This window comes from Phycicoccus flavus (genome assembly GCF_004025965.2).
Lineage (GTDB): Bacteria > Actinomycetota > Actinomycetes > Actinomycetales > Dermatophilaceae > Phycicoccus > Phycicoccus flavus.
In genome coordinates this window covers 1-112942 of sequence record NZ_SAYU02000002.1, presented here as the reverse complement: position 1 = coordinate 112942, position 112942 = coordinate 1, and the positions used below count along the sequence as shown (strand labels likewise).

104 protein-coding genes (1 of these 104 cut by a window edge) are annotated in these 112942 nt (G+C 75.5%); 51 read left to right on the top strand and 53 right to left on the bottom strand.

The features are described from left to right. Nucleotides 1–135: the final stretch of a CoA-binding protein gene (locus EPD83_RS01665; protein WP_128365932.1), read on the top strand. 321 nt of this gene lie to the left of the window's left edge; 135 of the gene's 456 nt are visible here — the last part of the coding sequence; the start codon falls outside the window, past its left edge; it ends in the stop codon at nucleotides 133–135. A gap of 122 nt (nucleotides 136–257) precedes the next feature. Here EPD83_RS01665 and purE read toward each other — a convergent pair whose 3' ends face one another. After that, nucleotides 258–740, bottom strand: a complete 483-nt coding sequence (gene purE, locus EPD83_RS01660; protein ID WP_128365940.1) for a 5-(carboxyamino)imidazole ribonucleotide mutase — start codon at nucleotides 738–740, stop codon at nucleotides 258–260. A 47-nt stretch (nucleotides 741–787) separates the two neighbouring features. After that, complete coding sequence (locus tag EPD83_RS01655) at nucleotides 788–1972, bottom strand: 5-(carboxyamino)imidazole ribonucleotide synthase (RefSeq protein WP_235950287.1); 1185 nt, start codon at nucleotides 1970–1972, stop codon at nucleotides 788–790. Nucleotides 1973–2011: 39 nt separating this feature from the next. On the opposite strand from EPD83_RS01655, the gene EPD83_RS01650 reads away from it, so the two are divergent. After that, entirely contained in the window at nucleotides 2012–2488 is a 477-nt protein-coding gene (locus EPD83_RS01650; RefSeq protein ID WP_128365934.1) for a GtrA family protein, read from the top strand. 51 nt (nucleotides 2489–2539) lie between these two features. On the opposite strand, the gene EPD83_RS01645 is transcribed toward EPD83_RS01650, so the two are convergent. The 4 genes from EPD83_RS01645 to EPD83_RS01630 are packed head-to-tail and all read right to left on the bottom strand — an operon-like array spanning nucleotide 2540 to nucleotide 6176. Next, a complete protein-coding gene (locus tag EPD83_RS01645; RefSeq protein ID WP_235950286.1) occupies nucleotides 2540–3529 on the bottom strand; it encodes a sensor histidine kinase in 990 nt (329 codons plus the stop codon). A gap of 6 nt (nucleotides 3530–3535) precedes the next feature. Continuing rightward, the gene (locus EPD83_RS01640; protein WP_128365935.1) at nucleotides 3536–4216 is read right to left on the bottom strand and encodes a response regulator transcription factor; all 681 of its coding nucleotides are present in this window, start codon (nucleotides 4214–4216) and stop codon (nucleotides 3536–3538) included. Between the two features lie 14 nt (nucleotides 4217–4230). Beyond that, on the bottom strand, nucleotides 4231–5394 hold the full coding sequence (locus tag EPD83_RS01635) for an adenylate/guanylate cyclase domain-containing protein (RefSeq protein ID WP_128365936.1): 1164 nt from the start codon (nucleotides 5392–5394) through the stop codon (nucleotides 4231–4233). Between the two features lie 14 nt (nucleotides 5395–5408). Beyond that, entirely contained in the window at nucleotides 5409–6176 is a 768-nt protein-coding gene (locus EPD83_RS01630; protein ID WP_128365937.1) for a biotin--[acetyl-CoA-carboxylase] ligase, read from the bottom strand. 24 nt (nucleotides 6177–6200) lie between these two features. Between EPD83_RS01630 and EPD83_RS01625 the strand changes: the two genes are divergently transcribed. Beyond that, on the top strand, nucleotides 6201–7829 hold the full coding sequence (locus tag EPD83_RS01625; RefSeq protein ID WP_164896201.1) for an acyl-CoA carboxylase subunit beta: 1629 nt from the start codon (nucleotides 6201–6203) through the stop codon (nucleotides 7827–7829). A gap of 37 nt (nucleotides 7830–7866) precedes the next feature. Next, on the top strand, nucleotides 7867–8091 hold the full coding sequence (locus EPD83_RS01620) for an acyl-CoA carboxylase epsilon subunit (protein WP_128365938.1): 225 nt from the start codon (nucleotides 7867–7869) through the stop codon (nucleotides 8089–8091). An 843-nt stretch (nucleotides 8092–8934) separates the two neighbouring features. Here EPD83_RS01620 and EPD83_RS01615 read toward each other — a convergent pair. The 3 genes from EPD83_RS01615 to EPD83_RS01605 form a co-directional block, all read right to left on the bottom strand. Continuing rightward, nucleotides 8935–10329: a type III PLP-dependent enzyme domain-containing protein gene (locus tag EPD83_RS01615; RefSeq protein WP_128365939.1), complete on the bottom strand. Its 1395-nt coding sequence runs from the start codon at nucleotides 10327–10329 to the stop codon at nucleotides 8935–8937. Further along, nucleotides 10326–11894: a hypothetical protein gene (locus EPD83_RS01610; RefSeq protein ID WP_165566131.1), complete on the bottom strand. Its 1569-nt coding sequence runs from the start codon at nucleotides 11892–11894 to the stop codon at nucleotides 10326–10328. The genes EPD83_RS01615 and EPD83_RS01610 overlap by 4 nt, the downstream gene beginning before the upstream one ends. A 122-nt stretch (nucleotides 11895–12016) precedes the next feature. Next, entirely contained in the window at nucleotides 12017–12583 is a 567-nt protein-coding gene (locus EPD83_RS01605) for an MOSC domain-containing protein (protein WP_235950285.1), read from the bottom strand. Between the two features lie 162 nt (nucleotides 12584–12745). Between EPD83_RS01605 and EPD83_RS01600 the strand changes: the two genes are divergently transcribed. From EPD83_RS01600 to EPD83_RS01585, 4 genes are all read left to right on the top strand, one after another. Then, a complete protein-coding gene (locus EPD83_RS01600) occupies nucleotides 12746–14431 on the top strand; it encodes a DUF885 domain-containing protein (protein ID WP_128366586.1) in 1686 nt (561 codons plus the stop codon). A 310-nt stretch (nucleotides 14432–14741) separates the two neighbouring features. Further along, nucleotides 14742–15347: a TetR/AcrR family transcriptional regulator gene (locus EPD83_RS01595; protein ID WP_165566130.1), complete on the top strand. Its 606-nt coding sequence runs from the start codon at nucleotides 14742–14744 to the stop codon at nucleotides 15345–15347. Between the two features lie 57 nt (nucleotides 15348–15404). Continuing rightward, nucleotides 15405–17297: a Na+/H+ antiporter gene (locus tag EPD83_RS01590; RefSeq protein ID WP_128366584.1), complete on the top strand. Its 1893-nt coding sequence runs from the start codon at nucleotides 15405–15407 to the stop codon at nucleotides 17295–17297. A 38-nt stretch (nucleotides 17298–17335) separates the two neighbouring features. After that, nucleotides 17336–18028 (top strand): Maf family protein, encoded by a 693-nt coding sequence (locus EPD83_RS01585; RefSeq protein ID WP_128366583.1) that lies wholly within the window; start codon nucleotides 17336–17338, stop codon nucleotides 18026–18028. A gap of 21 nt (nucleotides 18029–18049) precedes the next feature. On the opposite strand, the gene EPD83_RS01580 is transcribed toward EPD83_RS01585, so the two are convergent. Together EPD83_RS01580 and EPD83_RS01575 are read right to left on the bottom strand one after the other, a co-directional pair. Next, the gene (locus EPD83_RS01580) at nucleotides 18050–19483 is read right to left on the bottom strand and encodes an FAD-binding oxidoreductase (RefSeq protein ID WP_165566129.1); all 1434 of its coding nucleotides are present in this window, start codon (nucleotides 19481–19483) and stop codon (nucleotides 18050–18052) included. Between the two features lie 22 nt (nucleotides 19484–19505). Next, nucleotides 19506–20180, bottom strand: a complete 675-nt coding sequence (locus EPD83_RS01575; RefSeq protein WP_128367682.1) for a hemerythrin domain-containing protein — start codon at nucleotides 20178–20180, stop codon at nucleotides 19506–19508. A 153-nt stretch (nucleotides 20181–20333) separates the two neighbouring features. Between EPD83_RS01575 and EPD83_RS01570 the strand changes: the two genes are divergently transcribed. Next, complete coding sequence (locus EPD83_RS01570) at nucleotides 20334–22601, top strand: ATP-binding protein (protein WP_128367681.1); 2268 nt, start codon at nucleotides 20334–20336, stop codon at nucleotides 22599–22601. 14 nt (nucleotides 22602–22615) lie between these two features. Here the strand turns inward: EPD83_RS01570 and EPD83_RS01565 are convergent, their stop codons facing one another. Further along, nucleotides 22616–24172, bottom strand: a complete 1557-nt coding sequence (locus EPD83_RS01565; RefSeq protein ID WP_165566128.1) for an acyl-CoA carboxylase subunit beta — start codon at nucleotides 24170–24172, stop codon at nucleotides 22616–22618. After that, nucleotides 24169–25362, bottom strand: a complete 1194-nt coding sequence (locus EPD83_RS01560; RefSeq protein WP_128367867.1) for an acyl-CoA dehydrogenase family protein — start codon at nucleotides 25360–25362, stop codon at nucleotides 24169–24171. The genes EPD83_RS01565 and EPD83_RS01560 overlap by 4 nt, the downstream gene beginning before the upstream one ends. A gap of 127 nt (nucleotides 25363–25489) precedes the next feature. Between EPD83_RS01560 and EPD83_RS01555 the strand changes: the two genes are divergently transcribed. Then, a complete protein-coding gene (locus tag EPD83_RS01555) occupies nucleotides 25490–25900 on the top strand; it encodes a MerR family transcriptional regulator (RefSeq protein WP_235950284.1) in 411 nt (136 codons plus the stop codon). Between the two features lie 76 nt (nucleotides 25901–25976). Here the strand turns inward: EPD83_RS01555 and EPD83_RS01550 are convergent, their stop codons facing one another. The 5 genes from EPD83_RS01550 to EPD83_RS01530 form a co-directional block, all read right to left on the bottom strand. Beyond that, complete coding sequence (locus EPD83_RS01550) at nucleotides 25977–26915, bottom strand: PfkB family carbohydrate kinase (protein ID WP_128365059.1); 939 nt, start codon at nucleotides 26913–26915, stop codon at nucleotides 25977–25979. Between the two features lie 47 nt (nucleotides 26916–26962). Then, nucleotides 26963–27823, bottom strand: a complete 861-nt coding sequence (locus tag EPD83_RS01545; protein ID WP_128365061.1) for a tryptophan 2,3-dioxygenase — start codon at nucleotides 27821–27823, stop codon at nucleotides 26963–26965. A gap of 31 nt (nucleotides 27824–27854) precedes the next feature. Further along, nucleotides 27855–28355, bottom strand: coding sequence for a GDYXXLXY domain-containing protein (locus EPD83_RS01540; protein ID WP_164896042.1), 501 nt, complete (start codon nucleotides 28353–28355; stop codon nucleotides 27855–27857). Continuing rightward, nucleotides 28352–29620, bottom strand: a complete 1269-nt coding sequence (locus EPD83_RS01535; RefSeq protein WP_128365064.1) for a DUF2157 domain-containing protein — start codon at nucleotides 29618–29620, stop codon at nucleotides 28352–28354. The genes EPD83_RS01540 and EPD83_RS01535 overlap by 4 nt, the downstream gene beginning before the upstream one ends. A gap of 85 nt (nucleotides 29621–29705) precedes the next feature. After that, nucleotides 29706–30632, bottom strand: a complete 927-nt coding sequence (locus tag EPD83_RS01530) for a DMT family transporter (protein ID WP_205859371.1) — start codon at nucleotides 30630–30632, stop codon at nucleotides 29706–29708. A 39-nt stretch (nucleotides 30633–30671) separates the two neighbouring features. Here EPD83_RS01530 and EPD83_RS01525 point away from each other — a divergent pair, with 39 nt between their 5' ends. Both EPD83_RS01525 and EPD83_RS01520 read left to right on the top strand, forming a co-directional pair. Then, nucleotides 30672–31157, top strand: coding sequence for a MarR family winged helix-turn-helix transcriptional regulator (locus EPD83_RS01525; RefSeq protein WP_128365066.1), 486 nt, complete (start codon nucleotides 30672–30674; stop codon nucleotides 31155–31157). Nucleotides 31158–31217: 60 nt separating this feature from the next. Further along, nucleotides 31218–33017: an acetyl/propionyl/methylcrotonyl-CoA carboxylase subunit alpha gene (locus EPD83_RS01520; protein WP_128365067.1), complete on the top strand. Its 1800-nt coding sequence runs from the start codon at nucleotides 31218–31220 to the stop codon at nucleotides 33015–33017. Nucleotides 33018–33024: 7 nt separating this feature from the next. On the opposite strand, the gene EPD83_RS01515 is transcribed toward EPD83_RS01520, so the two are convergent. The 5 genes from EPD83_RS01515 to EPD83_RS01495 form a co-directional block, all read right to left on the bottom strand. Then, nucleotides 33025–33324, bottom strand: a complete 300-nt coding sequence (locus EPD83_RS01515; RefSeq protein WP_128365069.1) for a hypothetical protein — start codon at nucleotides 33322–33324, stop codon at nucleotides 33025–33027. Then, nucleotides 33324–33650 (bottom strand): antitoxin, encoded by a 327-nt coding sequence (locus EPD83_RS01510; RefSeq protein WP_164896043.1) that lies wholly within the window; start codon nucleotides 33648–33650, stop codon nucleotides 33324–33326. Before EPD83_RS01510 ends, EPD83_RS01515 begins: the two co-directional genes overlap by 1 nt. 82 nt (nucleotides 33651–33732) lie before the next feature. Next, complete coding sequence (locus EPD83_RS01505) at nucleotides 33733–35139, bottom strand: NAD(P)H-quinone dehydrogenase (RefSeq protein WP_235950283.1); 1407 nt, start codon at nucleotides 35137–35139, stop codon at nucleotides 33733–33735. Nucleotides 35140–35191: 52 nt separating this feature from the next. Next, nucleotides 35192–35689, bottom strand: a complete 498-nt coding sequence (locus tag EPD83_RS01500) for a DUF2306 domain-containing protein (protein ID WP_128365074.1) — start codon at nucleotides 35687–35689, stop codon at nucleotides 35192–35194. Between the two features lies 1 nt (nucleotide 35690). Beyond that, the gene (locus EPD83_RS01495) at nucleotides 35691–36185 is read right to left on the bottom strand and encodes a MarR family winged helix-turn-helix transcriptional regulator (protein ID WP_164896045.1); all 495 of its coding nucleotides are present in this window, start codon (nucleotides 36183–36185) and stop codon (nucleotides 35691–35693) included. A gap of 104 nt (nucleotides 36186–36289) precedes the next feature. Between EPD83_RS01495 and EPD83_RS01490 the strand changes: the two genes are divergently transcribed. Both EPD83_RS01490 and EPD83_RS01485 read left to right on the top strand, forming a co-directional pair. Further along, a complete protein-coding gene (locus EPD83_RS01490) occupies nucleotides 36290–37129 on the top strand; it encodes a purine-nucleoside phosphorylase (RefSeq protein WP_128365077.1) in 840 nt (279 codons plus the stop codon). 11 nt (nucleotides 37130–37140) lie between these two features. Then, nucleotides 37141–38841: a phospho-sugar mutase gene (locus EPD83_RS01485; protein ID WP_128365079.1), complete on the top strand. Its 1701-nt coding sequence runs from the start codon at nucleotides 37141–37143 to the stop codon at nucleotides 38839–38841. A 36-nt stretch (nucleotides 38842–38877) separates the two neighbouring features. Here the strand turns inward: EPD83_RS01485 and EPD83_RS01480 are convergent, their stop codons facing one another. Further along, nucleotides 38878–39432 (bottom strand): dihydrofolate reductase family protein, encoded by a 555-nt coding sequence (locus EPD83_RS01480; RefSeq protein ID WP_128365080.1) that lies wholly within the window; start codon nucleotides 39430–39432, stop codon nucleotides 38878–38880. A 124-nt stretch (nucleotides 39433–39556) separates the two neighbouring features. Between EPD83_RS01480 and deoC the strand changes: the two genes are divergently transcribed. The 4 genes from deoC to EPD83_RS01460 all read left to right on the top strand — a co-directional run bounded on the left by deoC (nucleotide 39557) and on the right by EPD83_RS01460 (nucleotide 44388). Then, complete coding sequence (gene deoC, locus EPD83_RS01475; RefSeq protein ID WP_205859370.1) at nucleotides 39557–40546, top strand: deoxyribose-phosphate aldolase; 990 nt, start codon at nucleotides 39557–39559, stop codon at nucleotides 40544–40546. A gap of 59 nt (nucleotides 40547–40605) precedes the next feature. After that, a complete protein-coding gene (locus tag EPD83_RS01470) occupies nucleotides 40606–42054 on the top strand; it encodes an aldehyde dehydrogenase family protein (protein WP_128365082.1) in 1449 nt (482 codons plus the stop codon). Next, nucleotides 42051–42959 carry an aldehyde dehydrogenase family protein gene (locus EPD83_RS01465; protein ID WP_128365084.1) on the top strand — a complete coding sequence of 303 codons (909 nt, stop codon included), beginning with the start codon at nucleotides 42051–42053 and terminating at the stop codon, nucleotides 42957–42959. The genes EPD83_RS01470 and EPD83_RS01465 overlap by 4 nt, the downstream gene beginning before the upstream one ends. A 199-nt stretch (nucleotides 42960–43158) precedes the next feature. After that, nucleotides 43159–44388 (top strand): glucose-1-phosphate adenylyltransferase family protein, encoded by a 1230-nt coding sequence (locus EPD83_RS01460; RefSeq protein ID WP_235950282.1) that lies wholly within the window; start codon nucleotides 43159–43161, stop codon nucleotides 44386–44388. A 50-nt stretch (nucleotides 44389–44438) separates the two neighbouring features. On the opposite strand, the gene EPD83_RS01455 is transcribed toward EPD83_RS01460, so the two are convergent. Then, nucleotides 44439–45131, bottom strand: coding sequence for a helix-turn-helix transcriptional regulator (locus EPD83_RS01455; protein WP_128365085.1), 693 nt, complete (start codon nucleotides 45129–45131; stop codon nucleotides 44439–44441). A gap of 74 nt (nucleotides 45132–45205) precedes the next feature. On the opposite strand from EPD83_RS01455, the gene EPD83_RS01450 reads away from it, so the two are divergent. From EPD83_RS01450 to EPD83_RS01420, 7 genes are read left to right on the top strand one after another with little or no spacing between them, the layout of a single operon-like run. Then, entirely contained in the window at nucleotides 45206–45949 is a 744-nt protein-coding gene (locus tag EPD83_RS01450; RefSeq protein WP_128365087.1) for an alpha/beta fold hydrolase, read from the top strand. Between the two features lie 37 nt (nucleotides 45950–45986). Beyond that, nucleotides 45987–46622, top strand: coding sequence for a uridine kinase family protein (locus EPD83_RS01445; RefSeq protein WP_235950281.1), 636 nt, complete (start codon nucleotides 45987–45989; stop codon nucleotides 46620–46622). Nucleotides 46623–46654: 32 nt separating this feature from the next. Then, a complete protein-coding gene (locus tag EPD83_RS01440; protein WP_128365088.1) occupies nucleotides 46655–47905 on the top strand; it encodes a glycerophosphoryl diester phosphodiesterase membrane domain-containing protein in 1251 nt (416 codons plus the stop codon). A 5-nt stretch (nucleotides 47906–47910) separates the two neighbouring features. After that, on the top strand, nucleotides 47911–48558 hold the full coding sequence (locus tag EPD83_RS01435; RefSeq protein WP_128365090.1) for a DUF4129 domain-containing protein: 648 nt from the start codon (nucleotides 47911–47913) through the stop codon (nucleotides 48556–48558). After that, nucleotides 48555–49787 (top strand): DUF4350 domain-containing protein, encoded by a 1233-nt coding sequence (locus EPD83_RS01430; protein ID WP_128365091.1) that lies wholly within the window; start codon nucleotides 48555–48557, stop codon nucleotides 49785–49787. Before EPD83_RS01435 ends, EPD83_RS01430 begins: the two co-directional genes overlap by 4 nt. Next, on the top strand, nucleotides 49784–50911 hold the full coding sequence (locus tag EPD83_RS01425; protein WP_205859369.1) for an AAA family ATPase: 1128 nt from the start codon (nucleotides 49784–49786) through the stop codon (nucleotides 50909–50911). Before EPD83_RS01430 ends, EPD83_RS01425 begins: the two co-directional genes overlap by 4 nt. Next, the gene (locus EPD83_RS01420) at nucleotides 50911–52200 is read left to right on the top strand and encodes a DUF58 domain-containing protein (protein WP_128365093.1); all 1290 of its coding nucleotides are present in this window, start codon (nucleotides 50911–50913) and stop codon (nucleotides 52198–52200) included. The genes EPD83_RS01425 and EPD83_RS01420 overlap by 1 nt, the downstream gene beginning before the upstream one ends. 31 nt (nucleotides 52201–52231) lie before the next feature. On the opposite strand, the gene EPD83_RS01415 is transcribed toward EPD83_RS01420, so the two are convergent. Beyond that, nucleotides 52232–53227 (bottom strand): stage II sporulation protein M, encoded by a 996-nt coding sequence (locus EPD83_RS01415; protein WP_128365094.1) that lies wholly within the window; start codon nucleotides 53225–53227, stop codon nucleotides 52232–52234. A gap of 116 nt (nucleotides 53228–53343) precedes the next feature. On the opposite strand from EPD83_RS01415, the gene EPD83_RS01410 reads away from it, so the two are divergent. Continuing rightward, on the top strand, nucleotides 53344–54174 hold the full coding sequence (locus EPD83_RS01410; RefSeq protein WP_235950280.1) for an RDD family protein: 831 nt from the start codon (nucleotides 53344–53346) through the stop codon (nucleotides 54172–54174). Between the two features lie 39 nt (nucleotides 54175–54213). On the opposite strand, the gene EPD83_RS01405 is transcribed toward EPD83_RS01410, so the two are convergent. Further along, nucleotides 54214–55296 carry an adenosine deaminase gene (locus tag EPD83_RS01405; protein WP_128365096.1) on the bottom strand — a complete coding sequence of 361 codons (1083 nt, stop codon included), beginning with the start codon at nucleotides 55294–55296 and terminating at the stop codon, nucleotides 54214–54216. Between the two features lie 190 nt (nucleotides 55297–55486). Between EPD83_RS01405 and EPD83_RS01400 the strand changes: the two genes are divergently transcribed. Continuing rightward, nucleotides 55487–55642, top strand: a complete 156-nt coding sequence (locus EPD83_RS01400; RefSeq protein WP_164896047.1) for a DUF6131 family protein — start codon at nucleotides 55487–55489, stop codon at nucleotides 55640–55642. A 97-nt stretch (nucleotides 55643–55739) separates the two neighbouring features. Here EPD83_RS01400 and EPD83_RS01395 read toward each other — a convergent pair whose 3' ends face one another. From EPD83_RS01395 to EPD83_RS01380, 4 genes are all read right to left on the bottom strand, one after another. Further along, nucleotides 55740–57029, bottom strand: coding sequence for a thymidine phosphorylase (locus tag EPD83_RS01395; RefSeq protein WP_128365097.1), 1290 nt, complete (start codon nucleotides 57027–57029; stop codon nucleotides 55740–55742). A 51-nt stretch (nucleotides 57030–57080) separates the two neighbouring features. Next, on the bottom strand, nucleotides 57081–57488 hold the full coding sequence (locus tag EPD83_RS01390) for a cytidine deaminase (RefSeq protein ID WP_128365099.1): 408 nt from the start codon (nucleotides 57486–57488) through the stop codon (nucleotides 57081–57083). Continuing rightward, on the bottom strand, nucleotides 57485–58705 hold the full coding sequence (locus EPD83_RS01385; RefSeq protein ID WP_128365100.1) for an amidohydrolase: 1221 nt from the start codon (nucleotides 58703–58705) through the stop codon (nucleotides 57485–57487). The genes EPD83_RS01390 and EPD83_RS01385 overlap by 4 nt, the downstream gene beginning before the upstream one ends. A 71-nt stretch (nucleotides 58706–58776) precedes the next feature. Continuing rightward, entirely contained in the window at nucleotides 58777–59256 is a 480-nt protein-coding gene (locus tag EPD83_RS01380; protein WP_128365102.1) for a MarR family transcriptional regulator, read from the bottom strand. Nucleotides 59257–59310: 54 nt separating this feature from the next. Here EPD83_RS01380 and EPD83_RS01375 point away from each other — a divergent pair, with 54 nt between their 5' ends. Continuing rightward, nucleotides 59311–60219, top strand: a complete 909-nt coding sequence (locus EPD83_RS01375) for an ABC transporter ATP-binding protein (RefSeq protein ID WP_128365103.1) — start codon at nucleotides 59311–59313, stop codon at nucleotides 60217–60219. Next, on the top strand, nucleotides 60216–61832 hold the full coding sequence (locus EPD83_RS01370) for an ABC transporter permease (protein ID WP_128365105.1): 1617 nt from the start codon (nucleotides 60216–60218) through the stop codon (nucleotides 61830–61832). The genes EPD83_RS01375 and EPD83_RS01370 overlap by 4 nt, the downstream gene beginning before the upstream one ends. 13 nt (nucleotides 61833–61845) lie before the next feature. On the opposite strand, the gene EPD83_RS01365 is transcribed toward EPD83_RS01370, so the two are convergent. From EPD83_RS01365 to trpS, 4 genes are all read right to left on the bottom strand, one after another. Beyond that, nucleotides 61846–63543 (bottom strand): DUF3352 domain-containing protein, encoded by a 1698-nt coding sequence (locus tag EPD83_RS01365; protein WP_128365107.1) that lies wholly within the window; start codon nucleotides 63541–63543, stop codon nucleotides 61846–61848. A gap of 144 nt (nucleotides 63544–63687) precedes the next feature. Beyond that, nucleotides 63688–64767: a mannose-1-phosphate guanylyltransferase gene (locus tag EPD83_RS01360; protein ID WP_128365108.1), complete on the bottom strand. Its 1080-nt coding sequence runs from the start codon at nucleotides 64765–64767 to the stop codon at nucleotides 63688–63690. 190 nt (nucleotides 64768–64957) lie between these two features. Next, on the bottom strand, nucleotides 64958–65482 hold the full coding sequence (locus EPD83_RS01355) for a 2'-5' RNA ligase family protein (RefSeq protein WP_128365110.1): 525 nt from the start codon (nucleotides 65480–65482) through the stop codon (nucleotides 64958–64960). A gap of 13 nt (nucleotides 65483–65495) precedes the next feature. Further along, complete coding sequence (trpS, locus tag EPD83_RS01350) at nucleotides 65496–66524, bottom strand: tryptophan--tRNA ligase (protein ID WP_407676007.1); 1029 nt, start codon at nucleotides 66522–66524, stop codon at nucleotides 65496–65498. A 41-nt stretch (nucleotides 66525–66565) separates the two neighbouring features. On the opposite strand from trpS, the gene galK reads away from it, so the two are divergent. Next, complete coding sequence (galK, locus tag EPD83_RS01345) at nucleotides 66566–67723, top strand: galactokinase (protein WP_128365113.1); 1158 nt, start codon at nucleotides 66566–66568, stop codon at nucleotides 67721–67723. Nucleotides 67724–67882: 159 nt separating this feature from the next. Here galK and EPD83_RS01340 read toward each other — a convergent pair whose 3' ends face one another. Together EPD83_RS01340 and cysD are read right to left on the bottom strand one after the other, a co-directional pair. Beyond that, entirely contained in the window at nucleotides 67883–69124 is a 1242-nt protein-coding gene (locus EPD83_RS01340) for a sulfate adenylyltransferase subunit 1 (RefSeq protein ID WP_128365114.1), read from the bottom strand. Then, the gene (gene cysD, locus EPD83_RS01335; RefSeq protein WP_128365116.1) at nucleotides 69124–70071 is read right to left on the bottom strand and encodes a sulfate adenylyltransferase subunit CysD; all 948 of its coding nucleotides are present in this window, start codon (nucleotides 70069–70071) and stop codon (nucleotides 69124–69126) included. The genes EPD83_RS01340 and cysD overlap by 1 nt, the downstream gene beginning before the upstream one ends. Before the next feature lie 70 nt (nucleotides 70072–70141). Between cysD and cysC the strand changes: the two genes are divergently transcribed. The 9 genes from cysC to EPD83_RS01290 all read left to right on the top strand — a co-directional run bounded on the left by cysC (nucleotide 70142) and on the right by EPD83_RS01290 (nucleotide 80277). Next, nucleotides 70142–71272, top strand: coding sequence for an adenylyl-sulfate kinase (gene cysC / locus EPD83_RS20310; protein ID WP_205859368.1), 1131 nt, complete (start codon nucleotides 70142–70144; stop codon nucleotides 71270–71272). Beyond that, nucleotides 71262–72281, top strand: a complete 1020-nt coding sequence (locus EPD83_RS01325) for a sulfite exporter TauE/SafE family protein (protein WP_128365117.1) — start codon at nucleotides 71262–71264, stop codon at nucleotides 72279–72281. Before cysC ends, EPD83_RS01325 begins: the two co-directional genes overlap by 11 nt. Further along, on the top strand, nucleotides 72278–73042 hold the full coding sequence (locus EPD83_RS01320) for a 3'(2'),5'-bisphosphate nucleotidase CysQ (protein ID WP_128365119.1): 765 nt from the start codon (nucleotides 72278–72280) through the stop codon (nucleotides 73040–73042). The genes EPD83_RS01325 and EPD83_RS01320 overlap by 4 nt, the downstream gene beginning before the upstream one ends. 156 nt (nucleotides 73043–73198) lie before the next feature. Then, nucleotides 73199–74992: a polysaccharide biosynthesis protein gene (locus EPD83_RS01315; RefSeq protein ID WP_235950279.1), complete on the top strand. Its 1794-nt coding sequence runs from the start codon at nucleotides 73199–73201 to the stop codon at nucleotides 74990–74992. A gap of 145 nt (nucleotides 74993–75137) precedes the next feature. Beyond that, a complete protein-coding gene (locus tag EPD83_RS01310; protein ID WP_205859367.1) occupies nucleotides 75138–76385 on the top strand; it encodes a DegT/DnrJ/EryC1/StrS family aminotransferase in 1248 nt (415 codons plus the stop codon). Next, nucleotides 76382–77503 carry an ATP-grasp domain-containing protein gene (locus tag EPD83_RS01305; RefSeq protein WP_128365125.1) on the top strand — a complete coding sequence of 374 codons (1122 nt, stop codon included), beginning with the start codon at nucleotides 76382–76384 and terminating at the stop codon, nucleotides 77501–77503. Before EPD83_RS01310 ends, EPD83_RS01305 begins: the two co-directional genes overlap by 4 nt. Next, nucleotides 77500–78387 carry an NAD-dependent epimerase/dehydratase family protein gene (locus EPD83_RS01300; protein ID WP_128365126.1) on the top strand — a complete coding sequence of 296 codons (888 nt, stop codon included), beginning with the start codon at nucleotides 77500–77502 and terminating at the stop codon, nucleotides 78385–78387. Before EPD83_RS01305 ends, EPD83_RS01300 begins: the two co-directional genes overlap by 4 nt. Next, nucleotides 78377–78991 (top strand): sugar transferase, encoded by a 615-nt coding sequence (locus EPD83_RS01295; protein ID WP_128365128.1) that lies wholly within the window; start codon nucleotides 78377–78379, stop codon nucleotides 78989–78991. Before EPD83_RS01300 ends, EPD83_RS01295 begins: the two co-directional genes overlap by 11 nt. Continuing rightward, complete coding sequence (locus EPD83_RS01290; RefSeq protein WP_128365130.1) at nucleotides 78988–80277, top strand: glycosyltransferase; 1290 nt, start codon at nucleotides 78988–78990, stop codon at nucleotides 80275–80277. Before EPD83_RS01295 ends, EPD83_RS01290 begins: the two co-directional genes overlap by 4 nt. Here EPD83_RS01290 and EPD83_RS01285 read toward each other — a convergent pair. From EPD83_RS01285 to EPD83_RS01265, 5 genes are all read right to left on the bottom strand, one after another. Further along, complete coding sequence (locus EPD83_RS01285) at nucleotides 80264–82102, bottom strand: N-acetylmuramoyl-L-alanine amidase family protein (protein WP_128365132.1); 1839 nt, start codon at nucleotides 82100–82102, stop codon at nucleotides 80264–80266. The genes EPD83_RS01290 and EPD83_RS01285 overlap by 14 nt on opposite strands. A 224-nt stretch (nucleotides 82103–82326) precedes the next feature. Continuing rightward, on the bottom strand, nucleotides 82327–83940 hold the full coding sequence (wzy, locus tag EPD83_RS01280) for an O-antigen polysaccharide polymerase Wzy (protein ID WP_128365133.1): 1614 nt from the start codon (nucleotides 83938–83940) through the stop codon (nucleotides 82327–82329). 12 nt (nucleotides 83941–83952) lie between these two features. Beyond that, a complete protein-coding gene (locus EPD83_RS01275; protein ID WP_128365135.1) occupies nucleotides 83953–85413 on the bottom strand; it encodes a polysaccharide biosynthesis protein in 1461 nt (486 codons plus the stop codon). Then, the gene (locus EPD83_RS01270) at nucleotides 85410–86513 is read right to left on the bottom strand and encodes a glycosyltransferase (RefSeq protein WP_128365137.1); all 1104 of its coding nucleotides are present in this window, start codon (nucleotides 86511–86513) and stop codon (nucleotides 85410–85412) included. Before EPD83_RS01270 ends, EPD83_RS01275 begins: the two co-directional genes overlap by 4 nt. Nucleotides 86514–86742: 229 nt before the next feature. Continuing rightward, nucleotides 86743–87687, bottom strand: coding sequence for a beta propeller repeat protein (locus tag EPD83_RS01265; protein ID WP_165566127.1), 945 nt, complete (start codon nucleotides 87685–87687; stop codon nucleotides 86743–86745). 163 nt (nucleotides 87688–87850) lie between these two features. On the opposite strand from EPD83_RS01265, the gene EPD83_RS01260 reads away from it, so the two are divergent. Further along, the gene (locus tag EPD83_RS01260; protein ID WP_128367466.1) at nucleotides 87851–90061 is read left to right on the top strand and encodes an NADP-dependent isocitrate dehydrogenase; all 2211 of its coding nucleotides are present in this window, start codon (nucleotides 87851–87853) and stop codon (nucleotides 90059–90061) included. A gap of 37 nt (nucleotides 90062–90098) precedes the next feature. Here EPD83_RS01260 and EPD83_RS01255 read toward each other — a convergent pair whose 3' ends face one another. Beyond that, the gene (locus tag EPD83_RS01255; protein WP_164896537.1) at nucleotides 90099–90755 is read right to left on the bottom strand and encodes a TetR/AcrR family transcriptional regulator; all 657 of its coding nucleotides are present in this window, start codon (nucleotides 90753–90755) and stop codon (nucleotides 90099–90101) included. Between the two features lie 91 nt (nucleotides 90756–90846). On the opposite strand from EPD83_RS01255, the gene EPD83_RS01250 reads away from it, so the two are divergent. Both EPD83_RS01250 and EPD83_RS01245 read left to right on the top strand, forming a co-directional pair. Then, entirely contained in the window at nucleotides 90847–91938 is a 1092-nt protein-coding gene (locus EPD83_RS01250) for an NAD(P)-dependent alcohol dehydrogenase (RefSeq protein ID WP_128367299.1), read from the top strand. Nucleotides 91939–92120: 182 nt separating this feature from the next. Then, nucleotides 92121–92999: an aquaporin gene (locus tag EPD83_RS01245; protein WP_128367300.1), complete on the top strand. Its 879-nt coding sequence runs from the start codon at nucleotides 92121–92123 to the stop codon at nucleotides 92997–92999. On the opposite strand, the gene EPD83_RS01240 is transcribed toward EPD83_RS01245, so the two are convergent. Further along, entirely contained in the window at nucleotides 92932–93837 is a 906-nt protein-coding gene (locus tag EPD83_RS01240) for a ceramidase domain-containing protein (protein ID WP_164896538.1), read from the bottom strand. The genes EPD83_RS01245 and EPD83_RS01240 overlap by 68 nt on opposite strands. Nucleotides 93838–93954: 117 nt before the next feature. Between EPD83_RS01240 and EPD83_RS01235 the strand changes: the two genes are divergently transcribed. Continuing rightward, nucleotides 93955–94944, top strand: coding sequence for a malate dehydrogenase (locus tag EPD83_RS01235; RefSeq protein WP_128367301.1), 990 nt, complete (start codon nucleotides 93955–93957; stop codon nucleotides 94942–94944). Nucleotides 94945–95511: 567 nt separating this feature from the next. On the opposite strand, the gene EPD83_RS01230 is transcribed toward EPD83_RS01235, so the two are convergent. Next, on the bottom strand, nucleotides 95512–96441 hold the full coding sequence (locus tag EPD83_RS01230) for a type IV toxin-antitoxin system AbiEi family antitoxin domain-containing protein (RefSeq protein WP_165566126.1): 930 nt from the start codon (nucleotides 96439–96441) through the stop codon (nucleotides 95512–95514). 340 nt (nucleotides 96442–96781) lie between these two features. Between EPD83_RS01230 and EPD83_RS01225 the strand changes: the two genes are divergently transcribed. Further along, the gene (locus EPD83_RS01225) at nucleotides 96782–97711 is read left to right on the top strand and encodes a mechanosensitive ion channel family protein (RefSeq protein WP_128368319.1); all 930 of its coding nucleotides are present in this window, start codon (nucleotides 96782–96784) and stop codon (nucleotides 97709–97711) included. Nucleotides 97712–98008: 297 nt separating this feature from the next. Here EPD83_RS01225 and EPD83_RS01220 read toward each other — a convergent pair whose 3' ends face one another. Then, nucleotides 98009–99112 (bottom strand): calcium:proton antiporter, encoded by a 1104-nt coding sequence (locus EPD83_RS01220; RefSeq protein ID WP_128367374.1) that lies wholly within the window; start codon nucleotides 99110–99112, stop codon nucleotides 98009–98011. Further along, nucleotides 99112–99981, bottom strand: coding sequence for a bifunctional methylenetetrahydrofolate dehydrogenase/methenyltetrahydrofolate cyclohydrolase (locus tag EPD83_RS01215; RefSeq protein ID WP_128367375.1), 870 nt, complete (start codon nucleotides 99979–99981; stop codon nucleotides 99112–99114). Before EPD83_RS01215 ends, EPD83_RS01220 begins: the two co-directional genes overlap by 1 nt. A 268-nt stretch (nucleotides 99982–100249) precedes the next feature. On the opposite strand from EPD83_RS01215, the gene EPD83_RS01210 reads away from it, so the two are divergent. Next, nucleotides 100250–100600 carry a hypothetical protein gene (locus EPD83_RS01210; RefSeq protein ID WP_128367376.1) on the top strand — a complete coding sequence of 117 codons (351 nt, stop codon included), beginning with the start codon at nucleotides 100250–100252 and terminating at the stop codon, nucleotides 100598–100600. 118 nt (nucleotides 100601–100718) lie between these two features. Beyond that, nucleotides 100719–101915, top strand: a complete 1197-nt coding sequence (locus EPD83_RS01205; RefSeq protein WP_165566125.1) for a DUF418 domain-containing protein — start codon at nucleotides 100719–100721, stop codon at nucleotides 101913–101915. Here the strand turns inward: EPD83_RS01205 and EPD83_RS01200 are convergent. Genes EPD83_RS01200 through EPD83_RS01185 form a run of 4 tightly spaced genes read right to left on the bottom strand, consistent with a single transcriptional unit; the run spans nucleotide 101879 to nucleotide 106147 of the window. Continuing rightward, nucleotides 101879–102373, bottom strand: a complete 495-nt coding sequence (locus EPD83_RS01200; protein WP_205859366.1) for a GNAT family N-acetyltransferase — start codon at nucleotides 102371–102373, stop codon at nucleotides 101879–101881. The two genes, EPD83_RS01205 and EPD83_RS01200, sit on opposite strands and share 37 nt — an antisense overlap. 2 nt (nucleotides 102374–102375) lie before the next feature. Continuing rightward, nucleotides 102376–103791 (bottom strand): YlbE family protein, encoded by a 1416-nt coding sequence (locus EPD83_RS01195; RefSeq protein WP_128366983.1) that lies wholly within the window; start codon nucleotides 103789–103791, stop codon nucleotides 102376–102378. Continuing rightward, nucleotides 103788–105278 carry an FdrA family protein gene (locus tag EPD83_RS01190; protein ID WP_128366982.1) on the bottom strand — a complete coding sequence of 497 codons (1491 nt, stop codon included), beginning with the start codon at nucleotides 105276–105278 and terminating at the stop codon, nucleotides 103788–103790. The genes EPD83_RS01195 and EPD83_RS01190 overlap by 4 nt, the downstream gene beginning before the upstream one ends. Continuing rightward, nucleotides 105275–106147 carry an oxamate carbamoyltransferase subunit AllH family protein gene (locus EPD83_RS01185; protein WP_128366981.1) on the bottom strand — a complete coding sequence of 291 codons (873 nt, stop codon included), beginning with the start codon at nucleotides 106145–106147 and terminating at the stop codon, nucleotides 105275–105277. Before EPD83_RS01185 ends, EPD83_RS01190 begins: the two co-directional genes overlap by 4 nt. A gap of 34 nt (nucleotides 106148–106181) precedes the next feature. Between EPD83_RS01185 and EPD83_RS01180 the strand changes: the two genes are divergently transcribed. After that, the gene (locus tag EPD83_RS01180) at nucleotides 106182–107528 is read left to right on the top strand and encodes a PucR family transcriptional regulator (protein WP_128366980.1); all 1347 of its coding nucleotides are present in this window, start codon (nucleotides 106182–106184) and stop codon (nucleotides 107526–107528) included. A 46-nt stretch (nucleotides 107529–107574) separates the two neighbouring features. On the opposite strand, the gene EPD83_RS01175 is transcribed toward EPD83_RS01180, so the two are convergent. Together EPD83_RS01175 and EPD83_RS01170 are read right to left on the bottom strand one after the other, a co-directional pair. Next, nucleotides 107575–107961: a hypothetical protein gene (locus tag EPD83_RS01175; protein ID WP_128366979.1), complete on the bottom strand. Its 387-nt coding sequence runs from the start codon at nucleotides 107959–107961 to the stop codon at nucleotides 107575–107577. Further along, nucleotides 107961–108536, bottom strand: coding sequence for a 2'-5' RNA ligase family protein (locus EPD83_RS01170; RefSeq protein WP_235950278.1), 576 nt, complete (start codon nucleotides 108534–108536; stop codon nucleotides 107961–107963). Before EPD83_RS01170 ends, EPD83_RS01175 begins: the two co-directional genes overlap by 1 nt. Nucleotides 108537–108835: 299 nt before the next feature. On the opposite strand from EPD83_RS01170, the gene EPD83_RS01165 reads away from it, so the two are divergent. The 4 genes from EPD83_RS01165 to EPD83_RS01150 all read left to right on the top strand — a co-directional run. Then, nucleotides 108836–110365: a uracil-xanthine permease family protein gene (locus EPD83_RS01165; RefSeq protein ID WP_128367239.1), complete on the top strand. Its 1530-nt coding sequence runs from the start codon at nucleotides 108836–108838 to the stop codon at nucleotides 110363–110365. 100 nt (nucleotides 110366–110465) lie between these two features. Further along, nucleotides 110466–111341 carry an FAD binding domain-containing protein gene (locus EPD83_RS01160; RefSeq protein ID WP_128367240.1) on the top strand — a complete coding sequence of 292 codons (876 nt, stop codon included), beginning with the start codon at nucleotides 110466–110468 and terminating at the stop codon, nucleotides 111339–111341. After that, nucleotides 111338–111844 (top strand): (2Fe-2S)-binding protein, encoded by a 507-nt coding sequence (locus tag EPD83_RS01155; RefSeq protein ID WP_128367241.1) that lies wholly within the window; start codon nucleotides 111338–111340, stop codon nucleotides 111842–111844. Before EPD83_RS01160 ends, EPD83_RS01155 begins: the two co-directional genes overlap by 4 nt. After that, the coding region (locus tag EPD83_RS01150; RefSeq protein ID WP_165566124.1) for a molybdopterin cofactor-binding domain-containing protein at nucleotides 111841–112942 on the top strand (1102 nt) is incomplete at its 3' end. The genes EPD83_RS01155 and EPD83_RS01150, both read left to right, overlap by 4 nt.

Sequence of the window (112942 nt, the reverse complement as noted above, 5' to 3'; positions counted from 1 at the left end):
GCCATCTGGATGCAGCTCGGCGTCGTCGACGTCGCCGCCGCCGGACGCGCGCGCAAGGCCGGCCTCGACGTCGTCATGGACACCTGCCCCAAGATCGAGTGGCCCAAGATCCGCCGCGACGGCATGGCCCGCTGACCCCTCCCGGCCCCCACCGGCCGCCGGACATTTCGGGGTCACCCCGAAATGTCACCGAGACACGACTTACGAACCGGGGTGTCGCGGACATTTCGGGGTCACCCCGAAATGTCACCGGGGGGTCAGGGGTGGCGGGCGCGGAGGGCGGCGCCCTTGGCGTGGGCCTGGTCGCGCAGCGACGCGCGGAAGGCGGTCATCGCCGCGCGCAGGCGCTCGGCCTCGGGACCAGCGCCGGCGCCGAGGATGCGGGCGGCGAGCAGGCCGGCGTTGCGGGCCCCGCCGACCGACACGGTCGCCACCGGCACCCCGGCCGGCATCTGGACGATGGACAGCAGCGAGTCCATCCCGTCGAGGTGCTTCAGCGGCACCGGCACCCCGATGACCGGCAGCGAGGTCACCGACGCGAGCATCCCCGGCAGGTGCGCTGCCCCACCAGCCCCGGCGACGAGGACCCGCAGCCCGCGCGACTCCGCGGACCGGCCGTACTCGAGCATCTCCTCGGGCATCCGGTGCGCCGACACGACGTCGACCTCGCACCCCACCCCGAGCTCCTCCAGCGCCGTGACCGCGGCCTCCATGACCGGCCAGTCCGAATCCGACCCCATGACGACGCCGACGACGGGCGCGCCGCCGGGCTCCTGCGCGTGCGTGCTCACTCGGTGACCGCTCCCCCGATGTAGTCGGCGGCGTGCCGGGCCCGCTCGCGCAGGTCCTCCAGCACCGCGCCGGAGACGTTGACGTGGCCGATCTTGCGCCCCGGCCGCACGCCCTTGCCGTACAGGTGGGCCTTGAGCCCGGGGTCGCGCGCCATGACGTGCCGGTAGGCCGGGTAGAGCTCGGGGTAGTCGCCGCCGAGCACGTTGGCCATGACCGTCCACGGCTCACGCGGCCGCGGCGAGCCCAGCGGCAGGTCGAGCACCGCCCGCAGGTGCTGCTCGAACTGTCCGGTCACCGCCCCGTCCATCGACCAGTGCCCCGAGTTGTGCGGGCGCATCGCGAGCTCGTTGACGAGCACCGACGACCCGCCGTCCGCACCGGCCACCTCGAACAGCTCGACCGCCAGCACCCCGGTGACCCCGAGCTCGCCGGCCACCCGCAGCCCGGCCTCGACGGCGAGCGCGGCGACCTCGTCGTCCAGGTCCGGCGCTGGGGCGAGGACCTCGGTGCAGATGCCGCCCGTCTGCACGGTCTCGACGACCGGCCAGGCCGCGGCCTGCCCCGACGGGCTGCGAGCCAGGAGGACGGCGAGCTCACGGCGGAAGCCGACCCGCTCCTCCAGCAGCAGCCCGGTGCCGGCGTCGGCGGCGCGCTCCAGCCAGTCGGCGAGCTCGTCCACCGACGACGCGACGGTGACGCCCTTGCCGTCGTACCCGCCCCGCGGCGTCTTGGCGACGAGCGGCCACCCGACCTCGGCGGCGAAGGCCTCGACGTCGGCGGCGGTGTCGGCGCGGGCCCACCGCGGACAGGGCACCCCGAGCGCGGTGAGCCGCTCGCGCATCGCGAGCTTGTCCTGGGCGAACCGCAGCGCGTCCGGCGAGGGGTGCACCGCGACCCCGTCCTCGACGAGCAGGGCGAGGACCTCCTGCGGCACGTGCTCGTGGTCGAAGGTGACGACGTCGCACTCGGCGGCGAACCGGCGCACCGCGTCGGCGTCGAGGTGCGAGCCCACGGGAGCGCTCGGGACGACGAGGGCGGCGCCGGAGTCGGGGTCCTCGGTGAGGACGCTCAGGGTGACGCCGAGCTCGGCGGCGGGGCCGGCGCACATCCGGGCCAGCTGACCCCCTCCGACGACGCCGACGACGGGGAACCCTCCGGGAGCACGACGTGGCCTGGTCACCCGGTGAGGATATCGAGGAGCCATCGTTAGGCTGCACGGGTGACCGCGCAGGAGTCCCGCAGCCGCAACCCGGTGAGCCGCGCGCTCGACGGCGTCCGCGGGGCGGTCGACGTCCTCTACCGCGAGATCATCAAGTTCGGCGTCGTCGGCGCCGTCGCGTTCGTCGTCGACCTCGGCGGGGCGAACCTGCTCTGGCACACCGTGCTCGAGGACAAGGTGACGACGGCGAAGATCATCTCCGGCGCCGTCGCCACCCTCGTCGCGTGGATCGGCAACCGGCAGTGGACCTTCCGGCACCGCCGCAGCCGCCCGGCGCACCATGAGGTCGCGCTGTTCTTCGGCGTCAACCTCGTCGCGCTCGGCATCTCGGCCGTGACGCTGGCCGTCTCGCACTACGGCCTGGACTTCACCTCGACCCTCGCCGACAACGTGGCCACCGTCATCGGCATCGGGATCGGCACCCTGTTCCGCTTCTGGTGCTACCGCCAGGTCGTCTTTTCCCGCGAGCCCCTCTGACCGACCGACCCTGCGGGCCGACCGACCCGGCCGGACCGGCCGACGCGCCGCTCAGGTCTGGCTCACCGACAGGAACAGCGCGAAGACCGGCGGGGTGGCCCGGGCCAGCTCCAGCCGCCCGCCGACGGCCTCGGCGAGGTCCCGCGCCAGCGAGAGCCCGAGCCCGGAGCCGGACGAGGACACCGAGCGCTCGAAGATGTGCGGCGCGATGGCCGGGGACACCCCGTCGCCCTCGTCGCTCACCTCGATGACGATCGACGGCCCCGCGCGGCGGGCGCTGATCTCGACCGTCCCGCGCCCGTAGGCGAGCGAGTTCTCCAGCAGCGTCGTGAGGATCTGCCCCAGCGAGACCGGCGTCGCCCGCACGACGAGCCCGCGCTCGCCGGTGACGTGGATGCTGCGCCGGGCCGAGGCGAACGCCGGCTGCCACTCGCGCTGGAGCGAGGCGAGCACCGAGTCCAGCGACACCGACGGGTTGGCCTCGACGCCGCTGCGGGTGCGGCTCATGAGGTCGTCGACGACCTTGCTCAGCCGCTCGACCTGCCCGATGGCGATCGTCGACTCCTCGGCGACGACCTCGAGGTCGGTCGTCGCGTTGATCTCCTCCAGCCGCATGAGCAGGGCGGTCAGCGGGGTCCGCAGCTGGTGCGAGGCGTCGGCGGCGAACTCGCGCTCCGAGGCCAGCCGCCGCGCGCCCTGCTGGGCCCCGCGGACCAGGGCGGCGTCGAGGCCGTCGAGCTCCTCGATGCCGGAGTCCATCGGCACCGGTCGGGTGTCACCGCCGGCCAGCCGCTCGGCGTGGTCGCGCAGGGTCTGCACGAGCTCCAGCACCCGGACGGCGCTGCGCTCGGCGAGCCACGCGGACGCGACGAGCGCGAGGACGAGCGCACCGACCGCCCCGAGCACGGGCACGACCCACGTCGAGGGCCGGTCGGCGACCGGCCCGAGGCCCTGCGAGACGAGCACGACGAGGACGAGGACGACGAGGGCGACGCTGACGACGACGGCCTGGAGGGCGGCCGTGAGGATGATCCGGCGCACCGGCCGTCACTCGTCCGGGGCGTCGAACCGGAAGCCCAGCCCCCGGATGGTGGTGATGTAGCGCGGGTGGGCGGCGTCGTCGCCCAGCTTCCGCCGCAGCACCGAGATGTGCATGTCCAGGGTCTTCGTCGACCCGTACCAGGCGCTGTCCCAGACGTCGCGCATGAGCTTCTCGCGGGAGACGACCTTGCCCTCGTTGGCGACGAGGACGCGCAGCAGCTCGAACTCCTTGCCGGTGAGGGCGACCTCCTCGCCCCGGAGGAACACCCGGCGCCCCTCGGGGTCGATGTCGATGAGCGGGTCCTCGTCGGTCTCGACGACCTCGGTGACCCCGCGGCGCAGCAGCGCCCGGGCCCGGGCCAGCAGCTCGGCCAGGCGGAAGGGCTTGGTCACGTAGTCGTCGGCGCCGGCATCGAGCCCGACGACGGTGTCGACCTCGTCGGCGCGGGCGGTGAGGACGAGCACCGGCACCGTGCTGCCCTCCTGGCGCAGCCGTCGGCAGACCTCGAGGCCGTCCATCTTCGGCAGGCCGAGGTCGAGGACGACGAGGTCCGGGGTGCGCAACGCGACCTCCAGGGCGGACTCCCCGTCGGTGCACACCTCGACCTCGTAGCCCTCCCGGCGGAGGGCGCGGGCGAGCGGGTCGGAGATGGCCGGGTCGTCCTCGGCGAGCAGCACCTTGGTCATGGGGCCGATCGTAGTCAGGATGACGGGTTCGGCACGGTGGGGCGCCGCCCGCCCGGGGCGCGTCGCAGCTCGTGGAGGGTGACGACCCCGATCCCGCGGAGCATCCGGCGCCGGCGGGGGGTGGCCTCGAAGCCGGAGACCGACCCCAGCGCGCGGGCCATGTCGTCGTCGACGTACACCGTCCCCGACGGCGTGACGGCGGTGATCCGGCTCGCCTTGTTGACCGTCATGCCGAACACGTCGCCGAGGCGGGAGACGACCCGCCCGTGCGCCAGGCCCACCCGGACCGGGGGCAGCAGCTCGTCCTCGGCCATGGCGTCGACGAGGTCGAGGGCGATGGCCGAGGCCGCTGCTGCCTCGGTGTGGACGAACAGCACCTCGTCGCCGACGGTCTTGATGACGCGCCCGCCGTGCTCGGCGACGACGTCGCTGGCCAGCAGCTCGAAGCGCTGGACGAGCCGGGCGAGCTGCCGCTCGCTCATCCGGCGGACGAACGAGGTGAAGGCGACGAGGTCGGCGAACCCGACGGCCCGGACCGGCGCCGACGGGTCGGAGCGCACCGCGGGGTCGGCGTCGGCGAGCATGCGCTGGATGGCGTTGGTGAGGTGGCGGCGCCAGACGTAGACGAGCAGCGGCTCGACCTCGTCGATGGTGCGCGAGAGGAGGTTGGCGGCGTCGGCGGCGACGAGCGGCTCGGGCACCGAGCGGGTGTCCTTGCCCTCGAGCTCGTCCGGGTGGTCCGGGGTGAGGGACTCGGCGACGAGCTGGGTCTGCCAGACGGCCAGCCGGTCGGCGGTGCGGGCGAAGGCCCGGGTCATCCCGAGGGCCAGCTCCTCACTGACCGACCCGTCGCGGACCATCTTCGAGACCCGGGCCAGGGCCTCCCGGTCGGCGTCGGTGAACATCGCCTCGTCGTCCTCGACCACCTGGAAGCCCATCGCGTGCCAGAACCGGCGGGCCTCCGCGGGGTCGACGCCGGCGGTCTCGCTGACCTCGGCCCGGCCCATCGACGCCGAGCGGCCGAGCAGGGAGCGCTCGACGCGCTCGGGGAGGTCGGCGTCGTCCGGGCGGGCCGGCAGCCCGGGGCCGTCGGCCGGCGGCGCGGGGTCGTCGGGCGGGAGCACGGGCTCGTCCGGGTCCTCCCCCGGCCGGTCCGGTGTCCCGGAGCCCTGCGACATGCGGCCTCCTGACCTCAGCGCGCGCGGACGTGGACGACGTCGCCGGCCGAGACCTGGGCCGTCCCGGCGGCGGTGCGCACGGCCAGTCTGCCGTCCGCGTCGACTCCTGTCGCCCTCCCCTGCCGGACGGTTCCGTCGGGCAGGTGCACCTCGACCTCCCGGCCCACCGTCGCGCAGGCGTCGCGGTAGGCCGCCACCGACGCCCCGGCCGGGCCGGTGTCCCCCCGCAGGACCTCGGCCAGGTGGCGCAGGTACGCGGTGAGCAGCACGGCCCGGTCGACGCCGGGGTGGCCGGCCGCGCGCAGCGAGGTCGCCGTCTCCAGCGGCAGCTTCTCCCGGGGGGTGTCGACGTTGACGCCCGCCCCGACGACGACGCCGGCCGCCGTCCACTCCGAGAGGATCCCGGCCAGCTTGCGGTCGCCGTCCCCCGGCACGAGCACGTCGTTCGGCCACTTGAGGGCGGTGACGGGGCCGGCGACCTCGGTGACGGCCCGGTGCACCGCGAGGCCCGCGAGCAGGGGCACCCACGACGGGCCGGACGCCGGGACCGGGACGCAGACCGACACCGCGAGGGCGGTCCCCGGCGTCGTGCTCCACGCCCGGCCGAGCCGTCCGCGCCCGGTCTCCTGGACGTCGGCGACGACGACCCGCCAGGGCCGCGGGTCCTGCCGGACGAGGTCGTTCGTGGACCCGACGCGCGCGTGCGCCTCCACCCGCTCCCACGGCGGACCGGGTGTGACGGACGCCGCGTCGAGGGGTCGGCGGGCGGGGTCGTCGGACACGGCGCCAAGGCTAGGCTCTGGCGCATGTCGACGACTGACAGCCACGCGATCGGCGGCACCGACGTCCCCGCGGACATCGACACGACGACGACCGCCGGCAAGCTCGCGGACCTCAAGCGCCGGGTGGCCGAGGTCGCGAACGCCGGCTCGGAGCGGGCGGTCGAGAAGCAGCACGCCCGGGGCAAGAAGACCGCCCGCGAGCGCCTGGAGATGCTGCTCGACGAGGGCTCGTTCGTCGAGATGGACAAGTACGCCCGGCACCGGTCGACGGCCTTCGGCCAGGACGGGAACAGGCCCTACGGCGACGGCGTCGTCACCGGCTACGGCACGGTCGACGGCCGCACGGTCGCCGTCTTCGCGCAGGACTTCACCGTCTTCGGCGGCTCCCTCGGCGAGGTGTTCGGCGAGAAGATCTGCAAGGTCATGGACTTCGCGACGAAGGTCGGCTGCCCGGTCGTCGGGCTCAACGACTCCGGCGGGGCGCGGATCCAGGAGGGCGTCGTCTCGCTCGGCCTCTACGGCGAGATCTTCCGCCGCAACGTCCACGCCAGCGGCGTCGTCCCGCAGATCTCCCTCGTCATGGGCCCGTGCGCGGGAGGCGCGGTCTACTCCCCCGCCCTCACCGACTTCACCGTCATGGTCGACGGCACCTCGCACATGTTCATCACCGGCCCGGACGTCATCAAGACCGTCACCGGCGAGGACGTCGGCTTCGAGGAGCTCGGCGGCGCCAAGACGCACAACACGACGTCCGGCGTCGCCCACCACATGGGCACCGACGAGGAGGACGCCGTCGAGTACGTCAAGGCGCTGCTCTCCTACCTGCCGAGCAACAACCTCGAGGACCCGCCGGTCTTCGGCGAGGAGAACGACCTCGAGGTCACCGACGACGACCGCGCCCTCGACACCCTCGTGCCGGACAGCCCCAACGTGCCCTACGACATGCACGAGGTCATCGAGCGCGTCCTCGACGACGGCGAGTTCCTCGAGGTCCAGCCGCTGTTCGCGCCGAACATCGTCGTCGGCTTCGGCCGCGTCGAGGGCCGCTCGGTGGGCGTCGTCGCGAACAACCCGATGCAGTTCGCCGGCACCCTCGACATCGACGCGTCCGAGAAGGCCGCCCGCTTCGTGCGCACCTGCGACGCCTTCAACGTCCCCGTGCTCACCTTCGTCGACGTCCCCGGGTTCCTCCCCGGCACCGACCAGGAGTGGGACGGCATCATCCGGCGCGGCGCCAAGCTCATCTACGCCTACGCCGAGGCCACCGTGCCCCTCGTCACCGTCATCACCCGCAAGGCCTACGGCGGCGCCTACGACGTCATGGGCTCCAAGCACCTCGGGGCCGACATCAACCTCGCGTGGCCGACCGCGCAGATCGCCGTCATGGGCGCGCAGGGCGCGGTGAACATCCTCTACCGCAAGCAGCTGGCCGAGGCCGAGGAGAAGGGCGAGTCCGTCGACGAGGCTCGCGCCCGCTTCGTCACGCAGTACGAGGAGGCGCTGGCCAACCCCTACGTCGCCGCCGAACGGGGGTACGTCGACACCGTCATCACGCCCTCGAACACCCGGATGAACGTCACCCGCGCGTTGCGGGCGCTGCGCACCAAGCGCGAGACGCTGCCCCCCAAGAAGCACGGGAACATCCCGCTGTGACCTCCTCGCAGGCTCCGAGAGCGGGGGGTCCGACCCCGTGACCGCCGGCGCCGACCCCGCACCCGAGGCACCCGTGATCCGGGTGCACGGCCCCGCGACCCCCGAGGAGGTCGCCGCCCTCGTGGCCGTCCTCGTCGCCGCCGGCGGCGGGGCGGAGGGACCGGAGCCCCGCGCCACCTCCACCTGGGCCTCCCGCCGGACCCTGCTGCGCGGCCGTCACGACCCCGGCCCCGCCGCCTGGCGCTCGACCTACCGCCGCTGACCCCGGTCCCGACGCCCGGACCGACGACACGACCCGCTGCCCGGTGCCGCGACACGCCCGTGCAGGGCCGGAGGCCTGGGTCCGTGTCGTCGGCCCGTCCCCCGGTGACCACGCAAGACACCGCCCGACCTCGCCAGCTGTCCCCGGTCCCGGCCTACGGGCGGACGACACGACCTGCCGCCCGGTGCCGCGACACGCCAAAGCCACGCCGAACACCCAGGTTCCGTGTCGTCGGCCCGTCCCCCCGGGTGATCTTGGAGCCTGGGGACCAACCACCAAACCGCTGATGGATGGTCGCCGATCCGGACCTACGGGCGGACGACACGATGAGCTGCCCGGTGCCGCGACACGCCGACACAGGGCCGGAGGCCCGGTTTTCCGTGTCGTCGGCCCGTTTCCCCGGCCGGTCCGGCCTCCCACGGCCCGGACGGACGACACGATGAACTGCCCGGTGACGCGACACGCCGGCACCACGCCCCGGACCCAAGTTCCGTGTCGTCGGCCCGTCCCCCGGTGACCAGGCAAGACACCGCTCGCCCCCCGGGCCGACCCAGGCCCCGACCTACGGGCGGACGACACGATGAGCCGTCCGGTGCCTCGACACGCCGGTACGGGACCGAGGACCGGTTTCCGTGTCGTCGGCCCGTCCCCCGGTGACCCCGCAGGACACTGTCCGCCCGCCCGGGCTGACCCAGGCCCCGACGGACGGGCGGACGACACGACGAGCTGCGCGGTGGCGCGACACGCCGGGACGGGGCCGCGGGCCCGGGTCCTTGTCGTCGGTCCGTCGCCCGGGTGGCCCCGCCCAGCGCTCGACCGGACCGACGGCCGTGCGGGCCAGGGTCAGTGACCGGCGCCGCGGGACCACTGGCGCACGACGTCGTCGGCGCTCTCCCGCTCGCGCAGCACCTCCAGCACCGGGCCGTCGGCGCCGTCGCGGTACCCGAGCACCGCCGGCATGCCGCGGTTGCAGTGCCGCGACCACATGCTCATCGTGTAGGCGCCGGTGTCGTGGATGACGAGCCAATCACCCGCCTCGAGGGCCGGGAAGCGGGCGTCCTGGCTGATGACGTCGCCGGCGAAGCACAGCGGGCCGCTGACGATCCACGACTCCGACGGCTCGGGCGGGTCCGTGCCGGGGGCGGTGCCGGCGACCTCGGCCGGCTCGTCGGCGACGGTGGCCAGCCGCGAGATCCGGTGCTGCCAGTGACCGGGGACGTAGGCGACGCGCATGAGGAAGTCCGCCCCGAGGTGGGTGACGGCCACCGGCTGCGCGAGGGACCGGTTCACGTACTCGACCCGGTTGAGCGCCCACCCGCAGTTGGCCTGCACCGCCCGCCCGAACTCGGTGACGAGGGTGACGTCCGGCCCGAACAGGCTCGGGGCGGCCTCGCGCATCCGCGAGGCAAGCTCCCGCGGGTCGACGGCGGTCTCGCCGACGTAGTTCGTCGTCGCGCCCCCACCGAGGTCGACGACGTCGAGCTGGTCGTGGCCGAGCCGCCGGTGCACGGCGTCGCGGAACCGCTCGACGACCGGGGCAGCGGCGACGAGCGTCTCCAGCGGCATGCCCTGCGACCCCACGTGCGAGTGCAGGCCGCGCAGCCACGGCCGGCCCTCGGCCCGCGCGGCGAGAGCCTCGACGAGGTCGTCGCCGACCTTCTCGCCGAACCGCGAGGACGGCGACGCGACGCTCGTCGCCGGGATGGAGCCCCCGCCGACCAGCGGGTTGACCCGCAGCCCGACGGTGGCGGTGGAGTCCGGGTGGTCCTCGCGGACCTCGATGACGCGGTCGAGCTCGTCGAGGCTGTCGGCGTTGACGTGGACTCCCGCGGCGAGCGCCCGGGCGATGTCGGTGCGGGTCTTGGCCGGCGAGTCGTAGACGACCCGCTCGGGCGGGCATCCGGCGGCCAGCGAGAGGGCGACCTCCTCCCAGGACGCGGCCTCGAGTCCCGCGCCGGCCGCCACGCAGGCGCGGAGGATCTCGAGCACGGGGTTGGCCTTGACCGCAACGGTGTGCACGGCGTGCGGCGGGAACGCGGCCCGCAGCTCGGCGATCCGGGCGTCCAGCAGGTCCAGGTCGTGCAGGACGACGGCGCCGTCGTCGGGGCCGACGAGCCCACTGGCCAAGGCGGCGTCGGCGACCCGCCGCACGAGCGCGCCGGACGGCCGCTCCAGCCAGGTGCTGGGGGTGTCCGGACGCTCCGCGAGCCCGACCGGGCTACTGCTCTGCGAGGTCATCGGGCCACCGCCTCCTGCCGGTCCGAGAGGGAGACGAGGGCGTCGACCTTGCGCAGGGCGAGCGTCACGTCGCGCTCCAGGTGGTCCAACCGCTGCTCGAAGGTCGACCCGGCGGCCGGCGTCACGCAGGCCCGGATGATGTCGCGGCCGCCGAGCGCCACGCGCAGGACGGGGAAGCTCACGTCACCGCCGGCGAGCTCGACCGGCTGGCCGAGCTCGCAGCGCACCCGGGCCAGGTCCGCGGGCAGCCGCTCGTCGTCGGGCGAGCCGAAGCGCACGGCCCGGGCGAGGTCGCGCAGCGGCTCCATGCCGAGCAGGGCACCGTCGGCGCGGCGGCAGGTGAAGGGGAAGACCGTCGTGTTCGACTCCAGCAGCCGGGTGCCGTCCTCGCGGTCCGAGGGCGGCGGGACGGTCGAGAGCTCGAGGTGGTCGGTGGCGGCGATGATGGCCGGCACGACACGCTGGAAGCGGCGCAGGACCTCCAGGCGCAGGGCGGCCGGGACGCTGTAGTAGTCGCGGATCTCCGCCAGCGCCGCCCACCAGCGCATGAGGACCCCGAGACCGAGCCCCGGCGGCAGCGAGGCGCGGGCCTCGCGCCAGGACCGCGGCAGCATCGCGGGGACGAAGTAGTCGGCGAAGCCCTCCGGGACGACGGTGGGGACGGCGCTGCCGCCGGCGCGGCGGTGCGGCACGAGCACGGCGCCGGCGAACGGCGGGCCGCCGAAGAACTTCGAGCCGGTGACCATGACGATGTAGCCACAGCGCAGCGACTCGGTGAGCCCGTGCCGGCTGAAGCGGCCCTGCGCGGCGTCGATGACGACGTCGACGTGGCCCTCGTGCGCGTGGACGAGCTCCTCGACGAGGTCGAGCGAGGGGGCGTGCACCCCCGTCTTGCTGTGCGCGATGAGGTGGAGCAGGACGTGGTCGCCGCGCCCGACCGCGGCGCGGACTGCAGCCCGCACGTCGGCGTCGATGTCGGCCTCGTCGCGCGGGACGCCGGCGGCGTCGCGGATGGTCACCCGCTCGCGGTGCACCCGCCCGGCCACCTCGGCGTCCACCGGCGTGCCGGCCTCGACCTCGCGGCCGGAGGGGGTCACGGCGTCGAAGTGGTCGCCGCGGGCGGCGTGCGCGGTGCCGGACCCGGCCTCGGACGCGCCGACGAGCACCGTGGTCACGGAGCGGGACTCGGCGAGCCCGACGAGCAGGGGCACCATCTCGGCGTCCGTGCCGGAGGGGCACAGGACGGTGTCGAGGGACGACGCGCTCGTCATCGCGATGTTGGACACGAGCTCGGCGCGGACGCGCTCGTAGAGGTCGTCGACGGACTCGGCGACGACGTCCGGGCCGAGGGCGCGGATCCAGCCGTGCAGCCGGTCGGCGGCGTCGTAGGCGGTCTCGGAGATCGTCGAGGACGTGCACGAGCCGAAGGACAGCAGCCCCGGCTCGGGGACGTAGCGGTTGCCGTAGCGGTTCGTTCCGCCGGGACCGACGGTGTGCCGCGAGTCCCCGTTCGAGCACAGCACGCGCTCGGTCGTCGTCAGCATGTCGCGCAGGTCGACCGTCATCGGGGGCCGCCTGTCGTGGTGGTGACCATGACCGACACGGTAGCGCCGGGACCCCGGCCATCCCCTATCGCGCGCCGGGGGCGCGGCGTCAGCCGGGGCTCGGCATCAACCGGGGCGCGGCGTCAGCCGCGGGCCAGCCGGCGGACCAGGTGCTCGTGCTCGGGGGGCGTGAGGACCTCGGCGTCGACGACCCGCCGGGCCGCCTCGAGGTCCCCGGACCACGCCCGCAGCACGAGCGGACCGGTGACGTCGTGCCCCGGGCGGTGCTCGACGGAGACCGGGTCGCCTGCGGAGACCGTCCCCGCCTCCAGCACGGAGAGGTAGACCCCGGGACGGCCGTGCTCGGTGAAGCGCCGCACCCAGCCCTTCTCGCCCATCCAGGCGGCGAAGTTGGCGCAGGGCGTCCGCGGCCCGGTGACCTCGAGCAGGACCTCCCCCACCCGCCAGCGCTCGCCGACCAGGGCGCCGTCGACGTCCAGCCCCTCGGTCGTGAGGTTCTCGCCGAAGGTGCCGTCGGCGAGCTCGCGTCCGAGCTCGCCGGACCAGTGGTCCAGCTCCTCCCGCGCGACGGCGTACACGGCCTGCGCGCTGCCGCCGTGGTGCCTGCCGTTGAGCACGTCGTCGCCGACGACCCCGCTGCCGAGGCCGGTGCCCTTCGGTCCCGGGTCGCGCACCTCGACCGACCCCACCGGGCGCTTGTCAATGCCTGTGACCCGGCCCCGGCTCGCGATGTCCCGCCGACCCCGGCCGACGTTGACCGACCTCACCCGTGCGTCCATCCCGTCACCCTACGACCGTCGCGGCGCCGCCGACCGGGCCGCGAGGCGGCCGCTCGGGTAGCGTCCCAAGGCGTGACCGAGCCGGATCCCCGCAGCCCGACCCCCGTCGACGCCGTCGCCGACGACCACTTCGACGCCGTCGTGGCGGCGAGCCCGATCGAGGCGACCTACCTCGGCATCCCGGGGTCCGAGGACCGGATCGACGACCTGTCGCCGGACGGCTACGCCCACCACGCCGAGCTGGCCCGCACCACGCTGCGCCGGCTGGACGGGGTCGAGGTGCTCGACGACGTCGACCGGGTCACCGTGGCGGCGATGCGCGAGCGGCTCGGGCTCGCCGTCGAGATCCACGAGGCCGGGTACGACCGCATGCAGCTCAACGTCATCGCCTCGCCCCTCCAGGGCGTGCGGGACGTCTTCGACCTCATGCCCACCGACACCGACGCGCAGTGGGCCACCGTCGCGCGCCGTCTCGGCGAGGTCCCGCGGGCCCTGGACCAGTACCTGGGGACCCTGCGCGACTCGGCCGGCCGGGGTCTCGTGGCGCCGCGCCGCCAGGTCGAGGCGTGCGTCCGCCAGTGCGAGGCGCTCACCGGCCCCGACGGCTACTTCGCGACCTTCCTCGCCGGCGCCTCGGCGGGCGGGGCGCCGCTCGGGGAGGCCGTGGCCGCCGACGTCCGGCGCGCGGTCGAGGGGGCGGCGACGGCCTACCGCGACGCCGGCCGGGCCCTGGCCGCCGACCTGCTGGAGCGCGCCCCGGAGTCGGACGCGGCCGGGGTCGAGCGCTACCGCCTGGCCTCGCGGCAGTTCCTCGGCGCCGCCGTCGACCTCGAGGCGACCTACGCGTGGGGGCAGGAGGAGCTGGCCCGGATCACGGCCGACATGGAGGCGACCGCGCGGCGCATCGTCCCCGGCGGCGGGGTGGCCGACGCCATCGCCCACCTCGACGCGGACGAGGCCTACCGCCTGCACGGCACCGAGGCGCTGCGGGACTGGATGCAGGTGCGCGCCGACAAGGCGGTCGCCGACACCGCCGGCCGGCACTTCGACATCCCCGACCCGGTCCGCACCATCGAGTGCCGGATCGCGCCGACGCAGACCGGCGGCATCTACTACACGGGTCCGAGCGACGACTTCGGCCGGCCCGGTCGGATGTGGTGGTCGGTGCCGAAGGGGGTCATCGAGTTCTCGACGTGGAAGGAGCTCACCACCGTCTACCACGAGGGCGTGCCGGGCCATCACCTCCAGGTCGGGCAGACGATCTTCCGCCGGACGCTGCTCAACCGCTGGCGCCGGATGATGTGCTGGGTCAGCGGGCACGGGGAGGGCTGGGCGCTGTACGCCGAGCGCCTCATGGCCGAACTCGGCTACCTCGAGGACCCCGGGATGTACCTCGGCATGCTCGACGCCCAGTCGCTGCGGGCCGCCCGGGTCGTCATCGACATCGGCGTCCACTGCGGCCTCGAGGCGCCGGCCGAGGTCGGCGGGGGCGCGTGGACCTACGACAAGGCCTGGTCCTTCCTGCGCGCGCACGCGAGCGACGACGAGGGGACCCTGCGCTTCGAGCTCGACCGCTACCTCGGCTGGCCGGGCCAGGCCCCGAGCTACAAGGTGGGCGAGCGGATCTGGATGGACCTGCGCGAGCAGGTGCGGGCCCGCGACGGCGACGCGTTCTCGCTGCCGGACTTCCACCGCAGGGCGCTGGACGTCGGGTCGGTGGGTCTGGACGTCCTGCGCGAGGCGGTCCTCGCCCCCTGAGACGTCCCATCCGTCACGGGGGTCCCGCGGGTGGCGGTGGATCAGGAGCGACCGCCCGGGTCGCCGGTTGCGAATGTTCGCAATTCGCCGTGTACAGAATGTCGCGTGGTGCGACCATCGGGAATGCACGTCCGGTTCACATCCGGCGCTGCACCGGCCCTGACCTGCATGTTTGCCCTCCGGGGAGGTTCGTCGAACCCCCACCCCCTCGGTGGACGGCCGCAGGATATGGTCCTGTCGAGGGATAAAAAGATCCCCTCGGTTACGGCATACTGGCATTTCCGTGGCCGCGGACGACGGAGGAGGCGACGTGCCACGAGCTCGAGGGCGACGCCCTGCGGGAAGTCACACCCGTGAGGACATCGCCGCGGCAGCGAAGCGCCAGTTCGCGGAGCTCGGCTATCCCCGCACGACGTTGCGGGGCATCGCCCGAGAGGCCGACGTCGACACCCGCCTCGTCACGCACTACTTCGGCAGCAAGCAGAACCTCTTCGTCACGGTCGTGGACTTCCCCTTCGAGCCCGAGACCATCGTCGACGAGCTGCTCGTCGAGGGCCCGCAGCACGTCGGCCACCGGCTCGCTGCCCTCGTCGTCGAGACGCTGGACGAGCCCGAGGCCCTCCAGACCCTGACCGGGCTGCTGCGCGCCGCCGCCTCCGAGGACGAGGCGGCCGAGCTGGTCCAGCGCTTCCTCACCGAGCGGCTGCTCACCCCCCTCATCCGCCTGCTCGGCGGCGACCGGGCCGAGCTGCGCTCGGCGATGCTCGGCGCCGGCCTCACCGGCTACATCTTCGCCCGCTACGTCGTGCGCCTGCCGGGGCTCGCGCAGGCCGACCCCGACGTCGTCGTCGGGGCCATCGGCCCGAGCATGCAGCACTACCTCACCGGCGACTTCGAGCCCTCCACCTCCGCCTGAGCCCGCACCACGGGCACCGGGTCCCGTGGCACCCGCCCCAGGGGCGACAATCTGCACGTGCAACCCGCCGTGCTCGTCGTCGCGATCGTCCTCGTCGTCATCGTCGTGAGCCGCCTCGTCGGACCTCGCGGCGTCCCGGTGCCGCTCGCCCTCCTCGTCGTCGGCGGTGTCCTCTCCGTCGTCCCGGGGGTGCCGGAGGTCCGGCTCTCGCCGGAGGTCGTCCTCTTCGGCCTGCTCCCGCCCCTGCTGTACTCCGCCTCCCTCACGACCTCGCTCGTCGACATCCGGGCCTACCGGTCGAAGATCCTCAGCCTGTCCGTCGGCCTCGTGCTCTTCACGGCGCTGGGCGTCGGGCTCGTCGTCTGGTGGCTCCTGCCCGTCCCGTTCGCGCTCGCCATCGCCCTCGGCGCGGTCGTGGCGCCCCCGGACGCCGTCGCCGCCACCGCCGTCGCCCGCCGGATCGGCCTGCCCCGCAAGATCACGACCGTCCTCGAGGGCGAGTCCCTGCTCAACGACGCGACCGCGCTCGTCACCCTGCGGACGGCGCTGGCCGCCGCCGGGCTCGCCGCGCACGGCGCCGGCCCGGTGCCCGAGACGGTGACCCCGGCCTCGGTGCTCGCCGACCTGGCCCTGGCCTCCCTCGGGGGCGTCGCGGTCGGCGTCGTCGCCTACCTCGGCATCGGGTGGCTGCGCCGGCACCTCACCGAGGTGCCCGCCGACACGGCGCTCTCCTTCCTCGTGCCCTTCGTCGCCTACGCGCCCGCCGAGGCCATCGGCGGCTCCGGCGTGCTCGCGGTCGTCACGGCCGGGCTGCTGCTCGCCCACCGCTCGACGACCCTGCAGTCGGCGCCCTCCCGGCTCGCCGAGCGGATCAACTGGTCCAGCGTCACCTTCGTCCTGGAGAACGCGGTGTTCCTCCTCATCGGGCTCCAGGTGTGGGGGCTCGTCCAGGACACCCGCACCGGCGACCTCGGGACGGGCCGCACGCTGCTCGTCGCGCTCGCCGTCCTCGTCACCGTCCTGCTCCTGCGGCCGCTGTGGCTGTTCGGCCAGAACCTCGTCCCCGTGCTGCGCGGCCGGCTGGACCGCCGTCACGCCCTGGCGTACTCGCTGGTCAGCGGCTGGGCGGGGATGCGGGGCGTGGTCACCCTGGCCGCGGCGCTGACGCTGCCCGAGGAGACCCCGATGCGCCCGGAGCTCGTGCTCGTCGCGCTCGTCGTCACCGTCGGCACCCTGCTGCTCCAGGGGACGACGCTGCCCGCGCTGGCCCGGGCCCTGGACGTGCGCGGCCCCGACCCGCGCCAGGACGCGCTGGCCGAGGCGACCGTCCTCGGCGCGACGACCGGCGCGGGGCTGCGGGCGGTCGAGGACGCGCCGGACGCCGACCCCGCGGTGCTCCAGGTGCTGCACCAGCAGGCCGCCGACCGGGTCAACCGCAGCTGGGAGCGGCTCGGCACCCTCGGCCCCGGGGACCGGGAGAGCCCGGCCGAGGCGCGCTCGCGGGTCCGCATCGACATGATCCGCGAGGAGCGCCGCGAGCTGCTGCGCATCCGGGAGCGGGGCGAGGTCGACCACGACGTGCTGACGAGCATCCTCGGACAGCTCGACGCCGAGGAGACCGTGCTCGTGTGGAGCACGACCCGCAGCGCCGACATCCGCGACGCCGAGCTGCGCCCGCCCACCCCGCTCGTCGGGGCCTGCGACCACCTCGTCGACGACGGCGCCCCGCACCCACCGAGCGAGACCGACGGCTGCCCCGAGTGCCGGGCCGAGGGGCTCACCTGGGTGCACCTGCGCTCGTGCACCGACTGCGGGCACGTCGGCTGCTGCGACTCCTCCGAGGGCAAGCACGCCGCGGCCCACTTCCGCGGCTCGGGCCACCCGGTCATGCGCTCCATCGAGCCCGGCGAGGCCTGGCGCTGGTGCTTCGTCGACGAGGTCCTCGGCTGAGCGGCGCCGCGCCCACCGTCCACGGCTAGCGTGGCGGGATGCCGCCGGTGTCCCTGCTCCTCGCCTCCGCCTCCCCCGCCCGGCTCGCGACGCTGCGCGCCGCGGGGGTGCAGCCCGCCGTCCGGGTGTCGGGGGTGGACGAGGAGGCCGCGGTGGCGGCGGCGACGGCGAGGTCCGGGCCGCTCGAGCCCGCCGACGTCGCGCTGCTGCTGGCGCGGGCCAAGGCCGAGGACGTCGTCGCCGCCCTCGCGGACGTCGGGAACGTCGGCGGTGGCGATGCGGCCGGGCCGGACGGGCCGGACCTCGTCCTCGGCTGCGACTCGGTCCTCGAGCTCGACGGCGAGGTGCACGGCAAGCCGGCCGACGCCGCCGAGGCCGCCGACCGCTGGCGACGGATGCGCGGCCGCGCGGGCGTCCTGCACACCGGGCACTGGCTCGTCGACCTGCGCCCGCCCGGGGCGGGCGGCAGTGCCGGACAGGTCGGTGCCGCGGCCTCGACCACGGTGCACTTCGCGGACCTCGGCGACGACGAGGTCGACGCCTACGTCGCGACGGGGGAGCCGCTGCACGTCGCCGGCGCCTTCACCATCGACGGCCTCGGCGGGCCGTACGTCACCGCCATCGAGGGTGACCCGGGCTGCGTCGTCGGGGTGTCGCTGCCGCTGCTGCGCGAGCTCGTCGGCGAGCTCGGCCTGCGCTGGCACGACCTGCGGTCCGCGCCCGTCCCCTGACCCGGGCGCGGACCGCGGACCTCACCCGGCCGCCGGGCGGACGGGGTGGTTGGCGCGGACGAGGTCGCCGCCGTCGTAGCGCGCCTTGACCCGCCGCAGCTGCGCGTGGACCTCCGGTCCCCAGAGCGCGTCCCCGGCGGTGGCCATCTCGGCGAAGTTCAGGTAGCAGCCGCGGGTCCACGGGGCGAGGGCGTACCGGCAGGCCCGGACCGCCCGGTCGACCGCCGCGACGGACTCGGGGGTCGGCGTCACGCCGACGGCGAAGAGGGCGAACTCGGCGTCGAGACCCGCGAGGGCCCCGCCCGGCGTGCGCCCGGGGGTGAGCGCGCCGCCGAGGTGGCGCAGCTCGACCGACAGCAGGGGGCTGTCCACGCCTGGGCCGGCCGCCCGGACGAGGGCGGTGACCGCCTCCGGTGGCAACGGCCCGACGAGGGCCCCGTCGCCGCGCCCGGGGACCGGCCCCGGCGGGTCCATGTGCAGGTCCGCGAGAGCGGTGACGGGCACCTCGGCCACCGTGTCCAGCTCCGGCCCGAGGTCCCGCAGCGGCGCCAGGAGGTCGGCCGCGGCCGCGAGGGGCAGCTGGCAGGCGGCCTCGACGAGCACCCAGCCCCGCCCGGCGAGCGCGGGCGGCAGCTCGGGCAGCGGCGGAAAGCGCAGCATCCGGCCGACCGAGGTCACGGTGTCGGGGACGGTGGCCACCCAGGCGCGCCAGGCCTGGAGCACCTCCTCGGCCCGCTCGAGGGGGAAGAAGAGCGCGCCCGCGACGAGGTCGGTGACGGGGTACAGCCGCAGCTCCAGGGCGGTGACGACGCCGAAGCCACCGCCCCCGCCCCGCAGCGCCCAGAACAGGTCGGCGTCGTGGTCGGCGTCGACCCGCCGCACCCGGCCGTCGGCGGTGACGACCTCGAGGGCGAGCACGGAGCCGGACGCGAGCCCGTGGGACCGGGCGAGCCACGAGAGCCCGCCCCCGAGGGTGTAGCCGGCGACGCCGACGTCGGCCGCGGAGCCGGCGAGCGCGGCCAGGCCGTGGGCGGCGGCCACCGGGGTGACGTCGCCCCACATCGCCCCGCCCCCGACGCGGACGGTCCGGGCCACCGGGTCGACGTCGACGTCGCGCAGCCGGTGGGTGCGCAGGAGGACGGTGTCGTGCAGGTCGCCGAGCGGCCCGGCGTTGTGCCCGGTGGACTGCGGCGCGACCCGCAGGCCGAGCCCACGGGCCGTGGTCAGCGTCGCGGCGACGTCGGCGGCGGACGCCACGGCGACGACGGCGGCCGGGTGCTGGTCGACGGAGAGGTTCCAGGCCCGGCGGGCGTCGTCCCACCCGGGGTCGGCCGGGCGGACGAGCTCGCCCTCGAGCGTGGCGGCGAGGGCGGCCCACCCGTCGGTGCGGCCTCCCGGGGTCGGGGCGGGCGGGGCGGAGGTGGGGGCGGGCGGGCGGGCGGCGAGGTCGGTCACGGGGTTCTCCTGGGGTGTCCGGTCAGGCGACGGGGGTGAGGGCGCCGTGGTGGCGGCGGTAGGTGCGGCGGGCGAGGCGGGGCAGGACGAACCGCACGGGGGCGGGGGCGCCGGCGAGCATCCCGGCGACGACCGCGTCCCCGGCGTCGCGCTGGACCATCCCGAAGACGAGCAGGCCCTCCCGGCCCGGGAAGGCGCTCTGCCCGGCCCGGCCGAGCTCGGCCCACTCGGCGTGCGTGACGGCGGTCTCGACGAGCGGGAGGACGCGCACCTCCTCGGCGTCGAGGTGCTCGACGAGGGCGGCGTGCAGGCGGTCCAGCAGACCGGCCAGCTGCTCGCGCGGCTCGGCGTCCGCGGTGGCGGTCCACCGTTCGCGCAGCGAGCGGGAGCGGGTGAGGCAGCCGTCGACGACCGCGTGCTGGGACTCCATGAGCTCGACGACGGGCGCCACCTCCGCGGGGACGCGGCGCAGCAGCCGCGGCCACAGCAGGTCGTCCTCGACCGTGTGGTGGTGGTGCAGGACCCGCTCGACGAACTCGAGGTGGCGGCCGACGGTGCGGGCCCGGGCGAGGTCGCCCGGCCGCACGGAGCGGACCAGGGCGGGGGCCGCGGCGTACTCGCGCCGGAAGGCGCCGTGCAGGGCCTTCATCTCGACGGTGGCGAGCGGTCCGACGGGGAGGTGGTCGGGGGTGGGCATGGGCGGGTCTCCTGGGTGGGGTGACGTCGCACGGTGCGACCCGGCCAGGCTCGCGGCGGGCCGGCCGCCACCCCAGGCACGCGACCCGCACACCACCCGCACACTCGCCCCCGCCCCTCCCGGACACCGGGGAGGAGGGCCTAGGTTCTCGCCATGACGACCGCGCCGGGTGGGGGCTTCGCCTCGCTGCTGCGGTCCTACCGGCGGCGGGCCGCGCTGACCCAGGAGGAGCTGGCGGAGCGCGCGGGGCTCGCCGTCACGGCCGTGAGCGCCCTCGAGCGGGGCCTGCGGACCCGGCCCTACCCGCACACCGTGCGGGCCCTGGCGGCCGCCCTCGACCTCACCGACGCCGAGCGCGAGGGGCTCACGGCCGCCGTCCCGCCGCGGGCCCGCACCGCGGAGGCCGACGCGGGCGGGCCGGCCGGCGTCGTGGGCAGGGACGTCGACGCCGAGCGGGTCGCGGGCCTGCTCGGGCCGGGACGGGCCCGGCTCGTCACCCTCACCGGACCGGGCGGGGTCGGCAAGACGACCCTGGCCCGCGCCGTGGCCGCCAGGCTGCGCACGGAGCTGGGCGACGACGCGACGGTCCTGGACGCCGGCGAGCTCACCTCGCCGGAGCACGTCCTCGCGGCGCTCGCCGCCCGGCTGGGGCTCGCCGAGACGGCGGACCCCGTCGACGGGCTCGCGGAGCGGCTACGCGGGCGTCCGCGGCTCGTCGTCCTCGACACCCTCGAGCACGTCCTGGGCGTCGGCCGGTGGCTCGTCGTGCTCCTCGACCGGTGCCCGGACCTCCGGCTCCTCGCGACCAGCCGTGCCCCGCTGCGGCTGCGGGCCGAGCACGAGGTCGTCGTGCCGCCGCTGCCGGTGCCGGACGCGTGGCTGCCGCCGGACCCGGGCGCCGTCGGCGCGGCGCCCGCGGTGCGCCTGCTGCTGGAGCGCTGCGCGCAGCGCGACGCCGCGGTCGAGCTGACGCCCGGCAACGCCGCGGTCGTCGCCGAGCTGAGCCGCCGCACCGACGGCCTGCCCCTCGCCATCGAGCTCGTCGCCGCACAGGCCCGGGTGCTGCCGCTGGAGGTGCTGCTCGGCCGGCTCGACCAGGCCCTGCGGCGGCCCGGCCCGCGCGACCTGCCCGAGCGCCAGCGGACCCTCGGGGCGACCCTGGAGTGGAGCCTGTCCCTCGTCGACGCGCGCGAGCGGGCCGCCTTCGCGACGCTGGCCGTCTTCGCCGGGAGCATCTCGCTGGCGGCGGCCGAGAGCCTCCTCGGTCCCGAGGCGCTGGAGGTCCTCGCCGACCTCGTGGAGCAGTCCCTCCTCGTGCCGGTCGACGGCCCGGACGCCCGCTTCCGGATGCTGCACCCCCTGCGGCAGCACGCGGCACCGCGGGTGCCGCCCGAGGCCGCCGGCCGTCACGCGGAGTTCTTCCTCGAGGCCGCCCGGGCCACCTGGCCCCGGCTGCGCGGTGCCGAGCTCACCGCCACCCTGGACGGGCTCGACCTCGACGGGCCCGACCTCCTCGCCGCGCACACGTGGCTCGTCGCGCAGGAACGGGCCGAGGACGCCGTCGACCTCGTCCACGGCGTGGCGTTCGGGGTGCTCCTGCGCGGCCACGCCCGCGAGTGGCGCGACCGGGTCGACCTCGCCGCGACGGGGAGGCTCGCCCCCCTCGCCCGGGCCCGGGCCCTCGTGAGCGCCGGACTCCTCGACTACGCCCTCGCCCGCCGCTCCGACGCCGCGGCGGCGCTCGGCCGCGCCGCGGGCCTCGTCGACGAGCACGACCTCGCCGCCGCCGACCCGGCCCTGGCCGCCGAGTGCGCGCTCTGGGGCGGTCTCGTCGCCGTCAACCTCGGGGACGCGGCGCAGGGGGCCGCACGCGCGGAGACGCTGCGGCGGGACCCCTCCGCCTGGGGCCGTGCCTTCCTCCGGCTGCTCGAGGGCCAGCTCGCGCTCCTGGCCGGCGACCTCGACGCCGCGGCCGAGGTGCTGCAGGAGGGGTGGCGGGCGGCGCTGGAGCTCGGGAACCCGCTGGTGGTCGCCGTCTCGCTCAACATGCGGGCCACCGTCGCCGAGCGCCGCGAAGACCTCGAGGGGACGACGCGCCTGCTCCTCGCCTCGGTCGAGGAGAGCGCGGCCAGCCGGCTGGGCTGGCCGTTCGCCTTCGCGCTGCCCGCGCTGGCCGGGGTGGCGATGCGCCGGGGCGAGCCGGAGGTCGCCGGCCGGCTTCTCGGGGCGGCCGCGTCCGTCGTCGGCTCCCCCACCCTGCTCGGGGTGTTCCCCGCCTCGCGCGGCCGGGCCGAGGCCGACCTCGGCGCGCTCCGGGCACGGCTCGGCCCACGGTTCGCGGAGACGGTCGACGCCGGCCGGCTCCTCCAGCCCGACGACGTGGTCGGACTCGCCCGCACGCTCGTGCGCACCGGCGGCTGACGCGGGCGCGTCCGTCAGACCGGCGGGACGTCCCGGCGCTTCTCCGCGAAGTGCCGGTCGCGGTGGGCGGCGTAGCGCAGCCGGAGCAGCAGCTCCGCGCGCAGCGCGTCCGCCTCGACCACCTGCTCGACGACGAGGTCGGCGGCGAGCCGCTCGAGGTCGACGTCGGCGAGGTACTCGGCGCGCCGCTCGGCGACGAACGCGTCGCGCGCCTCGCTGCCCTGCGCGGCCTCGATCTCGGCGATGCGGTTCGCGTAGACGGCGTTGACGGCGGCCTCGGGCCCCATGACGGCGATCCGGGCGGTCGGCAGCGCGATCGTCGCGTCCGGGCCGAAGCCGGGACCGCCCATGGCGTACAGCCCGGCGCCGTAGGCCTTGCGGACGACGACGCAGAACTGCGGCACCGTCGCCGACGCGACGGCCGAGACCATCTTCGCGCCGTGCCGGATGATGCCGCCGCGCTCGACCTCGGAGCCGATCATGAAGCCCGGCACGTCGGCGAGGTAGACGAGCGGGATCGAGAACGCGTCGCACAGCCAGATGAACCGCGCGGCCTTGTCGGCGGAGTCGGTGAAGAGCACCCCGCCCTTGACGGCCGAGTTGTTCGCGACGACGCCGACGCTGCGTCCGCCCATCCGGGCCAGCCCGACGACGAGCTCCGGCGCGAACAGGGGCTTGACCTCGAAGAAGCTGCCGTCGTCGACGAGCCCGTCGATGAGCTCGTGGACGTCGAAGGGCTGGCTCTCCCGCTCCGGGACGACCGCTGCCGTCAGCGGCACGGCGGGCTCCTCGGTGTCGTAGACGGGGGGCGCCACCCGCCAGCTGTCCGGGAGGTAGGAGAAGTAGAGCCGCGCGAGCTCGATGGCCTCCTCGTCGTCGGCCGCGAGCAGGTCGCCGACGCCGGAGACGGTGCAGTGCATCCGCGCGCCGCCCATCTCCTCGAGCGAGACCGTCTCGCCGACGACCATCTCGGCCATCCGCGGGCTGCCGAGGTACATCGAGGCGTTGCCCTCGACCATGACGATGACGTCGCAGAAGCTCGGGATGTAGGCCCCGCCCGCGGCCGACGGCCCGAAGAGGCAGCAGATCTGCGGCACCTTGCCGGACAGCGCGACTTGGTGGTGGAAGATCCGCCCGGCCCCGCGCCGGCCGGGGAACATCTCGACCTGGTCGGTGATCCGGGCGCCCGCGGAGTCCACGAGCCAGAAGACGGGCAGCTCCTCGCGCAGCGCGGTCTCGGTGGCCCGGACGATCTTCTCGACCGTGCGCGCGCCCCACGACCCCGCCTTGACGGTCGGGTCGTTGGCGATGACGACGACGGGCCGGTCCTCGACGGTCCCGCGGCCGGTGACGACGCCGTCGGCCGGCAGCGTGCCGGCCGTCGCGTTCGCGTACCGCCCGTCCTCGACGAACGAGCCGTCGTCGAGCAGCAGCGCCAGCCGGTCGCGCACGTAGAGCTTGCCCTGGCCGGCCAGCTTGGCGGCCGCCTTCTCCGTCGGCGCGGCCGAGGCGGTGAAGGCGGCGTCGAGCCGGGCGCGGACGTCGGCGACGCGCGGGTCGGGCTCGCTCATGCGGACAGGCCGAGGCCCTTGGCGAGGACGAGGCGCTGGACCTCGGAGGTGCCCTCGCCGATCTCGAGGATCTTGGCGTCGCGGTAGAACCGGGCCACCGGGTACTCCTCCATGAAGCCGTTGCCGCCGAAGACCTGGGTGGCGATGCGGGTGGCGGTGACGGCGGCCTCGGAGGTGTAGAGCTTGGCCTTGGCCGCGGCCTGGGTGACCTCCGCGGCCGACCGGCGCCCGGCCTCGTGCTCGTCCTTGAGCCAGGCCGCGCGGTAGGTGAGCAGGCGGGCGGCGTCCTCCATGACGGCGAGGTCGGCCACCGGGAAGGCGACACCCTGGTTGCTCCCGATCGGGCGGCCGAACGCGGTGCGGGTCCGCGCGTACGCGGCCGCCTCCTCGCGCATCCGGACGATGAGGCCGAGGGCCAGGGCGCTGATGGCGATGCGGCCGTCGTCGAGGGTCTTGAGGAACTGGTGGAACCCGCGGCCGCGCTCGCCGAGCAGGTGGTCCTCCGGCACCCGGCAGCCGGAGAAGGACAGGCCGTGGGTGTCGGAGATGTTCCAGCCCATCTTCCGGTAGGCGGGCTCGACGGTGAACCCCGGCGTGCCGGAGGGGACCATGATCGCGGAGATCTCGGCGCGGCCGTCGTCGGTGGTCCCGGTGCGGGCGGTGACGGTGACGACCGAGGTGATGTCGGTGCCGGAGTTCGTGATGAACGCCTTCGCGCCGTCGACCACCCACACCCCGGCCTCGGCGTCGAGGACGGCCCGGGTGCGGCTGGCGCCGGCGTCGGACCCGGCGTCGGGCTCGGTGAGGCCGAAGCCCGCGAGCGCCCGGCCGGCGACGAGGTCGGGCAGGAAGCGCTGCTTCTGCGCGTCCGAGCCGTAGGTGAGGATCGGGTTGATCCCGAGGCCCACGCCCGCGGACAGGGTGATGCCGACCGACTGGTCGACCCGCCCCAGCTCCTCGATGGCGATGCACAGGCTCGTGAACGCGCCGCCCTCGGCCTGCTCCAGCGAGCCGCCGAACTCCTCCGGGACGACGAGGCCGAACAGCCCGAGCTCGCCCATCCGCGGGACGAGGTCGACCGGGAAGTGGTGCTCGCGGTCCCAGTCGGCGACGTGCGGCTCGACGGCGTCGGTCGCGAACTCGCGGACGACGGAGCGGAAGTCCTCGTGGTCCTTGCCCAGCTCGAACATGTGGGGGTCCCTTCACGGGTCGGGGTCACCGGCCCCGGGTCGCGATGGCCGGCGTGCTGCACGTTCTTGACGTTGACGTCAACGTAAAGCAATACTCGCCGGTATGCCAGCCCGAGGTGCGACCGACGTGACGGACGCCGCCGCCGACCCCGCCGACGAGCCGCCGCGCACGTGGACCATCGCCGAGGTCGCGGACGAGTTCGGCGTCACCCACCGCACCGTGCGGCACTACGAGGAGCTCGGCCTCATCGCCCCCGAGCGTCGCGGCACGACGCGCGTCTACCACCGCCGTGACCGCACCCGCCTCGGGCTCATCCTCCGCGGCCGGCGGCTGGGGTTCCCGCTGGAGGAGGTCCGCACGATCATCGACCTCTACGACGCGCCCCGCGGCCGGCGCAGCCAGCTGGAGTACGTCCTCGGTCAGATCGGCTCGCGGCGCGCCGACCTCGAGCAGCGTCGCGCCGACCTCGAGGCCGCGCTCGCCGAGCTCGAGGGGTTCGAGCGCCGGTGCCGCGAGGACCTCGCCCGCCTGGGCTGACCACCGCCGGGCGGTCGCCTCGCACGAGGGCCCCACCCGTCCCACGGGTGCGACCGCGCCCCCGTGGCCCCGCCCGTCACCCGGCGGGACGGGGGCCCAACGCCGCGAGGAACTCGTCGACCTCGGCCGAGCCGGGCGCGGTGTCCGGCCCCCGGCGCGTCACCGTGATGGCCGCGGCCGCGTTGGCCCGCACCGCGGCGTCGGCCCAGGACAGTCCGGCCAGCCGCCCGGCGAGGAGCACCCCGGTGTGGGTGTCCCCCGCGCCGTTGGTGTCGACGGGACGGCGCGGGTGACCGGGGAGCGTCGTCGTCCGGCCGTCCTCGCGCACGAGGCAGCCGCGCGGGCCGTCGCGCACGAGCACGACCGCGCCGTCGGGCAGCAGACCGGCGAGAACGGCCGCGGCCTCCGGGGCGCCGTCCACGCCGGCGAGCGCCGCCGACTCCTCGGCGTTCCCGGTCCACACGCTCGTGCGGGCCAGGACGGCGTCGCGGACCTCGTCCGGCACCTCGGCGAAGGTGGCGCCCGGGTCCAGGACGACCCCCACGCCGGCCGGGAGCGAGGCCAGCCACTCCAGCAGCGGGTCGCGGGTGGCGCCGACGAGCGAGTACCCGCTGACGCAGACCTGGTCCCCCGGCTCGGGGCGGCTGGTGGCGAAGCCGGCGGCCGTCACCGCCCGCTCGGCCCCCTGGGTGGTGACGAAGGTCCGCTCGGCCCCGGGCTCGACGAGGACGACGCACACCCCGGTGTCGGCCTCCGTCACCGGCGGCGCGCTGAGGGTCACGCCGTCGGCGGCGAGGACCTCGCGGACGAGGTCGCCGTTGGGGCCGGTCCCGACCGCCCCGGCGTGCACCGCCGCCGCCCCGGAGCGCGCGGCCGCGAGGAGGACGGTGACGGCGCCGCCGGCGTAGCGCCGGTACGACGTCGCCATGACGTTGCCGCCACGGCGGGGCAGGGCGGGCACCTCGACGACGGCGTCGACGAGCGCCTGCGCGGTGTGGATGACCCGGGGGCTCATGGCACGCGACCCTAGTGACGCCGCCCGGGCCGCGGGGCCCGGGCCGGTCAGCCGACCCGGGCGCGGACCTCGTACAGCTCGGGGAAGAAGGTGAGGTCGAGGGCCCGGCGCAGGAAGTCGACCCCGCTGGAGCCGCCGGTGCCGGCCCGGTGGCCGATGGTCCGGGTGACGACCTGGAGGTGGCGGAAGCGCCACTGCTGGAACTGGTCCTCGACGTCGACGAGCTCCTCGCACGTCTCGTAGACGCCCCAGTGCGCGGCGGGGTCGGCGTAGACGGCCGCGACGACGTCGACGAGGGCGGGCACGAGCCGGTAGGGCCGGGTGACGTCGCGCTCCAGCACCTCGGCGGGCACCGGGTAGCCGGAGCGCGCGAGGTGACGGAGGAACTCGTCGTAGAGGCTCGGCTCGTGCAGCAGCGTCTCGAGGTCGGCGCGGGCGGCGTCGTCGTGGGCGAAGACCCGCAGCATGTCGGCGTTCTTGTTGCCGAGGAGGAACTCGACCGCCCGGTACTGGTGGCTCTGGAAGCCCGAGCTCGTCGCGAGGAAGGGCCGGATGCGGGCGTACTCGCTGGGGGTGAGGGTGGCGAGGACGTCCCACATCTCGGTGAGCTGGCGCTGCACGTGCTTGACCCGGGCCAGCCGCTTCAGGGCCGGGGCGAGCTCGTCGGCCGCGAGCAGCCGTCGCGCCGAGCGCAGCTCGTGGAGCAGCAGGAGGAGCCACAGCTCGGACACCTGGTGCTGGACGATGAAGAGCAGCTCGTCGTGCTGCGGCGGGTCGCTGCGCGGGTGCTGCGCCGAGAGCAGCGTGTCGAGGTCGAGGTAGTCGGCGTACGTCATCGACGACCCGAGGTCCCGCTCGATGCCCTCCTCCAGCACCCGCTCAGCCCGGTCGACCGCGTCCTCACCCATCCGGTCATCGTGCCACGGCGCCGGTCCGGGCTCAGGCCGGCTCGATCCCGAGCAGGGCCGCGTTCCCGCGACCGTCGACCCGCACCGTGGCGACCGCGCCCTGCCGCAGCTCGCGCTCCGCCCCGGCGGCGGCGTCCTGCGGCAGGAACAGGCTCTCGATGCCGCAGCGCAGCCGCCAGTCGGAGTCGTCGCAGGTGAGGTAGGGCCCGTCCGCCGGACGGGTGCGCTGCACCGGCCCGCCCACCCAGACCTCGCCCCGCGGGACGAGCGGCACGTAGGCGACGCCGCGCTCCACCGGGTCGACGACGTCGGGGTCGTCCTCGAAGGAGGTCCCGGGCTGGTCCGGCAGGTCGGGGTAGCCGAGGTCGACGTACGCCCCGCGGAAGGGGTCGTAGGGGTCGACCGGCTCCACCCGCAGGCGCACCTCCTCGCCGGTGAGCCGGGCCGAGAGCGGCGCCTGGACGGCGACGAGGACGAGCGCGGCCTGCACGAGCACCGCCGCGGCGACGCGCACCGGCCGACGGGGGGTCACGACCGCACCTCCGCGGCCGTCGCGAGCAGCCGTCGTCGGCCCCGGTCGGCGGCGACGCCGGTGCCGATGAGGACCACCCCGACCGCGAGGAAGAGGACCGCCCCGGAGAGCACCGGCGCGAAGACGGCGAAGGCCTGGACGGTGACGAAGACGACGAGCGCGGCGGTCGCCACCCAGGTGAGCAGCCCCGAGTCGCGCTGCCCGCCGAGCACGGCGTAGCCGCTGGTCACGGCCAGGTAGAGCAGGACGGCGACGACGGCCCGGGCCCAGTCGCCGGCCGCGAGGTCCGCGGTGCCGGTGACGTCGGCCGAGGTGCGCCAGAGCGAGAGCAGCGCGGTGACGCCGAGGGCCAGCGCCGCGAGACCGACCTCGGCCCGGTCGAGCCGGTCACCCGTGGCGCCGGCGGCGCCCGCGAGGACGACGGCGACGGCGAGGACGACCCAGGTGAGGAGGGTGCCGGAGCCGCGCTCGTCGCCGTAGGGCAGGGCCGCCGTGAAGAGGGCCCCGAGGGCGACGAGGGCCCCCACCTCGCGCCACGGGTCGCCGAGGGGGCGCCAGCCGCGCAGGGACGCCGGCAGCCGGTGGTGCAGGACCCCGACGGCCACGGCGGCGACGGCGGCGGCGCCGACGGTCAGGGTCACCGCGAGCAGGGCCTCGGATGCCTCGACGACGTGCTGGACGAGCCAGAAGGTCACGAGGAGGATGCCGACCACGGCGGGGCCGAGCCCGACGACGGCGTAGGCGTACACGAGGACCCCGGCCCCCCAGAGGCCGACGAGCGCCGGCTCGTAGGCGGGGACCTGGAGGCTCTGCGCGGCCTGGAAGAGGACGGCGCCCGAGCCGGCCGCGGCGAGCAGCCGGACCGCGCCGACCACCGGCGAGGCGACGTCGCCCACCCGCTCGCGGCGGGCGGCGAGGAGCTCGGCGACGACGACGAACCCGAGCCACAGGGCGGCGACGAAGACCAGCCGCAGGAGCGGCGAGAGCTCGTCGAGGTTGGCGGCGACGAGCCAGATGAGCCCGAGCCCGACGAAGGCGGCGCCGAGGGTGAGGACGATGCGGCTCAGGGTGACCCGGCGGTGCGCGACGTAGCGGGCGCGGATGAGCTCCAGGGTGCGGTCGTCGACGAGGCCGTCGGCGCGCCACTCGCGCAGCTGCTCCTCGAGCCAGGACAGCTGCGCCGGGGTGGCGGAGCGGACGGTGGGGGGCGGGCCGCCCGGGCCGGGGGTCCCCGGCGAGGGTGCGGTCGTCGGTGGCGCGGACATCGCGGCCTCCTCACGGCGAGAGGGGGTGCCCGGGGCGGGCACGGCCCAGTGTGACGCCGCGGGCCCCCTCGCGTCCTGAGCACCGCTACTCAGGGGCGCACACCGGGACGAGCGGGGCGCGGCGGTGCGGCCGGAGCCGGCGGGCGGCCCGGCGGACCGGGGCCTGCGCGGCGAGCACGCCGCCGAGGACGACCCCGGTCGCCGCGAGGTGCCCCCACCCGAACGGCTCGCCGAGGAGCACCACCCCGAGCGCCGTGCCCACCACCGGGTTGACGAGCCCGACGACGGCGACCGCCCCGGCGTCCATCCGGGTGAGCCCGCGGAACCACACGACGTAGCCGAGCACGGACCCGACGAGCCCCAGGTAGAGCAGCCCGAGCACGCCGGCGCCGTCGAGGACCGGTGGCGCGCCCTCGGTGACGAGCGCGACCGGGACGAGCAGCAGCCCCCCGGCGACGAGCTGCCACGACGTGGTGACGAGGACGCCGTCGCGCGGGGTCCACCGCTTGACGAGGACGAACCCGACGGCGGAGGAGACGACGGCGCCGACGGCCGCGGCCACCCCGACGGGGTCGACCCCGCCCTCGTGCCCGCCCTGCCGGACGAGCAGCACGACCCCCGCGACGCCGGCCAGCGAGGCGAGCACGGTGACCCGCGGCTGCCGCTCGCCGAGGGCCAGGCGGGCGACGCCCATGACGACGAGCGGCGAGAGCGCGGTCAGGGTCGCGGCCAGCCCGCTCGGCAGCCGGTAGGCCGCGACGTAGAGCAGCGCGAAGAAGAGGCCGTGGTTGAGCGTCCCCAGGACGGCCGCCCTCCCCCACCACCGGCCGCGCGGCAGGCGGCGCAGCCACAGCAGCAGCAGCAGCCCGGCGGGCAGGATCCGCATCGCCGCGGAGAACATCGGCCGCCCCGGCGGCAGGGCCAGCTGGGTGACGGCGTAGGTGGACCCCCAGACGACGGGGGCCACGGCGGTGAGCAGGACCGTGCGGACGGTCGCCGAAGTATCTTCCACGGAAGGCACATTATCTTCCGTGGAAGATATCGTCCAGTCATGGATCACGTGAGCCACGTCCACGAGCAGTGGCGGACCGAGCGCCCGGACCTCGACACGAGCCCCGTCCTCGTCATCGGCCGCATCCACCGGATCGCCGCCGCGCTGACCCCCGAGCTCACGGCCGTCTACGCGCGCTACGGCCTCGGGGAGGGGGAGTTCGACGTCCTCGCGACCCTGCGCCGGCAGGGGGCCCCGTACGTCCTCACCCCGGGGGAGCTGTCCGAGCGCACGATGGTGACGACCGGGGCGGTGAGCAAGCGCCTGGACCGGCTGGAGGCCCGCGGCCTCGTCGAGCGGCGGGCGGCCGAGGGCGACGGGCGCTCGCGCACCGTCCACCTCTCCGCCGCCGGGCGGACGCTCATCGACGAGGCGATGACGACGCACATCGCCAACGAGCAGCGGCTGCTGGCCGCCCTCCCCGAGGCCGACCGCGCGGCGCTGGCCGAGCTGCTCGGCCGCCTCGCCGCCTCGCTCGGGGCGTGACCGACGTCGCCCCGGCGACACCCCCGGCGGCGCCCGGGCCGGACGCTAGAGTCCACGACCATGGCCATCACCAAGGTCCTCATCGCGAACCGGGGCGAGATCGCCGTGCGCATCGCCCGCGCCTGCGCGGACGCCGGCGTCACCTCCGTCGCCGTCTACGCCGACCCCGACCGGGACGCGCTGCACGTGAAGGTCGCGGACGAGGCCTACGCCCTCGGCGGCTCGACCCCGGGCGAGTCCTACCTCGTCATCGACGCGATCGTCGAGGTCGCGAGGACCTCCGGCGCCGACGCCGTGCACCCCGGCTACGGGTTCCTCGCCGAGAACGCCGACTTCGCCCAGGCCGTCCTCGACGCCGGGCTCGTCTGGATCGGCCCCGGCCCGGAGGCCATCGACCGCCTCGGCGACAAGGTCAAGGCCCGCCACATCGCCCTCGACGCCGACGCCCCGCTCGTGCCCGGCACGACGGACCCGGTCGGCGGCGCCGACGAGGTCGTCGCCTTCGCCGAGGAGCACGGGCTGCCCGTCGCCATCAAGGCCGCGTACGGCGGCGGTGGCCGCGGCCTCAAGGTGGCCCGCACGATGGAGGAGATCCCCGACCTCTTCGACTCCGCGGTCCGCGAGGCCGTGTCCGCCTTCGGCCGCGGCGAGTGCTTCGTCGAGCGCTTCCTGGACCACCCGCGGCACGTCGAGACCCAGTGCCTCGCCGACGCCGAGGGCAACGTCGTCGTCGTCTCGACCCGCGACTGCTCCCTGCAGCGGCGCAACCAGAAGCTCGTCGAGGAGGCGCCGGCGCCCTTCCTCACCGACGAGCAGCACGCCGAGCTGCTGCGCGCCTCCAAGGCCATCCTCCGCGCGGCCGGCTACGTCGGGGCGGGGACCTGCGAGTTCCTCGTCGGCGTCGACGGCCACATCTCCTTCCTCGAGGTCAACACCCGCCTCCAGGTCGAGCACTGCGTCTCCGAGGAGGTCACCGGCATCGACCTCGTCCGCGAGCAGCTGCGGATCGCCGACGGCGGCACCCTGGACTACGACGACCCGCAGCCGCACGCGCACTCCATCGAGTTCCGCATCAACGGCGAGGACGCCGGGCGGGGCTTCCTGCCCGCCCCGGGCACGGTGACCCGCATGGTGATCCCCCAGGGGCCGGGCGTGCGCTGGGACGCCGGCATCGTCGAGGGCGACACCGTCGCCGGCGCGTTCGACTCGATGATCGCCAAGCTGGTCGTCACCGGCCGGACCCGGCAGCAGGCGCTCGAACGCTCCCGCCGGGCGCTGGCCGAGCTCGTCGTCGAGGGCATGCCGACGGTCATCCCCTTCCACCGCAAGGTCGTCTCCGACCCCGCGTTCGCGCCGGCCGACGCCGACGAGGCGTTCACCGTGCACACCCGGTGGATCGAGACCGAGATGGACAACGACATCGAGCCCTACGCCGGGCCGACCGGCGAGGGCGGCGAGCCGCAGGAGCGGCAGACGGTCGTCGTCGAGGTCGGCGGCAAGCGTCTGTCGGTGTCCCTCCCCGGCGGGCTGACACTCGGCGGCGGGGGCGCGACGACGTCGAAGAAGGCGCCGCGGCGCAGCGGCCGGGGTGGCGGCGGCGCCGCGACGTCCGGGGACTCGCTCACCGCGCCGATGCAGGGGACGATCGTCAAGGTCGCCGTCGAGGACGGGGCGAGCGTCGCCGCCGGCGACACCGTCGTCGTCCTGGAGGCCATGAAGATGGAGCAGCCCATCACCGCGCACAAGGCGGGAACCGTGAGCGGCCTGACCGCCGAGGTCGGCGCCACCGTGACCAACGGCGCCGTCATCTGCGAGATCACCGACGCCCCCGCGGGCGACGGCGAGCCCGCCGGGTCCTGAGCCGGGGCTAGGACCCGACCTGGTCGACCTCGCGACGCGGCTGCGGGTCGTCGCCGGTGCCGGGCTCGGGGTTCGGCGCCACCGGCGCGGGGTCGTCGGGCGCATGCGGCTGCCACGGCTCCTGCGGGTCCGGGTCCAGCGGGTCGGTGCCCGGCTCGACGGGGTCGGTGGGCTGCGGGTCGGTCGGGTCCGCGGGGCGCGGGTCCACCGGGTCCGGCGCCTCGGGCGCGGCCGGGACGTCCGGTCCCGGCACGTCGGGGATCTCGGGGGTGTCCGGAGCGGGCTGACCGCTCGCCGTGCCCGCCATCAGATCGAGGGGTCGATGCCGGGGGCGGCCTCGCGCGGACCGGTGGCGGTGTCGTCCCGGATCTCGCCGGGGCTGCCGTCGGCCACCGGCGCGGACGCCGGGGCGGCGGAGGCCGAACGGGCCGGCAGCCCGAGACCGCGCCGCAGGGCGGCGCCCCCGGAGTCGACCTTGGCCGCGTACTGGGGCGAGGCCTTGCCGCGCACGAAGCCCTCGACCTTCTCGATGGTGTCGTTCGCCTGCTGCGGGTTCTCGCGGGCGTAGTCCTTGGCCTTCTGCCAGCCGGCGGTGGCGGCGGCGATGACGACGGCGGCTCGGATCTTCTTCACGGGTGTACCTCTCGTCGGGGTCCCTCCAGTCAACCGCATGCGGCGGGCGCGCGGGAGCGCCGGGGCGCGGCGGACGCGCAGGTCAGCCCGTGGGGTGCAGCCGCCGGGCGGCCTCGGCGACCGATCCGGAGAGCGAGGGGTAGACGGTGAAGGTCGAGGCCACCTGGTCGACGTTGAGCCGGTGCTGCACCGCGAGGGTGACCGGGAAGACGAGCTCGGAGGCGCGCGGGGCGACGACGACCCCGCCGACGACGGCGCCCGAGCCCTTCTGCGCGAAGAGCTTGACGAACCCGTCGCGGATGCCGAGCATCTTCGCCCGCGGGTTGCGCGACAGCGGCAGCATGAGCACCTCGGCGTCGACCCGCGCCTCGTCGACGTCCTGCTGCGAGATGCCGACGGTGGCGATCTCGGGGTCGGTGAAGATGTTCGCCGACACGACCCCGAGGTTCAGGGGCGCCACCGCGTCCCCGAGGGCGTGCGACATGGCGATGCGTCCCTGCATGGCGGCGACCGAGGCCAGCGGCAGCACGCCGGTGCAGTCGCCCGCGGCGTAGACCCCGCGCACCGAGGTCCGCGACACCTTGTCGACCGCGACGTGCCCCGAGGGCAGCAGCTCGACGCCGACGTCCTCCAGCCCGATGTCCGCGGTCTGCGGCACCGACCCGACCGCCAGCAGCGCGTGCGAGCCGGTGACCTCCCGGCCGTCGACGAGCCGGACGAGGACGCCGTCGTCGGTGCGCGTCACCGACTCCATCCGCGAGCGGCCGAGCACCTCCATGCCGCGCTTGCGGAAGACCTCCTCGATGACGGCGGCGGCGTCCGGGTCCTCACCGGGCAGCACCCGGTCGCGGGAGGAGACGAGGACGACCTGCGAGCCGAGGCCGAGGTAGGCCTGGGCCAGCTCGGCGCCGGTGACCCCGGACCCGACGACGACGAGCCGTTCCGGGAGCTCGCGCAGGTCGTAGATCTGCTGCCAGGTGAGGATCCGCTCGCCGTCGGGGACGGCGGTGTCCATGACCCGCGGCGTCGCGCCGGTGGCGACGAGGACGACGTCGGCCACCAGCTCGGTGGGGGCGTCGTCCTCGCCGTCGACGGCGACGGTCGTGGGCGAGGTGAGCCGGGCCCGTCCGGCGACGGTGCGCACGCCGACCTCGGCGAGCCGGGCGGTGATGTCGGCGCTCTGCGCGGCGGCGAGGTCGACGACCCGGCGGTTGACCTCGGGCAGGTCGGCGTGGGGGTCGGCGACCTCGTCGCCGTCCCGGTCCTCCAGGTGCACGCCCAGCTCGGCGGCGACGCCGAAGTCGCTCATGTACTCGGCGGTGGAGATCAGCGTCTTGCTCGGGACGCAGTCGGTGAGCACCGAGGCGCCACCGATCCCGCGGTGCTCGACCACCGTGACGTCGGCGCCGAGGTGGGCGGCGACGAGGGCGGCCTCGTACCCCCCGGGACCACCCCCGAGGATGACGACTCTGCTGGACCGCGCGCTCACGGACCCATCCAACCACCCGGTCCGACGTCCCTCCCGGGGTCGGGTCCCGAGGTCAGCGCCGGGCGAGGACGCCGGGCCGCCGCGGCGCCCCGGTCGCGAGCCGGTCGCCGGCGAGGACGAGCACGACGACGGTCGCGACCACCGCGGCCAGTGCGGCGAGGGCCCCCGCGGGGTCGGTGACGGCGAAGGTCGGCAGCATCCGGTCCGGGATCGCCAGGGCGAAGACCATGGCGATGACCGACCCCAGCCAGCTGCCGGTCATGTTGCCGCGGTGGCCGCGGACGTCGCCGCGCCGGATGGCGAGGACGCCGAGGGTGACGGTGACGAGCGTGACGAGGCTGAGGATGTGCAGCCAGCTGAACGCGCCGTCGCGCAGGTGCCGGATCCAGAACGAGGACACCGCCGTCCACAGCATGAGGACCACCCACACCCGGCCGAGGAGCCGGTGCCGGGCGTCACCCTTGCGGCGGAGCAGCTGGACGCCGCCGAGGCCGACCGAGACCAGCGCGGCGGCGACGTGCGAGACGAGGAGCAGGGTCCAGGCGTGCATGTCAGACCTCCTGGAGGTCGGGGTCGGTGGAGACGGCGGCGAGCGCGCCGTCGGCGCTGCGGGGACCGGTCCCCGGGGTGTGGACGAGGTCGGAGAGGGCGGCGACGAGGTCGGTGACGACGGCGAGCAGGGCGTCGGGGTCGGCGCCGCGGGAGCGCACGAGCCCGTCGAACCGGTCGCCGAGCACCCCGCCCGCCGCGGCCAGCCGGCGTCCGCCCTCGGGGGTCAGGCGCAGGGTCCGGCGGTTGCCGCCGGCGGAGGTGGCGTCGAGCAGCCCGTCGCGCACGAGCCCGGCGACCATGCGGCTCGTCGCGGCCTCGCTGGACCCGAGCCGCTCGGCGAGCCCGCGCTGGGTCGGGCCGTCGAGCTCGTCGACGTGGAGGAGGGCGAGGAAGCGCCGGTAGGTGAGGCCGACGCCGGACCGGGCGAGCAGCAGCTCGGCGCGCCGGTCCATGAGCCCGACGAGGACGTGCAGCTCGTGCGCGAGGGTGGCCATGCGCCAAGAGTTGCACATGCAACTTGCAGGCGCAAGTGCGAGACCACCGCGAGGGCTGCCGCGGGGGCCCGGGAGGCGTCGGAGGCCGTCGGTACGCTTCCCCGGTGACCGACCCCGCCGCCGTCCACGACCTCTCCGACCCCGCCGCCGACCCGGCCGCGGTCGCCGAGGCCGCCGCCGCCGTCATCCGCGAGCGCACCGGCGTCGAACGCCACGACGTCGCGCTCGTCCTCGGCTCCGGGTGGGGCCAGGCCGGCGACCTCGTCGGCGAGACGCTCGCGACGATCGAGAACACCGACGTCCCCGGCTTCGCCGCGGCCGCCGTCGAGGGCCACTCCGGCGCGATGCGCTCGGTGGCCGTCGGCGACACCGGTCGGCGGGCCCTGGTCTACGGCACGCGCACCCACTATTACGAGGGCCGCGGCGTGCGGGCGGTCGTCCACGGCATCCGCACCGCGGCGGCCGCGGGCTGCTCGGCCGTCGTCCTCACCAACGGGTGCGGCGGGCTCGACCCGGCCTGGGCACCCGGCACCCCGGTGCTCATCTCCGACCACATCAACCTCACGGGCGCCACCCCGCTGGAGGGCGCGACGTTCGTCGACCTCACCGACCTCTACTCGCCCCGCCTGCGGGCGCTGGCCCAGGAGGTCGACCCGGGCCTGGCCGAGGGCGTCTACGCCCAGTTCCGCGGCCCGCAGTACGAGACCCCGGCCGAGGTGCGGATGGCCAAGGTGCTCGGCGCCGACCTCGTCGGGATGTCGACGGCCCTGGAGGCCATCGCGGCCCGGCACGCCGGGCTGGAGGTGCTCGGCATCTCGCTCGTCACCAACGCGGCCGCCGGCATCTCCGCGACACCGCTCAGCCACGAGGAGGTCCTCGAGGCCGGGCGGGCCGCCGCCGACCGCTGCGGCCGGCTGCTCGCCGACGTCGTCCGGCTCGTCTGAGGCGCCCCGGCATGGCCGACATCGCCGAGGACCCCCGGGCCGCCACACCCATCGAGGACGCCCCGACCGACCCCGTCGCCGCCGCCCGGGCGTGGGCCGCCGACGACCCCGACCCGCGGACCCGCGCCGAGCTGACCGACCTCGCCGACCGGGCGGAGGCGGGCGAGGACGAGGCCGCCGCCGAGCTCGCCGACGCCATGTCCGGGATGCTCGAGTTCGGGACCGCCGGCCTGCGCGGACGCCTCGGCGGCGGACCGAACCGGATGAACCGCGCCGTCGTCGTGCGGGCCGCGGCCGGCCTCACGGCGTACCTGCGCACCCTCACCTACTCCCCCCTCGTCGTCGTCGGGTTCGACGCCCGCACCGACAGCGACGTCTTCGCCGCCGACACCTGCGCCGTCGTCACCGGGCTCGGCGGGCGGGCGCTGCTGCTCCCCCGGCCGCTGCCCACGCCGGTGCTCGCCCACGCGGTCCGCCACCTGGGGGCCGACGCGGGCGTCATGGTCACGGCCTCGCACAACCCGCCGCAGGACAACGGGTACAAGGTCTACGTCGGCGACGGCTCGCAGATCGTCCCCCCGGTCGACGGGCTCATCGCCGAGCGGATCGCCGCCGTCCCCTCCGTCGCGTCGGTCGCCCGTCCCGGGTCCGGCTGGGAGGTCCTCGGCGACGAGGTCCTCGACGCCTACCTCGCGGACGCGGTGTCGGTGCTCGACCCCGGCACCCCGCGCGACGTCACCGTCGTCCACACCGCGCTGCACGGCGTCGGCGCCGAGACGGTACAGCGCGCCTTCGTCGCCGCCGGCTTCCCCGCGCCGGTGCCGGTCCTCGCGCAGGCCGAGCCCGACCCCGCCTTCCCCACCGTCTCTTTCCCGAACCCCGAGGAGCCGGGGGCGATGGACGCCGCCCTCGAGCTCGCCGAGCAGACCGGCCCGGACCTCGTCGTCGCCAACGACCCGGACGCCGACCGCTGCGCCGTGGCCGTGCCCGACCGCGGCGGCTGGCGGATGCTGCGGGGCGACGAGGTGGGCGCGCTGCTCGGCGCGCACGTCCTGGACCGCGGCGCCGGCGAGGGCGCGGTCCTGGCGTGCTCGATCGTCTCCTCCCGGCTGCTGGCCGCGATGTGCGCCGCCGCCGGGGTCCGGCACGAGGAGACCCTCACCGGGTTCAAGTGGATCGGGCGGGTCGAGGGCCTGCGCTACGGCTACGAGGAGGCGCTCGGCTACTGCGTCGACCCCGGGCACGTCCGCGACAAGGACGGGGTGACCGCCGCGCTGTTCGTCGCCGAGCTCGCCGCCGGGCTCAAGGCGCGCGGCGCCACCCTCCCCGACCTCCTGGACGACCTGGCCCGCACCCACGGCGTGCACGCGACGGACTCCTTCTCGGTGCGGGTGGAGGACCTCTCCCTCATCGAGCGGGTGATGGCCCGGCTGCGCGCCGAGCCGCCCACCGCCGTCGCCGGCGTCGCCGTCGAGCGGGCCGACGACCTGGCCCGGGGCGAGGGCGGCCTGCCGCCCACCGACGGCCTGCGCTACCACCTGGCCGACGGGTCGCGGGTCGTCGTGCGGCCGTCCGGCACCGAGCCGAAGCTCAAGGTCTACCTCGAGGTCGTCGAGCCGGTGACCGGCGACGACCTCGCCGCCGCCCGGGCCCGGGCCGCCGAGCGGCTGGCGGCGGTCCGCGCCGACCTGGAGGCCGCCACCCGTCCCTGACCGGACGCCGCCGACGTGGGTGCCGGGTCGGCGGCGTCAGCCCCCGGACGCCGGCTGCCACCGCTGGAGCAGCACGCCGTCGAGGTCGCGCGCCTCGACGAGCGCGGCGTCCTCGAGCGACCAGCCGTCGGGGAAGAGCGGCCGCCCGGCGCCCTGGACGACGGGGTAGGTGAACAGCCGCAGCTCGTCGACGAGGCCGGCCTCGAGCAGCGCGTGCGAGAGGGTGACCGACCCGGTGCACACGATGTCGGCGCCGTCGGCCGCCTTGAGCGCCCGGACCTCCTCGAGGACGTCGCCGCGCAGCACCGTCGTCCCCGCCCAGTCCGGCTCGTCCATCGTCGAGGAGACGACGAACTTGGCGACGCCGTTGAGGTGGTCCGACACCCCGGTGGCGTCGTCCGCCAGGTCGCGCCAGTAGCCGCGCAGGTCCTCGAAGGTCCGCCGCCCGACGAGCAGGGCGTCCGACTCCTCCCGCTGGCGCCGGTTCTCGACGACGACCGCCCGGTTCTGGCCCTGGGCGGCGAACCAGCCGCCGAGCATCTCGGCCCGGGCGTCGAGGGTCGTGTTCTGGGTGAGGGCCAGCGTGCGCATCGTCCGACGCTACGTCCGCGACCCGCCCCGATGGCCCGGAGCGACCCCACCGGTGTCGTCGCCGTCCGCCCCGTCGCCGGTTCCCGGCCTCCCGGCCTCCCGGGGCGCCCGTACACTCCCTTCGGTGAGCACCGCCACCGACGTCGACGCGACCGCCCGCGCCCGCGACCTCCTGGGCGTCTCGCGCCTGACCAACCAGGCCCTCACGGGCTGGCTGCACGGCCTGCCGGGGGTGGACCAGGTCGGCTGCGAGGCCCGCGCCGCGGGGCTGTCGACGCGCTCGATCAAGACGAGCAGCAAGGCGTGGGCCATCGACCTCGCCATCTCGATGATCGACCTCACGACCCTCGAGGGCGCCGACACCCCGGGCAAGGTCCGCGGGCTCGCGACCCGCGCCCTCGTCCCGGACCCGAGCGACCGCACCACCCCGAGCCCGGCGGCCGTGTGCGTCTACGGCGACATGGTGCCGGTGGCGCGCGACACGCTCGGCGACGCCGACGTCAAGGTCGCCGCGGTCGCCACGGCCTTCCCGAGCGGTCGCGCCAGCCGCGCCGTCAAGCTCGCCGACGTGCGCGACGCCGTCGAGAACGGCGCCGACGAGATCGACATGGTCATCGACCGCGGCGCCTTCCTGGCCGGCGACTACCTCGCCGTCTTCCGGGAGGTCGCCGAGACCAAGGAGGCCTGCGGGCGGGCCCGGCTCAAGGTCATCATGGAGACCGGCGAGCTCTCGACCTACGACAACGTCCGCCGCGCCTCGTGGCTCTCGATGCTCGGCGGCGGCGACTTCATCAAGACCTCCACCGGCAAGATCTCCCCGGCGGCGACGCTGCCGGTGACCCTGACCATGCTCGAGGCCGTCCGCGACTGGCGCGACCTCACCGGCGAGCAGGTCGGCGTCAAGCCGGCGGGAGGGATCCGGACGAGCAAGGACGCGATCCGCTACCTCGTCACCGTCCACGAGGTCGCGGGCGAGGACTGGCTGGACAACCACTGGTTCCGGTTCGGCGCCTCGTCGCTGCTCAACGACCTCGTCCTCCAGCGCCAGAAGATGACGACCGGCGCCTACTCCGGTGCCGACTACGTGGCCGACGACGCCCCGAGCGGCTACTGACCACCGAGCACCCCCCGAGCCCAGCAGACCCCGACGCGGACGGCAGGACAGCAGCGCACATGCCCACCTTCGAGTACGCACCGGCCCCCGAGTCGCGGGCCGTCGTCGACATCGCGAGCAGCCACGGGCTCTTCATCGGCGGCGAGTTCGTCGAGGCCACCGGCGGCACGGCCTTCAAGACCGTCAACCCCGCCACCGAGGAGGTCCTCTCCGAGGTCTCCGAGGCGAGCGCCGACGACGTCGACGCCGCGGTCCGCGCGGCCCGCACCGCCTACACCCGCGTGTGGTCGCGGATGAGCGGCGCCGACCGGGGCAAGTACCTGTACCGCATCGCCCGGATCGTCCAGGAGCGGGCCCGCGAGCTCGCCGTCCTGGAGACCCTCGACAACGGCAAGCCGATCAAGGAGAGCCGCGACGTCGACATCCCCCTCGTCGCGGCGCACTTCTTCTACCACGCGGGCTGGGCCGACAAGCTGTCCTACGCCTCGCTCGGCGAGAACCCGCGGCCGGTGGGCGTCGTCGGGCAGGTCATCCCGTGGAACTTCCCGCTGCTCATGCTCGCGTGGAAGGTCGCGCCCGCCCTGGCGACGGGCAACACCGTCGTCCTCAAGCCGGCCGAGACGACGCCGCTCACCGCGCTGCTCTTCGCCGAGATCTGCCGCCAGGCCGACCTCCCGCCCGGCGTCGTCAACATCGTCACGGGCGCGGGCGCCACCGGCCAGGCGATCGTCGACCACCCCGGCATCGACAAGCTCGCCTTCACCGGGTCCACCGGGGTCGGCAAGATGATCGCCCGCTCCATCGCCGGGACCCGGAAGAGGGCGACCCTGGAGCTCGGCGGCAAGGGCGCGAACATCGTCTTCGACGACGCCGCGATCGACCAGGCCGTCGAGGGCATCGTCACCGGCATCTTCTTCAACCAGGGCCACGTGTGCTGCGCCGGCAGCCGGCTCCTCGTCCAGGAGAACGTCGCCGACGAGGTGCTGCGGCGCCTCAAGCGGCGGCTGGGGACGCTGCGCGTCGGCGACCCGATGGACAAGAACACCGACGTCGGCGCCATCAACAGCAAGGCGCAGCTGGAGCGCATTCAGGCGCTCACCGAGGCCGGGGAGGCCGAGGGCGCCGAGCGCTGGGACTCCGGCTGCGAGCTGCCCGCGCACGGGTACTGGTTCCGGCCGACGGTGTTCTCGGGCGTCGCGCAGACGCACCGGATCGCCCAGGAGGAGATCTTCGGGCCGGTCGTCTCGGTGCTCACCTTCCGCACGCCGGGCGAGGCGGTCGCCAAGGCCAACAACACCCCGTACGGGCTGTCGGCCGGCGTCTGGACCGAGAAGGGCAGCCGCATCCTCTGGATGGCCGACCAGCTGAGGGCCGGGGTCGTGTGGGCCAACACCTTCAACAAGTTCGACCCGACCTCGCCCTTCGGCGGCTACAAGGAGTCCGGCTACGGCCGCGAGGGCGGCCGGCACGGGCTCGAGGCCTACGTGACGACGGGTGGTGGGCAGTGAGCACGCGGGTCGACGTCCGCAAGACGTACAAGCTCTACATCGGGGGCGCGTTCCCCCGGTCCGAGAGCGGCCGCTCCTACGAGGTGCTGGCCGCCCCGACCGGCCGCCGGTCGACCCCGCGCTTCCTCGCCAACGCGGCGCAGGGGTCGCGCAAGGACGCGCGCGACGCCGTCGTCGCGGCCCGCAAGGCCCAGCCCGGGTGGGCGTCGGCCACCGCGTACAACCGCGGGCAGGTGCTGTACCGGGTCGCCGAGGTCATGGAGGGCCGGCGGGCCCAGCTGGTCTCGGACGTCCGCGACTCCGAGGGGCTCACCGCCGCGCGGGCCGAGGCCGTCGTCTCCGCCGCCATCGACCGGTGGGTCTGGTACGCGGGCTGGTCCGACAAGTACGCGCAGGTCCTCGGCGGGCTCAACCCCGTCGCCGGGCCGTACTTCGACATCTCGGCGCCGGAGCCGACGGGCGTCGTCGCCGTGCTCGCCCCGCAGGCGTCCTCCCTCCTCGGGCTGGTGTCCGTGCTCGCGCCGGTCATCGTGTCGGGCAACACCTGCGTCGTGCTCGCGTCGCAGGCGCGGCCGCTGCCGGCCGTCGACCTCGCCGAGTGTCTCGCGACCTCGGACGTGCCGGGCGGGGTCGTCAACGTGGTCACCGGCCGGACCGCCGAGGTCGCGCCGTGGCTCGCGTCGCACCGGGACGTCAACGCCATCGACCTCACCGGCGCCGCGGACGCCGACGGCGTCGACTGGGGCGGGCTCGAGCTGGCCGCCGCCGAGAACCTCAAGCGGGTGCTGCGCCCCGGCGGCACCGGCGCGACGGCGGTCGAGCCGGACTTCGGCCCCACGCCCGACCTCTCGCGCCTGTCGGCGTTCCTCGAGACCAAGACCGTCTGGCACCCCAAGGGCCGCTGACCCCCTCCCCCTCCCCCCGCACTTCCCCGCCCCCGCACTCCCCCACCCCGGCACTCTCCCGCCCGACCCCCGTCGGCAACTTTCTCGCCTGATCCCGGAACCTTCGGGTTCGCGCACCCTCCGAAGGTGCGCGAACCCGAAGGTCGAGGGATCAGGCGAGAAAGTTCGGGTGGGGGGTGGGGTGGGGCACAGTGGGCACGTGCGGTCGACGACGAGGGTCCTCGGAGTGGTCCTGGCCGGTGGTCGGGGCTCGCGGATGGACGTGCTGACGCGGGAGCGGGCCAAGCCGGCGCTGCCGTTCGCCGGGGCCTACCAGCTCGTCGACTTCGCCCTGAGCAACCTCGCCCACAGCGGGATCGCCGACGTGTGGCTCTCGGTGCAGTACCAGGCCGGGACCCTGCACCGACACCTGGCGTCGGGGCGGCCGTGGGACCTGGACCGCACCCGCGGCGGGCTGCGCTGGCTCGTCCCCGAGGAGGGGTCGGCCTCCCCCGCCGTCGAGGGGTTCTCGGCGGGCAACGGCGACGACCTGCACCGCTACGCCGACGAGATCCGCCGTTTCGCCCCGGACGCCGTCGTCGTCATGAGCGCCGACCAGGTGATGGCGCTGGACCTGCGTCCGGTCGTCGAGGACCACCTCGGGCAGGGGAGCGAGTGCACGGTGGTGACGACGGAGGTCACCCGGAGCACGGCGGCGGAGAAGACGGTCGTCAGCACCCGCGGCCGGCGGGTGACGTCGGTGCACCAGAAGCCCGACCGTCCCCGCGGCACCGTCATCGCGGCGGAGGTCTTCGTCTTCGACCCCGACGTGCTCCTGCGCACCCTGGAGGACCTGCGGGCCGAGCTCGCTCCCGGCGACGCCGACGGCAGCACGGGCATCGGCGACTTCGGGGAGCACCTCCTCCCCCGGCTCGTCGACCGCGGCCGGGTGCGCTCCTGGCCGCTGGAGGGCTACTGGGCCGACCTCGGCACCCCGGCGGCCTACCTCGCCGCCCACCGCGACCTGCTCGCCGGACGCGTGGACGCCGTCGGCCGACCGGGCTGGCCGATCCTCACCCGCTGGCCCGAGCGTCCGGCCGCCCGCGTCGAGGCCGGGTCCGAGCTGGCCGACGCCGTCGTCAGCAGCGGGTGCCGCATCGCCGGGACGGTGCGCCGCAGCGTCCTCGGCCCCGGGGTCGTCGTCGAGGCCGGCGCGGTCGTCGAGGACTCCGTGCTCTTCGCCGGCGTCACCGTCGGACGGGACGCCCGGGTGTCGACCGCCGTGCTCGACGACGCCGTGCGGGTCGGCGCCGGCGCGCGGGTCGGCCGCCTCTCGCGGGCCACCCGCGCGGTCGACGGGCACATCTCGCTGCTGGCCCGCGACAGCGTCGTCGGGGCCGGGGTCGTGCTCCCCGCGGGATCCCGGCTGGAGCCGGGGACGTCGGTCTGACCGGCGGGCGCGCCGCGGCGCCCGACGTCGCCCGCCCCGGCGAGGTGCGCTCAGAGGTCGGCGACCGGTCCCGCGGTCTCCGGGGGACGCCCGATCTCGCCGACGTCGTGTCCGGTGCAGGGGGTCCGGGTGGCGACGGCGCGCTCCACGCGCCGCAGGTCGAACCAGCGCACCGCCCGCCGCAGCCGGCACCAGGCGACGAGGTACCAGCGGCCGTGCGCCCACGCGAAGATCATCGGCTCGACCTCGCGGCGCGTCCGCGTCCCCGCGCGGTCGGCGTAGTCGATCCGGACGACGAGCTGGTCCAGCATCGCCGCCTCCAGCGGCGACATCACCCGGCGCGGCGGACCGTCCGGCACGTCCACCCAGACCCGGTCCGCCAGCCGCCGCGCCCGGTGGCGCGTCCCGGGGTCGAGGACGTCGAGGACCTTGCGCACCGCGGCCCGGCCGGCGTCCGCGTACGGCGCGTGCGGCGTCGCCGCCACGGCCGCGGCGAGGGCGACGGCCTGCCCGGGGGTCAGCGTCACCGGCGGCAGGCTCGCCCGCTCGGCGAGGCCGTACCCGCCGCCCGGTCCGGTCCGACCCCACACCGGCAGGCCGGCGGCGGCGAGGGCGGCCAGGTCGCGCTTCACGGTGCGAACGGAGACCCCGAAGTCCTCGGCCAGCCGCTCGGCCGTCCGGCCGCCCGGGCCCGCACGGCGCAGCGACTCGGTGAGGGCGTGGAGTCGTTCGGCGCGGTTCACCCCACGACGATGGCACAGAAAGTGCCACGAATAGTGACACGGGGTCGTCCGGCCGCGGCCTGAGGATGCGAGGCATGGACACCACCACGACCACCTCACCGCTCGTCCTCGTCCCCGGGCATTGGCTCGGCGCCTGGGCCTGGGACGCCGTCCGCGCGGACCTGGAGGACCGCGGCCTCACCGTCCACGCCGTCACCCTGCCGGGTCTCGACCCCGGTGACACCGCTCGCGCCTCGCGCGACCTGGAGGACCAGGCCGCGGCCCTGCTCGCCGTCTGCGAGCAGGCGGCCGGCACCGCCGGGAGCCCGGTGACGCTCGTCGCCCACAGCGGCGCCAACCACCCGGCGACGCTCGTCCTGGACCGGCGGCCGGACCTCGTCGCCCGGGTCGTCTGGGTCGACAGCGGACCGGTGGCGGCGGGCGCCGTCCTCCTCCCCGACCTGCCCGCCGACGTCGTCGAGCTCCCGCTGCCGCCGTTTCCGGACCTCGGCCGGCAGGCGTCGCTGGACGGCCTGGACGAGGCCGCCCTGGCCACCTTCCGCGAGCGCGCCGTCCCCGAGCCCGGCCCGGTGCTGCGCGCTGCCACCCCGCTGACGAACCCCGCCCGTCGGGCCGTCCCGGCCACGCTCGTCTGCTGCTCCCTCGGCGCCGAGCAGGTCCGCGCGATGGCCGCCGCGGGGCATCCGATGATGGCCGAGGTGGCCACCCTCGAGGACGTGGACCTCGTCGACCTCCCCACCGGGCACTGGCCGATGTGGAGCCGGCCGGGTGAGCTCGCCGCCGTCCTCGCCGCCTGCGCCACCGGCGAGGAGGGGTGAGGACGGCGGCCCGCGGGTCGGCCTAGACTGCCCACCCGTGGGTGAGCGGGCGAGGGACGAGGACTCGGCGTCGCGCTCCCCCGACACCGGCCGGGTCGTCGTGCTCGCCGGCCCGAGCGGCGCCGGCAAGTCGCGCCTCGCCGAGCGGCTGCACCGGGCCCGGGGCTGGCCGGTCTTCCGCCTCGACGACTTCTACCGCGACGGCGACGACCCCCGCCTCCCCCGGCGTGCCGACCTCGGCATCGTCGACTGGGACCACCCCGACAGCTGGGACGCCGACCGCGCGGTCGCCGCCCTGGACCAGCTCGTCCGCACCGGCCGCTGCGACACCCCCGTCTACGACCTCGGCCGCAGCCGCGCCGTCGGGAGCCGGGCACTCACCGCGGGCCCGGACGACCTCGTCCTCGCCGAGGGCATCTTCGCCGCCGAGGTCGTCGCCCGTCTGGACGAGGCCGGGCTGCTGCACAGCGCCTGGTGCGTGCACCACCGGCCGGCCGTGACCTTCGCCCGGCGCCTCGCCCGCGACCTGTCCGAGCGCCGCAAGCCGCCCCTGGTCCTCGTCCGCCGCGGCTGGCGCCTCATGCGCGCCGAGCCGGGCATCGTCGCCCGCCAGACGGCCCTGGGCGCCACGGGTTCCCGTGCCTCCGGGGTGGAGCGCACCCTGCTCGGTTAAGGTGGCGCCGTGCTGCACGAGGGGGACCGCCGATGACCGACCAGCCGTGGGTGGCACCCGGCTCGTCCGGCCCCACCGAGCCCGCCCGGCCGGTGTCCGGGCCGCCGTCCGGCGCCCTCCCGCCGCCCGGGTCGGCGCCCCCCGGGTCCGCACCGGGCGGCTACCCGCCGCCGGGCCACCCGCCCGCGGGCTACCCGGCCCCCGGCACCGTCGGCGGCGACGGACCGGGCCACCCGCCCGGCCCACCCGGGCAGCCGGGCCGGCCCTTCGCGCGCATGGACGTCCGCCCCGGGATCATCGCCCTGCGCCCGCTCACCCTCGGCGACCTCTACAGCGGCGTCTTCACGACCGTGCGCGGCAACCCCGGCGCCACGATCGGCCTCGCGGCGGTGACGACCTTCGTCTTCCTCCTGCCGACGACGGCGCTCGGCGCGTGGCTGTCCGGGCAGAGCAGCTTCGACATCTTCGACGGCTCCGCCGCCGCCTCCGACACCCTCCCGAGTGGTCTGGGCCTCGGCCTGCTCGGCCTCTACCTCCCCGCGCTCGGACAGTTCTTCTCCCAGATCCTCCTCGCCGGCTTCCTGGCCTGGGTCGTCGGCCAGGCGGTGCTCGGGCGCAAGGTGACGATGGGGCAGACCTGGCAGGGCACCCGCGGCGTGGTGCTGCGGATGATCGGCGCGGTCCTCGTGACGATGCTCGCGTCCCTGCTCATCGCCGTGGTGTGCCTCGGCGTGCCCATCGCCATCGCGGTCTACGCCGACTCGGCGGGCGCCGGCGGGCGGGGCCTGGTCATCGGCCTCGTCGCCCTCGGGGTCCTGCTCTGGATCCTCGTCGCGTTCGTCGTCCTCGTCCGCTGGACCTTCGCCACGCCCGCGATCGTCCTCGAGCGGCTCGGGGTCCTCGCCTCGCTGCGCCGCTCGTGGTCCCTCGTCGGCGGCCCGCTCACGGGCGCGTTCTGGCGGGTGTTCGGGATCCGCCTGCTCACCGGGGTCATCGTCGGCATCGCGGCCGCCGTCGTCACCATCCCCATCAGCCTCCTCCTCACCCTCGGTGCCACGGCCTTCCTCGGCGACGACCCGACCGGCTCGGCGTTCCTCGTCCTCCAGACCGTCATCTCCGGCATCACCGGGCTCGTCACCGGCGCCCTCGCGACCCCCTTCAGCTCCGGCGTCGACGCCCTGCTCTACGTCGACCTGCGCATCCGCCGCGAGGGTCTCGACGTCCGCCTCATCCGTGCGGCGCAGGGGGCGGCCGAGCCCCCGTGGCCGGTCGTCGGCGCCTGAGCGGCGTGTCGGTCCTCCCCGCCCTGGTCCGGGACGCCCCGCTGGACCCGTCGTCCGACGAGGCACGCCGCTGGCTGGAGCAGGAGCTGACGAGCCCGCGCTACCACGAGCAGCCCGGCCTCCTCGACCGCTTCCGCGAGCTCGTCGAGCGGCTGCTGGACAGCGGCCCGCGCACCGGCCTGCCCTCGGTCTTCGTCCCGATCGCCGTCGGGCTCGTCCTCGCCGTGCTGGCCCTCGTGCTCGTCCGGGTGCTGCGCCGCGACGTCGGCGAGTCCGGCAGCGGCCGGGGGCGTGGCGTGCTCGACGTCCCGGACGTGCCCGCGGCCACGCTGCGCCGCCAGGCGCGTGACGCGCTGGACCGGGGCGACTGGGACACCGCCGTGCTCGACGGGCTGCGGGCCGTCGCCCGCGGCGCCGTCGAACGGGTGATCGTCGACGACGCCCCCGGCCGCACCGCCCACGAGGTCGCGGTGACGCTGGCCACGCCCTTCCCCGGCGAGGACGCCGCGCTCATCGCCGCCGCGGACGCCTTCGACGCCGTCCGGTACGGCGAGCGGCACGCGACGGCCGAGCAGGCCCGCGGCGTCGTCGCCCTCGAGGAGCGCGTCGCCGCCGCCCGGCCCGACCGGCCCCGCACGGGGGCGAGCGCATGACGGCCCCGGCCCCGACGGCCGCCCCGGAGGCGACGCGCTCCCCGGCCTCCGGCGCCTCGCCGTCGGCGGTGCGCCGGGTGCGCGGCGTCGCCCTCTGGGTGGTCGCGGTGGTGCTCGGTGGCGTCCTCATCGCCCTCGCCGCCGGCTCCTCTCCCCCCGACGACTACCTCCACCCGGACGGCACCGGCCAGGGCGGCACCCGCGCCCTCGTCGAGGTGCTGCGCGACCAGGGCATCGACGTCGAGGTCGCCGGCACCGCGCAGGAGGCGATCGACGCCGCCGGCGACGGGTCCGGGACGACGGTGGTCGTCGGCAACTCCAGCCTGCTCGGCTCCACCGCCGCTCGGCGGCTGCTCGCCTCGACCCGCGGCGCCGACCGCGTCGTCTTCCTCGACGGCGCCCCGGACGTCCTGCCCGAGCTCGACCTCGGCGTCACCGCGACCCGCTCCGGCGACGAGGTCTCCGCCGCCGACTGCCGGGTCCCGTGGGTCCAGGACGGCGACACCGTCGCCCGCTGGTCCTGGGTGTTCGGCCCCAGCGGAGACCGGCTGCCCGCCGGGTCGGTCGGCTGCTACCCGGCCGCCCCCGACGGGCCCGGGTCCCCGCGGCTGTGGGCCGCGGTCGACCTGCCGGCCTCCCCCGCGCACGCCCCGGTCACCCTCGTCGGCTTCCCCGACGCCGCGACGAACCGCTTCGTCACCGAGGCCGACCACGCGGGCCTCGTCGTCCGGCTCCTCGGCGCCTCGCCCCGGCTCGTCTGGTACCACCCGACCGCCGACGACCTCACCGAGAACCCGACCCCCGCCGACGAGGGCGCGGTGTGGCCCTCGTGGCTCGGGCTCGTGGTCTGGCTCGGCGCCCTGGCCTTCCTCGCCTTCGCCGTCGCCCGCGGCCGCCGGCTCGGCCGGCTCGTCCCGGAGCCGCTGCCCGTCGTCGTCCGGGCCACCGAGACCACCGAGAGCCGCGCCGAGCTCTACCGCGCCGCCCGGGCCGACGCGCGGGCCGCGGCCGTCCTGCGGCACGCCACCCGGACCCGGCTCGCCGCCCGGCTGGGACTCCCGCCCGGCGGCGGTCTCCCCGAGCTCGTCGCCGCCGTCTCCGACGCCACCGGCGTCCCGGCCACCGAGCTCGACGCCCTCCTGCGGGACGCCCCGCCCCAGGACGAGGCCGCCCTCGTCCGCACCGCCCAGCAGCTCGCCCACCTCGAGGAGAAGGTCCGCACGCCATGACCGACACGCCCCCCACCCCGGACGAGCGGCCAGGGACGCCCGAGCCCGCGGGGTCCTCCCCGCCCACCGAGCCGGTCCCGACCGCCGCCCCCGCCGAGCCCGGCCCACCGGCACCCGCCCGCCCCGAGGACGAGCGCCCCGCCTCCGCCGGCCGCTCCACCCCGCAGCCCCAGGCGGCCGACGCCCGCGAGGCGCTGGTCGCCGTCCGCGACGAGGTCGGCAAGGCCGTCGTCGGCCAGGGCGCCGCGGTCGCGGGGATGCTCGTCGCGCTGCTCTGCCGCGGCCACATCCTCCTCGAGGGCGTGCCCGGCGTCGCCAAGACCCTCCTCGTCCGCTCGCTCGCGGCCTCCCTCGACGTCGGCACCAAGCGCGTCCAGTTCACGCCCGACCTCATGCCCGGCGACCTCACCGGCTCGCTCGTCTTCGACGCCCGGGACGGCGAGTTCGAGTTCCGCCCGGGGCCGGTCTTCACCAACCTGCTGCTCGCCGACGAGATCAACCGGACGCCGCCGAAGACCCAGTCCGCCCTGCTGGAGGCCATGGAGGAGCGGCAGGTGACCGTCGACGGCACCCCGCACGGGCTCCCCGGGCCCTTCCTCGTCGCCGCCACCCAGAACCCCGTCGAGTACGAGGGCACCTACCCGCTGCCCGAGGCCCAGCTCGACCGGTTCCTGCTCAAGGTCGTCCTGCCCGTGCCCGAGCGCGACGACGAGCTCGCCGTCCTGCGCCGGCACGCGTCCGGCTTCGACCCCCGCGACCTCGCCGCGGCCGGCCTGCGCGCCGTCGCCTCCGCGGCCGACATCGACGCCGGAGCCGCCGCGGTCCGCCAGGTGCAGGTGTCCGACGCCGTTCTCGGCTACGTCGTCGACCTGGCCCGGGCCACGCGCACCTCGCCGTCCCTGGCCCTCGGGGTCTCCCCGCGCGGCGCCACCGCGCTGCTCGCGACGAGCCGCGCCTGGGCCTGGCTGAGCGGACGCGGCTACGTGACGCCGGACGACGTCAAGGCCCTGGCCGTCGCGACCCTCGCGCACCGCCTCATGCTCCGTCCGGAGGCCGAGCTCGAGGGCACGTCGGTGACCTCCGTGCTGCACAGCGTCCTGTCCTCGGTGCCCGTGCCCCGCTGATGACCCTGACGACGCGCGCCGCGGCGCTGCTCCTCCTCGGGGTCGTCCCCGTCGTGCTGCGGCCGGCGGGGTCGACGCTGTGGGCGTGGCTGCTGCTGTGGGTGCTCGCCGTGGGCGCCGACCTGCTCCTGGCCGCCGCGCCCGGGGGGCTGCGGCTGACCCGCGAGGGCGCCGACCAGGTCCGGCTCGGCGAGCGGGCGAGCACCTCGCTCGTCGTCGAGAACACCGGCCGCCGCCGCGCCCGCGGGCTGCTCCGCGACGGCTGGCCCCCCTCCGCCGGCGCCACCCCGGCCCGGCACCCGCTGGACGTGCCGCCCGGTGAGCGCCGCCGGGTGACGACCGCCCTCGTCCCGACGCGCCGCGGCGACCGGGCGGCGGACCGCGTCACCGTGCGGCTCCTCGGTCCGCTGCGCCTCGCGGCCCGCCAGCGCAGCGTCGAGGTCCCGGGGCGCCTGCGGGTCCTGCACCCCTTCCCCTCGCGCCGGCACCTGCCGAGCCGGCTCGCCGTGCTCCGGCAGCTCGACGGGCGTGCCGCCGTCCGGGTGCGGGGCCAGGGCACCGAGTTCGACAGCCTGCGCGACTACGTCGACGGCGACGACGTCCGCTCCATCGACTGGCGCGCCACCGCCCGGCGGCGTGACCTCGTCGTGCGGACCTGGCAGCCGGAGCAGCACCGCCGCATCGTCGTCGTCGTCGACACCGGCCGCACGAGCGCCGGCCGGGTCGACGACGCACCCCGGCTCGACGCCGCGATGGACGCCGCTCTCCTGCTCACCGCCCTCGCCGGGCACGCCCGCGACCGGGTCCAGGTGCTGGCCGGCGACCGCGCCGTGCGGGCCCGCATCACCGGCTCGGACCGGGCCACCCTGCTGCACGACGTCATCAGCACCCTGGCGCCGGTGGACCCGCAGGTCGTCGAGACCGACTGGAGCGTGCTCGCGGCCGAGGTCGCGCGCTCGTCGCACCGCTCGCTCGTCGTGCTCCTCACGCCGCTGGAGCCCGCCGCGGTCGAGGAGGGCCTGCTCCCGGTCCTGCCCGCCCTCGTCGCCCACCACCGGGTCGTCGTCGCGTCGGTCTCCGACCCGGCCCTGGCCCGGATGCGGACGGCGCGCGACGGGTCCGAGCAGGTGTGGGCCGCCGCCGCCGCCGAGCGCACGACGGCGCTGCGCGAGGCCGCGGCCGGCGCCCTCGGCCGGCTCGGCGTCGACGTCCTCGACGCGCCCCCGGACGAGCTGCCCGTGCGGCTGGCCGACCACTACCTCGCGCTGAAGCGCCAGGGCCTGCTCTGACCGGACCCGGGTCCGGGGCGGCCTTGTCCCTTCAGGCCGCGACGGGGACGACGTCGCCGGAGTCGCGCCGCGTGACGTCGCCGGTGACGCCCCGGGCCGCGGCCGACCGGCCGACGACGAAGACGTAGAGGACGAACGCGGTCTCGGCGAGGACGCCGATGGCGATCCGGGCCCAGGTCGGCAGCCCGGACGGGGTGACGAAGCCCTCGATGACTCCGCTGACGAACAGCACGGCGACCAGCCCGAGCGCGATCCCGACCGAGGTGCGGGCCTCGCGGGCCAGGGACCGCCCACGGGGCACGGGTCCGGGGCTCAGCCAGGCCCAGAAGATGCGCAGGCCGGCGGCGCCGGCGACGAAGATGGCCGTGAGCTCGAGCAGCCCGTGCGGGAGGATGAGGCCGAAGAACAGCGCCGTCCGCCCGTGGTAGGCCATGAGGGCCCCGGCGACACCGACGTTGACGACGTTGCTCGCGAGGATGAACACGACGGGCAGCCCGAGGACGCCCAGCGCGATGCACAGCGCCGCCACCCAGGCGTTGTTCGTCCACACCAGGCCGGTGAAGTCCAGGTGCGCGTACTCGGAGTAGTACTGCTCGAAGTCGGTGCCGACGAACTGCTGGATCTGCTCCGGGGTCATCTGCGAGGTCCACACCCGCGGGTTCCGGTAGGCGTACCAGCCGACGACGAACGCGAACGCGACGTTGACGAGCGCCACGGAGACCCACCACCAGCGCAGCCGGTACAGGGCCGCGGGGAAGGTCGCCGTGAAGAACCCGGTGAAGGAGCGCCAGGAGGCCGTCCGGCGGCCCGCCGTCGCCAGGCGGGCGCGGGCCAGCAGCGAGGACAGGTACGCGACGACCCCCGGGTCGGGGCTCGCCGACCGGACGACGGACAGGTGCGTGGAGGTCCGCTGGTAGAGGTCGAGCAGCTCGTCGGCCTCGGAGCCGGTGAGCCGGCGCCGCCCGACGAGCTCCTCGAGCCGGCGCCACTGGGCGCTGTGCGCGGCGACGTACGCGTCGAGGTCCACGGGTCCAGCCTAGGAGACGACCGGCGGCCGCGAGGGCACACCCGCCCGGACCGGGCGCCGGACCTCACCGGCCGGACCGGCCGCCGCGGCGGATGGAGCGCGGCTAGCCTGGCCCGGTGAGCGAGTACGGGGGTCCGGCGTCCTACCGGGCCTACGCGTCCGAGGACGTCGTCACCGGGGAGGGCGTGGCCGTCGAGCTGCCCGTGGCCGGGACGATGCACCGGGCCGGGAGCGGGCTGGTCGACCTCGTCGTGGCCCTGGCCCTCCTCGTCGGCGTCACCTGGGGCGTCGGGTACCTCGTCCAGAACGCCTCGGACGCGGTCGGCACGGCCGTGGGGCTCGTCGGGTTCGTCCTCGTCGCCGTCGCCTTCCCGGCCGCGGTCGAGACCGTCACCCGCGGCCGCACCCTCGGCAAGCTCGTCTTCGGGCTCCGGGCGGTCCGCGACGACGGCGGGCCCATCACCTCGCGGCACGCCATCACCCGGGCGCTCGTCGGGTTCGTCGAGATCTACAGCATGCTCGGGGTGCCGGCGCTCGTGACGTCGGCGGTCAACGGCCGCAGCAAGCGCCTCGGCGACCTCGCGGCGGGGACGTACGTCGTCTCCACCCGGGCCCGGCTCCAGCTGCCGCGGCCGCCGCAGATGCCGCCGCCGCTCGCGGCGTGGGCCTCCGCGGCCGACGTCACCGCGCTGCCGTCGGGGCTCACCGTCGCCATCCGGCAATTCCTCGCCCGGGCCGCCACCCTGTCCCCGGAGGCCCGGGTGCCGATGGCCGTCCAGCTCCTGCGCGAGACGATGACCCATGTCGCCCCCGAGCCGCCACCCGGCTACCACCCCGAGTACGTGCTGGCCGCCGTCGTCGCCGAGCGCCGGCGCCGCGACTCCGCCCGGCTCGCCCGCGACCAGGCGCTGCGCGACCGCCTCGTCGCCCCCGACCCCCTCCCCTGACCCCGACGAGTGCGCGGGCCGGGCCGCGCTGTGGGACGGTCAGGCGCCGAGGGCGGCGTAGCCGGGCTTGACGACGTGGTCGATGAGCTCGAGCCGCTCGTCGAAGGGGAGGAACGCGGACTTCAGCGCGTTGATCGTCACCCAGCGCAGGTCCTCCAGGCTCCAGCCGGCCTCGTCGACGAGCAGCTGCATCTCCCGGGTCATCGACGTCCCGGACATCAGCCGGTTGTCGGTGTTGACCGTCACCCGGAAACGCAGGTCCTTGAGCAGCGTGATCGGGTGCCCGGCGACGGACGCCGCGGCGCCGGTCTGCACGTTCGAGCTCGGGCACATCTCCAGCGGGATGCGGCGGTCGCGGACGTAGGCCGCGAGCAGCCCGAGCCGCGGGGCGTCACCGCCGGTGTCCACGTCGTCGACGATCCGCACGCCGTGTCCCAGCCGGTCGGCGCCGCACCACTGCAGCGCCTCCCAGATGCTCGGCAGCCCGAAGGCCTCGCCGGCGTGGATGGTGAAGTGCGCGTTCTCGCGGCGCAGGTACTCGAAGGCGTCGAGGTGGCGGGTGGGCGGGAAGCCGGCCTCGGCGCCGGCGATGTCGAAGCCGGCGACGCCGCGGTCCCGGTAGGCGACGGCGAGCTCGGCGATCTCCCGGCCGTTCGCCGCGTGCCGCATGGCCGTGAGCAGCGAGCGGACCCGGATCGGCGTCCCGGCGGCGGCCGCCTCGGCCTCCCCGGCGCGGCACCCCGCGAGGACGGCCTCGACGACCTGCGGCAGCGTGAGCCCCCGCTCGATGTGCAGCTCGGGGGCGAAGCGCGACTCCGCGTACACGACCCCGTCGGCGGCGAGGTCGAGGGTGCACTCGCGCGCGACCCGGGCCAGCTGCTCCTCGGTCTGCATGACGGCCACGGTGTGCGAGAACGTCTCGAGGTAGCGCTCCAGCGACCCGGAGTCGGCGGCGTCGCGGAACCAGGTGCCGAGCGCGGCGGCGTCGGTGGTCGGCAGGCCCTCGTAGCCGCAGTCCCGCGCGAGCTCGACGACCGTGGCCGGCCGCAGCCCCCCGTCGAGGTGGTCGTGCAGCAGCGCCTTGGGGGCCCGGCGGACGACCTCGGCGCTCGGCGGGGTCATCGCCCGCGCCCCCCGTCGACCCGTCGGGAGGAGGCGGTCAGCGGTTCGGCGAGCACACCGCGCACCCTACCGAGCCCACCCCGAGCGGCCGTCCCGCCCGCCTTCGGCGGCAAACCGCCGTGCGTAATGGGGTTCGCGCCCTCTCCGACGGGGTAGGTTAGACAAGGCATCGACAAAAGGAGCAGCCAGCGTGATCATCCTCGGAGTAATCCTTCTCGTCATCGGCCTCGTGGCCGGCATCTCCATCCTCACGACGATCGGGATCATCCTCATCGTCGTCGGAGCGATCCTCGCGATCCTCGGGTCCACCGGCCGCGCGATCGGCGGACGCAACCACTGGTTCTGAGCCACCAGCGTCACCGACGCCGCCCCCGCCATCGGCGGGGGCGGCGTCGTCTCGTCGGGCGGGCCCTCCCGTGAGCGTGCCCGGCCCGTGACCCGGGTCAGGCGATGCGGTCGATGACGACCGAGCCGGCGGCGGGACGCGACCCCTCGGGACCGACGGCGAGGGCGTCCGCCAGCGCGGCCTTCGCCCGCTCGAACCGCTCGGGGGTGTCGGTGTGCAGGGTCATGACGCGCTCCCCCGCCCGCACCGTCGCCCCGGGCCTGACGTGCAGCTCGACGCCCGCGGCCGCCTGCACCGGGTCCTCCTTGCGGGCCCGGCCGGCGCCGAGCCGCCACGCCGCGACCCCGACGGCGTAGGCGTCCAGGCCGGTGACGACGCCGTCGGCCGGGGCGAGGACCTCCTCGGTGTGCCGCGCCGTCGGCAGCTCCGCGTCCGGGTCGCCACCCTGCGCGGCGACCATCCGCCGCCAGACGTCCATGGCCCGCCCGTCGGTGAGCGCGGCGCGCACGTCCTGCCCCCCGCGCCCGGCGGCCGCGAGCATCTCCTCGGCCAGTCGCACGGTGAGCTCGACGACGTCCTCCGGCCCGCCGCCGGCGAGCACCTCGACGGACTCGCGCACCTCGAGGGCGTTGCCCGCGGTGAGGCCGAGCGGGGTGGACATGTCGGTGATGAGCGCGACCGTCCGCACCCCGGCGTCGGTGCCGAGGTCGACCATGGTGCGGGCGAGCTCGGTGGCGTCCTCGGGGGTCTTCATGAACGCGCCGCTGCCGACCTTGACGTCGAGGACGAGCGCGCCGGTGCCCTCGGCGATCTTCTTGCTCATGATCGAGGAGGCGATGAGCGGGATGGACTCGACCGTGCCGGTGACGTCGCGCAGGGCGTAGAGCTTCTTGTCGGCCGGGGCGAGCCCCGAGCCCGCCGCGCAGACGACGGCGCCGACGTCCTCGAGCTGACGCATGAGCGCGTCGTTGTCCAGCGACGCCTGCCACCCCGGGATCGACTCCAGCTTGTCCAGCGTGCCGCCGGTGTGCCCGAGGCCCCGGCCGGACAGCTGCGGGACCGCGACGTCGAAGACGGCGACGAGGGGGGCCAGCGGCAGGGTGATCTTGTCGCCCACGCCGCCGGTCGAGTGCTTGTCGGCGGTGGGACGGCTGAGACCGGAGAAGTCCATGCGCTCGCCGCTGGCGATCATCGCCGCCGTCCACGTCGCGATCTCGCGCCGGGTCATCCCGTTGAGGAGGACGGCCATGGCCAGCGCGCTCATCTGCTCCTCGGCGACCGCCCCGCGGGTGTAGGCGTCCAGCACCCAGCGGATCTCGTCGTCGGACAGCTCGCGGCGGTCCCGCTTGGCGCTGATGACGTCCACGGCGTCGAAGGCTTCGCTCACGCGGCCCATCATGGCAGCCGGCCCACGCCGCGGCCGCCCGGGTCGACGAGGTCAGGGACGGTGGGTGACGAGGTCCTCGGGGCCGAAGGCCTGCGGCAGGACCTCGCGCATCGGCAGGTCGCCCTCGGGCGTGCGCAGCACGGTGTCCGGGGTGCCGTTCTCCCAGAGCAGCTGGCGGCAGCGGCCGCAGGGCATGAGGGTCTCGCCCCGCCCGTCGACGCACCACACGGCGACGAGCCTCCCGCCGCCGGTCGCGTGCAAGGACGAGACCATGCCGCACTCGGCGCACAGGGTCACGCCGTAGCCGGCGTTCTCGACGTTGCAGCCGGCGACGACCCGTCCGTCGTCGACGAGCCCGGCGACCCCCACCGGGAACTCGCTGTAGGGGCAGTACGCGCGCTCGGTCATCCGGACGGCCTCGGCGTGCAGCGCGTCCCAGTCGACGGCGGGGCCGCTCACGACCGGCTCCCCTCGGTGGCCACGCGGAGGGCGTCGAGGCCGCGGACGACGGCGGCGGTGGCGAGCAGCCTGGCGCCGAGCGGGACGGCCCGCTCGTCGACGACGAGGTCGCCCTGGTGCAGGTCGTAGGTCGGGCCGCCCGGGGTGCGCGTCCCGAGCCGGGCCATCGCCCCGGTGCAGTGCGCGAGGTACCAGGCGAAGTCCTCGCCCCCGAGGGACTGCGAGGTCGGGACGGGGGTCACCCGCCCGGCCAGCGCCGCGCGGCGCAGGGCGGAGATGCCGTCGGCGGTGTTGACGACCGGGGGGACGCCCTTGAGCCGCTCGACCTTGGCCTGCACGCCGTAGGGCTGGACGACGCCCATGACGATCTCCTCGAGCAGGGGTCCGACGGTGAGCCAGGACTCGGCGTCGAGCATCCGCAGCGTGCCGCGGCAGTCGCCGGTGGACGGGATGACGTTGGCGACGCGGCCCGCCTGCACCGTGCCCCAGACGAGCGCGGCCCCGGTGCGCGGGTCGAGCCGGCGGCCGAGCGCGGCGGGGACGTCGGTGACGACCTTGGCCAGGGCGAAGACGAGGTCCTCGGTGAGCTGGGGTCGTGAGGTGTGGCCGCCGCGGCCGTGCAGCGAGACATGGATCTGGTCGGCGGCCGCGGTGAGCGCGCCCTCGCGCAGACCGACCTGGCCGACGTCGATGCTCGGGTCGCAGTGGACGGCGAAGATGCAGTCGACCCCGTCGAGGACGCCGGCGGTGATGGCGTCGAGCGCGCCGCCGGGCATGACCTCCTCGGCGGCCTGGAAGACCGCCCGGACCGCGATGCCCCGCTCGGCGAGCGCGGCGTCGACCGTCTGGAGCGCGAGGACGGCGCCGACGAGCGCCGTCGTGTGCACGTCGTGGCCGCAGGCGTGGCAGACGCCGGTGACGGTGGAGGTGTACTCCAGGCCCGAGCGCTCCCGGACGGGGAGGGCGTCCATGTCGGCGCGCAGGGCCACGCGGTAGGCGGGCTCGGGCGCCCCGAGGTCGGCGACGACGCCGGTCCCGGGCAGCATCCGGACCGCGACGCCGGCGGCGTCGAGGCGTCGGGCGACGCTCTCGGTCGTGCGCGTCTCCTCGCGGGACAGCTCGGGGTGGGCGTGCAGGTCCCGTCGAAGGTCGATGAGTCCTGGTGACAGCGAGGTGATGCGCTCGCCGAGCGCGGCGAGGAGGGCATCGTCGTTCATCAGAGGCACGAGTCTACCGCCGGGCGACCACGGCCCGGACCGGGACGCGGGGACGCCCGGCCGCCGCGGGGTCAGCGCCGCGCCTTGTGCTCCTCCCAGCGGGCCGCGATGCCGTCCATCTCGGCGCTGATGAACTCCAGGAACTCCACCGACAGCTGCATCCGCTCCCCGGCCCGGGTACCGGCCCCCACCCGGTCCCGCGCGGCGAGGAGGGCGGCGAGGATCGGTGCGTAGATCTGGTCCTTCTGCATGAGCACGTCGTGCCAGGCGTCGTCCTGGACGACGTAGACGTCGCGCCGGGTCCCGCGGGCGCGCTCGCGGCGGATCATCCGCACCTGGGCCAGGTAGCGCACCGCCCCGGACACCGCCGCCGGGCTGACGTCGAGCAGGGTGACGAGGTCGGCGGAGGTGAGGCGGCCGTCCTCGGTGGCCAGCAGCGCGGCGAACACCCGCGAGGGCTGGAGCGGCAGCCCGGCCGCCGCGAGCCCCGCACCCAGCCGGTCGACGGCGTCGGCGGGCGGGCGCACGTCGTCGGCGTCCGGGCGGGTCATGCGCGTGACATTACAACATTCACAAATCTGTGAAGCCGGAGTAGCCTCCTCGCCGTGAGCGACGCGATCACCGTCCGCGACCTGCGCAAGACCTTCGGCGCCACCGTCGCGCTCGACGGCCTCGACCTCACCGTGGCCGAGGGCGAGGTGCACGGCTTCCTCGGCCCGAACGGCGCCGGCAAGTCGACGACGCTGCGCGCCCTGCTCGGGCTGCTGCGCCCCGACGCGGGCACGACGACGGTCCTCGGCCACGACCCGTGGGGCGACGCCACCGCGCTGCACCGCCTCCTCGCCTACGTCCCCGGCGACGTCGTGCTGTGGCCGACGCTGTCCGGCGGCGAGACCATCGACCTGCTGGGCCGGCTCCGCGGCGGGATGGACGAGGACCGGCGGCGCCGGCTCGTCGAGCGCTTCGACCTCGACGAGCGGAAGAAGGGCAAGGCGTACAGCAAGGGCAACCGGCAGAAGGTCGCGCTCGTGGCCGCTCTCGCCGCGGACGTCCCGCTGCTCGTCCTCGACGAGCCGACCGCGGGCCTGGACCCCCTCATGGAGCAGGTGTTCCAGGAGGAGCTGGACGCCGCCCGGGCCGCCGGCCGCACCGTCCTGCTCTCCAGCCACATCCTCAGCGAGGTCGAGCGGGCCTGCGACCGGGTGAGCATCGTGCGCTCCGGCCGGGTCGTCGACTCCGGCAGCCTCGAGGACCTGCGCCGGCTGACCCGCACCCGCGTGCGCGCCACGCTCGAGCGGGCGCCGTCGGCCGCGGAGGTCACCGGCTGGCCCGGTGTCGCCGACGTCGTCCTCGAGGGCGACCACCTCTCCTGCGCCGTCGACGCCGCGCACCTCGGCGACCTCGTCGGCGAGCTGTCGCGGCGCGGCGTCGGCGGGCTCACCGTCCAGCCGCCGACCCTCGAGGAGCTCTTCCTCGCCCGGTACGAGCCCGACGGAGCCGGGGCCGTCCGGTGAGCGAGGTCGCGCGCCTGCGGGGGCTCACCGGCACCGGCGAGCTGCTGCGGCTGGCCTGGCGCCGCGACCGGGTGCTCGTGCCGGTGAGCGTGGCCGGGCTCGTCGTGCTGGCGGTCGGCTCGGCCCGGGCCACCCTGGCCGTCTACCCCGACGACGCCGCGGCCGCCGGCGCCCTGGCCGACCTCGTCGCCAACCCGGCCGTCGTCGCCCTCTACGGCCCGCTGGGCTCGCAGACCGCCGACGCCCTCGCCGTCTTCAAGACCGTGCTCATGGGCGCGCTGCTCACCTCGGTGCTCGCGGTCGTCGTCGTCCGCCGGCACACCCGCAGCGAGGAGGACGAGGGCCGTCTCGAGCTGCTCGGGGCCGGGGTCGTCGGCCGTCAGGCCCCCCTGGCGGCCGCGCTGGTCCTCGCGGTCGGCGCCGTCCTCGCCGCGAGCGCGCTGGCGGGCGCCGGGCTGGCGGCCGTGGGCCTGGACCCCCGCGGCTCGCTGGCGTTCGGCGTCTCCTGGGCCACCGCGGGCCTGGCCGGCACGGGGGTCGCGGCCCTCGCCGTGCAGGTCGCCTCGACCACCCGCGGCGCCGGTGGCCTCGCCTTCGGGGCGCTCGGCGCGGGGTACCTGCTGCGGGCGGCCGGCGACGCGGTGCCGGTCACCTCGGCCGCGCACGCCCTCGGGTGGCTGTCGCCGCTCGGCTGGGCGGGCCGGGTCGAGCCCTACGGCGCCGACCGCGTCGCGCTGCTGCTGCCCGGGGTGGCCGTCCTCGTCGCCGGTGCCGTCGCGGCGGTGGCCGTCCTGGCCCGGCGCGACCTGGGCGGCGGACTGCTGCCGGCACGCCGCGGTCCCCGCCGGGCGGGCGCGCTGCTCTCCGGTCCCCTCGGGCTCGTCGTGCGCCTCGCGACGGGCACCGTCACCGGCTGGGTGCTCGGCCTGCTCGTGGCCGGCGCGGTCGTCGGCTCCCTCCTCGGCAGCGTCGGGGACCTCACCGAGAACCGCGAGGTCCAGCGGGTGCTCGAGCAGCTGGGCGGCAGCGCGGGCGGGGTCGAGGACATCTACCTCGCGACCGAGACGAAGTTCGCGGGGTTCGCGGCCGCCGTGGCCGGCATCGGGCTGGTCCTGCGGCTCGCGGCGGCCGAGCGCTCGGGGCTCGCGGAGGCGGTCCTCGCCACGCCGACCGCCCGCGGCCGCTGGTACGGCGCACACGTGGCCGCGGGGGTCGTCCTGCCCGCGCTGCTCATGGCCGTGCTCGGCTCCGTCGTCGGCGTCGTCGGGCCGCGCTCCAGCGACGCCGCGCCGGGGTTCGGGCCCACCCTCGGTGCCGCCCTGGCCGTCCTCCCGGCGGTCTGGGTGCTCGTCGCCGTCGGAGCCGTCCTCGCCGGGTCGTCGGCCCGGCTCGCGCCGGCGACGTGGGGGGTGGCGCTCGTCGCGTTCGTCGTCGGCGAGCTCGGGCCGACGATGGGCCTGCCGTCCGGGCTCGTCGACGCCTCGCCGTTCGCGCACCTGTCCCAGCTGCCGGGGGGCACCTTCGCCGCGCTGGAGGCCGCCGTCCTCGTCGCGCTGGCGGCGGCGCTCGTCGGTGCCGGCGCCGTGGCCTACCGGCGCCGGGACGTGGCCTGACCCGCTCGCCGGCTCAGTCGGTCATGGCCCGGACCGTCGTGCGCAGCACGTCGTCGTCCTCGACCCACGAGGAGATCCCGACCGCCGACAGCGGCTCGAGGTTCTTCGCGGCCTCCTCGTCGTCCTCCGCCGCGAGGTTGACGAGCCAGTTGTCCGCGCCGTCGAGGTCGAGGTAGAAGACGAAGACGGCCTCGTCGGCGTGCGGGACGACCTTGGTGAACCGGTCCTCGTCGCCGAGCCCGCCACCGGCCGCGACCGCCTTGCGGTACGCCCCGTTCGGGCCCACGACGACGCGGTCCTCGCCGGCCCGGGTGGTCGCGAGGACCTTCTCGGCGGAGGGGTCGAGGGAGGCCAGCTTCCCGAGGACCCGCTCGATCTCGGCCGGCTCGCCGGTGAACGTCGCGGCGGCCGGGACCTTCATCGGGTCGCCCCGGCCGGAGAACAGCCTCGGGTCGACGTCGCCGCCGAGGGAGACGACGACGCCCTTCCCGAGCAGTGCGTCGAGGTCGCCCGGCAGCGACAGGCCGGTCTGCTCGCCGAGGGCGTCGTAGAACGCCTGGGCGTCGATCTCGCCGCCGCTCTGCTGGGCGATGGAGTCGGCCAGCTCGGCCGACCAGCCCTCGCCCGTGCTCAGGCCCACCGCGGCCAGGGTGTCGTCGGGGAGGTCGGACATCGCGTCGCCGAGCCCCGTGCCCACGACCGCGCCGGCGCCGGGCTCCATCCCGGTGGCGATGGACATCTCCAGGCCGCCGTCCGCGAACCGCAGCGTGGCCGCCCCGCCCTGAAAGGTGTCGAACTGCTCGCCGGCGGCGCCCAGCCGGGCCACCTGCGGGTCGGAGCCGATCTTGCGCAGGAGCGCGGTCGCCTTCTGTCCGGGCTTGGGCGCCGCCCACAGCGTGAGCACGCCCTGGTCGCCGATGCTGTCCATCCACGAGGTGAAGCCCGGGGAGTCGGCCAGCGTCGTGCCGGACGCCGCGGCGTCCGCCACCGCCCGCGCGGACTTCTCGGTCCTCCCGACGTAGGCCCAGCCGTCGCGGACGACCCAGGTCGGCTTCACGCCGTCGACGGACGTCGCGTCGCCGGTGGTGTCGCAGGCCTTGAGCGTGAGCAGGCCGGCCGGGGCGGCGGCGGGGTCGGTGACCTGGACGACCCCGACGGGCACGACGTCGTCGTCGAGGGCGACGCCCGCGAACGCCGCCCGCTGCCCGAGCCACGGCGTGACGTCCTTCGCGGCGTCGAAGTTCGCGCAGTCCTCGGTGTCGAAGAAGGTGTCCCAGAACCCGCCGGACAGCTCGCCGTCGTCCTCGAGGCCGGCCTCGGAGAAGGCGGGGAACTTGTTGAGGGTCCGGAACGCCTCGATCTTCTGCCCCGCCGCGGGGTCGAGGTCGACGGCGGCGTAGAAGAACGTCGAGGCGGGCAGGGCCACGGCCGGGCGGTCGCCGCCACCGCCGAGCGCCGACCACGCCCACACGCCGGCGCCGCCCAGCGCCAGCGCGGCGGCCACGCCACCGCCGACGAGGCCGTAGACGAGCCCGCGCCCGCCCTGGCCCCCGGTGGTCTCGACGACGGTCGGCTCGGTCCCGGGGGCGCCGGGGACCGGCTCCGACGGTGCGGCCGCGGCGGGCTCGTCCGGCGTCTGCGGGAACGAGGACCAGGGTCCCGGACCGCCGGGCCAGCGTGGCGGCTCGGACGGCGGCAGCATCGAGGACATGTGGACTCCCCCGGGAGGACGGGCGCCGGCACGGCGCGGCGACGTGGTGCTCGCGAGCCGTCGGCCCGCGCTGTCGGGACGCACGGTAGTCCCGGACGGTTCCGGCGCGCGGGCGAACCGGACAAGGACGGGCCGTTCGGGGCCTCAGACCAGGTCCGTGCGCCCGCCGGCCCGGAGCTCGTCGACGACCCGCTTGACGTCCTGGGCCCGGGCCCGCGTCGTGACGAGCACGGCGTCCGGGGTGTCGACGACGACGACGTCCTCGAGCCCGACGACGGCCACCCGCCGCCCGCCCGCCGCGACGACGAGCCCCCCGGCGTCGACCGCGGTGACGTCCGCGGGGTCGCCGACGACGGTGACCGGCCCGCCGGAGTCCGGCAACAGCGGGGCGAGGCTCGCGAAGTCGCCGACGTCGTCCCAGCCGAAGGGCGCCGGGACGACGACGACGCACCCGTCCTGCGCGGCGGGCTCGGCGACGGCGTGGTCGATGGCGATCTTCTCCAGGTCCGGCCACAGCGCGTCCAGCCGGGCGGGGTCGGCGGCGATGGCGCGCAGGCCGTCGGCGAGGTCCGGGTGCCACCGGTGCAGGAGGTCCAGGAGCACGGTGGCCCGCACGACGAACATCCCCGCGTTCCAGCGGTAGCCGCCGGCCTCGAGGTAGGCGGCGGCCCGGGCGGCGTCCGGCTTCTCGACGAACTCCAGCGCGTGACGCGCGGTGGCGGCGCCGGTGAGCGGATCCCCCGCGCGGATGTACCCGAAGCCGGTGGCGGGATGGGTCGGCTCGACGCCGAGGGTCACGAGGTGGCCCTCGCGCGCGACCTCGACCGCCTCGCGGACCGCGGTGTGGAAGGCGCCGGTGTCGGGGATGACGTGGTCGGCGGCGAACGAGCCGACGACGGCGCCGGCGTCCTCGCGCTCGACGACGGCCGCGGCCAGGCCGATGGCGGCCATCGAGTCGCGCGGCGCCGGCTCGGCGAGCACCCGGGCGGGGTCGAGGCCGGGCAGCTGCTCGCGGACGGCGGCGGCGTGCGCGGCCCCGGTGACGACGACGACCCGCCCGCCGGTGAGCGGCTCGAGCCGGTCGACCGTGGCCTGGAGCAGGGTGCGCCCGCTGCCGGTGAGGTCGAGGAGGAACTTCGGCCGTCCGGCCCGGCTCAGCGGCCACAGACGCGTCCCCGCACCCCCGGCCGGCACGACGGCCCAGAACCCCTCGACGTCAGGCATGGGGGCGAGGGTAGCCCGTCACCCGACCCCCCACCGCCCACCCCGGGGCTGGTGACATTTCGGGGTCACCCCGAAATGTCACTCAGCCCCCGGTTACGAAGCCCGCCGGCGCGGACGAACCGGGGTGTCGCGCCCTGCGACGGGCGAACCCGGGGCCCACGCCCTCCGCCACCGGGGTCGTCGTCGACGGTCAGGCGCGGGCGTCGCCGGTGAGGGGGAAGGACTCGACGACGCGCCAGACGCCGTCGGCGTCGTGGTGGTAGAGCTCGACCGACCCGACGGTGAACTCGCACCGGAACTGCGCGAGGTCGGCGAAGGCGCGGTCCAGCTCGTCGTCGCCGAGGTGGTGGGCGACCGTGACGTGCGGGTGGTACGGGAAGTCCAGCGTGCGCTGGACCGGCCCGGAGCGCACCGCCGACTCGAGCAGCTCGCACGCGGCGATGCCGCTGCTCACCTGGACGAAGACGACCGGCGAGACGGGCCGGAAGGTACCGGTGCCGCCGAGCACCATCGTGAAGGGCCCGACGCCGGAGCAGACGCCCCGCAGGTGCTCGGTGAACGCCTCGATCTCGTGCGGCTCGACGGCGGTGGGGGGCAGCAGCGTGACGTGCGGCGGGATGGCGCCGGCCATCGGGTCGCCGAACTCCTCCCGGGCGGCCTGCAGCTCGGCGCCCCAGGGCTCGGGGACGGTGACGGCGACGCCGTGGATCGGCATGGGCGGCGGTCCCTCAGCGCCCGGCCGCCGGCAGCAGGCCGACGGCGTCGCGCACCCTCGTCATCGTCGCCCCCGCGACGACGGCGGCCCGCTCGGCCCCGTCCGCGAGGTACCGGTCGAGCTCCGCGGGGTCGGAGAGCAGCTCGTCCATCCGGGAGCGGAACGGCTCGACGGCGGCGAGGACGACCTCGGCGACGGCCTTCTTGAGGTCGCCGTACCCGCGGCCCGCGAACTCGGCCTCGAGGTCGGCGACCTCGGTCCCGGACAGCACGCTGTGGATGGCGAGGAGGTTGGAGACGCCGGCCTTCTCCTGCGGGTCGAAGCGCACCTCGGAGCCGGTGTCGGTGACGGCGGACATGATCTTCTTGCGCAGCCGGTTCGGCTCGTCGCTCAGCAGCAGCAGGCCCTTGTCCGGGGAGTTCGTGCCCGACATCTTCGCCGTCGGGTCGGTGAGCTCCATGATCTTCGCCGACTCCTTGAGGATGTACGGCTCGGGCACGGTGAGGGTCTCGCCGAAGCGGGCGTTGAACCGCTCGGCGAGGTCGCGGGTGATCTCCAGGTGCTGACGCTGGTCCTCGCCCACCGGCACGTACGCGGCGTCGTACATGAGGATGTCGGCGGCCATGAGCATCGGGTAGGTGAACAGCCCGACGTTGGCGTTCTGGCCCTTGGCGACCTTGTCCTTGAACTGCGTCATCCGGCTGGCCTCGCCGAAGGAGGTGAGGCAGGACATCAGCCACCCGAGCTCGGCGTGGGCGGTGACGTGGCTCTGGCAGAAGACGGCGCTGCGGGTGGGGTCGACGCCGGCGGCGATGAACTGCGCCGCGGTGACGCGGGTGCGGTGCCGCAGCACCTCGGGGTCGGTGGGGACGGTGAGCGCGTGGAGGTCGGCGACGAAGTAGTACGCGTCGAAGTCGTCCTGCAGGCCCACCCAGTTGACGAGCGCCCCGAGGTAGTTGCCGAGGTGGAGCGAGTCGCTCGTCGGCTGCATCCCCGAGAGGATGCGGGGGCGTGCGCCATCGGAGGGGGTGGGGGTGGGCATGGCCCCCATTGTGCCTGAGCGCCGTCCCTAGACTCACCCGCATGACGAGCCCCTCCGCGACCCACCGTGACGCGTTCGGCGCGGACCCGGACGGGGTGTGGTCCGCTCCCGGGCGGGTGAACCTCATCGGCGAGCACACCGACTACAACGCCGGGCTCGTCCTGCCGATCGCGTTGCGGCAGCGCACGGTCGCGGCGGTCACGGTCCGCGACGACGACCTGCTGCGGCTGCACTCGGTGCAGGCCGGCGAGACCGTGGAGGTGCCGCTGGGCGAGGTCGGGCCCGGGCGTCCGCAGGGCTGGACGGCCTACGTCGCGGGGGTGCTGTGGGCCCTGCGCGAGGCGGGGCACGCGGTGCGCGGGATGGACGTGACGGTCGACTCCGACGTGCCGCTCGGGGCGGGGCTGTCGAGCTCGGCGGCGCTGGAGTGCGCGGTGGGCGCCGCGGCGAGCGACCTGTTCGACCTCGGGCTGCTGGACGACGACGCGGCCCGGGCGCGGCTCGCCGACGCGTGCGTGCGCGCCGAGAACGAGGTCGCCGGCGCGGCGACCGGCGGCATGGACCAGTCCGCGGCGCTGCTCTGCCGCGAGGGGTCGGCGCTGCTGCTGGACTGCCGCGACGGCGCCACCGAGCACGTGCCGTTCGACCTCGCCGCCGCCGGTCACGTCCTGCTCGTCACCGACACCCGGGCCGCGCACGCCCTCAACGACGGGCAGTACGAGAAGCGCCGCCGGGCGTGCGAGCGGGCCGCCGCCGAGCTGGGCGTCGACACGCTGCGCGACGTGCCCGCCGACGGGCTGGAGGAGGCGCTCGCCCGGCTCTCCGACGACGAGCTGCGGCGGCGCGCCCGGCACGTCGTCACCGAGATCGCCCGGGTGCGCCAGGCCGTGACGGCGCTGCGGGACGGGGACCTCGCCGAGGTCGGGCGGCTGTTCGCGGCCTCGCACGCCTCGCTGCGCGACGACTACGAGGTCTCGTGCGAGGAGCTCGACGTCTCGGTCGAGGCCGCGACCGGTGCCGGGGCGCTCGGCGCGCGGATGACCGGGGGCGGGTTCGGCGGCTCGTCGATCGCGCTGCTGCCCGAGGACGCCGTCGACGACGCCGTGGCCGCCGTCCGCGCCGCCTTCGCCGCCCGGGGCTGGGACGAGCCGCGCTGCTTCGCCGTCACCCCCGGACCCCCCGCCGCCCGCGACGCCTGACCCCACGCGGCACGACCGCCCTCGGGCCGGCCGCGTGGCTGCTCGTGCGACGAGGGGTCGCGACGCGCCGTACCGCGGGCGGGAGGTACAGCGCGTCGTGGCTCCTCGTCCGCCCGAGCAGCGCGTCGTGACTTCTCGTCGGCCCGAGCAGCGCCGCCGTCAGTTGACGATGCCGGCGCCCACCGTGCTGCCGGTGGCCTCGTCGATGAGGATGAACGAGCCGGTGACCCGGTTGTGCTCGTAGGGGTCGGTGAGCAGCTGCTGGGTGGTGCGCAGCCGGACCCGGCCGATCTCGTTGAGACCGAGCTCCTGGGTGTCGCCGTCGCGGTGCAGGGTGTTGATGTCCAGCCGGTACTGCACGTCCTTGACCATCGCCCGGGCCGAGCGGGTCGTGTGCTTGATGGCCAGCTTCTGCCGCGGCCGCAGGGGCTCGCGGGTCATCCAGCAGACCATGGCGTCGACGTCCTGGCTCTGCTGCGGGGCGTTGCGCACCCGGCAGATCATGTCGCCGCGCGAGACGTCGAGGTCGTCCTCGAGCCGGACGACGACCGACATCGGCGGGAACGCGGCCTCGACCTCCCGGTCGTACAGGTCGATGCCCGCGATGCGCGAGGTCAGCCCGCTCGGGAGGACCATGACCTCGTCGCCGGGGCGCATGACGCCGCTGGCCACCTGGCCGGCGTACCCGCGGTAGTCGTGGTGCTCGTCGGACTTGGGCCGCACCACGTACTGCACCGGGAAGCGGACGTCGCGCAGGTCGCGGTCGGAGGCGATGTGGACGTTCTCGAGGTGGTGCAGCAGCGACGAGCCCTCGTACCAGGGCATGTGCTCCGAGCGGGTCACGACGTTGTCGCCCTGGAGCGCCGAGATCGGGATGACGGCGAGGTCGGGCACGTTGAGGCGCTGGGTGAAGGCGGCGAACTCGGACCGGATGGCCTCGAAGACGCCCTCGTCGTAGTCGACGAGGTCCATCTTGTTGACGGCCAGGACCAGGTGCGGGACCCGCAGCAGCGACAGGATGACGGCGTGCCGGCGAGACTGCTCGGTGAGGCCCTGCCGGGCGTCGACGAGCACGAGCCCGAGGTCGGCGGTCGAGGCGCCGGTGACCATGTTGCGGGTGTACTGCACGTGCCCCGGGGTGTCGGCGATGATGAACTTCCGCCGCGGGGTCGCGAAGTAGCGGTACGCGACGTCGATGGTGATGCCCTGCTCCCGCTCGGAGCGCAGGCCGTCCGTGAGTAGCGCGAGGTCGGTGTAGTCGTAGCCCTTGGTCCGCGAGGTGGCCTCGACGGCCTCCAGCTGGTCCTCGAAGATGGCCTTGGAGTCCAGCAGCAGGCGGCCGATCAACGTGGACTTGCCGTCGTCGACCGAGCCGGCGGTGGCGAAACGCAGCAGGTCCATCAGAAGTACCCCTCCTTCTTGCGGTCCTCCATCGCGGCCTCCGAGAAGCGGTCATCGCCACGGGTGGCGCCGCGCTCGGTGAGCCGGGCGACGGAGATCTCGTCGACGATCTCCTGGAACGTGCCCGCCGTGCTCTCGACGCACCCGGTGAGGGTGAGGTCGCCGACGGTGCGGAAGCGGACGGTGCGCTCGGCGGCGGTCTCGCCCTCGCGCAGCGGGTTGAACCCGCTCTCGGTGAGCAGCATGCCGTCGCGCTCGAACACCCGGCGCCGGTGGCTGAAGTAGATCGAGGGGATCTCGACGTCCTCGCGAGCGATGTAGTGCCAGATGTCGAGCTCGGTCCAGTTGGACAGCGGGAAGATCCGCATGTGCTCGCCCTCGTGGAGCCGCCCGTTGTAGAGCGACCACAGCTCGGGGCGCTGGTTCTTGGGGTCCCACTGGCCGAACTCGTCGCGGTGGCTGTAGACGCGCTCCTTGGCGCGGGCCTTCTCCTCGTCACGCCGGCCGCCGCCGAACGCCGCGGTGAACCCGCCCTCCTCGATGGCCGCGAGCAGGGTGCCGATCTGCAGCCGGTTGCGGCTCGTGCGCCCGTCGTCGACGACGACACCGTCGGCGATGGCCTGCTCGACCGAGGCGACGACGAGCCGCACGCCCAGCCGGTCGACCCAGCTGTCGCGGCAGGCGAGGACCTCGGGGAAGTCGTAGCCGGTGTCGACCTGGAGCACGGGGAAGGGGATGCGGGCCGGGTAGAACGCCTTCTCCGCGAGGCGCAGCATGACGATGGAGTCCTTGCCGCCGCTGAACATCAGGACGGGCTTCTCGAACTCCGCGACGACCTCGCGGAAGATGTGGATGGACTCGGCCTCGAGCTCGTCGAGCTGCGAGAGCCGGTAGTCGCTGTGGGTCGGCACGGGCCACCTCTCATCACCGGATGTTCGGATAAACATAACGTTCGCTGATCGCCCGACGGACGGGCGCCCGGGTCGTGGCCGGTACGGCCAGGGCACACTATCCGACGTGACCGACCCGGCCCCGAGCGTCAGCCCGCCCCGCGAGGACCTCGACGACCTCGACGTCCTGCGCCGCGGGCTGTACGGCGAGGGCGCCGCCCCGCGCCCGCTGCGGCTGCCCGACGACGTGCGCGAGGCGGCCCTGGCGGCCGGCGCCCTCGTCGTCGTCGACCCCGAGGGCGCCCCCGTCGTCCGGCTCGAGGACCTGGAGCCGCACGGCGAGGACGGCGTGACCGGCACCCCCCGCTGGCTCGCCGAGCCGCCGCCGCGGCCGTTCCAGGACCGGCACCTCGCCGGCCCGGAGGACCTCGGCGACACGCACGTCGTCCTCGTGGGGTCCGCCGCCGACGTGCCCGCCGACGTCCCGTCCGGCACCGTCCTCCTCGTCCTGGCCTCGACGTCGCTCGACGGCGCGACCGCCGGCACCGACGCCGTCCGCGCGGCGACCGCCGCCGCGGACCCCGCCGGTGCGCGCGTCCTCGTCGTCCCCGTGCCCGACGACGCCGGCCGCCGTGCGCGGCTGCTCACCACCCTCGGTCTCGACCCCGGCCTCGCCCCGGCACCGGCCCCGGCGACGGCGTCGACCGCCCCGACGACGGGCGTCGTCCTCCTGCTCACCGGGCTGTCCGGCTCGGGCAAGTCGACGATCGCCCGCAGCGTCGCCACCCGCCTCGTCGAGGCGGGCACCCCGGTGACGCTGCTCGACGGCGACGTCGTCCGGCGGCACCTCACCGCCGGGCTGGGGTTCTCGGCCGCGGACCGCCGCACCAACGTCCGCCGCATCGGCTGGGTCGCCGCCGAGGTCGCCCACCACGGCGGCATCGCCGTCTGCAGCCCCATCGCCCCCGAGGACGCCGTCCGCCGCGACGTCGCCGCCATGGCCGCCGCCCGGGGCGCCCGCTTCGTCCTCGTCCACGTCGCGACCCCGCTCGCGGAGTGCGAGCGCCGCGACCGCAAGGGCCTCTACGCCCGCGCGCGCCGCGGCGAGATCCCCGACTTCACCGGCATCTCCGCGCCCTACGACGTGCCCGAGCACCCCGACCTGCGGATCGACACGACCGGCCGCGACGTCGAGCGGTGCGCGGACGAGGTCCTCGCGCTGCTCGCGCCCGCCGGCGAGGCCCCGGATGCCCGCTGAGCTGCTCTCGAGCGCCGCGCTCGCCGTCCTCGTCGTCAGCTTCCTCGTCGGGATCGTCGTCGGCCTCACCGGCATGGGCGGCGGCGCGCTCATGACGCCGGCGCTGGTCTTCCTCGGCATCCCGCCGAGCGCCGCCGTGGCCAACGACCTCGTGGCCGCCGCGGTCAACAAGTCGGTCGGCGCCGCCGTGCACGCCCGCACGGGGTCACCCGACTGGCGGCTGGCCAGGCTGCTCGTGATCGGGTCGGTGCCGTTCGCCTTCGCCGGCGCCTTCCTCATCCGGCTGCTCGGCAGCCCGGAGCAGCAGGAGGCCCTGCTCAAGGTGCTCATCGGCGTCGCGCTGCTCCTCGCCGCCTCGACCTACACGATGCGCGTCTACGGCTCCTCGTTCCTCGGCTGGGGCCGCGGCAGCGGCGAGGCCACCCGGGGCCGGACGGTGCCGACCGTCGTCGTCGGGGCCGTCGGGGGACTCCTCGTCGGGCTGACCAGCGTCGGGTCGGGCTCGATCATCATGGTCGCCCTCCTCCTGCTGCACCCCGGGCTCGCCGCCCGCCGGCTCGTCGGCACCGACCTCGTGCAGGCCGTCCCGCTCGTCCTGGCCGCCGCCGTCGGGCACGTCATCACCTCGGGCGTCGACTGGGCCGTGCTCGTCCCCCTCGTCGTCGGCGGCACGCCCGGGACGTTCCTCGGGTCGCGGCTCGCGGCCTGGGTGCCGGGGTCGGCGATCCGGCGGGGCATCGTCATCGTCCTCACCCTCACCGGCATCACCCTGCTCGGCGTCCCGCCGATGGTCGTCGGGGCGGTGGGCGCCGGGCTGCTCGTGCTCGGACCGCTGGCCTGGGCGCTGCTGCGGCGGGCGCACGGGCTCCCCGCCTTCGGCCGGGACGACACCGACGACGAGCCGGACGACGACCACGACCACGACCATGACCACGACGGACGTGACCGCGCGCCGGGACCGTCCGGCCCCACCGCGCCCGCCGTCCCCGACGAGAGGACCCCCCGGTGAGCCGTCCCGACGCCGACGACCACGAGGTGGCCGCCGCCGTCGCGCAGGAGGCCGGCCGCGTCCTGCTCGCCCTGCGCGCGGACCGACCCGACCTCGACGGGCGCGACCTCAAGGACGCCGGCGACCGCGCCGCCCACGTCCACATCCTCGACCTGCTCGCCCGGCTGCGGCCCGAGGACGCCGTGCTCAGCGAGGAGGGCGCCGACGACCACCGCCGCCTCGACGCCCGGCGGGTGTGGATCGTCGACCCCCTCGACGGCACGCGCGAGTTCAGCGAGCGCCCGCGCGACGACTGGGCCGTCCACGTCGCCCTGTGGGAGGACGGCGCCCTCGCCGCCGGCGCCGTCGCACTGCCCGCCCGCGACGTCGTCCACCGGATGGACCGGCCGGTGCCGCTGCCGCCCCGGCCGGACGAGGACGGTCCGGTGCGCCTGGCCGTGAGCCGCAGCCGACCGCCCGACTTCGTCGTCGCCCTGGCCGCGCTGCTCGGCGCCGAGCTCGTGCCGATGGGCTCGGCCGGGGTCAAGGCGATGGCCGTGCTCGACGGCACGGTGGACGCCTACGTCCACGGCGGCGGGCAGTACGAGTGGGACTCCGCGGCGCCGGTGGCCGTCGCCCTCGGGCACGGTCTGGCCCCCACCCGGCTCGACGGCTCGCCGCTGGTATACAACCGCCCGGACCCGTGGCTGCCCGACCTGGTCCTGGCCCGCCCGGAGGTGCTGGCGGAGGTCCGCTCGGCCCTCGAGGAGACGACCGCCTGAGAACCACCCGGCCGCGGGGTCCCCCGGGCCGCAACGGACTTCCGGTACCCTCGCCTCGGCGTGCGCCGGGCCCCACCGGGGGTCCGAGGCCCGGCCCGAGCGGCGGGCCACGGCCACGACGGACGGAGGACGGCGATGACACCGAGGGTGCGTGCGGTGCTCTCCCGGATCCGCTGGAGCCTCCTCGACGCGCTCATCTGGGTCCTCGCCCTCGCGCTGGCGACGGTCCTGCGCCTCGACTTCGTCCTCCCCGACCACGTCCTCCAGAGCCTCGCCACGGCCGCCGCCGTGGCCGGCGGCCTGCAGCTGGTCGGCGGGTGGGTCTTCGGGCCCTACGGCATCAACCACGAGCTCGGCTCCTTCGAGGAGACCGGCGAGCTCGCCCGCACCACCCTGGGCGTCGGGGTCGTCCTCGGCGCCGTCGGGCTGTTCACCCAGCTGGTCCCGCTGCCCCGCAGCGTGCCGGTGACCGCGACCCTCGTCGCGCTCATCTCGATGTTCGCCGTCCGGTTCGTGCTCCGCTCGCGCAAGACGCGCCGGCAGCGCCTCGAGGGGGACGTCCGGCGGGCCCTCGTCGTCGGCGCGGGGTCCGGCGGCCGGGTCCTCGTCGAGAGCCTGGCCCGCGACCCGGCGAGCGGGCTGCACGCCGTGGCCCTCGTCGACGACGACCCGTCCAAGCAGCGCCTGCGGATCGCCGGGACCCGGGTGCGCGGGCGGGTCGCGGACATCGCGCAGCTCGCGAAGCGCTACGAGGCGAACACCGTCATCATCGCCATCCCCAGCGCGGACGCCGAGACCGTCCGCTCCATCAACTCCATCGCCACCGAGGCCAACCTCTCGGTCCTCGTCCTGCCCCCGGTGCGCCAGCTGTTCGGGCAGGCGCCGACCGCCTCCGACCTGCACGACCTCGACGTCGCGGACCTCCTCGGCCGCAAGCCCGTCGACCTCGACATGGCCGCCATCTCCGAGTACCTCTCCGGCCGCCGCGTCCTCGTCACCGGCGCCGGCGGCTCCATCGGGGCCGAGCTCTGCCGGCAGATCTCGCGCTTCTTCCCCGCCGAGCTGTTCATGCTCGACCGGGACGAGTCCGGCCTGCACGGGACGCAGATGTCCATCGAGGGGCACGCCCTCCTGGACTCGGAGTCCCTCGTCCTGTGCGACATCCGCGACGCCGACGGCCTGCACGAGGCCTTCCGCCGCACCCGCCCCGAGATCGTCTTCCACGCCGCCGCCCTCAAGCACCTCACCCTGCTGGAGCGGCACCCGGCCGAGGCCATGAAGACCAACGTCATCGGCACCCAGAACGTCATCGACGCCGCCCGCGCCGTCGGCGTCACCACCTTCGTCAACATCTCCACGGACAAGGCCGCGAACCCCTCGTGCGTCCTCGGCTACTCCAAGCGGGTCGCCGAGCGGCTCACGGCCGCCGCCGACGCGCTCGAGCCGACCTCGCGGTACGTCAGCGTCCGGTTCGGCAACGTCCTCGGGTCGCGCGGGTCGGTCGTCGTCGGCTTCACCGAGCAGATCCGCAAGGGCGGGCCCGTCACGGTCACCCACCCCGACGTCGAGCGCTACTTCATGCTCATCCCCGAGGCCTGCCAGCTCGTCCTCCAGGCCGGCTCCATCGGCGGCGGCGGGGAGGTCATGGTCCTCGACATGGGGCAGCCGGTGAAGATCGTCGACGTCGCGCGGACGATGATCCAGCTCTCCGGGCGGCCCGAGATCGAGATCGTCTACACCGGGCTGCGACCGGGCGAGAAGCTCACCGAGGAGCTCTTCATGACGAGCGACGAGATCTCCCGCTCGACCCACCCCCTCATCTCCCAGGTCTTCGTCCCCGGCCTGCCCGAGGACGAGCGGGACGGGATGCCGGGACTCGACGAGCCGGGGCCGGCCCTGGGCTGGATGGTCCGCGCCGCGCAGGAGGGCCGCGCCCGCCACCCCGCCTGAGCCGCCCCCGGGACCCCCGGAGGCCGGGGACGGCACCCGCGCCCGCGCGGTCGGCGGACCCGCGACCGGAGGGTAGGTTGTCCGGGCGGCAGCGGCCGCCGAGGGCCACGGCCCGAGCGACGACACGATGCAAGGAGACCCGCCCGTGACCTCGGGGAGCGACGGAGCCACCGGCACCTCACCGCGTGCCGTCCCCTTCTCCCCTCCCGACATCCGGGAGGAGGACATCCGGGCCGTCGTCGACGTGCTGCGCTCCGGGTGGATCACGAGCGGACCGGTCGGGCGCACGTTCGAAGGCGAGCTCGCGGCCGCCACCGGCGCGGACGGGGCCCTGCTCGTCAGCTCGGCGACGACGGCCCTCGAGACCGCGCTGCGCCTACTGGGCGTCGGCCCGGGCGACGAGGTCGTCACGACCGCCTACACCTACTCCGCGTCGGCCGCCGTCATCGCCCACGTCGGGGCCGACATCCGGCTCGTCGACACCGCGCCCGGCGGCTTCGCCCCGCGGGTGGAGGACGTCCTCGCCGCCGTCACGCCGCGCACCAAGGCGGTCGTCACCGTCGACCTCGGCGGGGTGCTGTTCGACCACGAGGCCCTGGCGGCCGCCCTGGCCGGGCGGCCGGACTTCACCCCGGCCGGGCCTGTGCAGGAGGCCCTCGGCCGGGTCGCCGTCGTCGCCGACGCCGCGCACTCCCTCGGCGCCGTGCTGCGCGGCGGCCGCTCCGGGTCGCTGGCCGACCTCACCGCCTTCTCCTTCCACGCGGTCAAGAACGTCACGACGGGCGAGGGCGGGGCCCTGCTGTGGCGTGCCCCGGACGGCGTCCCCGCCGACGACCTGCGCGCCCGGGCCCGCCTGCTGACCATGCACGGGCAGACCAAGGACGCGCTGGCCAAGACCCGGCTCGGCTCGTGGGAGTACGACATCGCCGAGCTCGGGCACAAGTGCAACCTGCCCGACGTCCTCGCCGCGCTCGGCCTCTCCCAGTTCCGCCGCTACGAGGAGCTGCTGGAGCGCCGGCACGCGGTCGTCGCCCGCTACGACCGACGGCTGGACGGCACGGGCATCACCTCCCTCGTCCACACCGGCCCCGACTTCCGGTCCTCCGCGCACCTCTACCTCGCGCTCCTGCCGAGCTCCGACGTGGCGGCCCGCAACGCCGTCATCGAGGGCATGGCCACCGACGGGATCGCCGCGAACGTCCACTACAAGCCCCTCCCCCTGCTGTCGGCCTACCGCACGCTGGGCTTCGACCCGCAGGACGTCCCGAACGCCATGGACGTCTACGGCCGCGTCGTCAGCCTGCCGCTGCACACCCTGCTCACCGACGACGACGTCGACCGGGTCGCCGCGTCGCTCGTGCGGCACGCGGCGGGACCCGCGCCCGCCGCATGAGCGGGCGCACGCTCCTCGTCCTCGGGGCCGCGGCGGTCCAGGAGGACGCCGTGCACGCCGCCCGGGCGCTCGGCCTGAACGTCCTCGTCTGCGCCCGCGCCGCCGACGGACCCGCCGCCGCCGCGGCCGACGAGTTCCTGGCGACCGACATCCTCGACGTCGACGCCCTCGAGCGGCTCATGCGCGAGCGCTCCGTCGGGCTCGTCTACTCCGTCGGGTCCGACCTCGCGATGCCCGTCGTCGGCGAGCTCGCCGCCCGCCTCGGCGTTCCCGCCCTCGCCCCCCGCGAGGTGGCCGCGACGTGCAACGACAAGGGCGCGATGCGGCGGGCCCTGGCCGGCACGCCGGCCGCCCTGCCCTTCCAGGAGCTGCGCGCCGGCGAGCCCGTGCGGCGCTCGGTCCCCCTCCCCTGCATCGTCAAGCCGGTGGACGCCCAGGGCCAGCGCGGCGTCTCGCTCGTCACCGACGAGGACCGGTTCGCCGCGGCCGTCGAGGCCGCCCGCGCCCACTCGCGCACCGGTGGCGCCATCGCCGAGCGCTACGTCGGCGGGACCGAGATCTCGGTCAACGGCTACCTCGTCGACGGCTCGCTGGTCTTCGTGCTCGCCTCCGACCGGGTCGTGTGGCCGCAGTACACGGGCCTGATCCACAAGCACGTCGTCCCCGCCACGACCGTGTCGGCGGGCGGGCCCGGCACCGGGCGGGCCGTCGCCGACCTGCTCGCGGCCGTGTGCGCGCGGATCGGGATCACGCAGGGCCCGGTGTACGCGCAGATGAAGGTCGAGGACGGCGTGCCGCACGTCGTCGAGGTCACCCCCCGGCTGGACGGCTGCCACATGTGGCAGCTCATCCGGCTCGCCACGGGTATCGACCTGCTCGACGTCACGCTGCGCCACCTCGTCCTCGACGAGCCCCCGGCCATCGGCCCCGCTCCCGCCCCGCACCCCGTGGAGCTCGAGTTCGTCTGCCAGGAGCCGGGCTCGGCCGCCCCCGTCATCGAGCCCCTCCCCGGCGACCTCGTCACCCGGTCCTACTACCGTCCCGGGGACCTCGTCCGGCCGGTCAACGGCCGCCACGAGAAGATCGGCTACCGGGTGCGCGAGGTGGCCCCCGCATGAGCCGGGTGGCGGTCACGGGGGCGAGCGGCCTGCTCGGCCGGCACGTCGTGCGGGCGCTGGGCGGCGCCGGGCACGACGTGCTCCCGCTCTCGCGCGGCGGGCACCGCCCACACGACCCGGCGGGCCTCGTCGCCACCGACCTCTCCGCGGGGCACCTGACCGACCTCCTCCGCGGCACCGACGTCGTCGTCCACCTGGCGGCCGTGCGGGGCGGGCCCGGCACCCTGGCGGACTTCGCCGTCAACGCCGACCTCACCGACACCGTGCTCACCGCCGCCGTCGCCGCCGGGGTGCCCGCGGCGGTCCTCGCCTCGAGCATCTCGGTGTACTCCGAGGCCACCACGCGGCCCTGGCGCGAGGACGACGACGCCGTGCCGGCCAACGCCTACGGCCTCTCCAAGCTCGCCGCCGAGAAGGTCGGTGCCCGGGTGGCCGCCGAGAGCGGCCTGCGGGTGACGAGCCTGCGGCTGGGTCACCTCTACGGGCCGCTGGAGGACAACGACTACCTCGTCAACCGGTTCTTCCGCCTGGCCCTGGAGGGCCGTCCGCTGCGGGTCACCCCGCCGTCGGATAACCGCCGGGAGATGCTCTACGTCGAGGACGCCGCACAGGCGTGCCTCGCGGCGGTCGGCGCCGGCGTCGACGGGCCGGTCAACGTCCCGGGCGGGGAGCGCCGGAGCAACCACGAGGTCGCGCAGGACGTCGCCGCCGGCTTCGGGACCGGGTCGCCGGTGGAGGTCGACACCGCGCTCACCGACACCGTCCGCCCGACGGCGCTGGACGGCACCCGGGCCCGCGAGGTGCTCGGCTACGTCCCCCGGTGGCGGATGGTCGACGCGTGCCGGCAGGTCCACGAGGTCATGGAGGTCGCCCGTGAGGACTGAGCAGGGCGTCGGGCCCTCGAGGTACACCCGGACCGGCAAGCGCGTCGTCGACGTCGCGGTGTCGCTGCTCGCGCTGCCGGTCGTCGCCGTCGTCGCGGTGCCGGTGGGCATCGCCATCAAGCGCGAGGACGGCGGCCCGGTCCTCTACCGGTCCCGCCGGGTGGGGCTCGGGATGCGCGAGTTCGACATGTACAAGTTCCGGACCATGGCGGTGGCCGCGCCGGACATCCGCAACGCGGACGGCTCGACCTTCAGCTCGGACACCGACCCACGGGTCACCCGGGTGGGCGGGCTGCTCCGGCGGACCAGCCTGGACGAGCTGCCGCAGTTCCTCAACGTCCTCCTCGGCGACATGTCCCTCGTCGGACCCCGGCCCTCCCCCACCGGGAACCGTCACCTCTACCCCGACCACTACCTGCGCAAGTTCGACGTCCGTCCCGGCATCTCCGGGTACAACCAGTACCTCCTGCGGAACTCGGCCACCCGCGAGCAGCGGTTCGCCAACGACCTCTTCTACGTCGACCACGTGAGCGCCCGGCTCGACGCCACCATCCTCCTCGGCACCGTCCGTGCCGTGCTGCGTCGCGAGAACATCAACCGATGACCGCCGGCCCGCCCGCGGGGGACGCGCCCGCCCGGGACTGTCTCGTGCTGTACACGAACTACTTCCCCTACCACCGCGGCGAGGAGTACCTCGAGGCCGAGCTGCCGTTCCTCCTCGAGCGCTTCCGCCGGGTCGTGCTCGTCCCGGTGATGTACGAGACCGGCATGACGCGCAGCCGGGCGGTCCCGTCCCGGGTGGACGTCGTCGCGGTCGACATGCCGAGCGGACGGCCGGCCCGTGCCGGGCACGTGGCCCGCCACGCGGCGACGGCCGCGCGCACCGGCCTCCTGGCGGGCGCCGCCCGGCCGACCTCCCCCCGGGCCTTCCTCTACGACCTCTACTTCACGACCCGGGGGCTGGAGTTCTGGCGCCGCTCGCACCGGGCCGTGCTCGAGGCGGTCGGGGACGCCACCGACGTCGTCGTCTACTCGTACTGGCTCTACGTCACTGCCTTCGAGGCGGTGCTGCTGCGCCGCGCCCTCGGCGAGCGGGTCGCCCTCGCCGTCTCGCGGGCGCACCGCTACGACGTCGTCAAGGAGGTCAACGCGGTCGGCTTCCTCCCGCAGCGCCGACTCCTCCTGGAGGGCCTGGACCGGGTCCACCCGGTGTCCGACCAGGGGCGCGACTCCCTCGTCGACGACGTCCCCGACCTCGCCGACCGGGTGACGGTCCGGCGGCTCGGGGTCGCCCCGCCACTCGGGCGCGGACCGCGCACCCTGCGGCCCCGGCTCGAGGTCGTCTCCTGCTCCTCGCTCAAGCCGGTCAAGCAGGTGCCCCTGCTCCTGGACGCCCTGGCCCTGCTGCACGGGCGGGGCGTGCCGGTCCGCTGGACGCACTTCGGCGGCGACGGCGCCGCGCTGGACCGGCTGCGCGAGGCCGCCGGGCGCGCCCTGCCCGCGGACGCCGTCGCCCTGCGGGGACACCTCGCCAACGCCGAGGTCCTCGAGCACTACGCGAGCGCACCGGTGTCGGTGTTCGTCAACGTCTCGACCTCCGAGGGGGTCCCGGTGTCGGTCATGGAGGCGATGGCGCACGGCGTCCCGGCGGTCGCCACCGCGGCGGGCGGGACCGGGCAGCTCGTCACCGACGGCCGGGACGGCCGGCTGCTGCCGGTCGACGCCGACGCGGTGGCCGTCGCCGACGCCCTCGAGGACGTGTGGCGGCTCACGCCGGCCGCGTACGGCCGTCTCGTCGAGCAGGCCCACACGACGTGGGCCACCGGCTGGGCGACGACGGCGGTGTACCCGGAGTTCGCCGCCGCCCTGGCCGGGGTCAACGGCTCTTGACGCCCACCTTGTAGCTCTGGAACGTGTACCACTTGCCGCCGATGGAGGCCCGGCCGATGACCGAGGTGCCGGTGGTCTTGCGGTAGTAGTGCCAGGTGCCGTCGGAGTAGAACCAGCCCTTGACCATCGCGCCGTCGGTGCCGAAGTAGTACCAGTTGTCGTTGATGTTGCGGTAGCCGCGGTAGTACTTCTTCGGGCCCGGGATCGAGTAGTAGGTCTTGCCGTCCGGCGCCTGTCCGAACTTGCGCGAGGAGTAGTAGGTGTACGTGCTGCTCCAGCGGTGGTAGTCCCAGGAGTCGCCGGCCCAGCGCCAGCCGTCGAGGACGAGCACGCCGGTCTTCGGGTCCAGGTAGTGCCAGCGGTCGCCGACGAACTGCCAGCCCGTGGCCTTGGTCCCGGACGTCGTGCGCAGGTAGTACCAGCTGCCGTCGATCTTCTGGAAGCCGGTGGCCATCGAGGCGGTCTGGGTCTCACGGAAGTACCGGGTGAACCCGTCGACGGTGTACCAGCCGCGGGCGTAGTCCTTCGGGCCCGCGAGCGACATGAAGGTCATCCCGTTCTCGACGTAGAGCTGGTCGATGCACCGTCCGTCCCGCCGGCAGTAGTTCCAGCTCGACCGCCCCAGGGTGGGCTCGTAGACCGACTGCCAGCCGTTGCGCACCATGTAGCCGGTGCTGGGGATGAAGTAGTACCAGGCGCCGTCGATCCGCTGCCAGCCGCGGGTGGCGGTCGTGAAGTGGTCGTAGACCGCCGAGCCCGCGCCGAAGTACTTGTCGCGCTCGGCGAGGACGGACTGCCACGTCGCGGCGCTCACCGACCCCCGGTTCTCGTCGATGTAGTAGGTGGTGCCGCCGATCGACTGCTGGCCGAAGAGGGCGTACCCCGCGGAGGTGAAGTAGTACTTCTTCCCGTCGATCGTGCTCCAGCCGGTCGCCTTCGAGGTCGAGCCGGTCCGGTAGGTCCAGCGGCCGGCGGCCGGGTCGAAGGTCCAGCCCAGCTCCACCGCGGCGCGGGAGGTGCTCGAGCCCCAGGTCCACATCTGGTCCAGCGGGAAGCGGGCCGCGGAGTACACCTGGAGGCGGTGCAGGTCGGTGGCGTGCAGGGTCCGGCGGGTGACCCGCGCGGACGCGGTGAGCGAGGAGGGGTCCGAGGCGTCGGCGATCTGGAAGTACCCGTCCGACATCACCTTGGTGACGAAGCCGACGTGGCTGACCCGCTTCCAGATGGGGTCGCCGTTGGCGTCCTTCTCGGGGTAGGCGTGCCAGAAGAGCGCGTCGCCGACCTCGACGTTGGTGAAGTCCGGCCGGGCGGCGAACCAGTAGCCGTGGTCGTAGGCCCACTCCGCCAGCTGGCTCGCGACGAGGCGCCGGTTCACCGTCCGGTTCGGCTCGGTGAGGGTGGAGAACGGCATCGTCGAGCCGAAGGTGGAGTAGTTCTTCGACACCGACGGGGTGTAGACGCTCGTCCCGTACGTGATGCCCTCGAGGACCGCCTGCTCGAAGGAGGAGCAGTCGATCTCGAAGCGGCCGGTGGAGTCGGCCACCGGGCGGGAGCCGTACTTGAAGAGGTTCTCCGTCGGGCCGTAGGTGAACCGGTCGCGGTGCGCGACCCAGTCGTCGACGAGGGTGTCCAGCCGCGCGATCGACGCCGACGAGTTCGTCACGGACTTCAGCGGTGCACCGAACTGCTCGGTGACGACCGAGCGCTTGTCGACGAAGACCGTCGTCGTGGCACGGGCCGTCGTCGAGGTGGCGAGGGCCGCAGCGACGAGGAGCGCTGAGACGACGAGGCCGCGGACGACCTTCTCCGGGGTCTTGGTGTGCATCGGGGTGTCTCCGGGGGTGGGGCGGTCCGTCCGGCCGGGCCGGACGGGTGGCGCCACCGTCGACGGACGGCGGCGCCGTGCTTCACTTGCGGTCGCACTCCCTGCAGGTGGTCCCACACACGCTTGCTGGTGTCCGCGAACGGACGTTGAGCAGGCTAGTCGACCCCACGCGCCCGGCACGCAACATTGGACGATTCCGCCACAGCGGCCCCGCGGAGGCGGGCTCAGCCCCCCGACGGGGGCGACGCCATCCGGGCCGACGGCTGGAGACTGCGCGCGGGCCTCGGCCCCGACGGGTCCGCACCGTGCGGCCGGTCCGGCCCGTCCTCCCGCTCGGGGGCGTGCCGGGAGCCCGCGGGCCGGCGCCGGCCCCGGTCGCGCGCCGCCACCCCCCGGACGACGCCGGTGAAGAGCACGGCGAGCCAGAAGTGCGGGAGCAGCGCGGGCACGAGGAACCCGGTCGCACTGCCCCGGGCGACGAGGAAGACGTCGGGGAGGATGACGAGCAGGACCGCGGCCCGCAGCCAGCTGCGGGTGTACCCGACGCCGAGGAACATCGCCAGGGCGCCGAGGAGGAGGCTGGCCGACAGCACGAGCGGCCAGCCGCCGTCGACGTAGGTCTCGACGACGTACGACGACCCCGAGCCGCGGCCGTCGAGGTAGGCCTGCCCGTAGAGGTAGTACGAGAAGGCGTGCGAGAACTCGTGCCCGACCGTGGCGTGCCGCACGGTGTTCCCGCCGAGCGGCTCCGCGCCGAGCAGCACCTGGGCCGGCTTGCCGAAGAGCACGTAGTCGGTGACCGGACCGAGCGAGTAGTGCTTGTCCGCGTGGTCGGGCAGCCGGTCGTAGAGCTCGACGCCGCGGGAGACGACGCTGTAGGACACCGACTGCGAGTACACGAAGTCGGTCACCGGGTCGAGCCCGGTCGTGCTGCTCTCGCCGAACCGTGAGTAGCTGAGCGCACCCAGCCCCGCCATCCCGGCCGGGAGCGCGACGAGCAGCGCCACGACGACCGCCAGCGGGACCCGGAGCCGGACCCCGCCCTGGAGCCGCCAACGCAGCAGCGAGTACGCGACGACGAGGACGACCGCGCCCATGAACGGGGTCCGCAGCCCCATGGCGAGCTGCGGGAGCGTCGTGAGGAGCTGGAGGCCGAGGACGAGCAGGTAGGAGCGGTCGCGGGGGAACTGGGCGAGGTAGCAGGCCACCATGCCGTACGACGTCGCGCCGAGGACGTCCACGACGGCCGGGAGAGCGCTGCTGTAGGAGGTGTAGTACTCGGCGTAGGAGTGCGAGCGGACGAAGAGGTAGGCCTCCGTCGCCGAGGCGAGGGACACCGCGAGGGTGAGCAGGGTCGCGGCGAGGAGGACCCGGCGGGCCCGGGTGCTGCGCAGACCCGGCCGGCGCCGGTCGGTGACCGGGGTGGCCTGCCGCCAGTGCGCGATGACCTCGACCCCGACCCGGATCCCGACGAGGCTCAGCGCCAGGAGCCAGAGCGCGACGGGGGCGCCGCGGCTCTCGACGGCGCTCGCGAACGGGATGTCGGCGAGGGTGGAGATGACGGGGTTGGCCAGGAGGAACAGCGCGAAGGCGAGGTGCAGGCCGATCACCGCGAAGCTCGAGCGCCAGCGGCCGATGACCGCGACGACGTTGCCGAGCCACAGGAGGCAGACGCCGACGACCTGGACCGGGTAGCCCCACGAGGGGTCGCCGGACGCGCTGTCGCCGACGGCCGTGACGAGCAGCAGCTGGAGGCCGAGGACGGACAGCACGAGCGAGGCCACCCGGAGCCGGCGGTGGACCCGCGGCGACGCGTCACTGATCTCGACCGCTCGCATCCGCACCTCCTCTCAGCCCTGCACCGTGGGTGCCGGCCCGCCCCGCCCGGTCGGCCGCGCGGACCGGGCCAGCCGGAGCACCAACTTTGTCACCATCGCGCGGCACCACCAGAGGTAGCCGCCCCAACAGACTGCCAGGGCCGCCCACGGGAGCCAGCCGAACCGGCCGCTCGTCGCGAGGACGAACAGGACCGACACGACGAGCTCGGCCGCGGTGCGGGGGCGCCGCGCGAGCCCCAGGGCGCGCGTGGTGAGCCGCTCGAGCACCAGCGCCCGGCCGACGACGGCGACGGTCACGGTGAGGACGGTGGCGAGGACACTGTGCAGCACGAGGACGGCGAACGCCGCGAGACCCGCCGCGCCGAGCAGCGAGGCGACGTTGACCGCCGCGAGGGACCGCTCGCGGCGCAGGCCCTGGAGGAAGGGGATGGCGAAGAGGCGGGTGCGGCTCTCGAAGACGACGACGGGGAGCATGGCGCCGAGGAAGGCCGGCAGCAGCGTGTACCGGGGCAGCCACCAGCCGACGGCCCAGGCCATCGGGAGGTAGGCGAGCAGTGACAGCACGAGGCCCGGCATCACGAGGTCCAGGCCCCGTTGGTAGATGGCGGGCAGCCGCTCGGCGGGCTGGCGGCGGATGTTCGGCAGGACGGCGAGGCTCACCGGGGTGACGACGGTGAGGACGATGTTGACGAGGCTGAAGGCGAGGGCGACCTGCGCGAAGGCCTCGATCCCGAAGCCGCGCTCGGCGGCGAACCGGCCGACCGCGGTGACGAGGACGGTGGCGATCGCGGCGATGCTCACGAAGATGCCTCCGCGGAAGGACTCGCGCAGCTCGTGGAGGCTCTCGCGCGCGGGGAGCGCCCGGACGAAGACGAGGCCGCGGGCGCGCACGAGCGTGTAGCCGAGGCCGACGACCCGCCCGGCGACGTCGGCCAGGAGGATGCCGACGAGCCCGGTCCTCCCGAGCGAGAGCAGGACCACCACCACGACGAGGCCGACGAGGCGCTCGAGGACGAGCGAGGTCGCCATGAGCCCCGGGCGGTTGGCCGCCTGGTAGGTGAAGGTGAGCAGGGAGCGCACGAGGTAAGCGACCGTGGAGGCGCAGGCGAGGGCGACGGCCGCCGCGGCACGGCGGTCCGGGACGAGCGCCCAGACGACGGCCGCCGCGATGCCCAGGGTGGTGCCGGCGAGGACCAGGAGCGCCCGGACGTGACCGGTGACGACCCGCGCCGGGACGTCCTCCAGGCGCGAGCCGCTGTACCGCAGGAAGATCCCGTCGGCCAGCCCGAAGCTGAGGTAGCCGAGGTACGTCGCGTAGAAGAGGTACAGCTGCCAGTAGCCGTAGTCCGCGATGGAGACGTAGCGGGGCAGGATGACGACGAGGACGGCGAGCAGCGCGCTGCCGGCGACGTTCCCGCCGACGAGCTGGGCCGCGCTGCGCTCGAAGCTCTCCCGGCGGGGACGCCCGCTCACGGGGTCGCCCAGGGACCCGCGATGGCGGCGAGCAGCTGCTCCCGGCCGGCCGCGGCGTCGTACGGGCCGCCGCGCAGCGGGTTGGCGCCGGCCGGGCGCTCGTGCCCGGCCACGAGCCCGTCGACGAGGTCGCCCCAGGCGTCGGCCGAGGACTCCAGCGGGGCGAACCGGACGGTGCCCCCGGCGTCGACGTCGGGCGACACCCGGTCCGAGACGAGGCACGGCAGCCCGGCCGCCTGCCCCTCGAGCACCGTGTAGGGCAGCCCCTCGAACCGCGAGGGCAGGATCATCAGGTCGGCCGCCTGCAGCACCCGGGGCACGTCCGAGCGCAGGCCGAGGAGGCGCACCCGGTCCTCCACCCCGAGCCGCCGCGCCTCGGCCTCGATCTCGGGGCGGCGCTCCCCGTCGCCCACGAGCAGGAGGACGGCGTCCCGCCCACGGGCGGTGAGCGCGGCGACCAGGCGGACCCCGTGCTCGTGGTTCTTCTCGATCCCGAACCGGGCGACGTGGACGAGGGCGAGGGTGCGCTCCCCGAGCCCGAGGGCGGCTCGCTGCTGCGCGCGGACCCGCGGGTCGAAGGTGAAGTCCTCGACGTCGAAGATGTTCGGGACGAGGCGGTAGGGGCCACCGCCGTAGAACCAGCGCGCGGCCACGGCGGAGCAGGCGAAGCGGCGGTTGGCGGCGAAGCGCAGCAGCCGCCGGTTGACCGGGTGCAGGACGGCCGCCACCCAGGTCCCCATGTTCCGCGTCGAGTGGCTGTGGATGATCCGGACCGGGACCCCGGCCCGGCGGGCCAGGCTCAGCGGCGCGAGGGTGTTGAGCACCGTCTGGTGCGACCAGACGGCGGCGAAGTCGACCTCGTCGTAGAGGGCCCGGAGATCGCGGCGGTTGCCGAGCGGGGACTGCGAGCGGGGCCGGATGGTGACGATCCGCCCGCCCATGGCGGTGATCCGGTCCGCGTGGGCGAGGTTCGGCCGGTCGGCGAGGAAGACCCACTCGAAGTCGTCGGCCAGGGCGGTGAAGGCACTGAGGATGAACGACTCCTTGCCCCCCGGGTTCGCCGTCATCCCGGTGACGAGGAGGCGCGGCCGAGGACCCACGCGCGTCTCCTCTCGCTTCGTCGGTACGCGGCCGCGGTGGCCCGCGGCGCCGCACGGAGGCGTCCGCCTCGGGGCCGGGCGCGGCGGCGGCCGCGCCGGGGGACGGGCCGTCGCCGGGCCCGCCGGGCAGCATACGGTTCCCCGCCCCTGGCCCCGCGGCCGACACGGGGGACGCGGCCCGCCCGGCGCCGGCCCGCCGGCTCAGCGCAGCCGGCTCAGCGCAGCCGGCTCAGCGCAGCCGACTCTCCGTCGCGGTCCAGTCCGCGCCGGCGTCCGCCCGGCGCAGGACGGTGTCGCCGACGACGAGCCAGTCGCCGTCGGCCGTCGCCGCGATCGCGACCCGGCCGGGCTCGGGGTCGGCGTCGACGCAGGTCCCGGAGGCGCTGCGCCCGTCGCCGTCCACCGGGACGACGAGCACCCCGTCGCAGCCGTCGGTGCTGCTGGCGACGAGCCCCGTCCCGTCCCCGCGCAGCCCGAGCGCGAGCAGGCCGCGGACGGTGTAGCGCCTCGTCCAGGACTCCCCCGAGTCGTCGGTGCTGCGGACCGCGCCGCCGGCGCAGGCGACGAGGGCGTCGGTGTCGTCGAGCGGCGCGAGGTCCAGCACGTCCCGGCGGCCGCAGGGTCGGACGACGGTGTCGACCGCCGTGTGCACCGCGCGGGCGTCGTCGGGGACCCGGGACCAGGCCTTGGCCACGGTGTCGGACCCCCAGGTGCCCCCGGCGTCGACGGTCCCCCACAGGCTGAGGTCGCACGCCTCGTCGCCACCGGTGAGGAAGGCCTCGGTGCCCGAGGAGGCGCGCACCCGCACCGCGGAGCCCGGCGCGTCCGAGCGCGACCACGACCCGCCGCCGTCGGTGGTCACCCACACCTCGGCGGGGTCCTCGCAGGCCTCGGTGCGGGCGACCCAGGCGGTCCCGCCGTCGACGGCGGCGAGGACGACGCGCAGCGGCTCGGCGGCCACGGCGGACCCGGAGGTCGACGGGCTCGGGTCGGCCGTCGGGGAGGCCGGCGGGCGGGCCGGCGCGGCGTCGGACGAGGACTCGGCCCCGGGCAGCCCGGCGCGGGAGGCGACGTCGTCGAAGGACGCGGGCCGGAACGCCCAGGTCACGAGCACGACGTCGACCACGGCCAGCGTGACGACGCCTGCGACCGCCAGGCCCCTGCCTCGCTCCACCACCGAAGGATCACAGACCGGCGTCCGAATCGGAACCCCCGCCCGGAGTACGGGCCCCCGGACGCCCACCCGGCAGCCCGCGCGGGCTGTCCCCGGCCGGTCGACTCCGGTAAGATTTCTCTTGACGTCAAGATATCCGCGACGAAGGAGCGACGACACCCCCATGGCGACGATCATCTACACCCTCACCGACGAGGCCCCGATGCTGGCCACCTACTCGTTCCTGCCCGTCGTCCAGGCCTTCGCCTCCCAGGCCGAGGTCGCCGTCGAGACCCGCGACATCTCCCTGGCCGGCCGCATCCTCGCCCAGTTCCCGGAGCGCCTCACCGACGAGCAGCGCATCGGGGACGCCCTCGCCGAGCTCGGCGACCTCGCGACGACGCCGGACGCGAACATCATCAAGCTGCCGAACATCTCCGCCTCGATGCCGCAGCTCAAGGCCGCGGTCCGCGAGCTCCAGGGCCAGGGTTACGACCTGCCCGACTACCCGGACGAGCCCTCCACCGACGAGGAGCGCGACGTCCGCGCCCGCTACGACAAGGTCAAGGGCAGCGCCGTCAACCCCGTCCTGCGCGAGGGCAACTCGGACCGGCGCGCCCCCGACGCGGTGAAGAGCTACGCCCGCAAGCACCCGCACTCGATGGGCGAGTGGTCCGCCGACAGCCGCACCCGCGTCGCGACGATGGGCGCCGACGACTTCCGCACCAACGAGCAGTCGGTCGTCCTGGACGCCCCCGGCACGCTGACCGTCCGCCACGTCGCCGCCGACGGCACCGAGACCGTCCTCAAGAACGGCCTCACGGTCCAGGAGGGCGAGGTCGTCGACGCCACGGTCATGCACGTCGCCGCGCTCGAGGCGTTCCTGCGCGAGCAGATCGCCGCGGCGAAGGCCGAGGACGTGCTCTTCTCCGTCCACCTCAAGGCCACGATGATGAAGGTCAGCGACCCCATCGTCTTCGGCCACGTCGTGCGGGCCTTCTTCCCCGACGTCTTCGCCCGCCACGGCGAGGAGCTCGCCGCCGCCGGCCTGTCGCCGAACAACGGCCTCGGCGGCATCCTCGACGGCCTCGACGCGCTGGAGAACGGCGCCGAGATCCGGGCCGCCGTCGAGCAGGGGCTCGCCGACGGGCCGCGCCTGGCGATGGTCAACTCCGACAAGGGGATCACCAACCTCCACGTCCCGAGCGACGTCATCATCGACGCCTCGATGCCCGCGATGATCCGCACCTCCGGCCACATGTGGGGCCCGGACGGCGAGGAGCACGACACCCTCGCCGTCATCCCCGACTCCTCCTACGCCGGCGTCTACCAGGCCGTCGTCGAGGACTGCCAGGAGCACGGCGCCTTCGACCCGACGACGATGGGCTCGGTGCCCAACGTCGGCCTCATGGCGCAGAAGGCCGAGGAGTACGGCAGCCACGACAAGACCTTCGAGATGACCGCCGCCGGGCGGGTCGAGGTCGTCGACGCGGGCGGCGCGGTCCTCATGAGCCACGACGTCGAGGCCGGCGACATCTGGCGGGCCTGCCAGACCAAGGACGCCCCGATCCGCGACTGGGTGGGCCTGGCCGTCACCCGCGCCCGCGCCACCGGCTCGCCCGCGGTCTTCTGGCTCGACGAGACCCGGGCCCACGACCGGAACCTCATCGCCAAGGTCGAGGCCTACCTGCCCGACCACGACACCGAGGGCCTGGACCTGCGCATCCTCTCCCCCGTCGACGCCGCGAAGCTGTCGGTCGAGCGGATCCGCCGCGGCGAGGACACGATCTCGGTCACCGGCAACGTCCTGCGCGACTACAACACCGACCTCTTCCCCATCCTCGAGCTCGGCACGTCGGCGAAGATGCTCTCGGTCGTGCCGCTGATGAACGGCGGCGGGCTCTTCGAGACCGGCGCCGGCGGCTCGGCGCCCAAGCACGTCCAGCAGCTCGTCGAGCAGGACTACCTGCGCTGGGACAGCCTCGGGGAGTTCCTCGCTCTCGCGGAGTCCTTCCGGCACGAGGGCGAGCGCGGCAACGCCCGCGCCCAGGTGCTCGGCGACGCCCTCGACCGCGCCACCGGCACCCTGCTCGAGGAGGACAAGTCCCCCTCGCGGAGGATCGGGTCCACCGACAACCGCGGCAGCCACTTCTGGCTCGCCCGCTACTGGGCCCAGGAGCTCGCCGCGCAGACCGAGGACGAGGCCCTGGCGCGGACCTTCGCCCCCGTCGCCGAGGCCCTCGTCGAGCACACCGACGCCATCGAGGGCGAGCTCGTCGCCGTCCAGGGCAACCCCGCGGACATCGGCGGGTACTACCGCCCGGACGGGGACAAGGCCGCCGCGGTGATGCGCCCGTCGGAGACCTTCAACGGGATCATCGACCCGCTGCGCTGACCGGCGCCGGGGGGCGACGCGACCGGTCCGCCGGGGCTCAGCCCCGGCGGACCAGCCCGTCGAGGATGAGGTCGAGCACGAGCTCGAAGCTGCTCTCGGTGCGTCCGCCGAGGTGCTCGTGCACGTGCGCTACCGTCAGCGGATGGGTGTCGGCCGACACCGAGGCGAGGAAGACCGCCACCCGGTCGGCGAGGTCGTCGGCCGGGAAGGCCATCGCCTGCTCCTGCAGGGTGTAGCCGATGACGTGGTTGTTCACCGCGTGGAAGCCGTGGTGGGCGGTCTCGGGGTCGAGCCCGCTGCGGGCCAGCACGGCGAGCAGAGCCTCCATGTGGTCGACGCGCTCCGGCCCGGGGAGCGACTCCAGCCACAGCGGGGGCGCCCAGGGGTGGCGCACGAAGGCGGCCCGGGTGTCCAGGGCGTGCGCCCGGACGGCGGCCATCGGCGGCAGGCCGGGGTCCGGGGGCGGCACCTCGGCCGCGACGGCGTCGACCATGAGCGCGAGCAGCTCGTCCTTGGACCGCACGTGGTTGTAGAGGGCCATGACGGCGAACCCCAGCCGGTCCGCGAGCCGCCGCATGGACACCCCCGCGGTGCCCTCCGCGTCGGCCATGGCCACCGCGGCGGCGAGGACGGTGGCCCGGTCCAGGGGCGTCCGTCCGCCGGGACGGTGGCGTGCCTCCTCGCGTCGAGCCACCGGGCTCCCTCCGTCGTCGGGCCTTGACAACGTACAGCGTACGCTGCACCCTTCCATCACTGGAACGTACACCGTACGCAAGGAGAGCCCGATGTCCGCCGACGCCGTCCGCCCACCCGCCCCGTCGCACCCGCTCCCGGGACGGCGGCCCGTCCCGGTGCCCGACCCGCCCCCGACGATGACGGCGGTCGTCACCGACCGCTACGGCCCGCCCGAGGTGCTCGCCGTGCGCGAGGTGCCCGTCCCGGCCCCCCGACCGCACGAGGTGCTGGTCGCCGTCGAGGCGTCCTCGCTCAACGCCCTGGACTGGCACCTGCTGACGGGGACCCCCTACCTCGTCCGGCCGGCCAACGGGCTGCTGCGGCCCCGTCGGCGCACGCCCGGCGCCGACGTCGCGGGGACGGTCCTCGCCACCGGGTCGCGGGTCACCGCGTGGCGTCCCGGCGACCGGGTGTTCGGCGAGGCCGCCGGCGGCGGCTGCGCGCCGTACGCCGTCGTCGACGCCGCCCACCTCGTCGCGCTGCCCGCCGAGGTGTCCGCCCGCGACGCCGGCGCCACCCCGGTGGCGGGGGTCACCGCGCTGCAGGCGCTGCGCACCCACGGCCGGGTCCGGTCCGGGGAGCACGTGATCGTCAACGGCGCCGCGGGCGGGGTGGGGACCTTCGCGGTCCAGGTCGCCAAGGCCCTCGGCGCGGAGGTCACGGCGGTCTGCAGCGGCCGCAACGTCGACCTCGTCCGCTCGCTCGGCGCCGACCGGGTGGTCGACCACACCGCCGAGGACGTCACGTCCACCGGGGTGTCCGCCGACGTCGTGCTCGACGGGGTCGGGAACCACCCGGCGTCCGCCTGGCTCCCGCTGCTGCGTCCCGGCGCGCGGTTCGTCGCCATCAGCGGGCCGAAGAGCAACCGCTGGCTCGGGCCGGTGCCCCACCTCGTGCGCACCGCCCTGGCCTTCCGCCGAGCCGAGCCCTCGTTCCACCAGTTCACCGCCGCCCCCGTGCGCGAGGACCTCGAGCAGCTGGGCGCGTGGCTCGCCTCGGGCACGGTGCGGCCGGCCGTCGACCGCGTCGTCGGGCTGGGCGGCGTGGTGGACGCGCTGACCGAGATCGGCGGCGGGCACACCCGCGCCAAGATCGTCGTCGACCCCTCGGTCACGGGGCCCGGCGCACCCTCCGGGCCCTGACCGGCCGGCGCCCGGATGCGCTCCACGAGGACGCGTCCTCGGCACGGTGGCCGGTCACGGGGCCCGGCGCACCCTCCGGGACCTGACCGGCCGGCGCTTCGTGCGCTCCATGAGGACGCGTCCTCGGCACGGTGGCGCGCGTCCGTGGCCGCGCGGGCCCGGCACGCGGCATGCTGGGCGCCATGACGACGCCCCCGACCCGCGCGCTCGCCCCGACGTCCCGTCCGTCCCGTCCGGCCCGGACGACCGGGACGACGCCGACGACGCTCCAGCGGCTCGCCGCCGAGCTGCTCGGCACCTTCACCCTCGTGCTCGCCGTTGCCGGGACGGCCGTGCTGTCCGCCGACGTCGTCGCGCCGAACGTGCTGGCCGGCGGGGCCCTGTCCGTGGGCGTCGGCTACCTCGGGGTGGCGGCGGCCGCGGGGCTCGGCTTCGCCGCCATGGCGTACGCGGTCGGCCACGTCTCGGGCGCGCACTTCAACCCGGCCGTCACCGTGGGCGCCGCCGTCGCGCGCCGGTTCGAGTGGCGCGACGTCCCCGGCTACCTCGGCGCGCAGGTCGCCGGGGGGCTGCTCGCCGGGCTCGCGGTGTGGTCGATCTCGCGCGGCCGGCTCGGCGGACGCTCCGGCGGCCTCGCCGCCACCGGGTGGGGCGAGCACTCGCCCGGCGGGTACACGCTCATGGCCGTCCTCGTCGCCGAGGTGCTGCTCACGGCCGTGCTCGTCTACGTCGTCCTCGGCGCCACCGACTCCCGCTCCCCCGACGGCGTCGAGCCGCTGGCCATCGGCGCGGCGTACGCGGTCGTCCACCTGCTCGCGCTGCCGCTGTCCGGCGCCGGGCTCAACCCGGCCCGGTCGACCGGGGTCGCGGTGTTCGCCGGCGACGGGGCCCTTCCGCAGCTGTGGCTGTTCTGGGTCGCGCCGCTGCTCGGCGCCGCCATCGCCGGCGCCACCTTCCACCTCGTCACCGGGGTCGACCGCCGCGACCGCGACATCACCGGCTCGATCGCACCCGAGGACGCGCTGGTGGCCGAGGGCGTCGACCCGGACGCCCCGCGCTGACGTCGGCGCGGTCCGGCGCCCGCTCCGCCGTCCAGTGACGGAAGAGGAGGTAGGCGGCGAGGGCGTCGAGGACGTGCCAGACGGCGTGCTGCTGCAGCAGCGCGGACGGGTCGCACCACGGGTGGCCGCCCTTGCCGGTCGTCCAGATGGCGAAGGCCAGCGCGAGGACGCCGACCGACGCCAGGCCGAAGGCGGTGTCCTGCCGCGGCTCCCCGGGCCTGCGCCCGCGGACGACGAGCAGCACCTCGAGGCCGATCGCCAGCCACAGCTCCACCGCGAAGACGGCGTTGCCGACGTGCCCGAGCAGCGGCACCCGCCCGCCCGTCAGGTACACCGCCATCCCCGCCCCGACGGCGAGGACGAAGCCCACGGCCAGCGTCCCCGGTCCCCGCCGGGTCACCCGCATGACGGCATGGGCCACGGCGAACCCGGACAGCAGGAACATGCTCAGCAGGTCCAGGTGCCCCCCGACCTCGGACTGCGTCGCGTGCATCGCCATGCTGCCCGGGCCGAGCAGGACGACGAGCACCGCGAAGGCCGTCGCGAGGGCCGGGTGGCGCCCGAGGGTGTGGCCGAGCCGGGCGGGGCGGCTCGCGCGCACGGCCACCGCGAGGCCGGCGAGCACGAAGCCGAGGTTGCTCCACGTGTTGGCCGGCTGCCGGACCCAGCCGGGGTGCACGGCCTCGCAGAACCCGTCGCCGCGCCCGACGTCGGGGCCGAGCCACCCGTAGCGCGCCGCGGCGGAGGTCAGGCCCACCGAGACGAGCGCCACGAGCGACGCGACCGCCACCGGGCGCAGGTCCCGCGGCGCCCGCGGGTCCCGCCCGGTCTCGCGCACCGGCCCACCCCAGCACACCCGCGGCGACGGCGCCACCGTCACGCGACCTCGGCGCCCGTCGAGGGCGCTGCTAGCGTCGAGCCGACACGACCCGCACACCTGAGAAGGGGTACCTCCGTGAGCAGCACGCCCGTCAAGGTCGCCGTCACCGGCGCCGCCGGCCAGATCGGCTACAGCCTCCTGTTCCGGATCGCGAGCGGCGCGCTGCTCGGTCCGGACACCCCCGTCGAGCTGCGGCTGCTCGAGATCACCCCGGCCCTCAAGGCCCTCGAGGGCGTCGTCATGGAGCTCGACGACTGCGCCTTCCCGACGCTGGCGAAGGTCGAGATCGGCGACGACCCGACCGTCGTCTTCGACGGTGTCAACCACGCCCTGCTCGTCGGCGCCCGCCCGCGTGGCCCGGGGATGGAGCGCGGCGACCTCCTGGAGGCCAACGGCGGCATCTTCGCCCCGCAGGGCAAGGCGCTCAACGAGGTCGCGGCCGACGACGTCCGGGTCACCGTCACCGGCAACCCGGCGAACACCAACGCCCTCATCGCGATGAGCAACGCCCCCGACATCCCTACCGAGCGCTTCTCGGCCCTCACCCGGCTCGACCACAACCGCGCCATCAGCCAGCTGGCGGCCCGGCTCGAGGTCCCGGTCACCGAGATCCGCAGGATGACGATCTGGGGCAACCACTCCGCGACGCAGTACCCGGACCTGTTCCACTGCGAGGTCGGCGGCCGCAACGCCGCCGAGGCCGTCGGCGACCAGGAGTGGCTGGAGAACACCTTCATCCCCACCGTCGCCAAGCGTGGCGCGGCCATCATCGACGCCCGCGGCGCCTCCTCGGCGGCCTCGGCGGCGTCGGCGACCATCGACCACGCCCGCACGTGGGTCGAGGGCACGCCCGACGGCGACTGGGTGTCGATGTCGGTGCGCTCGGACGGCTCGTACGGCGTCGAGGAGGGGCTGGTCAGCTCGTTCCCGGTGACCGTGTCCGGCGGCCGCTGGGAGGTCGTCCAGGGCCTCGACATCGACGACTTCTCCCGCGCGCGCATCGACGCCTCGGTGAAGGAGCTCGCCGACGAGCGCGACGCCGTCAAGGCCCTCGAGCTCATCTGACCCCCACCCTCCCCAACTTTCTCGCCTGATCCCGGAACCTTCGGGTTCGCACCCCCACCGAAGGTGCGCGAACCCGAAGGTTCCGGTGCGTGCCCCCGCTGGTGCGTCACGCGCGACGTCGGAGCGCGCGCTCAGACCCTCCTGCAGCGCCGCGGTCGGAGGGCCGGAGCGCCGGCCGCCGGGTCCCCGCCGACGGCAGGGCTCATGCGCCCACCGCATCTCGCGCGGTCTCGTCGCGACAAGGCGGCCCGGACGCGCGCGAGTGTCACGCCGCGACGCCGGCGGCCGGTTGCGCGTGGCAGTCAGGGGATGACGACGACGGCGCGGGATCCTCGCGTCGAGTCAGGCGAGTCACAGGTGACAACGGCGGCCCGGGATCCTCGCGTCGAGTCAGGCGAGTCACGCGGTGACAACGGAAGCCGGGGATCCTCGCCACGGGTCAGGCCAGTCACGCAGTGTCAACGGCAGCCCGGGATCCTCGCGACGAGTCAGGCGAGTCACGCGTGACGACGGCGGCCCGGACCCTCGCGGGAGGCAGGACGACGGCGGCCTGGACGCGCGTGGCAGTCAGGCGGCGACGATGGCGGCCCGGACCCGTGCGGCGACGCGTCCCGGGTGCTCGAGGTCGGCCCAGGTCACCCGGACCACGACGTACCCGAGGCGGCGGAGCCGGTCCTCCCGCCGCTTCTCGGCCCACAGCACCGCCGGGTCCCCCGACCCGTACTTGACCTTGCCGTCGAACTCGACGATGACGTGGGTCCCCTCGACGAGGAAGTCGACCCTCCCCACGAGCTCGCCGTCGTCGTCGCGCACGTCGACCTGCGGTGTCGCGACGATCCCGGCCACGGCCAGGTCGAGGGCGCAGCGGGACTCGCCCACCGACTCCCGGCGCCCGTCGCAGTGGCGCACCGCGGCCACCGCGCGCGTGGCGTGGGGCCAGGTCTGGACGGCCGCGACCATCTGGTCCAGGTCCTCCCGCGTCACCTGACCGGACCGCAGGGCGGCATCCATCGCCACCACCCCGGGAGCCATGCCGTCGTCCATGGCCAGCTGGACCAGCGCGTCGGCCATCTCCACGCTCGGCCCCCAGGGTGACGACCCGAGCGACCGTCCGACCCGCAGCGGCCGCACCCACACCAGCCCCGACCCGCCGCTGCGCCCCACCGGGCGGAGCACCGCAGGTCGTCGGAGGTCGGCCCCCCACAGCGGGACGTCGTGCGCCATTAGCGCCGAGGAGCCGGTGAGGACGGCATCCGGGTACAGGAGGAACGCGCCCGCGACGAGCTGGCGCAGACGGGCCCGGCGCTCGGTCGCCGCCGTCTCCGCGACGAGGTAGAGGCCCCGCCCGGGGTGCTCGAGAACCCCGCGGCCGACGAGGTCCACGAGGGTGGGTGCGGACAGACCGGTCGCGGTGAGCTGGGCCGTCGTGAGGACGCCGTGCTGCTGCCGCGCCAGGTCGAGGGCGAGTGGGTCGAGGGAGGTCGTGGGTCGCGTCATGCCGCCGAGGCTCGTCGTCGAGGCCGGGCCCGCGCGACCCCCGTCGCCGGATCTGTGGACGGCGGCGGGCCGAGGGCCCTCCTGTGGACGACGCCTGCGTCTCCCGGGCCGAGGTCGGTCGGCGCGGCGAGGGCGGACCGCCAAGCTGATCCGGGGCCTGGGCCGCCGAGAGACGGCGTCGGCGCGCCGGGCGCGGGCGGGCGGGCGGATGCTCCGCCCCGGAACGTTCGGGTCCGCGCGCCTTCGGAGGGTGCGCGAACCCGAAAGTTCGGGGATCAGGCGAGAAAGTGGGGACGGGTGGGGCGGATAGCGTGAGGGGCCCCGACCAAGGAGGCCGGCCGTGCCCCTCGCGAGCTCCCCCACGAGCGCCGTCGTCTCGGGCGTCGTCGACGACGTCGCCGCCCGGATGCTCGACACCCTGCTGCGCGCGCTGCCCCGGGTCGCGCTGGCGGTCGGAGTCGTGCTGCTCGCCTGGCTGCTGGCCCGCCTGCTCCGCGCCGTCCTGCGGCGGGTCCTGCGCGGGCACCGGACCCCGAGCTTCGTCAACGTCATGACGACGCTCACCGGGTGGGTCGTCGTCGCAGTCGGCGTGCTGTCGGCGGTCACGATCGTCTTCCCGTCGGTCCGCCCGGTCGACGTCCTCGGCGGGCTCGGCTTCTTCTCCATCGCCGTCGGGTTCGCCTTCCAGGACATCCTCGAGAACACCCTCTCCGGCGTGCTCATGCTCTTCCGCCAGCCGTTCCGCTCCGGCGACCAGATCGAGGTGCAGGGCCAGACCGGCACCGTGCAGGCCATCAGCATCCGCGAGACCCGGATCCGCACCTACGACGGCCAGCTCGTCCTCATCCCCAACCGCGACGTCTACAAGAACGTCATCCGGGTCCAGACCCACTACGAGCGCCGCCGGCTCGCGTTCGTCGTCGGCATCGCCTACGAGAACGACGCCCGGGAGGCGACGCGCGTCGTCGTCGCGGCCCTCGCCGACGTCCCCGGCGTCCTCGCCGACCCCGGGCCCGAGGCCCTGGTGCAGACGCTCGGGGTGTCGACGGTCGACCTCGAGGTGCGCTTCTGGTGCGCGCCGCAGCAGCACGAGGCGCGGCTGGCGCTGGACGCCGCGATCGTCGCGGTCAAGCGCGCCCTGGACGCCGCCGGCATCGAGATGCCCGCCGACATCGTCGCCCTCCAGGCCACCCCGAGCTTCCGCGCCGCCCTCCAGGGCGACGCCGACGTCACGCCCGGCGGCTCGGTCCGCCCCGCCGACCACGGCTGACGGGCCCCGCCGCGGCGGACGGCCTGTGCCGACCGCGGCTGCATCCGCCCCGCCGACCACGGCTGACGGGCCCCGCCGCGGCGGACGGCCTGTGCCGACCGCGGCTGCATCCGCCCCGCCGACCACGGCTGACGGGCCCCGCCGCGGCTGACGTAGCGCGCCGACCGCGGCTGACGTAGCGCGCCGACCGCGGCTGCATCCGCCCGGCCGACCGTGGCTGACGGGCTAGACCACGGCTGACGGAGCGCCCCGGGTGCGGCTGCATCCGCCCCGCCGCGATCGACGGACCTCCCCGGGTCAGGGCGACATCGACAGGAAGAGGAACGCGGCCATGAGCACGAGGTGCACCGTGCCCTGCAGCCGCGTCGCCCGACCCGGCACGACGGTGAGCACCGCGACGACCGCGGTGATCCCGAGCAGCACGATCTGGGTGGTGCCGAGCCCCAGCTGCAGCGGGGTGTCGATCCACACCGACGCCACCGCGAGCGTCGGGATGGTGAGGCCGATGCTCGCCATGGCCGAGCCCATCGCGAGGTTGAGCGAGACCTGGATCCGCTCGCGCCGGGCCGCGTTGGCGGCGGCGATGGTCTCCGGCAGGAGGACGAGCAGGGCGATGACGACACCGACGAACGCCAGCGGCAGCCCGGCGGCGAGCACGCCGGCCTCGATGGCGGGCGACTCGACCTTGGCCAGCCCGACGACCGCGACGAGCGAGAGCAGCAGCAGCCCCAGCGACAGGCCGGCCTCGCGGTCCGACGGCGGGTCGGCGTGGTCCTCCTCGTCGACCGGCGCGCCGTCGCGGGCGACGGGCAGGAAGAAGTCGCGGTGCCGCACGGTCTGGGTGACGACGAAGGCGCCGTAGAGCGCGAGTGAAGCGACGGCGGCGAAGGCCAGCTGGCCCGGCGTGAACTCGGGCCCGGGCTCGCCGAGGGTCACGGTCGGCAGCACGAGGCACAGGCCGGCGAGGGCGACGACGGTGCCGAGCGCGCCCCCGGTCCCCTCGGCGTTGAACCGGGCGAAGGTGAAGCGCCGGGCGCCGAGGAAGAGCGAGAGGCCCATGATCCCGTTGAGGGTGATCATCACCGCGGCGAAGACGGTGTCCCGGGCGAGGGTCGAGGCCTGCTCGCCGCCGGAGACCATGAGGGTGACGATGAGCGAGACCTCGATGACGGTGACCGAGACCGCGAGGACGAGCGAGCCGAACGGCTCCCCCACCCGGTGGGCGACGACCTCGGCGTGGTGCACGGCCGCGAGCACGGCGCCGGCGAGGAGCACGGCGACGACGATGACGACGACGGTCCCGATGTCCCGCCCCCACGTCGCGGCCAGGGCGACGAGGGCGACGACGGGCATGACCGTCCACAGCCGGGCCGCGAGCGGACCGGCGGGCGCACCGGCCATCAGCGCTGCGCGGCGGAGCGCTCGGCGGCGTCCACGACGTTGCTGAGCAGCATGGCGCGCGTCATCGGCCCGACCCCGCCGGGGTTGGGCGAGACGTACCCGGCGACGTCCCACACGTCGGGGGCGACGTCGCCGGCGACCCGGCCCTTGCCGGTCTCCTCGTCGACGACCCGCGACACCCCGACGTCGAGCACGGCCGCGCCGGGCTTGACCATCTCCCCGGTGACGATGCCCGGGACGCCGGCGGCGGCGATGACGACGTCGGCCTGGCGCACCTCGGCGGCGAGGTCGCGGGTCCCGGTGTGGCACAACGTGACCGTGGCGTTCTCGGAGCGGCGGGTGAGGATGAGCCCCAGCGGCCGGCCGACGGTGAGGCCGCGGCCGACGACGACGACCTTGGCCCCGGCGATCGGCACGTCGTAGCGGCGGAGCAGCTCGATGCAGCCGACCGGGGTGCACGGCAGCGGCGCGGTCTCCCCGAGCACGAGCCACCCGAGGTTCGTCGGGTGCAGGCCGTCGACGTCCTTGGCGGGGTCGACGGCGGAGAGGATCGCGTTCTCGTCCAGGCCGGTGGGCTGCTGGACGATGAAGCCGGTGCACGCGGGGTCCTCGTTGAGCTCGCGGACGACGGCGAGCACCTCGTCCTGCGTCGTGCCGGCGGGCAGGTCGCGGCGGATCGAGTGCACCCCGATCTCCGCGCAGTCGGTGTGCTTGGCCCCGACGTACCAGCGCGACCCGGGGTCCTCGCCGACGAGGACCGTCCCGAGGCCGGGCACCACCCCGCGGTCGGCGAGCGCGGCCACACGCGCGCGCAGCTCGTCCTTGATCGTCGCGAGGATGGCCTTGCCGTCGAGAGTCGTCGCCGTCACGGGCCCATCCTCCCATCGCCGCGGCCCACGGCGGGAGGAGGCCGACGGGGCGACGCCCTCTGACCGTCGCCGCCCCGCCGGGGTGCTCCGGGGGGCGACGCCCTCTGACCGTCGTCACCCGCCGGGATGTCCGTCGGGGCCGGCACGCGCACCACGCCGCCTGGCTCCCGGGACCACCCGTCGTTCGCCACCGCGCGCGGGCACGGATGGTCCACCCCGCTGTGACCTGCGACACACGCCGCGGCCACGAGGCCGCTACCGTGACGCCATGGCGAGGTACGAGGTCAACCCCGACGCCGTCGCGCACGTGCGCCGCCTCATCGACGCGCGCCAGTACGTCCTGGACAGCGACTGGGGCGAGGTGCAGCCGGACGCCGCCGCCCAGAACGCCTACCTCGAGCGGCACTCGTGGGAGGAGTACGCGGCCTGGCACCTTGGTCTCACCGACGGGGCGGCCGAGGAGACCAAGGCGCGGCACGCCTTCGTCGTCGGCGACTTCCGCCGGGTCCACCGCACCGGGCTCATCGCGTGCGTCTACCGGGCCTCGGAGTGGCGGCACAAGGACGTCGAGCTCGCCGCGCACGACCTGCTCCAGCATCTGGACGCCACGAGCGGCTGACCGCGGCGACCGCACCCGCCACCCCCGGGGCGGCGACGCCGACGCCGACCCGGACGTCATCGGATCAAGACCGACGACCCCTCGCCGTCACCGCCCCCGAGTGACTAGCGTGGCGCCTGTGGCGAGCGAGGTCGGGCACTCCGCCACCGGGACACCGGGGGCCGATCCGGCGAGCCCCGGGAACGGCGGCCGGCACCGGTCCACGCCGCACCACGGACGCGCCCCCGGCGCCGCCCGGCCCGGCGCCACCGGCGACCGCCTGGCCGGCCTCGACGCGGCCCGCGGCCTCGCCGTCCTGTCGATGCTCGTCGCGCACCTCAGCCCCGTCGGCGGGGTCCTCGACCTCTCGGAGTACCTCACCGCCCCCCTCTTCGCCGTGACCATCGGCGCCGCCATGGGCCTCGCGCTCGCCCGGCCGCACGTCGACCGTCTGCGCTTCGTCCTCGACAACGCCCTGCGCGGCGTGCTCCTCGTCCTGCTCGGCGTCGTCCTCCAGGCCCTGTACTGGCAGATCGACGTCGTCCTGCCCTACCTCGGGGTCCTCGTCGTCGTCCTCGCGCCTTTCGCGCTGCTGCTGCGACCGGTGCCCGTGCTCGCCGTCGGCCTCGTCGTCGCCGGCGCCGTCCTCGGACCGGTCGTCACCGAGCGGGCCCGCGAGGCCGTGGCCGCCGGCACGGCCGCCACCGGGCTGACTCGCGACCTCGTGCTCTGGACGGCGACCGGGCCGAGCTACCGGCTCGTGTCCTTCCTGCCGATGGCGCTGGCCGGGGTCCTGCTCGCCGCTCTGCTGCCCCGCCTGACCCGGCCGGGGCTGCCGGCCGCGCTCGCCGCGGTCCTCGTCACCACCAGCGGCGTCGTCCACGTCCTCGGGCTGCGCACGGCCGACGGGGCGGCCCCCTACTCCGGCAGCACGGCCGAGGTCGTCGCCGCGACCTTCCTCGCCGCCGGGGCGGTCGCAGCGTCGTTCGCGCTCGTCGCGCTGGCCCGGGCCGCCGTGCCGGTGGTCTCCCCCGTGCTCGGCCGGCTGCTGCTGCCCGTGCTCGCGGTCGGCCGGCTGGCCCTCACGGCCTACACGCTGCAGGTCCTCGTGCTCGCCGTCATCGCCGGGGTCCGGGACGGGGCGCGCGACGACACCTGGCCGGTGCTCCTCACGACGACGGCCGTCGTCGTCGGCGCCTGCTGGGCACTGGACCGCTTCGCCGGCACGGGACCCCTGGAGGTCTTGGTCCGGGCCGCGCGGGTCCCCGAGCGCGGCCGTCACGGCGGCCCGCGCCGGTCTCAGCCGGCGGCGTCGGGGGACGTCGGCCCGACGTAGAGCAGCATCCGCCCCTCCGCCCCGGGCTCGACGTTGACGAACCCGTGCCGCTCGTAGAACCGGCGAGCGCCGTCGTCCGGCTCGTCGACGGGGATGTGCAGCTCCGGGGCGCCGCGGTCGGCCACCGCCGAGCGCGCCCGGGCCAGCAGCGCGGAGCCGATGCCGCCGCCGCGACGCCCGGGGACGACGTAGAGCTCCTCGAGCTGGGCCACCGGCCCGTCGAACCAGATGGCGGGCCGCAGCGTCAGCAGGGCGAAGCCGACCGCCTCGGCCGCGCCGTCCGGCCCCGCGTCCTCGGCGACGAGGGCGAGCACCGGGTCGAGGGGGAGGATGCGGGCGAAGCGCGCCGCCAGGACGTCCACCGGGTCGGGCCCGGTGTCGAACTCGGTGTCGAAGTCCCACAGCAGCCGCGCCAGCGTCGGGGCGTCGTCGGCCCCGGCCCGCCGGACGACGGCCACGACTACTCCCCCCGCGCAGGCACGGCGTCGGCCAGCGCGGCGATGGCCCCGGTGAAGCACTCGGCGGGCGGCGTGACGAGGCCGGCACCCACCTGCCCGGTCCCGGCGACGCGGCCGGCCATCCCGGTGTTGATCTGCGGCAGCTCCCCGGTGCGCACGACGAGCGCGGTGTCGATGCCGACCGGCGTCCCGCGGAAGCCGAGGACCGGCACCTGGTAGACGGGGTGCTCCCCCACCGTCACCTCGTACATCCGGCGGGTGGCGGCGAGGGCGAAGGGGACGTCCCCGCCGACGAACCGGACGATGGCCGGCGCGGCGGCCATGGCGAAGCCGCCGATGCCGCCGGTCTCGGTGATCGCCGAGTCGCCGATGTCGGGGTTGGCGTCGTCCGGGCCGAAGTCGCCGAGGAAGAGCCCTTCCGGCGTGTTGGCCGGACCGGTGAACCACGCGTCGCCGGTGCCCGCGGTGCGGATGCCGAAGTCGGTGCCGTTGCGGGCCATCGTCGTGACGACGGTGGACCCGGGGATGCCCTCGGCCGCCAGCGTCGCGAGCTTGCAGGCCGGCATCCCGAGGTTGAGGAAGAAGTGCTCGTTGGCGCCGGAGAACCGGACCGCCTCGGCCACGTCGGACGACGACGCGTCGGCGGTGATCATCCCCGGCAGCAGCTCGCGCAGGAGCATGAGCGACCCCGCGCGGTTGCGGTTGTGGCCCTCGTCGCCCATCTGGAGCATCTGCGCGACGATCGCGCGCACGTCCACCGGGCCGACGGAGCGCACGGCCTGCTGGAGGATCGGGCCGAGCACCCCGCCCATCCAGCGCAGCCGGTCGATCACCTCCGGGCCGTAGGCGCCGTAGCGCAGCACCTTGCCCAGGCCCTCGTTGAGCGAGCACCACGAGTCGTTGCCGTGCACCTCGTCGCGCAGCACGTAGACCCACATCGACGGGCCGACGACCCCGGCCATCGGGCCGACGCCGCCGCGGTGGTGGCAGGGCTCGAGGTCGTAGGCGCCGGCGGCCAGCTGCTGCTCGGCCTCCTCGGCGGTGTCGGCGAGCCCCTCGAGCAGCACGGCCCCGACGAGCGCGCCCCGCAGCGGCCCGGAGGCCCGCTCCCACTCGATGGGCGGACCGGCGTGCAGGAACGTGCCGCGCTCGAGGCCGACGACCTCGGAGGCCGGTCGGACGTCGACGAGCGCGGCCTCGGCGGACGTCATCCGCTCCAGGGCCAAGGCGTTGGCGTCGGCCCGGCGCGGGTCGGCCATGACCCGGGCCAGGGCGTCCTCGGTGCCGGGCAGCGGCGGGCGCCAGCCGGCGTCGAGCACCGGCACGGCCTGCTCGCGCAGGGTGTCCGCGAAGAGGGCGACGCCGGAGGTCGCGACGACCGGGTCGGCGGTGAGCAGGCCGTGCAGCGGGGCGGTCATCGGGCTCCTCCGAGCAGGTCGAGCGCGTGCCGCGCGGCGGCGGCGTTGGAGCGGAACACCGACGCACCCGCCGCGACGAGAGCGTCGGTGCACCGGTCCAGGCCTTGCGGGTCGCCCTCGGTGCCGCACAGCGAGACGACGACCGGCAGCGCCCGGCCGTCCGCGTGGGCGGTCTCGCGGGCCGCCCGCACGACGCCGGCCAGGTCGTCGGCGGGGTCGGGCTGGGCGCCGTGACCGAGGACGAGGTCGAGCAGCAGGACCCCGCACGTGGGGTCGGCGGCCTCGGCGGCGATCCGCTCGTGCCGCAGCGTGGGGTCGATCATCGGGTGGGCACGGCCGCGGGTCAGCTCGTCGGCGCCGAAGTCGACGACCGCGTGGCCGTCGGTGCGCAGGTCCGGCCCGAGCGGCGTGCCGAGGCCGAGGTTGCTGCCCACGGCGCCGAGGGCGTCGGCGGCCAGCAGCAGGGCCTCCTGGGCCAGGGTGCCGCCGCAGAACAGCCCGCGCAGGGCGGGGCCGCGGGTGAGGCCGGCGTCGTCCGCGGGTACGGCGGTGGCGGCCCACTCCGGGACGGCGACGCCCTCGGCGGCGAGCGCGGACTCCACGGCCGCGGTGAGGTCGGGCCGGCCGGCGCCGAGCGTCGCCCAGTGGACGCGCAGCCCGAGGTCGGCGACGTCCTGCTCGACGGCGGCGAGGACGGCCCCGTCCGGCGGCTTGGAGACGAGGACGACCCACTCCGTGGCGTCGTCGGCGGCGAGGGCCCGCAGCGCCTGACGGGTCGAGCGGCCGCCGACCTCGGCGCCGAGGTCGCGGCCGCCGACCCCGAGGCAGTGCGACACCCCGACGCCGGCGGCGTCGAGCAGGCACATGACCTGCTGGGCGCCGGTGCCGGACGCGGCGAGGACGCCCGCCGGTCCGGGCCGGACGACGTTCGCGAACCCCAGGGCGACCCCGCCGACGAGCGCGGTGCCGCAGTCGGGGCCCATGACGAGGAGGTCGGCGGCGGCCGCGGTGTCCTTGAGCGCGACCTCGTCGGCGACGGAGACGTTGTCCGAGAAGAGCATGACCGAGGCGCCGGCGGCCAGGGCGTCGTAGGCCTCGGTGACGGCGTGCTCGCCGGGCACCGACACCAGGGCCAGCCCGGCACCGGATCGGCGCACGGCCGACCCGAGCGTGCGCGGCGGCACCTCGTCCTGCGAGCCGGTGCCGGCGGACCCGGCGGAGAGGGCGGCCAGGGCGTCGTCGACGGCGGCGAGACCGGCGGACACGTCGTCGTCGCCGGCGGTGCGCAGGGCGACGACGAGGTCGTTGGGGCCGGCCGCGGCGGGGACCTCGAAGCCCATGCCGGTGAGGACCTCGACGTTGAGCCCGGTGGCCATGGCGACCTGCGCGGCCTCGACCCCGGGCGTGCCCGCGACGGCGCGGGAGACCTGGAGCAGGCTCACGGAGTCGTGGTACGCCCCGCGCCGGAGCTCGACGTGCTGGGTCATGCGGCGGTCCTTCCGTGGAGGACGAGGGTGTCGAGGGCGGCGGCGACCCCGGCGACGAGGTCGCGGCCGGAGGTGTGCCCGACGGCGAGGACCGCGGGCAGGGCGGAGGTCACGCCGGCCACGTCGCCCCGGGCCGCGGCCTCGGCGAGGTCGACGGCCTCGTGGGTCGCCCACCCCCCGGCGGCGGCGTCGAGGAGGGCGGCGGAGACGGCGGTCGTCGTCGTGAGCCGGGAACGGACGGCGGCGGCCAGCGGGTCGGCGGCGTCGGGACGGTCGCGCGGGTCGCGCCGGGGTCCGTCGGCGCGGCCCGGTCGCGGGTCGTGGCCGAGGGCCCGGCGGACCAGGAGCGCCCCGGCCACCGCGTCGTCGCCGCTCGGGGTGAGGCCGGGTCCGCGGCCGAGGAGGGTCGCGACGGCCTCCGGCGCGCCGCGCAGGGCCCGGGCGATCCCGGCGGCCAGCCACCCGGGGGCGTCGCCGAGGGCGCCGGCGAGGAGGTCGAGGACGGCGCGGGCCGCGGCCTCCGAGGGCGGGGTGCCGCGCCGGACGCGGGCCGGGCGCCACGTGCGCACGCCCCGGACGGTGGGCCCGGGCAGCCGGACGCAGCCCGCCCCGACGACGACGACGTCGCCGCACCCCGCGCGCAGGTCGAGGTGCGCGGACGTCACGCCGAGCCGGACCGCCCCCGGGAGGGCGAGGGCGTCGGCCGCGAGGACGGGCAGGACGCGGTCGCCGACGCCGAGGTACACCCCGACCCGCGGGGCGGCGAGGACGACGGCCGGACGCCGGGGACCGCGGACGAGGTCGGCGGTGAGGGGGGAGAGAGCGCCCGGGAGGGCCACCGGTCGTGCGGACGCGGTGGGCGAAGGCATGAAGCGACGCTAGTGACGCGGCTACAGTGGCCGGATGGTGAGAGTTGCCAACGATGGACCCGGTGACTCCCAGACCTTGCCAGCCGACACCGACGACGTCGCACGTCTCCGGGCGCTCGTCGACCAGCAGCGGGCCCTGCTCGAGCGCGAGGACGAGGTGCACCGGGTCCTCGTCCGGGTCGTCCTCGACGGCGGCGGGCTCGCGGAGGTCGCGGCCGCCGTCGCCGGGTTCTTCCGGGGCGCGGCGGTCGTCGCCACGACGGACGGGCGGGTGCTCGCGAGCGCCGGCGCGCTGCCCGAGGACCGTTCGCCGCTGGAGCTGGACTGCTTCGACCGCACCGGCCGGCTGCTCGTCGAGGACGAGCCGGTCGGGCGCCGGGACACCGGAGGGCGGGCGGACCCGTCGCGGGCCTTCGTCCGGGTCGTCGCCGGCGCCTCCGAGATCGGGGTGCTCGGCGCGTTCTCGCCCGGGCCGCCGTTCGAGGCCGCCGACGTGCACATGCTCGAGCGCGCCGCCACCGTCGCCGCGCTGGCCGTCACCAAGGAGCAGGCCGTCGCCGCGGTCGAGGGCAAGTACCGGGCCGAGTTCCTCCGCGACGCCCTGGCCGGACGGGCGGGGGACCCGGTGGACGCCGCCTCGCACGCGGCGTCGCTGGGCTGGGACATCGACCGGCCGCTCGTCGTCGTCGTCGCCGAGACCGACGAGAACGACGCCGAGACCACCCGGACGGCCGAGGAGGTCCGCAGCCTCCAGGAGCGCTTCGTGCGGGCCTGGACCCAGGCGGTGCGGGCCCGGGACACCAGCGTCGCCGTCGCCGGGTTCAGCCAGGAGGTCGTCGTCCTGCTGCCGGTGGCCGAGGACGCCGACGCCGACGCCGTGCTGCGCCCGGTCGACCAGCTCGTGCGCGTGGTCCGGGGCGACGGCGGGGGCGGCCGGCGGACCTTCACCGCCGGGGTCTCCCGGCTCGTCACCTCACCCGCGGACCTGCCGCGGGCCTACGACGAGGCGCTGACCGCCGTCCACGTCGGGCGTCAGGTCGACGGCGGGTCGGGGCTCGCGCACTTCGACCGGCTCGGGATCTACCGGCTGCTCGCCCTCGTGCCGGAGTCCGCGGACCTGCGGCGCTTCGTCACCGAGAGCCTCGGCGACCTCGCCACCGACGACGCTCCGGAGAACGCCGACCTGCGCCACACCCTGTCGGTGCTCATCGACACCAACCTCAACGTCGCCGAGACCGCGCGCCGGCTCTTCTTCCACTACAACACCCTGCGCTACCGGATCGCCAAGCTCGAGCGGATGCTCGGCCCCTTCACGACCGACCCGCAGCTGCGCCTCACCCTGGCCCTCGCCCTGCGGGTCCACCGGATGCGCGGGATCTGAGGGCGCCGCATCCGAGGCGCGGCCCGACGGCGGACGCGACAGGGCGTCAGCCGCCGATGGCGGAGGCGAAGCCGTCGACGTCGGCGACCGTGAAGGTGGCGCCGGGGTGGCGGATCCGACCGGTGGGGTCGATGGCGGGCACCGTGGTGGCGAAGGAGACGCAGACACCGCGGTCACCGTTGGTCGCGAACGTCACGCCGTGGTCGGTGAAGGACAGGTGCGGCGGGCCGACCGTCTTGAGGAAGGCGTAGCCGCCGGTCGTCGTGGTCCCGGTGACGTTGTCGAGGGGGGTGTCGAGCCGCCACAGCCCGAACCGGCAGCGCAGCCGCCCGTCCCCCACCTCCACCCAGGCGGTCCCCGGGGTGATGCCCAGCGGGAGCGCCGCGAGCCGGTAGCGGGTGTCGAAGGCGAACTCGAAGCGGTGCGGCGTCATCACCCGACGCTACGGCCTGCGGCGCCCTCGCCCGGCGCCGTCCGCCTGCCGGTCAGCGGCTCGTCGAGCCTGGCCTGCGAGTCCCAGTGCCGTGCCGCCTCCAGGACCACGGCCCGGTCCCCGACGCCCTCCGGCTGCTCGGCCCGGCCGAGGACCTCGAGCGCGCGGGCCGCCTGCTCGGCGGTGAGGCGCCGGGCGAGCGTCATGTGCGGCGTCCAACGCCCGGGCACGAGGAGGTCGCTGGCCAGGGGTCCGAGCCGCTCGACGAGGCCGCCGTGCAGCGCCAGCAGGTCCGAGGACGCAACGACGAGCCGGGCCAGGACGAACGGGCCGCGGCCGAAGACCAGCGGCGCGCCGAGGTGCGCGGCCAGCGGCAGCGCCGCCAGCGGGGCCAGGGCGTCCGCCCGGCGCGCCTCCTCCGGCCAGCCCTCCGTCATCGTCACCGTGACGTGCGGGCGGTTCGACGCGCTGCGGTGCCGCGACTGGTTCGGCAGGTCGGCCGCCTCCAGCGCCTCCCACTCGGCGCGGACGGCGGCGTCCGAGGCATCGTCCAGGAGCAGCTCGACGTGGTGCACCCGCCCATCATCGCCGGAGTCGTCCGGCGCGAGGACGGAGCGCGGCGAGGTCCCGGCCCGGACGTCCGCCGGCCCGGGCGCACGGGCGCCGCCCCCGGGCCGCGCAACACGATCGTCACGCGGCGGACGCCCGCCCGTGACCCCCGGCGCGCACCGTCGCCACCTTGCCAACGGATCGAGCATCCGGTTGTGCAGCATTGCCGAGGGTGTCGCGGGGCGGGCGTCACTAGGTTCCCGGTATCACGGAGCCCGTGACCCGCGCAGCCCCGGCGCGGACCCCCGCAGGAAGGTCACCGCGCATGTCCCTCGGACTCGGTTGGAAGCTCAAGGGCGACGGCTCGTCGCTCGCGCCCGGTGAGGTCGTCGCCCCCGACGAGCGCCTCTCCTGGGGACGCACCGTCGGCCTCGGCGCGCAGCACGTCGTCGCCATGTTCGGGGCGACCTTCGTCTTCCCGCTCATCATGGGGCTGAACCCGCAGCTCGCGATCCTCATGAGCGGCGTCGCGACGATCGCCTTCCTCCTCATCGTCGAGGGCAAGGTCCCGAGCTACCTCGGCACCTCGGCCGCCTTCGTCGGCGGGGTCGCGGCCATCCGCGCCCAGGGCGGGGACTCGGCGGAGGTCACCGGCGCCATCCTCGTCGCCGGGATCGTCCTCGCCGTCGTCGGGGTCGCCATCCATTTCCTGGGCTCGCGCGTCCTGCACGTGGTGCTGCCGCCGGTCGTCACCGGCGCGGTCGTCATGCTCATCGGGTTCAACCTCGCCCCGGTCGTCGCCGGCATCTACTGGCCGCAGGACCAGTGGGTCGCCCTGCTGACGATGCTCTTCACCATCGTCGTCGCCGTCGGCTTCCGCGGCTTCGTCGGCCGCATCGCCATCTTCCTCGCGCTGGTCTTCGGGACGCTCCTGTCCTGGCTGCTCGACGTGGTCATCGGGCCCATCACCTCCGTCCTCGGCGGCGCCACCGAGGCCACGACCCACGACCGCTGGAGCACCGCCGGCATCGGCGAGGCGTCGTGGTTCGGCTTCCCGCAGCAGACGATGGTGGGCGCCGACGGCACCGAGGTCGCCGGCTGGCACCTGCCGACCTTCTCGGGCGCCGCGATCCTCCTGGTCCTGCCGGCGGTCATCGCGCTCATCGCCGAGAACACCGGCCACGTCAAGGCCGTCGCCGAGATGACCCGCACCGACCTCGACCCGGTCATGGGCCGGGCCATCGCGGCCGACGGCGTCGGCACCGTGCTCGCCAGCTCCGTCGGCGGCTCCCCGACGACGACCTACGCCGAGAACATCGGCGTCATGGCGGCCACCCGCGTCTACTCAACGGCGGCCTACTACGTCGCCGCGGTCGTCGCCGTCCTCTTCGGCTTCTCCCCCAAGTTCGGCGCCCTCGTCGCCTCGGTGCCCGGCGGCGTGCTCGGCGGCATCACCGTCGTCCTCTACGGGATGATCGGCCTGCTCGGCGCGAAGATCTGGAAGGAGAACGGGGTCGACTTCGGCAACCCCGTCAACCTCGTGCCGGTCGCGGCCGGGATCATCATCGGCATCGGCGACGTCTCGCTGAGCATCACCCAGGACTTCTCGCTGAGCGGCATCGCCCTCGGCACCATCGTCGTCGTCGCCGGCTGGCACCTGGCCCGCGTCCTCGCCCCGTCCGAGATGCGCGCGGCCGCCGAGGGCGCCGCCATCTCCGTCGGCGACCACGTGTACGGCGACGGGCGGGGGGTCGACGACCTCGGCCGGGCCGGCCGGGCCGGCCGCGACGGCCACGACCCCGCGCCCGGCGACCGCGACCCCGGGCACGACCGGCGGCCCGACCGCCGGGCCTGAGCAGCGCGCCCGCCCCGCCCGACCCCCTGCCGGGCGGGGCGTCGCCTTTCCGGCGCGCCGTCCCTTCCCGAAGCACCCTCCGAGAGGCAGGATCGAGCAGGTGAAGCCCGCTCCCTTCGTCCACCACGCACCCCGGACCGTCGACGAGGCCGTCGCCGCGCTCGTCGCGGCCGGCGGTGACGGCAAGGTGCTCGCCGGCGGGCAGAGCCTCATCCCGCTGCTGTCGATGCGCCTCGCGGCGCCCGGCCACCTCGTCGACCTCGACGGCGTGGCCGGCCTCGACACGATCGAGGTGACCGACACCCACGTGCGGGTCGGCGCGCTCGTCCGGCACGCCGCCCTCGAGGCGCACGACGACGCCGCGACCGCCCTGCCCCTGCTGCGCCAGGCCCTGCGCAACGTCGCCCACCCGGCGATCCGCAGCCGCGGGACGACCGTGGGGTCCATCGCGCACGCCGACCCCGCGGGCGAGATGCCGGCCGTCGCCGTGCTCTCCGGTGCGGTGGTCGAGGCCGTCGGCCCCGGGGGCGCCCGGGAGATCGCGGCCGGGGACTTCTTCGCCGGGCCGCTGGAGACGACGCTGGACCCCGACGAGATCGTCGTCGCCGTCCGCTTCGGCCGCTTCCCGGCCGGCACCCGCACCGCCTTCCTGGAGTCCTCGCGCCGGTCCGGCGACTACGCCCTGGCCGGGGTCGCCGTCGCCGTGCAGGTCGGCGACGACGGGGCGGTCGCCACCGCCCGCGCCTCCTTCGTCGGGGTGACCCCGGTGCCGGACCTGCTCGACCTCGGCGGCGTGCTCGGCGGCCTGCGCCCCGGCGACCCCGTGCCCGGCGGGGTCGCCGACGCCGTGGCCGCCCACGTCGACCCCGAGTCCGACATCCACGCGAGCGCCGACTACCGCCGGATGCTCGCCGCCGAGCTGACCCGCCGCGCCCTCGGGGCGACGCTGGTCGAGACCACCCGAGGAGCCGCATGAGCGCCCCCGCCGCCGACGAGCCGCTGGAGATCACCGTCACGGTCAACGGCGTCCCCCGCACCGCGAGCGCTCCCGCCCGCCGGCTGCTCTCGGACTTCCTGCGCCACGACCTCGGCCTCACCGGCACCCACGTCGGCTGCGAGCACGGGGTCTGCGGCGCCTGCACCGTCCTCGTCGACGGCGAGCCGGCGCGCGCCTGCCTCATGTTCGCCGTCACGGCGCAGGCGCACGCGGTGACGACCGTCGAGGGCGTCGGCGACGACCCCGCCGCCATGAGCCCCGTGCAGCGGGCGTTCGCCGAGTGCCACGCCCTCCAGTGCGGCTTCTGCACCCCGGGCTTCGTCACCACCGTCACCGCCTACCTCCAGGACCACCCCGACCCCAGCGCCGACGAGGCCCGGGAGGCGATCTCGGGCAACCTCTGCCGCTGCACCGGCTACCAGAACATCGTCAAGGCGGTGCTGCGGGCCGCGGAGCTGCGCCGTGCGGAGGCGGGCGCATGAGCACCCGCCAGGTCGGCGAGAAGATCCGCCGCCGCGAGGACCCGCGGCTCCTCACCGGGAACGGCCGCTACGTCGACGACCTCGGCCGCGGCGCCCTGCACGCGGCGTTCGTGCGCAGCCCGCACGCGCACGCGCGGGTGCTCGACGTCGACATCGCCGACGCCTGGGAGCTGGACGGCGTCGAGGCCGTCTACACGTGGGAGGACCTCGACGGCCGGGTCGGCGAGACCCTGCCGGTCCTCATCCCCCACCCGGCGATGACCCACCCGCGCACCGGCCACTGCCTGGCCCGCGACGAGGTCAACCACGTCGGCGAGGCCGTCGTCATGGTCCTGGCCCGCGACCGCTACGTCGCCGAGGACGCCTGCGCCCGCATCACCGTGTCCTACGAGCCGCTGCCCCCCGTCGTCGGGCTCGAGGCCGCCCGCGCGGCCGACCGGCTGGTCCACGACGACGTCCCCGACAACGTCTCGGCCCGCCTGCTCCAGGAGGTGGGCGACGTCGAGGCCGCGCTCGCCGCTGCGCCGAACACCCTCACCCTGGACCTCGAGTTCGAGCGCAGCGCGTCGATGCCGCTGGAGGGCAAGGGCGTCTACGCCCGCTGGGACGCCGACGACGAGTCGCTCCGGCTCTACTCCTCCACCCAGACGAGCACCGGTGTCCGCGCCGCCGTCGCCGCGAAGCTGGAGATGCCCCTGGCCAAGGTCGAGGTCGTCACCCCCGACGTCGGCGGCGGCTTCGGGGTGAAGATCGTCCACCCCTGGCCGGAGGAGGTGCTCGTCCCGTGGGCTGCACGCCGCCTCGGCCGGGACGTCAAGTGGACCGAGGACCGGCGCGAGCACTTCGTCTCCAGCGCCCACGAGCGCGGCCAGCTCCAGGAGGTCACCGTCGGGTTCGACGACGACGGCCGGCTGCTCGCCCTCGACGTGCGGTTCTGGCACGACAACGGCGCCTACACCCCGTACGGGATGATCGTCCCGATCATCACCGCCACCCAGCTGCTCGGGCCGTACAAGCCGGGCGCCTACCGGGTGGAGTTCTGGTCCCTCTACACCAACACCGTCCTCGTCACGCCCTACCGCGGCGCCGGCCGGCCGC

Bases quoted from the DNA above. Each gene is read 5' to 3' on its own strand.
- purE (WP_128365940.1), bottom strand. From the start codon at position 740: ATGGGGTCGGATTCGGACTGGCCGGTCATGGAGGCCGCGGTCACGGCG.
- EPD83_RS01640 (WP_128365935.1), bottom strand. From the start codon at position 4,216: ATGACCAAGGTGCTGCTCGCCGAGGACGACCCGGCCATCTCCGACCCG.
- EPD83_RS01635 (WP_128365936.1), bottom strand. From the start codon at position 5,394: ATGTCGCAGGGCTCCGGGACACCGGACCGGCCGGGGGAGGACCCGGAC.
- EPD83_RS01625 (WP_164896201.1), top strand. From the start codon at position 6,201: ATGTCGACGACTGACAGCCACGCGATCGGCGGCACCGACGTCCCCGCG.
- EPD83_RS01615 (WP_128365939.1), bottom strand. From the start codon at position 10,329: ATGACCTCGCAGAGCAGTAGCCCGGTCGGGCTCGCGGAGCGTCCGGAC.
- EPD83_RS01610 (WP_165566131.1), bottom strand. From the start codon at position 11,894: ATGACGGTCGACCTGCGCGACATGCTGACGACGACCGAGCGCGTGCTG.
- EPD83_RS01585 (WP_128366583.1), top strand. From the start codon at position 17,336: ATGCCGCCGGTGTCCCTGCTCCTCGCCTCCGCCTCCCCCGCCCGGCTC.
- EPD83_RS01575 (WP_128367682.1), bottom strand. From the start codon at position 20,180: ATGCCCACCCCCGACCACCTCCCCGTCGGACCGCTCGCCACCGTCGAG.
- EPD83_RS01570 (WP_128367681.1), top strand. From the start codon at position 20,334: ATGACGACCGCGCCGGGTGGGGGCTTCGCCTCGCTGCTGCGGTCCTAC.
- EPD83_RS01565 (WP_165566128.1), bottom strand. From the start codon at position 24,172: ATGAGCGAGCCCGACCCGCGCGTCGCCGACGTCCGCGCCCGGCTCGAC.
- EPD83_RS01560 (WP_128367867.1), bottom strand. From the start codon at position 25,362: ATGTTCGAGCTGGGCAAGGACCACGAGGACTTCCGCTCCGTCGTCCGC.
- EPD83_RS01550 (WP_128365059.1), bottom strand. From the start codon at position 26,915: ATGAGCCCCCGGGTCATCCACACCGCGCAGGCGCTCGTCGACGCCGTC.
- EPD83_RS01545 (WP_128365061.1), bottom strand. From the start codon at position 27,823: ATGGGTGAGGACGCGGTCGACCGGGCTGAGCGGGTGCTGGAGGAGGGC.
- EPD83_RS01535 (WP_128365064.1), bottom strand. From the start codon at position 29,620: ATGTCCGCGCCACCGACGACCGCACCCTCGCCGGGGACCCCCGGCCCG.
- EPD83_RS01525 (WP_128365066.1), top strand. From the start codon at position 30,672: ATGGATCACGTGAGCCACGTCCACGAGCAGTGGCGGACCGAGCGCCCG.
- EPD83_RS01520 (WP_128365067.1), top strand. From the start codon at position 31,218: ATGGCCATCACCAAGGTCCTCATCGCGAACCGGGGCGAGATCGCCGTG.
- EPD83_RS01515 (WP_128365069.1), bottom strand. From the start codon at position 33,324: ATGGCGGGCACGGCGAGCGGTCAGCCCGCTCCGGACACCCCCGAGATC.
- EPD83_RS01500 (WP_128365074.1), bottom strand. From the start codon at position 35,689: ATGCACGCCTGGACCCTGCTCCTCGTCTCGCACGTCGCCGCCGCGCTG.
- EPD83_RS01495 (WP_164896045.1), bottom strand. From the start codon at position 36,185: ATGGCCACCCTCGCGCACGAGCTGCACGTCCTCGTCGGGCTCATGGAC.
- EPD83_RS01485 (WP_128365079.1), top strand. From the start codon at position 37,141: ATGGCCGACATCGCCGAGGACCCCCGGGCCGCCACACCCATCGAGGAC.
- EPD83_RS01480 (WP_128365080.1), bottom strand. From the start codon at position 39,432: ATGCGCACGCTGGCCCTCACCCAGAACACGACCCTCGACGCCCGGGCC.
- EPD83_RS01470 (WP_128365082.1), top strand. From the start codon at position 40,606: ATGCCCACCTTCGAGTACGCACCGGCCCCCGAGTCGCGGGCCGTCGTC.
- EPD83_RS01450 (WP_128365087.1), top strand. From the start codon at position 45,206: ATGGACACCACCACGACCACCTCACCGCTCGTCCTCGTCCCCGGGCAT.
- EPD83_RS01440 (WP_128365088.1), top strand. From the start codon at position 46,655: ATGACCGACCAGCCGTGGGTGGCACCCGGCTCGTCCGGCCCCACCGAG.
- EPD83_RS01430 (WP_128365091.1), top strand. From the start codon at position 48,555: ATGACGGCCCCGGCCCCGACGGCCGCCCCGGAGGCGACGCGCTCCCCG.
- EPD83_RS01425 (WP_205859369.1), top strand. From the start codon at position 49,784: ATGACCGACACGCCCCCCACCCCGGACGAGCGGCCAGGGACGCCCGAG.
- EPD83_RS01420 (WP_128365093.1), top strand. From the start codon at position 50,911: ATGACCCTGACGACGCGCGCCGCGGCGCTGCTCCTCCTCGGGGTCGTC.
- EPD83_RS01405 (WP_128365096.1), bottom strand. From the start codon at position 55,296: ATGACCCCGCCGAGCGCCGAGGTCGTCCGCCGGGCCCCCAAGGCGCTG.
- EPD83_RS01385 (WP_128365100.1), bottom strand. From the start codon at position 58,705: ATGAACGACGATGCCCTCCTCGCCGCGCTCGGCGAGCGCATCACCTCG.
- EPD83_RS01380 (WP_128365102.1), bottom strand. From the start codon at position 59,256: ATGACCCGCCCGGACGCCGACGACGTGCGCCCGCCCGCCGACGCCGTC.
- EPD83_RS01365 (WP_128365107.1), bottom strand. From the start codon at position 63,543: ATGTCCTCGATGCTGCCGCCGTCCGAGCCGCCACGCTGGCCCGGCGGT.
- EPD83_RS01360 (WP_128365108.1), bottom strand. From the start codon at position 64,767: ATGCCTGACGTCGAGGGGTTCTGGGCCGTCGTGCCGGCCGGGGGTGCG.
- EPD83_RS01355 (WP_128365110.1), bottom strand. From the start codon at position 65,482: ATGCCGATCCACGGCGTCGCCGTCACCGTCCCCGAGCCCTGGGGCGCC.
- trpS (WP_407676007.1), bottom strand. From the start codon at position 66,524: ATGCCCACCCCCACCCCCTCCGATGGCGCACGCCCCCGCATCCTCTCG.
- galK (WP_128365113.1), top strand. From the start codon at position 66,566: ATGACGAGCCCCTCCGCGACCCACCGTGACGCGTTCGGCGCGGACCCG.
- EPD83_RS01340 (WP_128365114.1), bottom strand. From the start codon at position 69,124: ATGGACCTGCTGCGTTTCGCCACCGCCGGCTCGGTCGACGACGGCAAG.
- cysD (WP_128365116.1), bottom strand. From the start codon at position 70,071: ATGTTTATCCGAACATCCGGTGATGAGAGGTGGCCCGTGCCGACCCAC.
- EPD83_RS01325 (WP_128365117.1), top strand. From the start codon at position 71,262: ATGCCCGCTGAGCTGCTCTCGAGCGCCGCGCTCGCCGTCCTCGTCGTC.
- EPD83_RS01305 (WP_128365125.1), top strand. From the start codon at position 76,382: ATGAGCGGGCGCACGCTCCTCGTCCTCGGGGCCGCGGCGGTCCAGGAG.
- EPD83_RS01300 (WP_128365126.1), top strand. From the start codon at position 77,500: ATGAGCCGGGTGGCGGTCACGGGGGCGAGCGGCCTGCTCGGCCGGCAC.
- EPD83_RS01290 (WP_128365130.1), top strand. From the start codon at position 78,988: ATGACCGCCGGCCCGCCCGCGGGGGACGCGCCCGCCCGGGACTGTCTC.
- EPD83_RS01285 (WP_128365132.1), bottom strand. From the start codon at position 82,102: ATGCACACCAAGACCCCGGAGAAGGTCGTCCGCGGCCTCGTCGTCTCA.
- wzy (WP_128365133.1), bottom strand. From the start codon at position 83,940: ATGCGAGCGGTCGAGATCAGTGACGCGTCGCCGCGGGTCCACCGCCGG.
- EPD83_RS01260 (WP_128367466.1), top strand. From the start codon at position 87,851: ATGGCGACGATCATCTACACCCTCACCGACGAGGCCCCGATGCTGGCC.
- EPD83_RS01250 (WP_128367299.1), top strand. From the start codon at position 90,847: ATGTCCGCCGACGCCGTCCGCCCACCCGCCCCGTCGCACCCGCTCCCG.
- EPD83_RS01245 (WP_128367300.1), top strand. From the start codon at position 92,121: ATGACGACGCCCCCGACCCGCGCGCTCGCCCCGACGTCCCGTCCGTCC.
- EPD83_RS01230 (WP_165566126.1), bottom strand. From the start codon at position 96,441: ATGACGCGACCCACGACCTCCCTCGACCCACTCGCCCTCGACCTGGCG.
- EPD83_RS01220 (WP_128367374.1), bottom strand. From the start codon at position 99,112: ATGGCCGGTGCGCCCGCCGGTCCGCTCGCGGCCCGGCTGTGGACGGTC.
- EPD83_RS01210 (WP_128367376.1), top strand. From the start codon at position 100,250: ATGGCGAGGTACGAGGTCAACCCCGACGCCGTCGCGCACGTGCGCCGC.
- EPD83_RS01195 (WP_128366983.1), bottom strand. From the start codon at position 103,791: ATGACCGCCCCGCTGCACGGCCTGCTCACCGCCGACCCGGTCGTCGCG.
- EPD83_RS01190 (WP_128366982.1), bottom strand. From the start codon at position 105,278: ATGACCCAGCACGTCGAGCTCCGGCGCGGGGCGTACCACGACTCCGTG.
- EPD83_RS01185 (WP_128366981.1), bottom strand. From the start codon at position 106,147: ATGCCTTCGCCCACCGCGTCCGCACGACCGGTGGCCCTCCCGGGCGCT.
- EPD83_RS01180 (WP_128366980.1), top strand. From the start codon at position 106,182: ATGGTGAGAGTTGCCAACGATGGACCCGGTGACTCCCAGACCTTGCCA.
- EPD83_RS01175 (WP_128366979.1), bottom strand. From the start codon at position 107,961: ATGACGCCGCACCGCTTCGAGTTCGCCTTCGACACCCGCTACCGGCTC.
- EPD83_RS01165 (WP_128367239.1), top strand. From the start codon at position 108,836: ATGTCCCTCGGACTCGGTTGGAAGCTCAAGGGCGACGGCTCGTCGCTC.
- EPD83_RS01155 (WP_128367241.1), top strand. From the start codon at position 111,338: ATGAGCGCCCCCGCCGCCGACGAGCCGCTGGAGATCACCGTCACGGTC.